The sequence below is a fragment of the Selenomonas sp. AB3002 genome, from assembly GCF_000702545.1.
In the GTDB taxonomy this organism is placed as follows: Bacteria; Bacillota; Negativicutes; order Selenomonadales; family Selenomonadaceae; genus Selenomonas_B; species Selenomonas_B ruminantium_A.
This window is the reverse complement of the sequence record NZ_JNIO01000002.1, coordinates 1-110,598: the sequence shown is the minus strand read 5'-3', so window position 1 is coordinate 110,598 and position 110,598 is coordinate 1. Positions and strand designations below refer to the sequence as shown.

Here is a 110,598-nt window from a genome sequence, read left to right as displayed (position 1 = left end):
TTCGGAAGCTGAGAGCGTTGGTCACCTGACCTGCTATCCCATGAATCTGGGAGGCTCCCTTGACCTGCCCTTTGGCTGTGTGCGCATGACCATGGCTTTGCACAGTGCAGGGGTTCCGGGAGGCACGCCCTGCGGCTTTGTCATAAATATCGGCGGCCTCAACATCTATTATGCCGGAGATACCGCCCTGTTCAGCGATATGCAGTTGATAGGCAAGCGTGACAGGATTGATTATGCAGTGCTGCCCATTGGGGACAACTACACCATGGGCATCGAGGATGCAGTCCAGGCGGTCAAGTTCCTGGGGGCAAGGCATGTCATTCCTGTCCATTACAACACCTGGCCGGTCATCGCCCAGGATGCGCAGGAGTTCAAGGCCCTGGCGGAGAAGGAAACACAGGCCAAAGTCCTGATTGTGGAACCCGGCGGGGAATTGGAATTAGCATAAAGGATAAATGAACATAGATACCAAGGAAAAGAAAGACAGGCTCATAGTCATATTGGGACCTACTGCTGTGGGGAAGACTGCTCTCTCCATTGCCCTGGCCAAAGAACTGGGGACGGAAATCATCTCCGGGGATTCCATGCTGGTGTATAAGGGCTTTGACATCGGCTCTGCCAAGCCCAGCCAGGAGGAGCAGGAGGGGGTGCCCCATCACCTGATAGATATCCGGGAGCCCTGGGAAAACTACGGGGTGACGGATTTCGTCAGCGAGGCTGCCCACTGCATCAGGGAAATAAATGCCAGGGGGAAAATCCCCATCCTGGCAGGCGGCACGGGCCTTTATGTGAAGGCCCTGCTTGAAGGCTATGAGTTCAATGACACCGACGGGCACGAGGATTATCGTGCCTATCTTGAAGACCTGGGACGCAAAAAAGGCAAGGAGTATGTCCACAACCTGCTTTCTGAGGTTGACCCGCAGTCGGCAGAGCGCCTTCATGTCAATGATTTCCGCCGGGTCATCCGCGCCTTGGAGGTGCAGCACTTCGGCGGAGAGCAGATTTCCCAAAGGCGGCAGGCAGGGAACGGCGAGCTAAGCCGTGAGGAACTTTGCTATGAGACAATAGTGATAGGCCTTGAGCGTGACAGGCAGGAGCTTTACGAGCGCATAAACAGGCGCGTGGAGCTGATGTTTGAAGCAGGGCTGGAAGACGAGGTACGGAGGCTGCTGGAGGGCGGCCTTGCCCGTGATACTCAGGCTATGAAGGGCATCGGCTACAAGGAGACTGCCAGCTATCTCTCAGGGGAAATGAGCCGGGAGGATGCCATAGAACTTATCCAGAAATCCACCCGGCACTTTGCCAAGCGGCAGCTCACCTGGTACAGGAAGATGCCCTATATAGAATGGTTGGCAGCAGACCAGCCTGTGGGAGAATTATTGAAGAATTGCCATGAGAAGATGAAGGAAATATGGGAGGGGTAAATATGGTAAAGAAGAACAACACCGATTTGCAGGATACTTTTCTCAACAACGTGCGCAAGAACAATATCCAGGTGACCATCCATCTGGTAAACGGCTTCCAGATCAAGGGCATGGTGAAAGGCTTTGACAACTTCGTCATCATGATGGACGTCATGGGCCGCCAGCAGATGGTCTACAAGCACGCCGTCTCCACCGTCAGCCCGGCCAGGCCGGTGAATACCTTCAGGCCTGAAGAGGATGGTGAAGGAGAAACTGCGAGAGAGGCAGAGTAATAGCATAGATTCAGTTAGCAGCCCGTCTGCGTGGTGGTGTAATACCTGCCATGCAGGCGGGATTGCCTTATGCTTGTGAAGTGGGAAGAGAGGCTGTTTGAAAATGAAATCTAAGAGACTAGGTGCGCTTTTTCTTGCTGCTTGTTTTGCTTGTGCTCCTTTGGCTAGTGCTGAGGTGAAGACCTATGAGGGTACTGGCGAATATGTTATGAGTGACTTTGAGACACCGGATATTGCTAAGCAACGTGCTAAGGCAAGGGCAGAGCAGAGCTGCGTGGAACAGGCTGGGGTGTATGTGAAAAGCTATACACATACAGTTAATTCTGTTGTGGAAAAGGATGAAGTGGAGGCTATTGCTAATACTATCATCAATATAACTGATGTAAAGTATATTGTTACTCCTATTAGTGAAACAGGCGGGAGTTTTCGCATAGTAGCAACTATCAAGGCCACTATAGATAGTGGCAGGATTGATATGTGGGTGGCACGGGATCATGCTAAAAATATAGAACTTGTAGAACAAAATAAGCGTCTCCAGGAAGAAAAGTCAAAGCAGGATTTGGAGATTATCGAACTGAGAAAGAAATTGACTACGGTTAATAATGAACAAGAAAAAAAGCAGCTTGAATTAGGTGTGGTTAATACTGATAGGAAATTTTTGGCTACACAAAAGATTGAAGAAGGGCAACGCTTTATTTATGCGGGCAGATATGTAGATGCATTAGAATCATTTTCACAGGCTATTTCACTAGATGAAATAAATGTTTTAGCTTATAGAAATCGTGCTGATGCATACTATAAGTTAGGCGATTACAAATTAGCACTTGCGGATTATGATAAGGCTATAGCACTTGACCCAAAAGATGCAGGAACATATTGTCTTCGCGGATATTTTTATGGTATGCAAAAAAAGATACATTATGCTATATCGGATTTTGAAAAGTCTATTGAGTTAAATCCTAAATTGGTAATTGCATACTGTGGCCGTGGGATAGCATATGGTGAGAATGGTGATTATGATAAAGCTTTAAGTGATTTTAATAAGGCAATAGAATTGGACGGTACATATGAACTGGCATATAATAATCGTGCCAAAACCTATACTAAGTTGGGTAAATATAAGCAGGCAATAGCTGACTTTACTAAAGCAATAGAACTTAGTCATAAAGAAAATATGATGATATTTTATAGTCGTGGGGATGCTTATTTTAAGCAAGGCGATTATGAAAGAGCTATTGGTGATTTTAATAAAGTGCTTGCAATTAACCCTAAGTATATGAGAGGGTATGCAAGCCGAGGTTATGCACATACATTAAAAGGCAATTACCAGCAAGCTGTAAATGATTTTAGTAAGTATCTTGAGTACAATTCGAGAGATGCAATCATATACAATACACGTGGCTTTTGTTACCAAATGCTAGGTAATATAAAACAAGCTAACAATGATTTTGCAAAAGCAAAGTCGTTGGGGATTAAAGGGTGAATTTAAATTGTCTAATGTTGGCGATATGGGAATAATAGTAAAAGAGATAAAAAAGAAATTTTCGGATAATATTGCAACTTCTATATTAGCATTAATGGGAGTTGCTACTGCACAATCCAAAGTTGGAATATTACTAGCAAAAAGTGCATTGAGTATACCTGATTGGTTATTTTATAACAAGTTGAATCAATTTCTTCAAGGTCTAGAGTTATCAAATGGTGATAGAGCGAAGATGAGAGCTTTTTTAGCTTCTGAAGGATGTGCAACGGATAACTGTATTCACATTATGAATTGTATAAATGCGGCAGAATCGTCAAATAAGATAGAGTTAATGTGCAATGCTATGCGTTGTGCATTGAATGGAGAGATAGATTTACAATTATACTTTCGTGTGGTTCATGCTGTGAACATGTTGATGGAAGATGATATGGAATTTTTAGCAGAACACATATCATTGCTGGATGAGCCCAAAGAAAATCATTTACCATCCAATAATCATACGCAGGCATTATTTACTGTCGGTGCTATGAGTATAATTAATACTGTATGGAACGGTGGTGAGTATGCCTTCACTTCTTTTGGTAAAATTTTAGATGTTAGTGCGGTGAGTTTTGCAGATGTTGCTAAATATCCTAGGAGGAAGGACGTTATAGATTTCTGCCTAAAAGATGGTTAGAAGTGATTGGATTAACCATATAAAGAAGGAGGATAGTTAATGCATCTAAAAAGATTTGAGGTAAGAAATTACAAAAATTTTAAGAATGATTTCACGCTGGATTTTTCAAAAGAAGGTGGGTATGATTTTAATGAAAATTGTATTATTGATGGCCTTATAAAAAATGCTATTATATATGGTAAAAATGGTGTTGGTAAATCGAATTTTGGTCGTGCAATTATGGATATTACTTCACATTTAGTGGATAAATATAAAGATATTAAAGCACAAATGGCCTACTGCAATGCCGATGCTGATGATGAACGGGCATGGTTTCGCTATACATTGGCAGATGATAAAGATGAAATTGTCTATGAGTATGAAAAAGCTTCTCCATTGCAGCTGCTAAGTGAGAAATTTAGTATTAACCAAGAATTGGTTTTTTCATTTGATTACGAAAAACGAATAGATGAGTTCTCAAATTTACCCAAATATGGTTTAGAAACATTGAACTGGCGTTTTATGGACAATGGTGTTTCTATTTTGCGGTATATGGCAAACAATTTGTCATTGGACAAAGATCACCCCATAATGAAACTCATGGCTTTTGTGAGTAATATGCTATGGTTCTGCAGCTATGCTACCCAGAATGAGTATATAGGCTTCAAGGCTATCAGCGAGAGTATGAGTGACTATATCATTCGCAATGGTCATGTTGGTGGCTTTGGGGACTTTTTGAAAAAACATGATGTCAACGAAACGGTGGTAGCTGAAACCAATCTGACGGGGCAGAAAGATTTGTACTTTGTACATAAGAAGAATCTTCTCCCCTTTGGCACAGCAGCTTCTAGTGGCACCAATGCGTTGCTGACTTTTTACTATTGGTATGTCCAAATGAAAAATGCTTCCTTCGTGTATGTGGATGAATTTGATGCCTTTTACCATTTTGAACTGGCGGAAGACATAGTAAATCTCGTCAAGGAAGAACTGGACATGCAGGTTATCTTCACTTCGCATAATACCAATCTCCTGTCCAATCGCCTCTTGCGCCCTGACTGTTGCTTTATTCTCACCAAAGACCGTCTGGCCTCCTTTGCCGAAGCTACGGATCGTGAACTCAAGGAAGGGCATAATCTTGAGAAGCTATACATGAGTGGTGAGTTCGATGGCTAATAAGATTTTGCTTCTGGTTGAGGGCGAGAGAAAAGATGTGGCGCTCATGGAGCGGATGTTTGAGGTCTATTTGCCGGACAAAAAGAAGGAGATAGTCCCCTATAAGACGAATATCTATGAGTTGTATGGGGAACTGACTAGGGAATATGGGTCTGATGGTGAGTTTGCTGACCTGCTGATGGTGCTTCGTGAGAGGGAGAAGGATAAGGCGAAGAAAAAGATATTTGATGAGTATTACAGTGACGTCATACTGGTGTTCGACTTTGACCCTCATGATAGTGGTTACTCTGCCGACAAGCTGCAAAAGATGATAGCCTTCTTCGATAACTCTACCGAGAATGGGCGGCTCTACGTCAACTATCCCATGGTGGAATCATTTTGCCATATAAAGAGTTGGGAGGAAACGCCTGACGAGTATAACCTTCGCCAGACCACGAGAGAGGTGCTGAAGGCAAAGCAGTACAAGACTCTTGTCAATACTGAGAGTTGCTGCACGGATATACGCAAGTATGGGAAGAAGGAATTTGACAGGATTGTCTTGCTGAATCTGGCAAAAGTCTTGTTCCTGCTGGGGAGAGAAGGCGAGGCTTATGATTGTAGTGCGCCTATTTTAGAGGAAGTCCTTCTTCGCGCTTGTCAGCGATGGGAGCAGGAAGGACTGGTGGACGTGTTGAACACCTGTATTCTGTATGTGTATGAGTTTTATCCTAGGAAAGTTGCTGTATAGAGGGAGGCTGAGAGATGACAGGAAGAGGTTTTGAGGTTGTTAGCAGTTATCAGGGGAAGGGGATTGAGCTTCCCTGCCGGGGCACGGCTTCCAGTGCGGGCTATGACCTTTCTGCTGCTGAGAGCACGGTGATTGCTCCCGGTGAGATGGCTATGGTGCCTACGGGGGTCAAGGCTTATATGCAGGCTGACGAGGTGCTGTATATCCATATCCGTTCCAGCCTGGCTGTGAAGCGGCAGCTGGTGCTCATGAACAGCGTGGGGGTTGTGGACGCGGACTACTATAATAATCCCGACAATGAGGGGCACATCTTCATCGCTCTCTGGAACAGGGGCAAGGAGCCTGTGGAGCTGGCTGCCGGGGAGCGGCTGGCTCAGGGGGTGTTCATGAAGTACCTCACAGTTGATGGAGATACCGCGGGAGCAGGGAAAGACAGGCAGGGAGGTTTTGGCTCCACGGGCAAATGATTCTTTTATAGAGTACATTTGTCTCTTATTTTCTTCTTGAAGAATACTTGGTTTACAAAATTATACAAAATACTTGCTATAATCCGGCCTGTGTGTTATCGTAGTATACGATATATGGAGGGATGCTTTGATGATGAACTATCAGAAATACAGCAAGGGTTATTTCATGCCGCCGGAAATAGATTTGGAATGGGCAAAGAAGGACGCGCCGGATCATGCACCTGTTTGGTGCAGCGTGGACCTGCGTGACGGAAATCAGTCCCTGATCATTCCCATGAGCCTGGAGGAGAAGCTGGAATTCTACAAGATGCTCCTCAAGGTGGGCTTCAAGGAAATCGAAATCGGTTTCCCTGCGGCTTCGGAGACGGAGTACGAATTCCTGCGCCGCCTGGTGGAGGAGGACCTGATTCCTGATGACGTGACCATCCAGGTGCTGACCCAGGCCCGTGAGCACATCATCAAGAAGACCTTCGAGGCCTTGAAGGGCGTGAAGAACGCCATTGTCCACGTTTATAACTCCACTTCCGTGGCCCAGCGGGAGCAGGTTTTCAAGATGTCCAAAGAGGAAATAAAGGAAATCGCCGTGGAAGGGGCCAAGCTGCTGAAGCAGCTGACGGAAGAGGCCGGGGCCAATTATCGCTTTGAGTATTCTCCTGAGAGCTTCACCGGCACGGAGCCGGAATATGCTCTGGAGGTCTGCAATGCGGTGCTGGACGTCTGGCAGCCTACTGCTGACCGCAAGGCTATCATCAACCTGCCTGTGACGGTGGAAATGTCCATGCCTCATGTCTATGGCATGCAGGTGGCATACATCAACAAGCACCTCAAGTACCGTGACAATGTGGTGCTGTCCCTGCATCCCCACAATGACCGGGGCTGCGGCGTGGCAGATACGGAAATGGGCCTCTTGGCCGGCGCTGACCGGGTGGAGGGCACTCTCTTCGGCAATGGTGAGCGTACGGGCAATGTGGATATCATCACCGTGGGCATGAATATGTTTGCTCTGGGGATTGACCCGGGACTGGATTTCTCCAATATGCCTGAGCTGGTTGACCTCTATGAGAATGTCACCCGCATGCAGGTCAGCCCCCGCCAGCCCTATGCTGGCAAGCTGGTTTTCGCCGCTTTCTCCGGCTCTCATCAGGATGCCATTGCCAAGGGCATGAAGTGGAAGGAAGAGAAGAACCCGGACAAGTGGACCCTGCCCTACCTCTACATCGACCCCAAGGATGTGGGTCGGGAGTACGATGGGGATGTCATCCGCATCAACAGCCAGTCCGGCAAGGGCGGCGTGGGCTTCATCATGGAGCAGAAGTACGGCATCGATATGCCCAAGAAGATGCGGGAGGACTTTGGCTACTGTGTCAAGAGCGTTTCCGACCACAAGCACAAGGAGCTTATGCCAGAGGAAATCTACAAGATTTTCATGGAGGAATATGTCAATGTCACCAGCCCTTATCAGCTGGTTGACTTCCTGCTGAAAAAGGAACCGGACGGCACCCGCAAGGGCACCGTGGACCTTATCGTAGATGGCCAGCCGGAAACCTTCGTGGCCAAGGGCAATGGCCGTCTGGATGCGGTGTCCAACGCCCTGCAGAAGAACCTGGGCATCAGCTACAAGGACGTGACCTACAGCGAGCACGCCCTGGAACTGGGCCAGAACTCCCGGGCTATGGCCTACATCGGCATAGTCACGGAAGAAGGCCGTACCGTCTGGGGAGCGGGTCTCGACACGGATATCATCACCGCTTCCATCCAGGCCCTCTTCAGCGCCATCAACCGCATGAAGACTGGCAAGTAAATAAAGATAATGAAAAATCTCCTGTCATCTGGCAGGAGATTTTTTAGTGGCATAGAAGCCTATGGGAAAAGCCTGACTGAATTTTGGGGAGGGATGCTCGTGCCCATGTTCAAACGCTCCATGATGATATTGCTGCTGCTGGGGATGATGGCAGCAGGGGGGCTCATGTATGGCTATTCGGAGCAGGACTCTGCGGTGAAGCTTTCTCCGGGTGAGAGCCGGAGCGCGGAAGTGCCTGCTCATGAAATCACCGTCTACGTCACCGGAGCCGTGAACCGCCCCGGGGTGGTGACCCTCAAGGAAGGAGCCCGCATAGGTGACGCGGTGAACAGCTGCGGGGGTGTGCTCCCCACCGGGGATGCAGAGCGCATAAATATGGCGCAGGTCCTGAAGGATGGGCAGAAGGTGCAGGTGCCGGAAAAAGCCCAGGTCACCAGAGCGGCAGGTGCAGACAAATCTAAATCCGCTAATAACGGCAAGTCCGACGCAGGGGAACTTATCAATATCAACACCGCCGATGCCCAGGCCTTGGACAGCCTGCCAGGGGTAGGCCCCTCCACCGCGCAGAAAATCATAGAATACCGTGAGACAGAGGGCGGCTTTCAGGATATCTCAGATCTGAAGAAAATCAAGGGTATAGGGGAGGCAAAGTTCGCCAAGCTCAAGGACAAGATATGTATATAAAAGAAGGTGTCCCGGGGAGGGGGCACCTTCTTTTAGGCAGCGTGTATTAATCAACACGCCCCAAATAGTGCCGTACAAACTGTTCTGCTGTCCTGCCGCTTCTGCCGCTGTGGGCCATTTCCCAGCGGAGGCCCTCGATGCGCAGGTCTTCGCCGGTTAGTTCGATTCCCTGCTTTTTCAGCATATGGGCAATGATAGCCAGGTACTCCTCCTGATTGGGGGCATAGTACTGGATGATAAGGCCGAAGCGGTCGGACAGGGAGATGGTTTCGTTCATGCTGTCGTTCTTGTAGAGCTCGTCCTGTTCGCTCAGGCGGTCGCGCCAGCTTTCCCGGATCAGGTGGCGGCGGTTGGAGGTGGCGTAGATGAGAACATTTTCCGGTCTGGCCTCTACGCCGCCCTCGATGGCGGATTTCAGGGACTTGTATTCGGTGTCTGATTCCTCGAAGGACAGGTCGTCCAGGAAGATGATGAAGCGCTTGCTGGCAAAGCCCCGCAGGGTCTCCATCAGCTCTGGCAGGGAGGGCAGCTGGCTCTTGGTGAGCTGTACTAGCCGCAGGCCCTGGCTGTAGTATTCGTTGGCCAGGGCTTTGACAGCAGAGGATTTGCCTGTGCCCCGGGCCCCCACTAGAAGACAGTTGTTGGCAGGGCGGCCTGCCACGAAGGCTTCCGTGTTGCCGGTGAGCAGTTCTTTCTGGTGGGCGTAGCCAATCAGGTCTGAGAGGCGCTGGGCCTCGAAATGGCGGATGCCGGCCAGCCGGTGCTCCTTTTTGTCCCAGCGGAAGGCCCGGTAGGTGGCAATCTCCCCGTAGCCGTAGCAGCGGTAGTAGGTGAGCAGGGCGATGGCATAGTCCTTGGCCTCGTGGGCGTCCTTGGTCAGTTCCTGCAGGGCGGCAGAGGCTTCGCTGGCCACAGCCCTGGTTGGCGTGTACTCGTCCAGCAGGGGCAGGGCCAGGAAGGTGCTGGCAGGCAGTTCCAGCAGAGGCAGGAGGATCTCCAGGTCATGGATAAAGGCCTTCAGCAGGCTGCCGCCTATCTGTCCTTCCTTGGCGAATTCTTCCACCGCCTGGGCTGCCAGATTCTTCTCATGCACCAGCAGGTAGAGCAGGTAGGTGCGCAGCAGGCTGCCCCCCATCCCCTGTGTTTCTGCCAGCTGGATGAGCCTGGCAGTACAGCTGGCAGCTTCCCGGCGGAATTCCTCCGGGGTGTCGGCAGGCTGGGCTATATGGCTGATCACTTCATCGTTCAGGAGATTGCGGCAGATAATGAGTTCGTTCAGGTCGAGGTCATGTGCATCAAAGGACATGGTAAGTCTCCTTTCAGTTGAGGAAAAGGGGTGAACGATTGAAATCATTCACTTGACGGGGACGGGGCAAGGTCAGTTCCCTGAGCTCCGTGGCCCAGGTGTCGAAGGCCAGCATCTGCTGCAGGGGAGAAAGCTCCTGCAGATTTTTTTTGCGGGTGGCGCTGTTCAGGAATTGGGAGGTCTTGGCAATAAGGGGCAGGGAACTTTGCTGCTTGATCTCTTTCAACAATTCCTTCCCGCGAGGTCCTGCTGCCAACAAGCGGGCGTAAAGGGGGCCTGTTTTATCAAATGCTGCAGCAGTTTCCCTGGCAAGGCTCAGCAGCAGGTGTATTGCCAGCCGTTGCAGCCTGGTGGCGGGATAGCGGCGGCTGACTGCTTTTTTTATGAATTCTTCATAGCAGTGGGCAGTGGCCGCTTCCCGCAGGCGGTTTTCCAGTCCCTCGTCCATGCCGCAGATGTTTTTCAGCTCCCCGTCACTTTGCCGCAAAAGGGCAAGCTGCAGGGCGGGATAGAGCTTTGCCATGTTGGGCAGCTCTTCTTTGACAATTTCCACCAGTTTCTGAGCAGTGGCAGTTGGGGCGGAGGACTCTGCTATGGCTCTCTCCAGCCTCCCTTCGTAAAGAGCTCTGCGCAGGGCGGAGGCGCTGGGCAGGGGGCTTTGCAGATCTTCACTGTGATAAGCTGCTCCCCGACGCTGGATCAGCAGGGGGGAGAGGGTGGGATAGTCCTTCAAGGCCCGCAGGTATTCAAGCGCCAGGATGTTATTGGGCTCCCTGATGAAATCTCCTGTGCCTTCCTGCCCCAGCAAGACTTCCAGCGCAGCTGCGTAGGCCAGTCCTTCTTTGATTTTGGCATGAAGCTGTTGTTGGAAGGAGGGCGTGTCTATGCTCCCGGCGGCTTTCACCAGCAGTTCAAGCCTGCCGGTTTCTGCGCCGAAGGCAAGGGTGTCAACTATGCCCAGCCCTGCCAAAAGCTGCACGCCGCCTCTGGCAAAGTCCTGGGCGCTGCGGCAGGCGAAGGCAAAAGGCAGTTCCAGCACCAGGTCGCAGCCTCCCTTCACTGCCAGCTCTGCCCGCTCCCATTTGTCCAGCAGGGCAGGTTCTCCCCGCTGGGTGAAGCTGCCGCTGATGACGGCGATGATTCCTGCATCGGGGCAGCGCTTTCTTATTTCATTTAATTGATAGGCATGGCCCAGGTGGAAGGGGTTATATTCAGCGATAATGCCCACATTTTGCAAGGAAAAGCCACCTTTCTTGTTTTTCCTTAGTTTAGCAGATAAAACCTTGCTAACACAACCTTGAGATTTATCAGTATTATGCTATACTAGAACATACGTGGACTTATGTTCTCTATTTGGGAGGGATACCGCCGTGGGACGTTCATTGCGGATGAAATTATATTTGCTGCTTGCGGTGCTGGTGCTGCTGGCAATGGGCAGTGGTTATTGGTATTTTCAGGTCTATACCAAGACGCCTGATTATGCTCTGCAGAAGATAGAGCGGGCTTTGGAGGAACATGACCAGAAGACTTTTGAGCGCTATGTGGATATGGATGCTCTGCTGGACAAGTCTTATGATGATCTGATGGAAGGCTTGATGGATGCGGAGCAGCCTTTGTCCACTGAGGCCAAGTTTACCGTGGGCAACTTCACCCAAATGCTCAAGGCTCCTCTTATCACCAGCTTCAAGCAGGCGGTGGAGCAGTATGTGAATACTGGTTCCTGGACCCAGGAGTCCGAGGAAAGCAGCCAGGGCTTTGAGGCGGCTCAGGTACTGGAAAAGTCAGGCATTTGCGAGTCCAGCTTCCGCAAGGTGGACAGCATGGCCAAGGACAAAGAGGCCGGTACTGCCATTGCCAAGGTGCGGATTTTCCAGCAGGAGGCCAATGAGGAATTCGTGCTGGATGTGCAGTTCACTGAACAGCCGGACGGCACCTGGCGGGTAACGGAAATAAACAATTTCCATGAATTCGTGCTGTTCCTTACCAAGGCCCGCCGCGCCCAGCTTATCCAGTATGCGGACACCACGGCAGAGATTATCTCACGCCATGATGCTGCCATGATGCAGGCCCAGGAGCAGTTCAACAATCTGCTCTCCCGCGGTACCTTGGGCAGTGATGAGACCCGCAAGGCCTTGAAGAATTTCATGGAAGGAACTATCAAGGCAGACTGGCAGCAGCGCAAGACCGAGCTGGAAGCCGTGACTGTACCTGCAGCAGCCCAGACTTTGCATCACCTGCGGCTGAGAATCTGCGATCTGCACATTGCCTATGCTGCAGGCTATGCCGCCTGGATGACGGACAAGAAGGCCACTACCATCAGGGAGGCTGACCGCCAGCTGAAGCAGGCCAAGACCCTGGAGCAGGAGGAGAAATTCCTGGCACGCCGGGTAGGTGCTCCTGCAGAAGGGGAATAAGGGAAAATACTTTGGGATAAAGGAATAACGACATGACATTGGAGTCCAGCAACGATACAGTTGCCATATTATATGATATAGAAAATTCACCCTTTGAGATGCTGAATTTCACTCTGGAAAAAGCGGAGCGTTACCAGCCCTGCCGCATCATTGTGGTGTCCGACTGGGATGCCCGCCCGGAGCAGAAGCGCTGGGAGAAGCTGATGCGCCGCCCGGGCTTCACCTTCAGGCAGATCAGCAGGACTTTCTTCGGTAAGAATTCACTGGATTCTGCCCTGCATGATTCTGCCCAGATTCTCTACCGGGAAGGAGTGCGGAAGTTCTTCATCGTCACTACGGACACGGACTTCGTGCACATAGCTGAGGCTTTGAATGCAGATACCCCTTCCTATATCATCGGCGTAGGCACCAAGCAGGCCAGCGAGAGTCTTAGGAGTGCTTACAATGAGTTTTTTGTCTATCCTCCGGAGGAAGATGTGAAGAACAAGAAGAATCAGGGGACAGCAGAGCCTGTCCAGGAAAAGGCCAAGGGCAAGAAAGTACAGGAAAAGCCTGACAAGGGCAAAGCTGCCAAGGAGCAGCCCAAGGCTGCAAAGGAGAAGCCCGGCAAGGAAAAGGCACCGAAGGACAAGAGCGTGAAAGAGAAGGCAGCCAAGGAAAAGACCACCAATGACAAGCCTGCCAAGGAAAAAACTGCCAAGGCAGCAGTGACCAAGACGCAGGAAAGCAAGGCTAAGGCAGACACGGCAGCCAAAACTGCTGGCAAGGCAGAGCCGGGCCAGCCTGCCCTTTCCGTGCGCATTCCCAAGAGCCTCAGAAAGGCCTTGGAGGAGCGCTGCCAGGTGGAGGAAGTTACCCTGGATGAGCTGGTGACTTACCTTATCATGCGTGGTTTGCGTTGAGGTGCCGTCATGACGAACAAGAATGAGCAAGTCTTGCTTTACGGTTTCCTGGATATGGGAAAACTGGAGCAGATACAGAAAATCCTCCACCGCATGAATATCAGGACCAAAGTCCTGCCAGAGGAAGCCTGGCGCGAGAAGGTGGGCTACCTTTTGGGAAACAAGGGATTCAAGGCTGCCGTGGCCAGGGACGATGACGGCTTTGTCTTTCCCCATGAGGTCATGGTCATGCAGAATATCCGCAACAAGCGCCTTGACCAGGTCTTGCTTGCCCTCAAGGAGGGCGGCGTGCCCCCGGTGAAGTTCAAGTCCGTGGTGACACCCTTCAACACCCTCTGGACCCTGCGCCGCCTTTGCGAGACCATGCAGAAGGAGCACGCTGCCATGCTGGAGCAGGAGGAGAAAGAAGCTCAAAAGCAGATAAAGGAATAAGCGTTTATGGTAAGAAGCGATAAGAATGATTTGGACAAGACCCAGTACATGAGCCCCCAGGGGAAAAAGAGCCTGGAAGATACTCAGACTCTGCCACCCATTACCGGGGATACTGAGGAAATACAGCCTCCTTTTCCCAAGTCTGGAAGCCAGCCGGGGGGACGCTATGGAGGAGTGCGGGAGCTTGAGAGCGAGCCGGTCCAGTTTTCGCGCAGGGAAAAACATGAAAAATCGAAGGGCTTCATATCTTCCAGCGGCAAGAAATTCATCCTCCTGTTAGCAGGCTTTCTCGTGGCACTGACCTTGGGCTTTGCCTTGGCGGGCTGGACGCAGGACCGCTCAGCAGAGAAGGAACAGGAACGACAGCAGCAGGAGGCGCAGCTCCTGAGCCGTGAACAGAAACTGCAGGCGCAGGAAGCTGATCTCAAAGAGGAGCGCGAGCGCCTCACCCGCCAGAAGCAGGCCCTGGAAGCACACCGTCAGGAGGTGGCGGAGAAATCCGCTCACCTGCAGGGCCGGAATGACCAGCTGACCGAGGAGGCGCAGAAGCCCGGATTGGGCAGGCTCCTTGACCGCATGACCGGCAAGGAGCAGGAGCGCAAGGCAGCCATGGAGGAGAACAACCGCCAGAGTGCTCAGCTGGATGATGAAGCGGCCGCCGTGAAGCAGTCCATTGCCCAGGCTCAGTCCATGCTGGAGGAGCTGGACCAGAGGATTGACGATGTGCAGGCCATGAAGCGTGAGGCCGAGGGACTGCGCAGCAAGGTGGAAAGCGCCTACGAGGAGAACCGGGGCACCGTTGACCAGGTGATTTATTACGTGCAGCAGGGGGCGGATATGCTTCAGAAGCTGCTCGGTGATAGATAAATAAAAATTTGAAGGTGAAGATGTTGAAGAAAAATTGGTTCAAGTTAGCAGCAATTGTTATGTCTATGGCATTGTTCCTTGCTGGTTGCGGCCAGCAGGGAAGCGAGAAGAAGGAAGCGAAGGAATTGAAGCCGCTGGCTGTCGGCCTGATGCCGGATACGGATTCCCTGCCCTTCATCATTGCCCGTGAGAAAGGCTATTTTGACGAGGAAGGCCTCAAGGTGGATATCCAGCAGTACAAGAGCGCCATGGACCGTGATTCTGCTCTCCAGAGCGGCAACCTGGACGGTGCCGTTTCCGATATGCTGGCGGTGGCCTTTGCCAAGTCTGGCGGCTTTGATGTGAAGGTCACCTCCTTCACCGATGGCAGCTACAAGCTCATTGCAAGCTCCAGCGAGCCTGCCCAGAGCGTGAAGGAACTGGCTGGCAAGGATGTGTCCGTTTCCCGCAATACCATCATCGAATATGTCACTGACCAGATCCTGGCCAAAGAGGGCATGGACGGGGAAAGCATCAACAAGGTCATCATTCCCCAGATTCCCACTCGTCTGGAAATGCTCCAGAACGGCAAGCTCTCTGCAGCTACCCTGCCTGAGCCCATGGCCAGCATTGCCGTGCACAACGGCTGCCGCCTGATCACCGGCTCTGATGATCTGGGCATCAACCCCGGTGTCATCATGTTCACCAGCGAGGCTGTGAAGGACAAGAGCGACGAAATCAAGGCCCTGTATCGCGCCTACAACAAGGCTGTGGCTTATCTCAACAACACTCCCCGCGAGGAGTACATGGACCTGGTGATTGAAAAGGGCGGTTTCCCGCCGGTGGCCAAGGAAGCTCTCAAGCTGCCCAAGTATCACGAAGCATCCCTGCCCAAGGAGAGCGATGTGGTGGATTGCATCAAGTGGCTCAACGCCAAGAATCTGGTGAAGGACACCTACACTTACAGCGATATTGTGGTGGATTTTTTCAAGAACTGATGTGAAATTATGTCAGCTATAAATATTGACCATTTGACAGTCAGATATAAAAAGAATAGGGAGAACCTGCCGGTTCTGTCAGATGTCAGCCTTACCGTCCCAACTGGGACGGTTTGTGCTGTTATAGGGCCCTCCGGCTGCGGCAAGTCCACCTTGCTGAAGGTGGCGGCAGGGCTTATCAAGGATTATGAAGGCCAGGTGACCGTGGGGGGCAGGCCACTGGACACCCGGAAGATGACCATCGGCTTCATGCCCCAGAGCTACGGCCTTCTGCCCTGGCGCACGGTGGCGGAGAATATCCGTCTGGGGCGGAAGGTCAAGGGGCTCTGGCAGCAGGAGGACGAGAAGAAGCTTGAGGAGCTTGCTTCCAGACTGGGACTTTCTGGTTTGCTTGACCGCTATCCCCGGGAGCTTTCCGGGGGACAGCAGCAGAGGGTGAGCCTGGCCCGCGTGTTCCTCCTGCAGCCGGATATCCTGCTGATGGATGAGCCTTTCTCTGCCCTTGATGCCATCACCCGGGAGGAAATGCAGGATGTGTTCCGGGAACTGTGGCAGCAGGAATCCATTACCACCATCCTGGTGACTCACTATGTGGAGGAAGCCCTCTATCTGGGGGGGCAGATTGCAGTCATGGGAGAGGATGGGCAGATTGCCGAGCTTTTGGACAATCCCACCGGGGAGACTCCCCTGCGCCGCAGCGATGAGCGCTTCTTCCAGCTGGGGCGGCAGCTCAGGCAAAAGCTGAAGCCCAAGCTTCCTGGCAGGGGAGGTGAGGGCGCATGAACTTCAGAAGAACCCGAGGAGTGCTGCTGGCCTATTGCCTGGGGGCTGTCTTCCTGATTATCCTCTGGCAGGTGCTTGCCCTGCTCATGCACAAGCCCATTGTGCCCCTGCCGGAAAAGGTCTTTGTGCGGCTAGTAAGTGTTTTCGCCGGAGATATTGCCATCCATGCTCTCTACAGCCTTTGGCGCATTGCAGCAGGGCTTTTCATAGCAGTGCTCATCGGCTATCCCTTGGGCTGCCTCATGGGGTATTTCCACAAGGCGGACAAGTATCTGGCTCCGCTGGTGTACCTAACTTATCCGATTCCCAAGATTGCCCTGCTGCCCATCCTGATGCTGCTGGCAGGAGTGGGGGAGATGTCAAAGATCATCATGATCTTCCTCATCATCGTCTTTCAGGTCATCGTGGCGGTGCGTGATGCCATCAAGGCCATCCCGGAGGAGACTTACTATCCCCTGTACTCCCTGGGAGCCAGGTTCCGGCAGATTCTCAGAGAAGTCATTTTCCCTGCTTCCCTGCCGAAGTTCATCACTGCTGTCCGCGTGGCCATGGCCACCGCCATTTCCGTGCTTTTCTTCACGGAAACCTTCGGCACCCAGTATGGCATGGGCTACTACATCATGGATGCCTGGCTGCGAGTGAATTACCTTGATATGTACGCAGGCATCGTGGTGCTGAGCCTCATAGGGCTGTGCCTGTTCGGCATCATCGACATGGTAGAAGCCAGAGCCTGCAGGTGGCAGAAGTAAGCAGGCTCAATTATTCATCAACAGGAAAATCTCCCTGGACAGGCATGACTGCCTTGCCAGGGAGATTTTTTGACTTATTGACTTTTAGCCGCCATCGTAGTATATTATTATCTGTACGCTGGCACTCATGGTATGAGAGTGCTAACAAACTAGTTAATGATATTCCAAAATAAAGGAAGGTAATTGCAACATGGCTAAAGAAACCCATGAATTCCAAGCGGAAACCAAGAAACTCCTGGATTTGATGATCAACTCCATCTATACCAACCATGAGATTTTCCTGCGGGAGCTGATTTCCAATGCTTCCGATGCCATTGACAAGCTCCATTTCGAGAGCCTCACCAACCGCGACCTGCTGGAAGGGGATGAGGATTACGAGATCTTCCTCATTCCTGATAAAGACAGCCACACCCTGACCATTGCTGACAATGGCCTGGGCATGAACAAGGAAGAGGTCATCACCAATATCGGCACCATTGCCCAGTCCGGCACCAAGGCTTTCCTGGAGCAGATCCAGAAGGCCAAGGAAGCCCAGGGCGAGGGCTCCGAGCTGACCGACAAGGAGCTTATCGGCCAGTTCGGCGTGGGCTTCTACTCTGCTTTCATGGTGGCAGAGAAAGTCACCATCATCACCCGCAAGGCTGGCGAGACTCAGGGCTGGCGTTGGGAGTCCACTGCTGATGGCAATTACACCATCGAGGAGTGCGACAAGGAGAAGCGCGGCACCACCATCACCATCACCTTGAAGAAGGAGTTCTACGGTGATGAGGCTGAGGAGAACTTCACTGAGAACTACAAGCTCCAGAATCTGGTGAAGAAGTATTCCGACTATGTGCGCTACCCCATCAAGATGAGCTTCGAGGTGACTGAGCAGCCCAAGGACGACAAGGGCGAGCCCATCAAGGATGCAGAGCCCATCAAAAAGACGGAAATCCGCACCCTGAACTCCATGAAGCCCCTCTGGACCAAGAGCAAGAGCGAGCTCAAGGACGAGGACTACAACGAGTTCTTCAAGAATCAGTTCCATGAGTGGGAGAACCCCATGGAGGTGTTCCACACCAAGGCTGAGGGTACTGTGGAATACACGGCCCTTCTCTGCATCCCCGCCAAGGCTCCCTTCAACCTCTATCACACGGACTATGAGCCGGGCCTGCAGCTCTACTCCCGCCACGTGTTCATCATGGACAAGTGCAAGGACCTGCTGCCTGACTACCTGCGCTTTATGAAGGGCCTGGTGGATTCCCCCGACCTTTCCCTGAACATCTCCCGCGAGCTCTTGCAGCAGAGCCGTGAGCTCAAGACCATCGGCAAGGCTCTGGAGAAGAATATCCTTAAGTCCCTCAGCAAGAAGCTGGAGAAGCATCGCGAGGACTATGAGAAGTTCTGGAACGAGTACGGCAAGTCCCTGAAGATTGGCGTCTACAACAGCATGTATGGCGGCAGCGACACCATCGACAAGCTGAAGGACCTGCTGCTCTTCATGAGCTCCAAGGAGGGCAAGCTGGTGACTCTCAAGGAGTATGTGGAGCGCATGCCTGAGAGCCAGAAGAAGATTTACTATGCTACTGCCCGCGATAAGGAGACCATCGAGCATCTGCCGCAGATGGAGCTCTTGCGTGACAAGGGCATTGAGGTGCTCTACCTCCTGGACCCCGTGGATGAGTTCGCCATCGAGTCCATCCATCAGTATGACAGCAAGGACTTCCACTCCATCAGCAAGGGTGATCTTGACCTGGATGATGCCGAGTCCCAGGAGGTCAAGAAGGAGACTGAGGAAATCGCCAAGTCCAATGATGACCTGATGAAGGATATCAAGGAGACCCTTGGTGACAAGGTAGCTGATGTGAAGGTTTCCAGCCGCCTGAAGTCCAGCGCCGTGTGCCTGGTGGCAGATGAAGCCGGCCCGTCTCTCTCCATGGAGCAGACCTTTGCGGACATGAACAACCCCATGTTCAAGGCCCGCCGCATCCTGGAGATCAACCCGAAACATGAGCTCTTCACCCGTCTCCAGAGCCTCCATGCTGCAGGCAAGGATACGGAGGACTTCAAGGACTACTGCGACCTGCTCTACACCCAGGCCCTGCTCATCGAGGGCATCCTGCCCGAGAACCCCGTGGAGTTCGCTGGCAAGCTAGCCAAGCTGATGGCTCAGTAAGTATAGAAAAAGTATTATAGCCTTCCCCTCAAAGGGGAAGGCTTTTTTGTGCCAGTCGACAAAACTTGAATAATGACGTTATCAAATGTCATTTGAAAATATTTCAGCCAGGCAGGGAAAGAGGGGGCGGGTAACGAAATGATAACGAGAAGTTTTGGGAAAATGTAAGGGACGATATTCTAAATAGCAACATGCAAACGTTGCCCGGGGGAATTTCGTCCCTCGGGTACGTTTTACTTGTGTTTCACCTGGGTTTTAGGTACAATGGAGGTATGAATTTTCTGTGTGTTGTGAATACGGAGGGAGAGTTATGGCAAGCAGATTTTTCCGTTGCAGCCGTTGCGGCAATCTGGTGGGACTGATCAATGAGGGCAAGGGGACCATGATGTGCTGCGGAGAGGCCATGGCGGAGCTCACCGCCAATACCACCGATGCGGCCCAGGAAAAGCATGTACCGGTGGCTGAATTCGATGCCGGGACAGGGACTCTGAAGGTGGCGGTAGGATCGGTGTCTCATCCCATGACGCCTGAGCACCTGATTGAGTGGATTCATGTGCAGACGGAAAAAGGCGGCCTGATGTGCAAGCTGACGTCTGAGGACAAGCCTGAGGCGGTGTTCAGACTGGCCGAGGGAGACAAGCCTGTGGCGGTGTTTGAATACTGCAACCTGCATGGCTTGTGGAAGGCTGAACTCTGAAAATAGGCAGACGGCATAAATAAAAGCTGTGAAGCGATGGATGCTCAGATCCAATTGCTTCACAGCTTTTTTCTTATGGTCTGTCTTCCTCTGTTGGCTTGGAGAGCCAGCGGGAGGTCTTCATTTTTTCCATGTCCTGCTGCCGGGCCAGGTAGATGTCTGCGATGACCAGCTTGCAGATGACGATGATGGGCACAGCCAGGAACATACCGGCAGCGCCCAGGAGCTCTCCTCCCAGCACTACGCCAAGGATGATGGCGATGGGGTGCAGGTTCAGGGTCTTGCCGATGATATTGGGCATCACCAGATTGTGGTTGACCTGGGTGAGCACCAGATAGAAGCCTGCCGTTTGCAGGGCTGTCAGGGGACTGGTGGTGGCGGTGAGCAGCACGCCGAAGGCGGAGGCCACGGTGGGCCCCAGCACGGGTATGAATTCCGCCACGCCGGAAACTACTGCAAAGACAGAGGCATAGGGCAGGTTCCTGATAGTGAAGTACAAAAACACCACGGTGGCTGTAATGCAGCAGATGGCCATCTGCCCGCAGATGTAGATGCGCAGGGCTCCCAGGATATTGTTGAAGAGCCTCATGACACGCTTGTTGTCCTGATGGGGAAAAAGTCCCGCCAGATAGCTTTTGATCTTTTCCCCGTCCTTCAGCAGGTAGAAGGTCACAAAGAAGATGATGACCATGTCGATGAACTTGCTGAAGGCGGAGAACATCAGGGTCATGGAGCCCTTCAGGGCGTCAAGGCTGGCATCCCGCAGGCTTTCCCAGAGGGTGTCCAGCTCATCCTTTAGGAAGGAAGGGCCGTATACGATCCAGGTATCCTGCAGTTTTGCTGCTATATGGGGAAACTCGCGTATGAAGCGGGTGAAGGTTGGCAGGAAATTGCTGGATACCAGGGTTAGGATTGCTGTCCCCGCCAGCAGGAAGAAGAACATTACCAGTCCTGCCGCCAGCCCCCGGGGGAGTTTCCTGCTTAGCTTGTCCACCAGGGGATTCAGCAGCAGGTTCAGCAGCAGGGAAAGGAAGATGATGAAGGCCAGCTGCTGGGTGTACCAGAAGGCGGAAATCAGCAGAGCAGACACAAATCCCAGGATGATGGAGGTTCGATAGGCGCGGATACGCATGGTAATGCTCCTTAGTTGTTATTTGATGGCATTGAGCCTGTCTGCCAGGGCCTGGGCGCTTTCGTCCCCATTCAGGCACTGCATGATGGGCTGTGCGCCCAGCATGACTACATCGCCGTTTACGGCAGCGGCAGATTTGTTGTGGCCGTTATGGAAGGCGGCAGCGAGGTTGCCTGCTACGAAGTAGGAACGTTCGGCGCCGCTCATGCCGGCACCAGCGGCGGGAACGACAAAGTCCTTGCCGTTGACCTGCACCTTGCCGTCCTGCACGGTGACGTGCTTGTGGCTGTATTCAGTGAGTTTCTTGGCGTAATTGTCCCGGCGGGAGGAATGGGAGGGGTGGTCGGAACCGCCAGCCATGAAGCGGGCGAAGCTTCTGTTCTTGTTGTCGCCTCCCTTGTCGATGACCCGCTGCCAGACGGCGGCGCAGGCACCAGGGTTGTAGGGGGAGTGGGTCATGTACTCAAAGGCCAGGTTGTCTGCTTCCCATTCCATGGGCTTGGTGATGCCCTGGTTGTTCCAGGTGTTGGCCAGGATGTCTCCCAGGATGTTATTGGTAGCGCTGGCCAGGATCTGGGGGAGAATGGAGCGCTTGATGCCTTTGGCGGGATGGTCTTTCTGGCCGTGGCCCATTTCGTGGCCCAGCACCACGGCGATTTCATCGTCATTGGTGATGACGTTGAAGAGGCCGCTGTTGACGCTCATGTTGTGGCCCATGGCACAGAAAGCGTTGAAGCTCTGGTCATTGTTGATGAAGTAATTATAGGGCTTATCGTAAACTGTGGAGTCAACTGAGCCGATGGCTTTGGTGAGGTTGGTCATAATACCTGACAGGCGTTCATTGAGGTAAGAATCGTTGTTCACACCGTACTGCTGCTTCATGCCCTGGAAGTATTCCTGGCGTCCCTGCTCGGTGTTGTTGTAATACTTGATGTAACTGTTGGCCTGGGAAGCAGCTGCTGCTCCTCCGATGACAGCTCCAATGACGGAGCCGGTGGACAAAGCTTCTGCTGAGGCCGGAAGCATAGCTCCCTGGAAGCCTGCGGCGAGGGTGCCTGCCAGGCAGGCTGCTGCGATTTTTGTTTTTAGTGTTTTCTTGTTCAAAGTAAATCCCTCCTTGTCTACCATGATACTCCTTGAAAGGAAAGCTGGCAATAGAAGCTGGATTATAGTACAATGAGAAATAAGAAAAAAACGGCTGGAATAAGTTGAATTGCGACCAAGGAGGCTGGAATATGAAAGAGAAACAGTGGCGCAGCTGCCGCTTCATGATCAACGGCCTGGCTCATAAAGTGCAGTATAATGAGGCTGCCATACAAGAGCTTTTCCTGCCTTTCCTGAGGCAGATGTCGAGAAAACAGAAAGCGGTGGGAAGAAGGCTGATAGTTCTTCTGGCAGCTCCGCCGGGCACAGGAAAGTCCACCCTCTGCCTGCTGTTGGAGAAGCTGTCCCAATCAGTGGAGGGGCTGGTGTCCCTGCAGGCGCTGGGACTGGACGGCTTTCACCACACCGCAGCTTACCTGCGCACCCACAAGACAGAGCGGGAGGGCAGGATGGTACCCATGACCGCCATCAAGGGGGCGCCGGAGACTTTCAATCTGGAGCATCTAAAAGAAAAACTGGCCCAGGTGCGGACGGAAAACATCCGCTGGCCAGTCTACGACCGCAGTATTCACGACGTCATAGAGGATGTCATCACCGTCCGTCAGGACATCGTGCTCCTGGAGGGCAACTGGCTGCTTTTGGGCAACGGCGGCTGGCAGGAGCTGCGTGAATATGCGGATTATACGGTTTTCATTGAGGCCAGGGCCGAGGACCTGAAGGAGCGCCTGGTCAGCCGCAAGGTGCAGGGAGGCAAGTCCCGGCAGGAAGCGGAGAGGTTCTATCAGCAGAGCGACAGGGTGAATGTGGAGCGGGTCCTGAATGACTCCTGGCCTGCCGATGAAACCTGGCAGATGCTGCCTGACGGGGACTACCGCCTGCTGAAGCGCACCCCCAAGGTGAAGATGGTGGACAGGGAAGCCCTCTGGAAGAAGCCCGATGTGACACTGGGAGATTCGCCTCTCCTGAATTCCCTGGCCCGCCGCATGTCCCAGCTTACCCCCCAGGAAAAGGCGGAAGGCAAGGGGGCTTACGAGAAGGGGTTCATAGAAGGCCTTCTCATGGCCCGGGATGACATCATACGCCGTCTTTACAAGGGGGGCATGGGAGAGGCGGAGCTCTGTGCCCGCTTTGACCTTAAGCCCGAAGCGGTGCGCCGGATACTTTCCCTGTGATTATTTTGCCTTGCTGGCGAAAATGTAGACTAAAATGGTAAGGATAATGCCCAGGCCTCCGTACAGGGGGCCTTTTTCCATAAAGGCGTAGATGGTGGCCGCCAGGCAGAAGAGCACTGCAAAGAAGGTCTGCTTGGCGTTTTCCTTGCGGAAGGCAAAGGTCTGGTAGTCAACGCCGGTTGCCTCCTTGAAGCAGTCGTGGCAGATGATGTGCTGGTTGCCCTCGGGGTCCTTGTGCACCAGAGCATCTTTATCCTCTAAGGTTTTGCCGCATTTGCTGCATTTGAGCATATTGTGTTCCTCCAAATTACATAAGTCAACCAAATCCAAACATGTTACATTGTACCGCAAAGCGGGAATTTTTGCCACCCATCAGCGAGCATTAAATGAAATTCACATAGTGTTTTCTAAGACTCGCAGACGGTATGTTTCCTTGACAGAGACAGGGAAAAACATTAGAATATATACGTATGGGTGTGCCATACACACAGATGAAAATTAAAGCATGAAAAAAAAGAAAAGGGGGGTGAGTATTATCGTTACAGTAATATTAGCGGTAATAGTTGCACTAGTTATCGGCGCAGCCGCAGGCTATACGGCTCGCAAACGCACCGCAGAAGCACAGATTGGCTCGGCAGAGACAGAAGCCCAGCGCATAGTGGCAGAAGCCAGGCAGCAGGGAGAGACCAAGAAGAAAGAAGCTTTGCTTGAGGCCAAAGAAGAGATACATCGCCAGCGTCAGGAACTTGACCGTGACACCAAGGAGCGCAGGAGTGAAATCCAGCGCCAGGAGCGGCGGATTGTCCAGAAGGAAGAGAATCTGGACAGGAAGCTGGAGTCCCTGGAGAAGAAGGAAAGCACTCTGTCCCGCAAGGAAGAGCGGCTGGACAAGACCCAGGCGGCGGTTGATGAACTCCATGCCCAGCAGAAAGCGGAGCTTGAGCGTATCTCAAGCCTGACAACTGAGGAAGCCCGCACCATGATCATGGCCGAGACGGAGGAAGAGCTCCAGCACGAGAAGGCCATGAAAATCAAGGAATACGAGCAGCAGACTCGGGATGAAGCAGACAAGAAGGCACGCGAAATCCTTTCCACTGCTATCCAGCGCTGCGCTGCAGACCACGTGGCTGAGACTACTGTTTCGGTAGTGGCTCTGCCTAACGATGAAATGAAAGGCCGCATCATTGGCCGCGAGGGTCGCAATATCCGCACCCTGGAGACCATGACGGGCATTGACCTCATCATTGATGATACGCCCGAGGCTGTGATTCTTTCCGGCTTTGACCCGGTGCGCAGGGAGATTGCACGCATTGCTTTGGAGAAGCTCATCCAGGACGGCCGCATCCACCCTGCCCGCATCGAGGAAATGGTGGAGAAGGCCAAGCGGGAGGTTGACCAGCGCATCAAGGAGGCCGGCGAGCAGGCCACCTTCGATACTGGTGTCCACGGCATCCATCCGGAGCTGGTGAAGCTCCTGGGCCGTCTGCGCTACCGCACCAGCTATGGCCAGAACGTGCTGAATCACTCCATCGAGGTTTCTCATCTGGCTGGTGTCATGGCGGCAGAGCTGGGCTGTGACGTAATGCTGGCCAAGCGGGGAGGTCTCCTCCACGACATCGGCAAGGCCATTGACCACGAGGTGGAGGGTTCCCATACCGCCATCGGTGCAGACCTTGCCCGCAAGTTCCGCGAGTCCAAGGATATCATCAACGCCGTGGCTTCCCATCACGGTGATTGTGAGCCTACCTGCGTGGAATCCGTGCTGGTGGCAGCAGCTGACGCCGTGTCCGCTGCCCGTCCCGGTGCCCGCCGTGAGAGCCTTGAGTCTTACCTTAAGCGCCTCAAGAGCCTGGAGGAAATCGCCGAGTCCTTCGAGGGCGTGGAGCGCTGCTTCGCCATCCAGGCAGGCCGCGAGATCCGCGTCATGGTGAAGCCGGACAAGGTGGATGATGCCGAGGCTGCAGCTCTGGCTCACAATATCGTCAAGCGCATTGAAGATGAGCTTGAGTATCCTGGCCAGATCAAGGCTACGGTCATCCGCGAGACCCGCGTGGTGGATTACGCCAAGTAAGAATTCAGTAAATCATAAAAGGAGGGTGCAAGAGATTTTTCTTCGGCGCCCTCCTTTTGCTTTTGGAGAAGGGAGTGAGGCTCATGTTTGGATTTAAGCAGTTTTTCAAGCAGGAGGACAAGGGCAGGAACCCCCGACAGAACCAGATGCAGATAGGAGTCCAGCTTTTAGGCTCGCTCCTGGTCTGCTATCCCGAGATTGCGGCGGTCACTTATGACCCCGGGAGGGACAGGCTGGAACTCACCTTCATGGTGAAACAGCCCCTTCCTCCGGGCAGGGAAGTGGATAAATTTGCAAGTTTCCTGCAGGAAAGCCTGGATGCCTATCATGATATTGAGGAAGGCGTGTATGTCTGGTCTTCGGTAGAGTCAGAGGAGCAGGGAGACACCCTGCTTATCCATGTGTCCAGGAATCTCATAGACCTGTCCCGGGGAGAACTGGAGGTCATGGCAGAGCTCATGCTGGACAGATTCGGTGAGAGCCTGCTGGTGGACAGCCATACGGAAGCTAATCTGGAGCCGGACTTTGCCGCTATGCACAGCGAGCTTTTGGACCAGCTGCTGGATCAGGCCCCGGATATCATCATCAAGGAGCGCATGGCTGCCGTCCGGGAAAATGACCGGGTGGTGGTGTATAACAGGTAGTTTAAGGAGAAAGAATTTGCGAGTCATGTTAGTGGGGGATGTCATCGGCCGGCCGGGCCGCCGGGCGTTCCGTGAATATGTGCAGAAGCTGCGCAAGGAAAAAAGTGTAGATGTGGTCATTGTAAATGGGGAAAATTCCGCCTCCGGCAAGGGCCTTACCCGCACTTCCCTGGACGAGCTTTACAGTGGCGGGGCGGATATTGTCACCACCGGCAATCATGTCTGGGACAAGAAGGATGTGCTGGAGTTTATCGACAGCGAGCCCTTCCTCATCCGCCCTGCCAACTATCCCGAGGGTGCTCCGGGCAAGGGCTATTGCCTTTACCCCTTCAAGGCCAAGACCATCGGGGTCATGAATCTTTCAGGGCGGTCCTTCATGCCTGCTCTTGACTGCCCTTTCCAGAAAGTGGATGAACTGCTGAAGGAAATGTCAGGCCAGTGCGACATCATCTTCCTGGATTTCCATGCTGAGACTACCTCGGAGAAGATGGCCATGGGCTGGTACCTGGACGGCAAGGTGAACGGAGTGGTGGGCACCCATACCCATATCCAGACCGCCGATGCCAGGATATTGCCCCAGGGCACTGCTTATATCACTGACCTTGGCATGGTTGGTCCCTGGAACTCCGTGCTGGGTGTCAAGACGGACAAGATCATCTACAAGTTCACCACAGGGCTCCCCGTGCGCTTTGAGGTGGAGGACCAGGGGCCCCAGGTTTTTTCTGCAGTGATAGTGGAGATTGACGATAAGACCAACAAGACCATGGGCATAGAGCCTATTCTCATCACGGAATAAATTTATTTTAGAAGGATTTTTTCAAAGCATGACGAATAGTAATGGCAGTAACAAGTGAACCAAGCTAGACAGGTAAACTGTACCAGCAATCGAAGCAGTTGCATTAACCAGAGAGGACGTGCTGAGAACATGGAAATCTTGAAAGTATCTGCTAAATCCAATCCTAATTCCGTGGCAGGAGCCCTGGCAGGTGTCCTGCGGGAGAACGGCAGTGCAGAGATGCAGGCCATCGGGGCAGGTGCCCTCAACCAGGCGGTCAAGGCAGTAGCAATTGCCCGCGGTTTTGTGGCTCCCCATGGGGTGGATCTTATCTGCATACCGGCTTTCACGGACATCAAGATTGAAGGCGAGGAGCGTACAGCCATCAAGTTGATAGTGGAACCCCGCTGAAGGAAACAGGAATAGGAGTTGATAGCAGGATGCCAAGCGATTTGCATGTCCACACGAGTTATTCCGATGGCAAACTGACCCCGGAGGAAGTCGTGGCGGCCGCAAAGGAAGCAGGACTGAATTATTTGGCCATCACCGACCACGATACGGTGGAGGGGGTGGGCCATCTGTATGAAAATGGCTTATTGCCTGTAAAGGGGCTGAAGATTATCCCGGGCATAGAATTCAGCGCCCATCATCCTGTGCATGAAATACATATCCTGGGATATAATGTGGATATCTACTACAGGGATCTCATAGACAAGCTCAACGATGTGACGGAGGCTCGCTGGACGCGGTTCAGCGAGATGGTGGAGAAGCTCTGCAGTCTGGGCTACCAGATCACAGAGACAGAGGTACTGACCATTGCGGGGGACAGCAGGTCCATCAGCCGCTCCCATATAGCCCGCATACTGGTGAAGAAGGGGTACTTCGGTTCCATAAGGGAGGCCTTTGAAGCCCTGCTGCAAAAGGGCATGCCTGCCTATGTGCCACATTATCATCTGGAAACAGAGGAAATCATCGAGCTTATCAAGGCTGCAGGGGGAACTCCTGTGCTGGCTCACCCCAAACTGGTAGGGGATGATGAACTGGTGGAAAAGCTCTGCCAGTCTGGCATTGAGGGGCTGGAGGTCTTCTACCCCCAGCATGAGCCGGAGGATGTGGAGCGTTACAGGCTCATGGCAGAGAAGTACGGCCTGCTTATATCCGGGGGCTCGGACTTCCATGGCTATGCCACCCGCTTCCCCCAGAACCTGGGAATGTTTACCATTGAAGATGTGTGGGCGGAGAAGTTCTACCGTCCTGAAAGCTGACAGGAGAGAGACTTATGGACGTAATCGCCCTGGTGGGCCCCAGCGGCACAGGCAAGAGCCATCGGGCCCTGGTCATCGCCCACAAGCACAAGGCGGATGCCATCATTGATGACGGCATACTCATCAGCGACGGCAAGATCATCGCAGGCCACTCTGCCAAGCAGGAGGTCAGCAAGATCATGGCTGTGCGCAGGGCGATTTTCATCCTGCCGGGCCATGCTGAAGAGGTGCGCAAGGCCATAGGGAAGGTCAATCCTCACCGCATCCTGGTGCTGGGCACCTCAGAAAACATGGTGCACAAGATTGCCCGCGCCCTGAAGCTGCCAGCCATTTCTCAGATCATCAATATCGAGGATATTGCCAGCAAGTCGGATATTGAGAAGGCGCAGTTCTACCGGCTCAAGCAGGGCAAGCATATCATTCCCGTGCCCACCATCGAGCTGAAGCCGCATTTTTCCGGTTTCCTGATCGATCCGGTGCAATCATTTTTCAAGCGTTCTTCCAACAAGCGCAGGCGTCTGGGAGAGAAATCCATCGTGCGGCCTGTGTTCAGCTACTACGGCAAGCTCAGTATCGATGACCATGCCGTGGCGGCTATCGTGCGCAAAGTGGTGCTGGAGGGTGACATCAGTGAAATAGGCCACATCAATGTGAGCCATCTCTACCAGGGGGATGAGGACATGGGGTTGAAGGTGTCCTGCTCTGTGGTGCTTACCTACGGGAACCACATTCCCACGCTGATCACCAAGACTCAGCGGGCAGTGCGGCAGGCAGTGGAGTACATGACTGGCATGATGGTCCACGAGGTGGATATTGTGGTGAAGGCATTGTATGTCCAGGCATGAGGCTTGAGATTGAAATATGAATCCCTGAGGGGCATTTTCTGCTTCTCAGGGATTTTTCGTAGTTATTTTTGGGTACACAAAGGAGTTTGTCATGGGCAGAGAGGGATGCAAGGGGATTTTGGAGCGTTGGCGGCATTTGGGCAAGGGGCGTTTTGTGTTGCTGGCAGCCCTGCTGGCAGCTCTTGCTGTCTACCTGTACGTTCAGCAGGAGGGCGGGGAAAAGCGAGGGGGCAGGGAACATAAGCCGGTGGTGAAGACGGTGGTCTTGCAGCGCTCTGACCTCAGCCGCCATATCCTGCTCTCCGGCCAGACCGTGGCGGAAGCCGATATTGCCCTGGCACCCAAATATACGGGCAGGGTCGCTGAGGTGCTGGTGCAGCTGGGGGACAAGGTGGAGGCGGGACAGGTGCTTCTGGTGCAGGATACCGCTGACCTTGATATCTCCATCCTGCAGCAGTCAGCAGCTGCAGGAGCAGCAGAGGCAGATGCCCGGGAGGCGGCGGCCTCCTACGAAGCCAACTATCTGAAGGCCCGCAATGATTATGAGCTGGAGGAGAGCAGATATGAGAGGAATGTCTATCTCTTCTCCATTGGCGCTATTTCCCAGGACAGGCTGGATGCAGTGAAGCAGGAGTATCTGGCCAGCCGGGCTGCTTTTGAGATTTTGGAAAATCAGGTGGAAGGCGGGGATGCAGCTTCTGTCCAGTCCAAGGCTTTTACGGCAGAAAAGGCCGGACATGGTGCAGAGGCCCTGCGGCAGCAGCGGGAGGATATGGTGCTTCGGGCCCCGCGCGCCGGTGTCATCGGCTACCGCAAGGCGGAGGCAGGGGAGATAATCTCTGCGGGGACCAAGGTCCTTAGCCTGGTGGACAACAGCCGCATGAAGGTGGACTGCACCCTGTCGGAAAATGATGCGGCGGTGCTGACTCCGGGCATGGAAGTTAGTGTTACCGTGGATGCCATGGGCAGGTCTTATCCGGGACGCATTGTCTACGTGAGCCCTGCCATGGACGAAGCGGCCAAGAGCTATCAGGTGCGCATCGAGCTTCTGGGGGAGGAGCTGGACATCAAGGCCGGGCTCTTTGCCCATACTGCCCTTGATGTGCTTCAGCGCAGGGACACCCTTTTCGTGCCCAAGGAGGCGGTGCTTTCCCGCAACGGCAGGCAGCTGGTCTATGTATTGGGGGCAGATGGCAAGGCGGAAACGAGAGAAGTGCGGCTGGGGCTGGAAAACGACCAGGAGGCGGAGATACTGGAGGGCCTTTCAGAAGGGGAGGAAGTCATCATTTCCAATCTTGACAGGCTGCAGCAGGGAACGGCGGTGGAAGTGCTATGAATATCACCCGTTTTTCCATCCAGCGGCCTGTGGGCATTTCCATGATCGTGGCCTTCTTCGTGGTGCTGGGGCTCTACAGCTATTACCGCATTGGGGTGGAGCTCCTGCCGGATATCAACACCCCCTATGTCACTGTGCGGGTGAAGTACCCAGGGGCCAGCGCCGAGTCTGTGGAACAGGAAATAGTGCGACCGGTGGAGGATGCCCTGTCCTCCGTGTCCGGTGTGAAGAAGATAACCTCTACTGCCAGCTACGAGCAGGCCCGCATCGGCCTGGAGCTGGAGTTTGATACAGATGCTGACCTGGCGGCTATCGAGGCCACCAAGAAAGTGGATTCCATCAAGAACAGGCTGCCGGATGAGGCGGATGCTCCCGTGGTCATCAAGCGGGATCTCAATGCCAAGCCCATTGTGGAGCTGGCGGTGCTGTCCCCCTATGGTCTGGCTGATACCTACACCCAGACGGAGAATGTCTTCCAGGAGGTGCTGCAGCAGGCGGGCGGTGTGTCTGAGGTGGAACTCCACGGCGGCCGGGACAGGGAAGTGGCGGTGGAGGTGGACAGGGACAAGATGGCCGTTTACGGCCTGACCCTTGACAAGATTGCCTCAGCCATCAGGAAGGAAAACCAGCTGCTGCCCTCAGGCTCCGTCTATACGGAGGCCACCCAGTCGGATGTGCGGCTCATCGCCCAGTATCGTGATGTGGCAGAAATCCAGCAGGTGCAGGTGGCAAATTTTGCAGGGAGCAAAGTGCCCCTGACTTCCGTGGCCGAGGTCAGGGAGCAGTCTGCCCGTGCTTCCCGCTACGGCAGGCTCAACGGGCAGGATGCCATCAATGTGCTGGTCTATAAGAACAGCGATGCCAATGTGGTAGAGACTGACAAGAATGTCCGGGAAAAACTGGAAAGGCTCAGGCGGGATTATCCGGAGTATGAGTTCGTGCTGGTGTCCAGCGACGCGGACTATGTGGAAACCTCCCTGCACAACACGGTGATGACCCTGGTGGAAGGACTTTGCACCACGGGGCTGGTGCTGTTCTTCTTCCTGAGGGGCTGGCGTTCCACGGCGGCGGTGATGATTGCCATTCCCACCTCCCTTATCGCCACCTTCTTTGTCATGTATGTCTTCGGCTTCACCTTCAACATGATGTCACTCATGGGCATGACCCTCTGCATCGGCATCCTGGTGGATGATGCCATCGTGGTGCTGGAAAACATCATCAGGCATCTGGGCCTGGGGGAGGGGCCGGAGGAGGCGGCGGAAAACGGCCGCATGGAAATCGGCATGGCTGCGGTGGCCATCACTCTCTGCGATGCGGCAGTCTTCATGCCCATTGCCTTTATGGAGGGCATGACCGGGCAGTACTTCCGCCAGTTCGGCCTGACCATCGTCTTTGCAGGGGCGTTCTCCCTCTTTGTGTCCTTCACCCTCACCCCCATGCTGGCTTCCAGATTCTACCGGCTGGGGTACAGGCCTGATGACAAGCCCCTCTGGCGTTTTATGGACAGGCTGGAGGAAAGGGCGCAGGCCCGCTATGAAAAGATGCTGCTATGGAGCCTGGCCAACAGGAAAAAGCTCTTGCTGGGCATACTGGGCATCTTCCTGGGAGTGCTGGCTTTGGTGCCCCTGGGGGCGGTGGGTTCGGAATTCATGCCCCGCACGGATGAATCCGCCTTTGTGGTGAGCATCCAGGCCCCTGTAGGTTCCTCGGCGGAGGAAACGGACAGAGTGGCCCGCAAGCTGGAAGAAAAACTCTCCCAGCTGCCTGAGGTGAAATACTATATGACCCAGGCGGGAGGCTCCACTGCCTATGAAGGCAGGATCAAGGTGCAGCTCTATGACCGGCGGGAGCGCGGCCGCTCTGTCTGGCAGGTGGCAGACGAGATAAGGGCCTTTGCCGCCGGCATCCATGAAGCAGATGTGCGGGTGGCAGAGTCCCAGACCAATGTGGCAGGCGTTTCCGGCAACGGCCCCAGGAACGGGGCAGGAGCCCTGCAGCTGGAGCTCAGGAGCAATCACAGCGATATCCTGGAGGAAGCTACGGAAAAGACCATAGCGATCCTGGAAGGGATTCCGGGGCTGACAGATGTGAACAGCACCTATCAGGAGGGGATGCCCGAGCTGCAGCTGAGAGTGGACAGGGAAAAGCTCAAGACTTACGGCACTTCCCTGGGAGAAGTGGAGACGGCCTTTGCCTCCGCCATTTCAGGCCTTTCCGCCGGTGAGCTGAAGAATGACCGCGCTAACGGCGGCAGGGACACGGATATCAAGGTGCGCTTTTTGGGGGCGGACGGCTACAAGGCTTCGGACGTAGCCCGCATACCCATCATTTCTTCCGGCAGGCTCATTTATCTGGGAGATGTGGCGGAGATAAAGAGCGGCAGGGGCCCCGTCAGCATAAGGCGCATTGACAAGCAGAGGGCATCTGCCATCGGCGCCAATCTCAGCGGCCGGCCCATAGGCGAGGTGACCAAGGATGTGAGGAAAGCTCTGGCCCAGGCAGACCTGGGGGAAGGCGTCACCTATAAGTTCAGGGGGCAGGCTGACAGGATGGACGAGGCCTTTGGCGAGCTGCTGTCGGCACTGTTCCTGGCGCTGGTGCTTATCTATATGCTGCTGGCAGTGCTCTATGAATCTACCATCACGCCTTTCATCAGGATGTTTTCCCTGCCCCTGGGGCTGATTGGATCCATCTTGCTGTTGCTGCTGACCCGCAATACCTTGAACCTCTACTCGCTGATAGGCATTCTGGTGATGGACGGCATTGTGGCCAAGAATGGCACTTTGCTCATAGACTACAGCCTGACCCTGATGGACAGGGGCAGGACTGCCATGGAAGCTATCATGGAAGCCGGCCGGGTGCGCCTGCGCCCCATCATGATGACCACCATCACCATGATGGCGGGCATGCTGCCCACGGCCCTGTCGCTTACGGCGGGCAGCGAGACACGCTCCTCTATGGCCTGGGTCATCATAGGCGGCCTTCTTACATCCACGGTCTTTACTTTGCTGGTGATTCCCATCATCTTTTTGTTTTTCTATGAAAGGAAAGAGGGGCAGAGGGAGACAGGTACTGCTCTTGATAAGAGCCTTTGAAGGAAACGCCTTCCGGTATAAGAATTAGTACCGGGAGGCGTTTTATGAGTTTAATATGGAAAGAAAAAATTTTTCGTGAGAAAATTATCCTGTTTGGGCGTGATTTGCGTGTATACAGTGGACAAAAAGGGGGTTTTTGATGAAACAAGAGAGAGTTTTTGTCCTGTTTTTTCATTATGATACGCTAGGGCACGTGGGCACAAAAAACTTTGTAAATAAAGTGTTGACAAGGATTTTAGGGGGTGCTAATATATAGAAGTGCTCCGGGAGGGGCGCAAGGAAAGTGTACAGGGGAGTGCAAACGATGAATCTGGAAACACTTAAGGATGCCAAGAAGGTGATCGGCCTCAAGCAGGTCACCAAGGCTGTGAAACGCCACAGCGCAGGGCAGGTCCTGCTGGCCGGCGATGCTGATGAACGCATCGCAGAGCCGCTGAAGGAGCTCTGCCGGGCAGAGGGCATAGAGGTTCTGGAAACAGAATCCATGAAGGCCCTGGGCGCGGCCTGCGGCATCGAAGTCGGCGCGGCAGCAATTGCCGTACTCAGGTAAGCTTATTTGTTAATAAGCGGCCTAACCGCTGCTTATAATAAATAATAAATTCTCAATATGAAGGAAGGAGGTGCATGTATGCCAACTATCAACCAGTTAGTTCGTAAGAGCAGAAAGAGCATGCAGGAGAAGTCCAAAGCACCAGCACTGAAGAATTGCCCGCAGAAGCGCGGCGTCTGCACTCGTGTTTATACCAGCACGCCGAAGAAGCCGAACTCTGCACTGCGTAAGGTGGCTCGTGTTCGTCTGACGAACAGCATCGAGGTCACTGCATACATTCCGGGCATTGGTCATAATCTTCAGGAGCACAGCGTTGTTCTGATTCGTGGCGGCCGTGTTAAGGATCTGCCGGGTGTTCGTTACCACATCATTCGTGGTTCCCTCGATACTGCAGGTGTGCAGGATCGTGGTCAGGCCCGCAGCAAGTACGGTGCTAAGAAAGCGAAGAAGAAATAAGCTGACGGCTTAAAAAAGATTATGATAAGGAGGTAAAACAATGCCAAGAAAAGGTTCCGTACCGAAGCGCGATGTACTGCCGGATCCGGTGTACCACAGCAAGACGGTTACGAAATTCATCAACAAGGTAATGCTCTCCGGCAAGAAGAGCGTTGCTGAGCGTGTCGTTTACGATGCATTCGAGACGATCCGTGCCAAGACCGGCAAGGATCCCCTGGAAGTCTTCGAGACTGCCCTGAAGAATGTCATGCCGGTTCTTGAGGTCCGTGCCCGCCGCGTGGGTGGTGCGAACTATCAGGTTCCTGTGGAGGTTCGTCCGGACCGCCGCATGACTCTCGGTATCCGCTGGCTCGTAAACTATGCTCGTCTCCGTGGTGAGAAGACCATGGATGCTCGTCTTTCCGGTGAGCTGATGGATGCGGCCAACAACACGGGCGCAGCGATCAAGAAGAAGGAAGATACGCACAAGATGGCAGAGGCCAACAAGGCGTTCGCACATTATCGCTGGTAATTCCCAGACCGTATCTATATATAAGGAGAGAAATAAAAAGTGGCAAGAGAGTTTTCCCTTGAAAAAACTCGTAATATCGGTATCATGGCTCACATCGACGCCGGTAAGACGACCACCACGGAACGTATCCTCTTCTACACGGGTGTAAACCACAAGATCGGTGAGGTTCATGATGGCGCTGCTACCATGGACTGGATGGTTCAGGAGCAGGAGCGCGGTATCACCATTACTTCCGCAGCTACCACCTGCCACTGGAAGAACCATCGTATCAACATCATTGATACGCCGGGCCACGTGGACTTCACGGTAGAGGTTGAGCGTTCCCTGCGCGTGCTTGACGGCGCTGTGGCAGTCCTGACTGCCCGCGGTGGTGTTGAGCCTCAGACTGAGACCGTTTGGCGCCAGGCTGAGAAATACCAGGTTCCCCGCATGGCTTATGTCAACAAGATGGACATTACCGGTGCGGACTTCTTCAACGTCATCAAGATGATGGAGGAGCGCCTCAATGCCAATGCGGTAGCTATCCAGCTGCCCATCGGCGCAGAGGACAGCTTCCAGGGTATCATCGACCTCGTGAAGATGGAAGCCATCGTTTATGAAGACGATCTTGGCAAAGTCGCGGATGAGGTTGCCATTCCCGATGACATGAAGGATATGGCTGAAGAATATCGCGAGAAGCTGCTCGAGGCTTGCTCCGAGCAGGATGACGAGTTCATGGAGAAGTACCTCGGCGGTGAGGATATCACCGAAGAGGATATCAAGAAGGTTATCCGCAAGGCTACCGTTACCTGCAACATGGTGCCTGTTGTCTGCGGCACTTCTTATCGCAACAAGGGCGTTCAGCCTCTGCTGGATGCTGTGGTTGACTACATGCCCGCTCCGACGGACATTCCTCCCATCAAGGGTGTGAATCCCGACAGCGGCGAGGAAGACCACCGTCCTTCCAGCGATGAGGAGCCCTTCTCCGCTCTGGCATTCAAGATCATGACTGATCCCTATGTCGGTAAGCTGGCATTCTTCCGTGTATACTCCGGTGTGCTTGAGTCTGGTTCTTATGTGTACAACTCCACTAAGGGCAAGAAAGAGCGTATCGGCCGTATCCTCCAGATGCACGCTAACAACCGTAAGGAAATCGACAGGGTTTACAGCGGCGATATTGCAGCAGCTGTTGGCCTGAAGGATACCACCACTGGTGATACCCTTTGCGACGAGGCAAATCAGATCATCCTTGAGTCCATGGTCTTCCCGGATCCGGTTATCTCCGTTGCGGTTGAGCCGGCTACCAAGAACGACCAGGAGAAGATGGGCGTTGCTCTCCAGAAGCTGGCAGAAGAGGATCCGACCTTCCGGGTCCACACCGACCAGGAGACTGGCCAGTGCATCATCTCCGGCATGGGTGAGCTTCACCTGCAGATCATCGTTGACCGTATGCTCCGCGAATTCAAAGTGGACTGCAAGGTCGGCGAGCCCCAGGTTGCTTATCGCGAGACCATCCGCAAGACCGTCGAGGCAGAAGGCAAGTTCGTTCGCCAGTCCGGTGGTCACGGTCAGTATGGTCACTGCTGGCTCAAGTTGGAGCCCCAGGAAGCTGGTGCAGGCTTCAGCTTCGAGAACAAGGTTGTGGGCGGTGCTATTCCCAAGGAATTCATCAAGCCCATCGAGGAAGGCGTCAAGCAGGCTATGGAGTCTGGTGTCGTAGCCGGTTATCCGGTGGTCGACGTGAAGGCTACTGTCTACGATGGTTCTTTCCACGAAGTCGACTCTTCCGAGGCTGCGTTCAAGATTGCCGGTTCCATGGCATTCAAGAACGGTGCCGAGAAGGCCAACCCGGTTCTCCTCGAGCCGTATGTTAAGGTTGAGGTCATCGTTCCTGAGGATTACATGGGCGATGTCATCGGCGACCTTAACTCCCGCCGCGGCCGCATCGACGGCATGGAGCCGCGCAATGGTGCACAGGTCATCAATGCGTTCGTTCCTCTGTCCGAGATGTTCGGTTACTCGACGGATCTGCGTTCCAAGACACAGGGTCGCGGGAACTACTCCATGGAGGTTTCCTACTATGATGAGGTTCCCAAGAATATAGCCGACGCTGTAACTGCCAAGAATAAGGGCGAATAAGGGAGGAAAAAATCAATGGCAAAAGAAAAGTTTGAGAGAACTAAGCCGCATGTCAACATCGGCACCATCGGTCACGTTGACCATGGCAAGACTACTCTGACTGCTGCAATCACGAAGTGCCTGTCCGAGAAGGGCATGGCTAAGTTCGAGGATTACGCTGATATCGATAAGGCTCCTGAGGAGCGCGAGCGCGGTATCACCATCAACACCGCTCACGTTGAGTATGAGACCGAGAAGCGTCACTATGCTCACGTTGACTGCCCGGGCCATGCTGACTATGTCAAGAACATGATCACCGGCGCTGCTCAGATGGACGGTGCAATCCTGGTTGTTTCCGCAGCTGATGGCCCCATGCCTCAGACCCGTGAGCACATCCTGCTCGCTCGTCAGGTGGGCGTGCCCGCTATCGTTGTCTTCCTGAACAAGGTTGACCAGGTTGACGATCCCGAGCTCCTCGAGCTCGTTGAGATGGAAGTTCGCGAGCTGCTCTCCAGCTACGAGTTCCCCGGCGATGACATCCCCGTTGTTTCCGGCTCCGCTCTGAAGGCTCTCGAGGGTGACGATGCCATGAAGGCTAAGATCTACGAGCTCATGGATGCTGTTGACGAGTACATCCCGACTCCGACCCGCGACACCGACAAGCCCTTCCTCATGCCTGTTGAGGACGTGTTCACCATCACCGGCCGCGGCACCGTTGCTACCGGCCGTGTGGAGCGTGGCGAGCTGAAGCTGAACGATACTGTTGAGATCGTCGGCCTGCAGGATGAGCCGAAGTCCACCGTTGTTACCGGCATCGAGATGTTCCGCAAGATGCTCGACAGCGCTGTGGCTGGCGATAACATCGGTGCTCTGCTCCGCGGTGTTGACCGCAAGGAGATCGAGCGCGGCCAGGTTCTGGCTAAGCCCGGCACCATCAACCCCCACACCAAGTTCAAGGCTCAGGTTTACGTCCTGACCAAGGAAGAGGGCGGCCGTCACACTCCGTTCTTCACCAACTACCGTCCTCAGTTCTACTTCCGTACGACTGACGTTACCGGTGTTGTCCGTCTGCCCGAGGGCACTGAGATGGTTATGCCTGGCGATAACGTCGAGATGGACGTTGAGCTCATCACCCCGATCGCTATCGAGAAGGGTCTCCGCTTCGCTATCCGCGAGGGTGGCCACACTGTTGGCGCCGGCCGCGTGACCGAGGTTGAAGCTTAAGTTTTAACGACATTCAAATCCCTTTGTAAGAGCGGCGCTCGCGTCGCTCTTATTTAGAGGGTTGAAACAAACAGGTACACCCCCATGCGATGACGTGGCAGATGGCTTGGCCTGGTTCCAAGGGAACTGCTACGGAGAAATGTTTGGGCCATGGGGATGTCCTGTCCATGCAAGACTGAAAGGCTTTCAGCCCTGCATGGACAGGACATCTTCATTGCAAGAGCCTGGACGATAAGGAGGAAAACACATTGTCTAAGCAACAGAAAATCAGAATCCGTTTGAAGGCTTATGATCATAAAGCCCTCGATCAGAGTGCAGTAAAGATTGTGGATACTGCAAAGAAGACCGGCGCTATGGTGTCCGGCCCGATTCCCCTCCCGACGGAGAAAAACATCTACACGATTCTGCGTTCCCCGCATGTCAACAAGGACTCCCGTGAGCAGTTCGAGATGCGCACCCATAAGCGCCTTATTGACATCCTGCAGCCGACCAACAAGACCGTTGATGCTCTCATGCGTCTCGACCTTCCGGCTGGCGTGGACATTGAAATCAAACTTTAATCCCAGGGGAGGTGGAATGAATGTCTAAAGCAATTTTAGGTAGAAAACTTGGCATGACCCAGATCTTCACGGAAGAAGGCAAGGTCGTTCCCGTAACTGTTGTGGAGGCCGGTGGCAACATCGTCATTCAGAACAAGACTGTTGAGACCGACGGCTACAACGCAGTGCAGCTCGGCTTTGGCGACATCAAGGAGAACAAGGTCAACAAGCCAATGAAAGGCCATTTCGACAAGGCTGGTGTGAAGCCGGTCAAGTTCATTCGCGAGATGCGCCTTCAGGATCCTTCTGAATATAAAGTCGGTGATTCCATCGGCGTTGATATATTCGCTGCAGGTGAGTTAGTTGATGTAACGGGTACCTCCAAGGGCAAGGGCTTTGCCGGCGGTATCAAGCGTCACAACTTCGCACGTGGCCCCATGGGACATGGTTCCAAGTCTCATCGTGAGCCCGGTTCCACTGGTGCTATGATTTCCGGCCCCGGCGGACGCGTGCTGAAGGGCAAGAAGCTCCCTGGCCGTATGGGTGGCGAGCGCGTTACGGTGCAGCGCCTCACGGTTGTCCGTGTGGATACTGACCGCAACCTCATCCTCATCAAGGGTGCTATCCCGGGCCCCAAGAAGAGCTTTGTTGTGATCAAAGACACTGTCAAGCCCGCAAAGCAGGCTAAAAACTAATTGGAAGGAGGATACCCCAAATTATGGCTAACGTAGCAGTTTATGACATCGCTAACAAGCAGGTTGGCGATATCGAGCTCAATGACAACATTTTCGGCGTAGAGATGAACGCAGGTCTTCTCCATCAGGCCGTTATCATGCAGCTTGCCGCTCAGCGCCTCGGCACTCATGCCACCAAGACTCGTGGCTTCGTTCGTGGCGGCGGCCGCAAGCCCTGGAAGCAGAAGGGCACGGGCCGCGCTCGCAGCGGTTCCACCCGCAGCCCCTTGTGGGTTGGCGGCGGCACGGTCTTCGGACCCCATCCCCGCAAGTACGCTTTCACCATGCCTCGCAAGCAGCGCCGTCTGGCACTCAAGTGCGCTCTTTCCGACAAGGTTAAGAGCGGCGACCTCATCGTTCTCGACAAGCTCGCTTTCGATGCTCCCAAGACCAAGCAGATGGTCGAGGTGCTGAAGAGCTTCAGCGTCGAGAAGAAGGCTCTCTTCATCACTGCTGATGAAGCTGAGGCTGTTGAGAAGTCCGCACGCAACATTCCGGGCGTGAAGGCCATCACGGCTCTGGGCCTCAATGTCCATGACATCCTGAACCATGGCAAGCTCTTTGTCACCAAGGATGCCGTCGCCCGTATCGAGGAGGTATTCGCATAATGGAAGCACGTGAAATCCTGATCCGTCCGCTCATCACCGAGCGTACGACCCAGCTGATGGCTGAGGGCAAATACGTCTTCGTTGTGGCGAAGGCCGCCAACAAGATCGAGATTGCCAAGGCTGTGGCCGAGGTATTCAATGTCAAGGTTGAGAAGGTCAACACCGTGAACGTTCTCGGCAAGACCAAGCGCATGGGCCGCACCATCGGCAAGCGCCCTGACTATAAAAAGGCTATTGTTAAGCTCGCTGCTGGCGAAAGCATCGAGTTCTTCCAGGCCTAATCTTAGAAGAAGGAGGTAAATACAAGTGGCAGTAAAATCCTTTAAACCCTATTCTGCAGGCCGTCGTTTCATGACCGTCGCTTCTTTCGACGAGATTACCACCGACAAGCCTGAGAAATCCCTGACTGAGCGCCTGAAGAAGAACGGCGGCCGCAATCAGCAGGGTCGCCTGACCGTTCGCCATCAGGGCGGCGGCCACAAGCGTCTCTATCGTATCATCGACTTCAAGCGCACGAAGGACGGCATCCCCGCTCGCGTGGCTACCATCGAGTACGATCCGAACCGCAGCGCCCGCATCGCTCTCCTCAACTATGTTGACGGCGAGAAGCGCTACATCCTGGCTCCCAATGGCCTCAAGGTAGGCGATATGGTTGAGTCCGGCCCCGAGGCCGACATCAAGGTGGGCAATGCCCTCCCCCTGAAGAACATCCCGGTAGGTACTACCGTTCACGCTGTCGAGCTGAAGATCGGCAAGGGTGCACAGCTCGTTCGTTCCGCTGGCACCAGCGCACAGCTCATGGCAAAAGAGGGCAACTATGCTCTGCTCCGTATGCCGTCTGGCGAGCTCCGCAAGGTTCACATCAACTGCCGTGCTACCATCGGTGAAGTTGGCAACCTGGAGCATGAGAACATCACTCTCGGTAAGGCAGGCCGCAGCCGTTGGCTCGGTATCCGTCCGGAGAACCGCGGCGTTGCCATGAACCCGAATGACCATCCGCACGGCGGTGGTGAGGGCCGTTCCCCTGTTGGCCGCAAGAACCCTGTTACCAAGTGGGGCAAGTGCGCTATGGGTACGAAGACCCGTCGCAAGAACAAGGCTTCCGAAAGCCTCATAGTGAAGCACCGCACGAAGTAAGAGAGGGGGATAAACTTTGTCAAGATCCATTAAGAAGGGCCCTTTCGTTGAAGAAAGCCTCATGAAGAAGATCACGGCTCTCAACGAAGCTAACGATAAAAAGGTTGTCAAGACTTGGTCCAGAAGCTCCACGATTTTCCCGGACTTCGTCGGTCATACCATTGCTGTCCATGATGGACGCAAGCATGTGCCTGTCTATGTCACTGAGGACATGGTCGGCCATAAGCTGGGTGAGTTCGCACCGACGCGCACTTTCAAAGGCCATGCCGGCGAAGAGCGCAAGACCTCACTGAAGTAAGCGAAAGGAGAATCGTTGTGGAATCAAAAGCAGTAGCTAAATACGTTCGCATCGCTCCGCGCAAGGTTCGTGTGGTCATGGATCTCATCCGTGGCAAGAACGTCGCTGAAGCATTTGCGATTTTGAAGTTCACGCCGAAGGTTGGCGCTGAAGTTGTCGAGAAGGTTCTGCGCAGCGCTGTTGCCAACGCTGAGAACAACTTCGACATGGACGTGGACAAGCTCTACGTTTCCTCCGCCTTCGTTGATCAGGGTCCCACCCTCAAGCGCATCCATCCGCGTTCCCGCGGTCAGGCTTTCAAGATCCTGAAGCGCACGAGCCATGTGACCATCGTCGTCAACGAGAAGAACTAAGAAGGAGGGAAACGGATTGGGTCAGAAAGTTAATCCGCATGGTATTCGCCTTGGCATTGTCAAGCAGTGGGATGCCAAGTGGTATGCAGATAAAGATTTTGCAGAGAACCTGCATGAAGATATCAAGATTCGTGATTACCTGAAGAAGAGCCTCCTGGCAGCAGGAATCTCCAGGATTGAGACGGAGCGCACCAAGAACCGCCTCAAGATCACCATCCACACCGCAAAGCCGGGCATGGTTATCGGCCGCGGTGGTTCCGGCATCGAGCAGATCAAGGAAGGCCTCAAGAGCTACACCGAGAAGCGCGTTGACATCAACATCGCTGAGATCAAGCAGCCGGATATGGATGCAACTCTGGTGGCTGAGAACATCGCTTCCCAGCTGGAGCGCCGCATCGCTTTCCGCCGTGCCATGAAGCAGTCCGTGGGCCGCACCATGCGCCTGGGCGCCAAGGGCATCAAGATCACCTGCGCAGGCCGTCTCGGCGGTGCAGAGATCGCTCGCAGCGAAAGCTATCGTGAGGGCAGCATTCCCCTTCACACACTCCGTGCAGACATCGATTACGGCACGGCTGAGGCTCATACCACGTATGGCCGCATCGGTATCAAGGTTTGGATCTTCAAGGGCGAAGTCCTTCCGGAGAGAAAGCAGCGTAAAGTTGCCAGCGAAGGGAGCGAAGCTTAATGTTACTTCCTAAGAGAGTTAAATATCGCAAGCAGTTCCGTGGCCGCATGAAGGGCAAGGCTCATCGCGGCAACACTGTGAGCCATGGTGAGTTCGGTCTGGTGGCTCTTGAGCCCGCCTGGATCACCAACCGTCAGATTGAGGCAGCCCGTATCGCAATGACCCGTTACATCAAGCGTGGCGGCCAGGTCTGGATCAAGATTTTCCCGGATAAGCCCGTAACCGCAAAGCCGGCTGAGACCCGCATGGGTTCCGGTAAGGGCTCCCCCGAGTACTGGGTAGCAGTTGTGAAGCCGGGCCGCGTCCTCTTCGAGATGGACGGCGTGTCCAAGGAAGTTGCCCGTGAGGCAATGCGCCTTGCAGGCCACAAGCTGCCCATCAAGACCAAGTTCGTGACTAAGGAAGACACTGTTGCAGAGGGTGGTGAAGCATAATGAAGGTTAATGAGATTCGCGAGATGAACGCAGACGAACTGAACCAGAAGCTTGCTTCGCTCAAAGAGGAGCTCTTCAACCTCCGTTTCCAGCTCGCCACCGGCCAGCTTGACAACCCGATGCGTATCAAAGATGTGAAGAAGACGATCGCCCGCATCAAGACGATCCAGCGCGAGCAGGCTGCCAAGGCCTAAGGCGCAAAACAAGTGATATGCAGAAGGAAGGAGGCTCCCTAATGAGCGAGAGAAACGTACGTAAGACTAAGGTCGGCAAGGTTATTTCCGACAAGATGGACAAGACCGTTGTGGTTGCTATCGAGGAGATCGAGCAGCACAAGCTTTACAAGAAGCCGGTCAAGAGGACTGTGAAATTCCATGCGCATGACGAGAAGAACGATGCGCATGTTGGCGATAAGGTGTCCCTGATGGAGACCCGTCCCCTTTCCAAGACCAAGCGTTGGAGAGTGGTCGAGGTTATCGAGCGCGCTAAGTAAGCCAAATACACGAAGAAGGAGGTTACATAATGATTCAGCAGCAAACTATCCTGAATGTTGGCGACAACACGGGCGCGAAAGAAATCATGTGCATCCGCGTGCTTGGCGGCTCTTACCGCAAGTACGCTAACATCGGCGACATCATCGTCGCAGCCGTGAAATCCGCAGCTCCTGGCGGTCAGGTGAAGAAGGGCGACGTGGTCAAGGCTGTGGTTGTCCGCAGCGTGAAGGGCCTGCGCCGTGCTGACGGTTCCTACATCCGTTTCGACGAGAATGCAGCCGTCATCATCAAGGAAGACAAGACTCCGAAGGGCACTCGTATTTTCGGACCGGTAGCTAGAGAGCTTCGCGACAAAGACTTCATGAAGATCGTCTCCCTGGCTCCTGAAGTACTTTAATTCGTGAGGAGGTGCTATTTTGTCACTCGTTAAACTGAACGTGAAGAAGGGCGACACGGTTGTCGTGCTGTCCGGCAAAGATAAGGGCAAGCAGGGCAAGGTTGTGGCTGCTATGCCGAAGAAGGGCAAGGTTGTCGTTGAGGGCGTGAACAAGGTTAAGCGTCACACGAAGCCGAACGTGAAGGCTCCTCAGGGCGGTATCCTGGTGAAGGAAGCTCCCATGCATGCCTGCAAGGTCATGCTGGTCTGCCCCGCCTGCTCCAAGGCTACCCGCGTAGCTCACAAGGAAGTCAATGGCAAGAACGTCCGCGTCTGCAAGAAGTGCGGCGAAGTCATCGACCAGACCAAATAATTGAAGGAAGGAGGAAATACATTGGATAGATTACAGGAAAAGTACCAGAAGGAAGTTGTGCCGGCACTCACTGAGAAGTTCGGCTACAAGAACGTGATGCAGCTTCCCAAGGTTGAGAAGGTCATCATCAACATGGGCGTTGGCGAGGCTGTGGGCAACCCCAAGGCTCTCGACTCCGCTGTGAGCGACCTCACCATCATCGCCGGCCAGAAGCCGCTCCTCACCCGCGCCAAGAAGTCCCTGGCTGCCTGGAAGCTCCGTGAGGGCATGCCCATCGGCTGCAAGGTGACCCTGCGCGGCGAGCGCATGTACCAGTTCCTCGACAAGTTCATGAACGTGGCTCTGCCCCGCGTCCGTGACTTCCGTGGTGTGTCCGGCACTGCCTTCGACGGCCGTGGCAACTACGCTGTCGGTCTCAAAGAACAGCTCATTTTCCCGGAAATCGAGTACGATAAGATCGACAAGATCCGTGGCATGAACATTGTTATCGTTACGACGGCACAGACGGATGAGGAAGCCAGAGAGCTCCTGAAACTCATGGGTATGCCGTTCAAAGCATAAGAGGAGGAAAGAAGCTCATGGCAAAGAAGTCTATGGTAGAGAAGTGGAGCAAAGAGCCCAAGTTCTCTACTCGTCAGTACAACCGTTGCAAGATCTGCGGCCGTCCCCATGGCTACATGCGCAAGTTTGACATGTGCCGCATCTGCTTCCGCGAGCAGAGCTACGCGGGTGCTATTCCTGGCGTGACCAAGGCTAGCTGGTAATTCTTATTATTTGAAAGGAGGATATCGATTCATGGTAATGACTGATCCTATTGCAGATATGCTGACCCGTTTGCGCAATGCAAACTCTGTATTCCACGAGACGGTGGATGTCCCCGGTTCCAAGATCAAGACCGCTATCGCAGAGGTCCTGAAGGAAGAGGGCTTCATCAAGGACTATTCTTTCAACGAGGACAACAAGCAGGGTGTCATCACGATTTCCCTGAAGTATGGCCCGAACCGCGAGAAGGTTATCTCCGGTATCAAGCGTATTTCCAAGCCTGGTCTTCGCCAGTATGCAAAGCACGATGAGCTGCCCCGCGTGCTGGGCGGCCTCGGCATCGCCATCATCTCCACTTCCAAGGGGATCATGAGCGACAAGCAGGCTCGCAAGGCCGGTCTCGGCGGCGAAGTCATCGCATACGTTTGGTAATTGAAAAATAGTCAGGAGGTGTACAGATGTCAAGAATTGGTAGAGCACCGATTGAGATCCCCGCAGGCGTAACCGTTACGGTCGGCGAGGACAATCTGGTGAAAGTCAAAGGCCCGAAAGGTGAACTTTCCCGCCAGATCAGCCCGGAAATGAAAGTAACCATCGACAATGGCGTTCTCACTGTGGAGCGTCCGTCTGATGATAAAATGCACAGGTCTCTCCATGGCCTCTCCCGTACCCTCATCAACAACATGGTTGTTGGTGTGACGGAAGGCTATCAGAAGAACCTCGAGATCGCAGGTGTTGGTTATCGTGCCCAGAAGCAGGGCAAGAACCTGAACCTGTCCCTTGGTTTCTCCCACCCGGTTGTGGTTGAGCCCCCCGAAGGCATCACCTTCGATGTGCCCACCGCTACCTCCATCACGGTTTCCGGCATCGACAAGGAAGTTGTCGGCCAGATCGCTGCAGAGATCCGCAGCTTCCGTGAGCCTGAGCCTTACAAGGGCAAGGGTATCAAGTACGCTGGCGAGCATATCCGTCGCAAAGAGGGTAAAGCCGGCGCTAAGGGCAAGAAATAAGGAACTGACTCGAGAAAGGAGTGAATCTCTGTGCTTATTAAGGCAGATAAGAACAAGGCACGTCAGAAGCGTCACCTGCGTGTCCGCAACCATATCGCTGGCACTGCGGCTCGTCCGCGCCTCAATGTTTACAGGAGCCTTGCCAACATCTATGCTCAGATCATCGATGATGAGAAGGGCATGACCCTGGTTTCCGCCAGCACTCAGGACAAGGGCTTCGAGAATTACGGCGGCAACATCGAGGCCGCTAAGGCTATCGGTGCCGAGATTGCCAAGCGTGCTCTGGAGAAGGGCATCAGCGAGGTAGTCTTCGACCGTGGCGGCTATGTGTACCACGGCCGCGTGGCAGCACTGGCTGAGGCCGCTCGTGAAGCTGGCCTGAAATTCTAAAAAACAAAGGAGGTAAATGAATGGCTAGAAATATGGACAACGAAACTCCGGAGTTCGAGGAGAAAGTTGTATACATTAACCGAGTTGCGAAAGTCGTCAAGGGCGGCCGCCGCTTCTCCTTCAGCGCCCTGGTTGTGGTCGGCAACAAGAAGGGCAAGGTCGGTGTAGGTCTCGGCAAGGCTGCTGAGGTTCCCGAGGCTATCCGCAAGGGTGTCGAGGATGCAAAGAAGAACCTCATCACTGTTGCTCTGAAGGACAACCGTACCATTCCCCACGAGATGCTGGGCATCTTCGGTGCAGGCCAGGTTATGATGAAGCCGGCTGCCAAAGGTACCGGTGTCATCGCCGGCGGCCCCGTGCGTGCCGTACTGGAGCTGGCAGGCGTTCATGACATCCTGACCAAGTCCCTGGGTTCTTCCAACCCGAACAACATGGTGCGTGCAGCCATGGAGGGCCTCAAGGCTCTCAAGCAGCCCGAGATTGTGGCTGAACTCCGTGGCAAGACTGTCGCTGAGATTTTAGGTTAAGGAGGCTCTTACGCAATGGCAAAAGTGAAAGTTACGCTCAAGAGGAGCCTCATTGGCCGTCCTGAGACCCAGCGCCGCACTGTCCGCGCTCTCGGCCTGCGCAAGGTGAACTCTGTTTCCATCCTGCCGGACAATCCGGCTGTGCGTGGCCAGCTCCACAAGGTTGAGCATTTGATCTCTGTGGAAGAGATTGCAGAATAATTCTAGAGGACAGGAGGTGCAAGCATGAAGTTACATGAATTACAGCCCGCAGAAGGCTCCCGCAAGGAGCGCAATCGCGTTGGCCGTGGCCTCGGCTCCGGCAACGGCAAGACTTCCGGCCGCGGCATGAAGGGCCAGAACTCCCGTAGCGGCGGCGGTGTCCGCACCGGCTTCGAGGGTGGCCAGATGCCCATCTATCGTCGTCTGCCGAAGCGCGGCTTCAAGAATATCTGGGCCAAGACCTTTGCAGAGGTCAACGTTGAGAGCCTGAACCGTTTTGAGGATGGCGCAGTAGTTGATCCCGTGGCTCTGGTTGAGAGCGGCATCCTGAAGAATGTCCGTGACGGCATCCGCATCCTTGGCAAGGGCGAGCTCACCAAGAAGCTCACCGTCCGTGCCAACGGTTTCACCAAGTCCGCAGAGGAGAAGATCACCGCTGCTGGCGGTCAGATCGAAAAAATTGAGGTGAAGTAAGGTGCTCGCAGCCCTCGGCAACATCTTCAAGATTCCCGAACTGCGAGATAAGATTATCTTCACTCTCATCATGTTCGCGATCTTCCGGATGGGGACTCACATCCCCGTCCCCGGGGTTGACCCAGCGGCGATCGAGCAACTTTTTGCCAATGGCAGCCTCTTCGGTCTCCTTGACCTCTTCTCTGGTGGTGCTTTCAGCAAGTTCTCCATCTTTGCCATGAGCATCACCCCCTACATCAACGCGGCCATCATCATCCAGCTGCTGAATGTCGTCATTCCCACGCTGGAACAGTGGTCGAAGGAAGGGGCAGAGGGGCACAAGAAGACTACGAAAGTCACCCGCTACCTGACGGTAGTGCTGGCTTTCCTCCAGGCTATCGGCATGTCCATCGGACTCAAAGCCGCTATCCTGAATCCCAGCCCGGTGAACATCCTGATCATTGCGATTACACTTACGGCTGGTACGGTATTCCTGATGTGGCTGGGCGAGCAGATCACAGCCCAGGGAGTTGGTAACGGCATATCCCTTATCATCTTCGCCGGCATCGTGGCGGCGCTCCCCAAGAACATCGGAACCATTTACCATTACGTCCAGGCAGGCACCATCAGTTACTTCAGTGTGTTTATGTTCATGGTCATCGCAATAGCGATGATCGTGTTCGTAATCCACGTGGAGACCGGCTTCCGCCATATACCCATTTCCTATGCGAAAAGGGTGGGGAGCCAGCGGGCCTATGGCGGCCATTCCAGCCATATCCCCCTGAAGGTGAACCAGGCAGGCGTGATACCCATCATCTTTGCGTCATCCGTGCTGATGTTTCCAGTGACCATTGCCCAGTTCATTGAAGTGCCCTGGGTAAAGACCGTTGCCAGTTATTTGCAGTGGGGAACACCATTGCAGACGGCACTATACGTCCTGCTCATCGTGTTCTTTACTTACTTCTATACTGCGGTTACTGTAAAGATATCGGATATGGCAGAGAACCTCAAGAAATACGGCGGCTTCATCCCTGGCATCCGCCCGGGCCAGCCGACGGCAGACTATCTTGACCATGTCATGACCCGCATCACTCTGGCCGGCTCCATTTTCCTGGCTTTCATTGCAGTACTGCCCAATATGATTGCGGCAGCCACTCACATTGAAGGCGTGTACTTTGGCGGTACGGCACTGCTGATTGTGGTGGGCGTTGCCCTCCAGACCATGAAGCAGATTGAGTCTATGGTGGTTATGCGCCACTATGAAGGGTTCATGAAGTAAGGGGTCATAAAATAAGGAGGCATAAACATGCATATCTTGTTAATGGGCCCCCCGGGTGCTGGCAAGGGCACGCAGGCGGCTGCACTGGTAAAGGAACTGGGTGTTCCTCATATCTCCACCGGGGATATGTTCCGGGCCGCCATCAAGGAAGGTACAGAGATGGGCAAGCAGGCGAAAGCCTTCATTGATGCCGGAAATCTCGTGCCTGATGAAGTCACCATCGGCATTGTCCGCGACAGGCTTGCCAAGGACGATTGCAAGAAGGGCTTCATCCTGGATGGGTTCCCCCGCACGGTGGGACAGGCCGATGCACTGAAGGGCATCCTTCAGGACCTGGGCCTGGCGCTTGACAAGGTGCTGAACATCAGCGTTCCGTCAAGCGAGCTCATCGAGCGTGCTGTAGGCCGCCGCATCTGCAAAGCTTGCGGTGCAACCTACCACCTGAAATTCAACCCGACTAAGGCTGAGGGCAAGTGCGATGAATGCGGCGGCGAGCTTTATCAGCGCGCCGATGATACCGCCGAGACCATGGGCAATCGTCTGAAGAAGTACGAAGAGTCCACGAAGCCTCTCATCGATTACTACACAGCAGCAGGCATCTATGCCGAAGTTGATGGCCGTCAGGAAATCAGCAAGGTGACAGAAAGCCTGGTTGCAGTCCTCAAGGGCTGAAGGGAAGCTTAAAAACTTCCATGTATTGTTGCGAGGGCGGCCTATATGGCCGCCCCCTTGCAATGATACGAATGATATAATTATGAATTTAATAATGTTCTGTTGTTGGGCATGGCATTAGAAATGAAAAAGCTCCTTTGGAATGACTTTGGCCCAACCAAGTTAAGGTAAAGGGGAAGAACATGTCAAAACAAGATGTTATTGAAGTAGAAGGCAAAGTCCTGGAAGCACTGCCCAACGCAATGTTTCAGGTCGAGCTTGAAAATGGTCATGTTGTACTGGCTCATGTATCCGGCAAGATTCGCATGAACTTCATCCGTATCCTGCCAGGGGACAAAGTCACCATTGAGCTCACGCCCTATGACTTGACCCGTGGCCGTATAACCTACCGATTCAAATAAGGTCAGCTGCCCTCGAAATTTTTTTTGCATTTCCTGCAAAAAATGCTTTGCAGAGGGGCAAAAAGATGATATACTCGAGAAATGACAGACTGACAATAAGGAAAAGGAGGCATACTTTAATGAAGGTTAAGCCGTCAGTGAAGCGTATCTGTGAAAAATGCAAAGTCATCAAGCGCAAGGGCCGTGTCATGGTCATCTGCGAGAATCCTAAGCATAAACAGAGACAAGGTTGATTATTTGATTTATAAGGAGGTGCTTTATTAATGGCACGTATTGCCGGTGTAGATTTGCCCCGTGACAAGAGAATTGAAATTGCTTTGACTTACATCTATGGTATTGGTCTTACGACTTCCAAGAAGTTGCTCGCCATGACTGGCGTTAATGCTGATACCCGTACTCGTGACCTCACGGAGGACGAAGTGGTTAAGCTTCGTGATGCTATCGATAAGAACGTGGTGGTTGAAGGTGACCTTCGCCGCGAGCGTCAGATGGACATCAAGAGACTCGTTGATATCGGCTGCTACCGTGGCCGCCGCCACCGTCTCGGCCTTCCTGTCCGTGGACAGAACACCAAAAACAATGCCCGCACTCGTAAAGGCCCGAAAAAGGCCGTTGCAGGCAAGAAGAAAGACTAATGAAGGAGGGTTAACTGGTGGCAGTTAAGAAAGCAGTCCGCACGAAGAAAAAAGTTCGCAAGAACGTCGAATATGGCGTAGCGCACATCAGCTCTACGTTCAACAACACCATTGTCACGCTCACTGACAGGAGCGGCAATGCACTTTCCTGGGCAAGCGCTGGCGGCCTCGGTTTCCGTGGTTCCCGCAAGAGCACTCCGTTTGCTGCTCAGATGGCAGCCGAGACGGCAGCCAAGGCAGCTATGGAGCACGGTCTGAAGCAGGTCGAGGTCTATGTAAAGGGCCCCGGTGCCGGCCGTGAGGCAGCAATCCGTTCCCTGCAGGCTACGGGCCTTGAGGTCAGCATGATCAAGGACGTTACCCCGATCCCGCACAACGGCTGCCGTCCGCCGAAGCGTAGAAGAGTTTAATAGGAGGTGCATTTTTCTAATGGCAATTGATAGAGTTCCCGCCATTAAGCGTTGCCGTGCCCTCGGCCTCGAGCCCGCGGTAATCGGCCGTTCCAAGGAATCCAAGCGTCAGCCGCGCCGTACCAACCGCAAGGTGTCCGAGTATGGCCTCCAGCTGAAAGAGAAGCAGAAGGCAAAGTTCATCTACGGTGTGCTGGAGAAGCAGTTCCGTGGATATTATGATAAGGCAAAGAAGATGCAGGGCGTTACCGGTGAGAACCTCCTCGGTCTCCTGGAGCGTCGCCTTGACAACGTGGTTTTCCGTCTTGGCCTCGCCAACACCCGTCGTCAGGCTCGTCAGCTGGTGAACCACGGTCACTTCACTGTGAACGGCAAGCGCGTGGATATCCCCTCCGCTCTGGTTTCCGTTGGCGACGTCATCGCTGTGTCTGAGAAGAGCCAGCAGGGCGCCTTCTTCAAGGAGCTCAAGGAGAGCAGCAACCATCTGTCTGCTCCCGCATGGCTCGAGGCTGATCAGGCTGGTCTCACCGGCAAGGTCACCCGTTTCCCGAACCGTGACGAGATTGATGTTCCTGTCAATGAGCAGGCTATCGTCGAGTTGTACTCCAAATAATGATCTTTTGTGCCTTTGCGCATAGCGTTATTGTTATTTGAGGAGGTTACTTCAAGATGATTGACATCGAGAAACCGAAAATTGAAATTGCGGAGATCAGTGAGGATAACCGCTACGGCAAGTTCATCTGTGAGCCTTTGGAGCGTGGCTACGGCACCACCTTTGGCAACAGCTTGCGCCGTATGCTCCTGTCCTCCCTGGAAGGTGCTGCAATTACCTCCATCAGAATCGATGGTGTGCTCCATGAGTTCTCCACCATCCCCGGAGTACGCGACGATGTGACCAACATCGTGCTTAACCTGAAGCAGCTCTGCCTTAAGATGCAGGGTAGCGAGCCTCGTACCATCCGCATCGATGTGGAAGGTGAGAAAGAGGTCACTGGTGCTGACGTCATCTGTGACGAAGACATCGAAGTCCTCAATCCTGACCTGCACATTGCTACGGTGAACGAGTCCGGCAAGCTCAAGATTGAAATGATTGTTGAGCGTGGCCGTGGATATGCTCCGGCTGACAAGAACAAGAAGCCGGATGACGTCATCGGCGTCATTCCCATCGATTCCATTTTCTCCCCGGTGCAGCGCGTGAACTACACGGTGCAGGACACCCGCGTGGGCAATGTCACGGACTATGACAAGCTCATCCTGGAAGTCTGGACCGACGGTTCCCTGCGTCCAGAGGAAGCTGTCAGCAAGGCTGCCGGCATCCTCGTCATGCACCTGAAGCTGTTCCAGAATATGGACGGCCTCACGGAGGAGGAGATCGAGGAGGAGGCAACCTTCCCGGAGGAGGAAGTGGATACTTCCTCCAAGGTCCTGGAAATGACCATCGAGGATCTGGACCTCTCCGTGCGTTCCTTCAACTGCCTCAAGCGTGCTGATATCAACACCGTGGCAGATCTGGCCGAGAAATCGGAAGATGACATGATGAAGGTCCGCAATCTGGGACGCAAGTCCCTGGAGGAAGTCAAGAAGAAGCTCGAGGAGCTGGGACTTTCGCTCAAGCAGAACAACGATTGATAGGAAAGAGGGAAATAAATGAGACACAGTAAACTTAGCCGTAACGGTGCTGCTCGTAAGGCACTGCTGCGCAGCATTCTCACTTCCTTCTTCAGATATGGCCGCATCGAGACGACCCAGGCAAAGGCTCGCGAACTCAAGAGCCTGGCTGAGAAGCTCATCACCCTCGCTAAGCGCGGTGACCTCAGCGCCCGTCGTCAGGCTATTGCCAGCCTTTCTGATGAAGATGTTGTGAGGAAGCTTTTCGATGAGATCGCAGGCAAGTACGCAGACCGCCAGGGCGGCTACACCCGCATCCTGAAGCTCGGCGTGCGCCGCGGCGACGCTGCACCCATGTGCATCATCGAGCTGGTGTAATTCCGACATAAAGAAAAGTCCGCTATCCGTAAGGGATGGCGGGCTTTTTTGATGTGTGAAACGTAATAAAAACGTAATATTTTTCAAGGGCGGGCAATGGAACCGCCCTCTTTTTGTGTGCCCAATTCCTCAAGGCGGGAGGCTATTTCTTCCTGTTTGTTGGGGTACAGGTGGCCGTATGTGTTGAGTGTGGTTTGTATATCCTCATGGCCTAGCCTGTCCCTGATGGCAATAGGGGAGAAACCCTGCTCAATGAGTAGGGAGGCATGGCTGTGCCGGAGGTCATGGACACGGATTAGGGGGAGGCCTGCTGCTGCTGTGTACCTCCTGAGATTGTTCCCTATGGCAGAAGTCCCAACAGCTTCAAATATGCGCTGATTGTCCTTTATGCCGTAGAGTGTGGATATATACTGCTGCAAGGTGTCCACAAGGAAGGGGGGCAGGACGATAACACGGCGGCTTTTCTCTGTCTTTGGTGGCTGTATGACGTCCGCCCCGTTCAGCTTCTTGTATGTCTTTGTGACTGCCAACGTGCCTGCCTGGGTGTCAATGTCCCCTGGTGTGAGGGCCAGAAGCTCACCTATGCGAAGGCCTGTATAAAAGAGCGTAGTGAATATAGTGTGATAGGGCTCCGCCCCCTCTATGGCTTCCTGGAAGGCCCTGAACTGCTCCAATGTCCAGAAACTCACCTCATGAGGCTTGTCTTTTCCCATGGATCCAGCAAGGCGGGCAGGATTTGAAGGGAGATTGTAATACCTCACGGCGAAATTCAGCAGTGAGGAGAGGGAGACATGGACACGCTTCAAGTATGCCTCTGAGTATTCCCCGGATGATAGCAGGGAGTTTTGCCAGCTCCTGACCGTGGCGGGGGTAATTTCATTTATGGGCAAGTCCTTGAAGGCGGGTAGGATGTGGGTATTTATTATATTTTCCGTGACATTGCAGGTGGTGGCCCTGTTCCTGTGGCGGTAATCCTCCAGGTAAATGTCCACCAGGGTGGCAAAGGTCATGGAAGGGGTGGCGGCCCGCCGTTCGAGGAAGTCCCGTTCATAGGCCTTGGCCTCACGCTGGGTGGAAAAGCCCTCTCGCTTCTTCTGCCGGCGCTGACCGTTCCAGTCCCGGTAATAGAAGATGGCATACCAGGACACTTTTCCTGCCTTTGTAGTTTTCTTGTAGACTGGCATTGCTTGCCCCTCCTGTGGGCAAATTGTGATTACTTATCTTTTGGACCAATCATAGGTTGTCCTGTGAATGGATTCTTTACAATTATAGGGTTAATGCTTGATAGATAATCATAGCACATAGCTTTCTCTTGGTTGCTTGCAGATGAGAATTTATCTATAAGCCCTAATAGGACAAAAGCAAATTTCTCTTTTATGTAAAATGCTTTGGCTAAATATAAATTTGAATCAGCCAGTGATGATATTATATCCATCTGCAATAAAAAGGCTTCCTTGGGGATGGTAATACTATGAGCTTCTATATTTGTTGGGGCTGTTTGTATTCGTATGGAATCATGTTGAATTTCTATGTTGAATCCTATTTTTTGCAAATATTCTGCCCAATATTCGCATTTGTCAATTTTATAGCCTAATAAATCATCTGTAGACACATGGAGGGCGGTAGCTATCTTGATGAGTGTGTCGAAATTTGGCTCAACGTTCTTATTTTCATATCCCATATAAGTCTGATAAGGAATATCAATCAACTCTGCGAATGCTTTTCCAGTATATTGGCTATCTGTCCTATACTGTTTCAATCTTTCACCAAAACTTTTTGAGTTCATGTATGTGACCTCCCTTTAATAAATATCATTATATGATATTTTGCGTTAAAAAGCTATATATTGTTGACATTTAGGTGATAGTGATATAAACTATAATAAAATATCAAAAACTCATAAGGAGGTAAGTAAAAATGGAAATTGACGGCAAGGCACTACGCCGGGAAATGGCGGGCAAAAATTTTACTGTTGTAGGCTTGGCGCGGACGGCAGGGATTACTGCTGCAACACTCAACAAGATCTTGAATCACAGTAATAAGGCTCGTATTGACACATTGGGGAAACTGGCAAAGGCATTAGGTGTAGATATTTACGACATTGCACGGGAGGCATGAAGCGTTGAAGATTGGCATTGAACTGGTACGAATGATAGCACAAGAGCAGGACAAAGGCGGTGTGTTCCTCCATGCGAAGGACGGCATTGCTTTTGTGGCCTACCTTGGGACTACGAACGTTGCCATTTGCGCCGGAGCGAACAGCATTGTTACCACATGGGACGAATTTGCAAAAGCAAGGGCCGAGTGGATTAGGCAGGAGGCGAAGTAATGGAATACCCAAAGTTGATGACACGTTTCATTGCTGACAACGAACATAGGGGAGGGAGGCTCCTTCATGTGGATAGGTGGAAAGGTACGAACTGTATCAAGCATACGGCAGTGATAGATAAGGCAATGGCTTTAAGAGATGGAGGAGAGAATGCATGATGGCAACACAAAAGCCCCCAGCAGGGGGCGGGGAATCGCTATTCATCAAAATACCTGAGATGATGGAGCTGATGGACTGCAGCCGGAGCACGGCGCAAAGGTGCGCTGCTTCTATTAATGCCAGGCTGAAAGCAGAAGGTAAATTCACCATTGCGGGGAGGTGCAACCGCCAGGCGTTCTATGAGGCTGTAGGCTACGAGGTGGGCAGAGAATGAGCGGACACGAAAAAGCCCCGGCTGGTGTGGGGACACCTTCCGAGGCGGCGAACACAAAACCAGGTCAGGTTAAGGGTTCTACCTTTATTTTAGCAATTGAAGGCAGGACATACAAGGCAGAGAGAATATTTTCCAGCAAAAGGCGGGGATGTAATGCAGATACCAGAAGAACTAAAGAAGTTAAAGAACTTTGTGGTATGGCGGTATGAGGAACGGAACGGCAAGCGGACTAAGGTTCCATATAACGCCGTCACCAAGGGGCGGGCAAAGTCGAATGTCCCTGCAACATGGAATACTTGGCAGGAGGTGGAGAACTGTCCACAGGGGTATGATGGCATTGGCTTCATGTTCGGCCATTCTCCATATGTGGGGGTAGATATTGACCATTGCCTTGATGGGGGGCAGAAAGAAGAAACCGCCCTTGCTATAGCAAAGGAAATGGGGACTTACTGTGAAGTCTCTCCTAGTGGGGAAGGACTGCACATGATAGGTGGCCTTCCCCCATGCGCTTAGACACCTAAAATGAAAGATTCCTAACGCATCCTCAAAATTGCTTTATTTTCCGCAGTTTTGGCCATCTTCACCAATTTAGGCAGCAATTTTTTCAACGGGCATTCGCTCCATGTAGTATTCTTCCGGAGTCTGGTAATCGTTGCTGGAATGTATTCGCTGGCGGTTGTAGAAAATCCAAATATACTCAAATACAGCCGCCTTAGCTTCAGCGCGAGTGCGGAAATGCTTCTCGTTCAGCCATTCCTGTTTTAATGTACCCCAGAAGCTTTCCATGGGAGCGTTATCCCAACAGTTGCCTTTCCGGCTCATGCTCATCGTAAAACCATTCTGCTTTGCCATTTGGCAGTAGTCTTTGGAACAATACTGGCTTCCACGGTCAGAATGGAGGATGCAGCCGTTTACATCGCTGGTATGATTTATGGCATCCTGTAAAGCTGACATAACTAGCTGTTTGGTCATACGGCTGTCCATGGCCACTCCTACCATTTTACGGCCGCATAAATCCATCACCCCAGCTAGATAAAGCCAGCCTTCGTCTGTAGGGATATAGGTTATATCACTGACCATCTTTTCCCCAGGATGTTCCGCAGAAAAATTGCGGTTGAGAACATTTTCGGCAACAGGCATATCATGGTCTGAATATGTTGTAGCCTTATATTTACGACGTGCCTTGCCATGTATGCCGTTTGCCTTCATGATACGTTCTACACGCTTGTGGTTGACCTTAATCCCCTTTTTACGTAGCTTTCTGAAAATGCGCACGGAACCATAGGTCTTATTGGATTTTTCGTGAATTTGCTTAATGATACGTAAAAGCTCATCATTGCTTTTGTCACGTGGGCTTGGCTTGCGGGAAAGCCAAGCGTAAAAACCGCTTCTGGATACATTAGCCCATCGCACCATCTTTGCAATCGGATATTTGCCGCGGTTAGCTTCGATGTAGTAATATCGGATCACTTCAGGTTCTTGGCAAAGAAGGCGCTCGCTTTTTTTAGGAATTCATTCTCCTGTTCAAGGTCTTTAATACGCCGCTGTAGCCTTCTTAGCTCGGCATCCTCATCACGGAGCTTGCCACTGCCGACAAAGGGCTGCTCCGGATGTTTTATGTATCTTGCCTTCCAAGTGTATAGGGAACTTACGTTGACTCCTATCTCTCGGGCTACCTGGCTGACCGGAACACCGCTCAAGACTCTTTTTACGGCTTCTTCCTTAAATTCATTACTGTATCTGTTCAATCGTATCACCTCATGAATGTATTGTACCATTCATTTCGGGTGTCCAGCAAAGCGGGTATGGGGCAAGGTAGGGGAGAGCTTGCCAATGGCTTTAGGAATGGGCAATTAGAGGTATACCCACACGGTAGATATTTCACGCTCACAGGCAACGTGTGGCATGACCTTTCAGAAATTGTGGATATTCAAGCGGTGCTTGATGAACTGGTGAAGATGGCAAAGAAACCTGCTGCACCAGTTAAGCAGAGAATGGTTAATCCGTCCCCTGATGGCGTGCAAGAGATTCTGGCAAGGATTCGGCGGTCAGCTCAAGCGGGGAAGTTCTTTGACCTGTATGACAGGGGCGAAATTTCTGCCTATGGTGGAGATGATTCTGCTGCGGACATGGCTCTTATGGATATGCTGCCCTTTTGGACTGGCGGGGATACGGGCTTGATGCTTGAAATCTTCAACGGTTCCAAGTTGGCGCAGAGAGAGAAGTGGCAGAGGCGGACAGATTATCGTAAGTGGACAATTGAAAAAGCCCTGCAAGGCTGGAATGGGGAAGTTTATTCACCGGAGAAAAAGCGTGTTGCTGATAAACCGCCCTCCTTGTTGGACTTCAAGCTGACTGATGCGGGCAATGCGGAAAGGCTCAAGTTCATGTATACTGATCGGCTCCTTTATGTGCCAGCTAGCAGGAAGTGGCTCCAATGGAACGGCAAGCAATGGAAAGAGGATGAAGATACAGAGGGCTTGCAGGTATATGATAAGGCCGTAGCCATGCTGCGTAGGGCGTTCAAGGAAGCAGGGGCGGCATTTTCTGCGGCTGTAAGTGACGAGGACAGGAAAGCCAAGGAAGCTGCCATAAAATTTTTCCTAAAGTCTGAGAACACAGTAAATCTTAGAAACTGTATAACTCAGGCAAAAGGCTTGTTCTCTATAGAGAAGGGCGATTTAGACAAGAATCCCTATATCCTTAATTGCGGGAATGGAACGCTTGACCTTCGGACAGGTGAACTCAAGCCTCATGATAGGAAGGACTATATAACCAAGATTTGCAGAGCGGATTATATGCCAGGGGCAAAGTCACCTTTGTGGGAAGATGTCCTGCAAACCATTCTGCCAGATGAAGAAGTAAGGGCGTGGCTCAAGAGGTTTATAGGTTACAGTCTCTTTGGGCTTACTTCAGAAGAAAAATTCCTGTTTCTCTATGGTCCAGGCGGGGGCGGCAAGGGAACTTTCATTGAGTCCATTGCTTATGTGCTGGGAGCCTACGCCGGGACGATGGACATTGATGTGTTGCTGGCTTCCCGTAACGATGCGGGGAATGGAGGGCAACCCACACCACAGATAGCAGAACTGGCAGGAAAGCGGCTTATAATCACCAGCGAAAGCGGGATAGGGCGGAAGTTCAACGATGCCAGGATAAAGCTCTTGACGGGAAGTGATAGGCTTGTGGGCCGTCACCTGTACGCAAATCCTTTTTCCTTTGTTCCAAAGTTTTCTCTTGTGATGTCCAGCAACTACAAGCCAACAGTTACGGATAGCACAGACGAAGGTATGAGGCGGCGCATGGTTATTATCCCCTTCATGGAGCACATAGCCAAGAAGGATATTATGCTAAAGGAAAAGCTGAAAGGGGAGACCAAAGAAGCTATACTGGCTTGGTGTGTAGAAGGTGCACTTGAATGGTGGGAACGTGGTGAAGTTGGCGAACTGCCTGCCCCCATAAAGAAGATGATGGACATATATTTCCAAGATAACGACCTCATAGGGCAATTCATTAATGAATGCTGCGAGACTGGTGAAGGGCTGAAGGCCCCCGTGAGAGATACACACAGGGCATTTACTGCGTGGCTCGATGATGGACATTATATGTCCTCGCGTACTTTTTCGGAGCAGATGGAGAATCGTGGCTTTGTAAAAGTTAGAGGAGGCAGAGGAGTTTATTTCAAAGGTTTATCTGTGATAGAAATCCCTGTCTGAAATATTGATTTTATCAACTATGTGTGTAGTTTTGTAGTTTTGCAGGAATTTCCTATAAAGTCCATAGGGAAGTGGTTTTCTATAGGGTTTTATAGAGTTTTTCCTGCAAATGTTCATTTCTACACTTTTACATGACATTGGCAACTAAATAGTAGGCCACTGCTGTGGTAACGGGAGGAGGATTGAGAACGTGACAATTAAGGGTAAGGAATATCCTGATTATGATACATACCTGCATTCGCCAGAGTGGCAACAACTGAGACAGGAGAGAATGGAAACAGACCATCATAGGTGTGTGTGTTGCGGGGCTAAGGATAATTTGCAAGTTCACCACTTGAACTACAAGTTCATGGATGATATTTCCTACCTTGTGACACTATGCAGGGATTGCCACAGTCGACTGCATAAGGAGATATTGCCGGGGCTGGCTGATGATATTGCCAAGCTGGGCAAGAAGTTCACGCCAGGATTGGTGGAATTTAGGCGGAACTATGAGCGGGAGCGAAATGCTATATATCTGTCGTGGTTCCAGAAGTTGGCGGTCAATGGCAAATGGGCTGATAAGGGGAGGGCGGTTAGAACCCTCACTAAAGCAGACATCAAGGGATCAGATGAGGTTACTGTGATGTTTGAGTGTCTGACCAATAGATTGTTGAGCAATACTGGTAGCGGAACAATAGCAGATGATACGGCGTTGCGGGTATCGTGGAGGTGATAGCATGAAACTCATTCACGGAACCAAGGAGCAGGCCGATAAGAAAAAGAGTGACCGACTGGCGGTGAAAAAGAATAGGCTGCGGGCCGTCATGCTGGAGAGTACGGACCCGCAAAAGGTGTTTCATGCTGCGGTGCGCTGGTATTCCATGCGGGAGAAATGGGAGACTGAAAGCGAAGCAGAGTTTTGCCTGTATAAATCCATGCTGCACCTGGTAGCGGAAGAATTCTCTCCCGAGTGGCTGGCGGTGGAATTCCCTGCGGAGAAGGACTACAAGGGGCATACCTACGGAGCCAAGGACTGGTATTCCAGTATGGAGGCATTGAAAAAGGCATTGGCAGGAACGTGGACACCAGAGGACGTGCAGAAGTTCCTATGGGAATGGGATAATCACGCTCTCATGGGATTCACGGTAGGTGGCATATACTTGGTGGACGAATTGCGGGCCATGCAGGGGGAGCCATCACTCATGGAATCCTTTGCACATGACATGGGAATCAAGGTTTACCATTCCACAAAGCTGGAGAACGGAAAAGAAGTCATGATTGACGAGGATGGGCGGCCCCTGGGCGTGGTAAGGAAGCCGCATAAGCATCTTCGGGCCGTGAGGTGATAGTATGGGTATGAGCCAGAAGGCAAAAGGAGCCAGGGGAGAACGCTTGTGGGCGGCAGAGTGCCAAAAGGCGGGGTTCGCTGGCGTTCATCGTGTGGGCCAGCAGCAGTATCAGACAGGGGCAGAAGTTGCTGACGTTGAGGGGCTGCCTGGGCTGCATCAAGAAGTGAAATTCGTTGAACGGCTGAACGTCCGGGCCGCAATGGAGCAGAGTGAACGAGATGCCACCCCCGGGGAGCTACCAATACTGGCACACAAAACGAGCAGGAAAGAGTGGCTTGTTATGTAATTTAGAAAACACGGCAATCTAAATGAGAATGGACGGCTGTTAGTATTGAGGTGATGGGAAATGTTTTTACACGAAGCTGAAATACCTTAGCTTGAAAGTGTATGAGAAAATTGGCGCAGAAAAACCAGCCTCTGAAAAATATAGTTTTTCAGGGTTCACGCATGCTTACGCCAGGCCTTTACGTGTATGACGGATATTATTGCGAATAACCTAATATACCACATCATGGAAGAGTGATGGCGTCCTTCTTCCAGTAGCCCGTCAATCTTTATGCGTTTGTTGGCCCGTTCAGCAGATGTGCGCTTGTTGTAGATTTGCTTCCATTGAGGTGAACCGCGTGGAGGATCGCAGAACAGCCGTGGATTATCCTTAAGGCTTATATGCACAACACGACCATAAGTGGATTTGGTACAGCGCTTGTCGCACAAGCATAGCCTTTCTGCGTATTTTGTCTTCGGACAAATATATTTGGCTCTGTGCCGTTTCTTATCAGTGCCATCAGGTTTCAGGGGAAGTCCAAGAGGACAGATTGGCACACCGTCATCACTTATTGTATATCCCTTCTCCTCAGCTGATTTGGTACCACGAGGATTCAAGTCTATGAAGGGGGTTATGCTGCTTTTGCTGCACATTTCGTACACAGCAGTTGCATCGTGTGCGGAATCAAGGATCAAAGCGGAAATATTCCAGTCCGCAAAGAACGCCTTGATGCAGGCAAGTCCGTGTAGCATGGCAGGAAGGTCGTGGCGGGATGCACGCTCCAGGATAGGGAAGACAGGCAATCCGGAGTTAGCATCCGTGAAGAGATAGAGGTTATAGCCAAAGTAAAAGAAATTTCTGGACGAATCCCAGCCCCAATTGGCATCGGGCTGGGAGAACCAGCGCTTGTGGTGGCAACTGTCGATGCCCTTTTTATAGCAATCGCACATCGAGTGGCTTCGCTCACGGTTAGAAACCTGCACTGGAGTGCCGTCACCGGCCAGAACCAGTTTCCTGACATCCAGAAGATCTTTGTGAATCGAACCGGCCAGGAATACCCTGTTGTAGATTTCACCGATGATGTGCAGCTTGGTCATGAGGATACCTCCGGCACTGTGTCCATCAAAAAACTTGATGACGGTGGCAGCATGATCTTTGTCGAAGGACGGAGACTTTTCGCCATTGCTCTTTCCTTTAGGCGGTTTCTTCCTGCGGTAGCGCAGGTGAGGCAAGAAATTGTTGCCTCCTGGCCATAGGCGATGGAAGAAGTCATAAAAAGCGCCGAAGGATGGGGTATGGTCGGGTGAAAAGCCTGATAGTATGGCCAGAGACTCATCAGAGCGCAGACGTTCAGCCCAGCCAACAAGAGAGTTAGACTTAAGCCAGACGGAAAGCAAGTAGGAACGCAGCATAGAGGAAGGTAGCCATGCAGGACGACCTTCCGCTGAGTAAAAAGGGACGCATAATCTCGTCAACCGGTGAAAGGTCAATAGCCAGGAGGTTGACTGCCAGCTTGTGCTTCTTCTTGTCGAAGCGTTTGAGGCGACTGTTGTGAATGCGTTGGGAGAGGAGCTGCCTATAGGCAGCGTGGGAGCCGATTTCAGGCAATCTCAGCATGATGTTCACCTTCTTTCAAGTACTATTGTACATGTGAAACATCAAACTGAGATGGGTGATACTCATTCGCAACAGCATTTTTTCCATAAATTGTGGGGGCACATTGAATAATGTGCCATGGCTCAAGGCAGACAAATAGAGGGCTTTGAGTTTTCTAATTTACATTTGTTACCATGAGGGGGCGGGACTTCTTGAAATTGTATAGAGCATGGAAAGACCATGCTTGATGAATAGGGCGTTGGTGAGAGTATGAAGTTATGGGAACTATTCTTCCCAATTGTGGTATGCCAGTACATCAATGGGGACATGATAGCTATACGCTGAGAGGGCAATGGACAATGAGCAGAGAAAGACAGGTGCTTGAGAATAATCTGAGGCTGGCAAGGAGGAACATCACGGATATGCTTTGTAGGATTGAGGATATGGGGGAGAAGGAGCTTCTCGATACCATGAGAACCTACCAGATAATCAATTCTGTTCTTACGTTGCACAGCCTTGCAGAGTGTACGGATGGAGAGCCGGAGGTAAGGCGGGATGCTGCGAAAATTGTGCTGGGCATATACAACGAGGAGACAAACAAGATGGTCAAACGCTATGTAGAGGAGTTTGATTTGGGTGTGTCCTTGAATATCCCTGCCAGTTTTATGTTTGGAATTGGCACGATGTAACAGGGATGTGGTTAAGGAGTTGATTCTATGACTAGAGAAGAACAGGAAACTATTATCAGATTTGACAGGGCAGAGGATGAAGCTACCATTTATACGGCAGACCCGTCAATCATGCGGAGGCTGAAGGGGCTTTCTTCCTACAAACTGGAGCGGGAGGATAGGCAAGCTGGTAAGGTGGTTGCGATGACATTCAGGGCAGGAAAGGAATTGATCCTGCTGCGGAGCAAGCCGCTTAGAATAAAACTGACAGATGAGGAAAGAGCAAGGCGGGCTGAACGAATTAGACAGAACGCCAATTCTGAGCAGAGTTTGCCGTAAGCGGCACGTAGTTTGAACATCTAATAGGGGGCAAGGGTAGTCTTACCTATACCCGCCCCAAAAAAGGAGGTGAAATAGTGGCAATATCTGTGGTAATACTATCCAGCGAGAAGGGCAGGAATACTTGCACGTTCATAGCATCCAGCCAGGAGGAAGCAGATGAGGCTGCCAATGTTATTGATGGAGAGCCTAAGAAAAAGTTCCTCGGTGTGGATACGTCGGAAGCTGCCGAATATTTGGGCCGAGCATGGCAGGTTATGGATGAAAAATGGGAATCAGGAAAGAGGTAATGTAAAATGGCAAGAGACTACAAAAAAGAGTATCGTGAATATCAGGGGACGCCGGAGCAGATTCATAATAGGTCGTTGCGTAACCAAGCAAGGCGGGAAATGGGGCTTAAAAAAGGAGACCCTAGGGAGGTAGATCATGTGAGGCCACTTTCCAGGGGAGGCAGTAATTCACGCTCCAATCTTCAGGTCACCAGCAGGACAGCAAACAGGAGGAAGGGCAATAAGTGATAGCGCGAATTATTGATTAGCATTTTAGGCATAAGAAAAAGCCCTGCAAGAGTTATGTGTAGAATTCTTGCAGGGTGGCTTTTGAAACTAATGGTCTAATACCATGATAGCATAGACCGTTGCCATTAGGAAAGGGGAAAACATCATGGAGAAGAAAGCATCACTCAGGGTTTGCATGGACGATTGGCACAGAGCCATAGGCGAACAGGATGAACTTGCAGAGGCCATCTTGAAACTGATTGGCGGAGGCAATACAGTAGCCATAGAAACACTTCTGGGGGCATACGGCAAGGCGTGGGAACGTGCTACACTTGCGATGACAGCAGCAGGTTATAGAGACTATGAGGATATGTTGGTAGCTTGGATGAGCGAACACAAGCAGGAATTTAAATAATCTTTTGGGGGCTTCTCTATGATAGGGAGGCCCTTGTTAAATTCCTTTATAACGTTAATCAAGAGAGGGGGGGAGCTATGGAGTGGCCTTCCCCCATGCGCTTAGACACCTAAAATGAAAGATTCCTAACGCATCCTCAAAATTGCTTTATTTTCCGCAGTTTTGGCCATCTTCACCAATTTAGGCAGCAATTTTTTCAACGGGCATTCGCTCCATGTAGTATTCTTCCGGAGTCTGGTAATCGTTGCTGGAATGTATTCGCTGGCGGTTGTAGAAAATCCAAATATACTCAAATACAGCCGCCTTAGCTTCAGCGCGAGTGCGGAAATGCTTCTCGTTCAGCCATTCCTGTTTTAATGTACCCCAGAAGCTTTCCATGGGAGCGTTATCCCAACAGTTGCCTTTCCGGCTCATGCTCATCGTAAAACCATTCTGCTTTGCCATTTGGCAGTAGTCTTTGGAACAATACTGGCTTCCACGGTCAGAATGGAGGATGCAGCCGTTTACATCGCTGGTATGATTTATGGCATCCTGTAAAGCTGACATAACTAGCTGTTTGGTCATACGGCTGTCCATGGCCACTCCTACCATTTTACGGCCGCATAAATCCATCACCCCAGCTAGATAAAGCCAGCCTTCGTCTGTAGGGATATAGGTTATATCACTGACCATCTTTTCCCCAGGATGTTCCGCAGAAAAATTGCGGTTGAGAACATTTTCGGCAACAGGCATATCATGGTCTGAATATGTTGTAGCCTTATATTTACGACGTGCCTTGCCATGTATGCCGTTTGCCTTCATGATACGTTCTACACGCTTGTGGTTGACCTTAATCCCCTTTTTACGTAGCTTTCTGAAAATGCGCACGGAACCATAGGTCTTATTGGATTTTTCGTGAATTTGCTTAATGATACGTAAAAGCTCATCATTGCTTTTGTCACGTGGGCTTGGCTTGCGGGAAAGCCAAGCGTAAAAACCGCTTCTGGATACATTAGCCCATCGCACCATCTTTTCAATCGGATATTTGCCGCGGTTAGCTTCGATGTAGTAATATCGGATCACTTCAGGTTCTTGGCAAAGAAGGCGCTCGCTTTTTTTAGGAATTCATTCTCCTGTTCAAGGTCTTTAATACGCCGCTGTAGCCTTCTTAGCTCGGCATCCTCATCACGGAGCTTGCCACTGCCGACAAAGGGCTGCTCCGGATGTTTTATGTATCTTGCCTTCCAAGTGTATAGGGAACTTACGTTGACTCCTATCTCTCGGGCTACCTGGCTGGCCGGAACACCGCTCAAGACTCTTTTTACGGCTTCTTCCTTAAATTCATTACTGTATCTGTTCAATCGTATCACCTCATGAATGTATTGTACCATTCATTTCGGGTGTCCAGCAAAGCGGGTATGGGGCAGAGACCTGGGAAAGGCAGCCGGAGGAAAGCACACAAGCCTATGAAGCCTTTGTTGTCTATCTTGAGTTGCGAAGTTGTGCCAAAGTGGGGCAGCAGTTGGGCAAAAGCCTGACACTTATGCAAAGGTGGTCGAGTGAATGGCAATGGGTGGCAAGGTGCAGGGACTATGACAACTCATTGCAGAGCGTGGACTTTGAGGAAAAGCGGGCTGCCATTAGGGATATGCACCAGCGACATTTGAAGCTGGCTGACGTTCTCCAAGACAAGGCTATGAAAGCATTAGAGCAGCTGGACATGGCTGATTGTTCGCCAAGGATAGTGCTTGAAGCATTGAAGCTGTCAATGGAGATTGAGCGCCGTTCCATCTATGAGGAAATGGCGGACTGTGAGATAAGGGGCGCGTTTGACACCAACGGCGGATTCAACCCGGCAATAGCTGCACCAATGCTGCGCATGCTGACGGATGAGCGCAGGCAGGAAAAGGCCAAAGGGCTGGAAGGTGGCGAAACCGTTATTCATGTTAGTGTGGTTGATGAGGATTTAGACAGGCTTACAGATAGTGAACGCATAGAATATGAAAGGCTAAAGAACAAAGTAGAGGTTGAAAAAGGCTTGTGATAGTAGTGAAATAATTGTCTGGTGGCGGTGAAATGCCACCCTATATGATGCTTGCTGTTAGTGTCTGAAAGTTGTCTGATTTTTAACTGTGCTGTACTCCACAACAACACAGTAGGATACGAAACAATAGACCATATTATTATTGTATACGATTGTTTACGATATAAAGCTATTGCTTTTGGGGGGCGGCAGGTGGTATAATTTAGGCACAGAAATCAGTTAGACTTGTTATTTCACAACACAAAAAGCCCCCCGAAGAGTTGCAGCTCTTCATAGCAGGGGGCTTTTTGTGCTTCCAGAGGCTAGGGTGCCGCTATCCTAACCATTTGCGCACCAGCTCAACGATTGCAGCCGCGAGCAGGCTTGCCAAAACCGATAACAAGAAATCAGAAAGACCCATTATCTCACCTCCTTCCTTTAACTTCCATCCATGGCAGAAGGGGCGGCCCATACATTATAGCATAATAACGTGTTGTTGTGTTTGTTATAGTTTGATAAGGTGGAGGAGAGGCTGCCAGCGTAATCAAAACGTAATAAAAAAATCCGTAGCCACAGAAAAGGGCGGTTTTTCTGACTTGTGAGGGCTGGCAAAGCCTTATAAATCAAGGGGGAACCGCCTGGAATACCTGCCAGTTATTGAGCTGGTGTAATTCCGACATAAAGAAAAGTCCGCTATCCGTAAGGGATGGCGGGCTTTTTTGATGCCTGGAATGCAATGTGAAGCAGGGATTAGGGGGGCGTATGGAGAAATATCCATCAGTTGGTTTTGTATAAGGGAGGCGTTTCTCATGAAAAAAAATTTTTTCCAACTGATTTTATTCATGCTGGTCTTAACGATGGCAAGCACTGTATTTGCCGCTAAGGCTACCCCTGACCAGCAGCGTGCCGAACTTAATGAGATGAGCGGGAAGGTCCTGGAGCGCATGTATCAGAAGTATCCGTCAGCACAGGAGGCGGTGCAGGATGCCTACGCTTACTGTACCATCAGCGCCGCCAGTGTCAAATGGGGCTTTTGGGGCGATGATCACGGGCGCGGGGTGGCCGTAAACAACCATACCGGCGAAAGAATCTATGTTAAGATGAAGGAAGTGAGCCTGGGCATAAATTTTGGCGCTAAGGAATACGACTTGCTTTTCATCATTGCGAATAAAACAGCTTGGGATAAATTAGTTTCTGGCAAGATCAACTTTGGCTCTGAAACTTCAGCTGATGCTACTGACGGCGTCAACGGTGTGACCTATGCAGGTGCAACAATCACCGCTGAGGGCGTGCAGGTCTATCAGCTTGACAAAAAAGGCCTGGCTGTGGAAGCTACTTTCAAAGGGGGAAGGATTTCTCCTTACAGGACGCTTAATTGAGGAAACGTTGTATGATGCAAGTGGCGGATCAACAGTGATTGTTTAGGGAGGAAGAACTAATGAAAAAATGTATTGCGTTCCTATTAAGCCTGATGATTATGGCGTTTGCTACGGTGTGTCTTGCCGCTGAGTCTTACCAAATGACTTATGAGGCAAAAAATTTTACTGAAGGATTGAAAAATGACCAGGCGTTGACGGAAACCTTCACTACTCCTTACGGGCCTCTCAAGTTCCAGATGCGGAAACTTTGGCAGGCCAGCAGCGACAACAGGCTGCATCTGAAGGTATGGCTGAATGACAAGAAAATTGCCGATGAGCACTTTCCAAAAGTGGAATACGGTTATACCTTCCGCGTGCTGAAAAACACCAGCAACAGCGAGCAGTTTTATGTTTTGCAGTCCATTGAACGCGCCTGCCTTTTCGGATACTCGCCCAATGCTCAGAAGCTGGAGGTCTACATTGACAGCCAGAATTATGCTCACGAAGCTGGGGCATATCCTTATATTGTGGCACTGAAAAACGGGAATCTGGTGTTGGCTTTCGAGAAGGGCAATAATCGGAAACGTTATCAGTTTAACTGGGATGCCAATGCGAATTGGTTCGGTTATTCCGACATTGGTGCAGGCTGGGGTTCTGTAAGTTCAGATAAGCAATAACGAAACACGCTGCTTTGCATTTAAACATTGACAGTAATAGTCCTGTTTTAACAAGGGGCCAGTCACAAATCGGTTATTTCTGGTTTGTGACTAGCCTCTTTTTGGGTGGCATGGGGTGGCGTGACATTCTGAAACCACCGCTTTTCTTCGAAATTGCTTGTTATATTTATAAGAAAAAAGCAGGAAATCAGAAGATTGCATAGAATTGTTCAAAAGTCGAGGGGTGTTAGGACCCTCAGTGAGAGGAAAAGGGTGGACTTGCCTGTTTAATAGGAGGAATTTTCTATGACAAGAGCCGCACTTAGGGGAATTCTAATTATGGTCCTGCTGACAGCATTTGCTTTCCTTAGCGGATGCTCAGAGGACAAGCCATCGGGCAAGGCCACGGTGGCAGAGTTCAAGGATACTTACGGCAAGGACGATACCTGGGTTATCCACTGGTATCTCTGCGGTACGGACCTTGAGTCCAGGTTCGGGGCAGCCTCTGCAGATTTGGCAGAGCTGGAGAAGGTGAAGCTGCCGTCCAATGTGAAGGTGCTCATTGAGGCCGGCGGTGCCAAGAAATGGCATAGCGATATCGGCGCCAAGGGCAAGACAGCGGTACGGCTGCTCTACGACAGCGAAGGCTTCCATGAACTGGGGAAAGTGAAGGGAGCCGATATGGGAGATCCTGCCACGCTGGCGGATTTTCTGAAGTTTGGCAAGGAAAACTACACAGCTGACCATCATATCTTCGTCTTTTGGGATCATGGCGGCGGCAGCATGAGCGGGGTCTGCTATGACGAATTTTCAGAGCGCCCCCTGAGCCTCAACGATATCCGCCAGGCCTTTGATGCAGTGTATGAGTCTTCCAAGGACAAGCCTCCTTTCGAGCTGATTGGCTTTGATGCCTGCCTCATGGCTACATATGAGACAGCTCATATGCTGGAGGGCCTGACCAGGTATATGGTAGGCTCCGAGGAAGTGGAGCCAGGCTGTGGCTGGTACTACACCGGCTGGGTAGGGGCACTGGCCAAGAATCCCGCCCTGGGAGGCAACGGCATTGGCAAGGCCATCTGCGACAGCTATGTGAAGGGCTGCGAGAAGGAAGATGTGGATGATTCCATCACTCTCTCCGTCATCGACATGAGCAAGATGCCTGCCTTGAAGGTGGCCTATGATGCCTTCGGCATCGAGGCGCTGGAGGCAGCGAAGAAGAACCCCAAGAAGTTCTTCTCCGCCTATGCCCGCAAGGCCAAGACCGCCGAGAATTATGGCGGCAATACCCGCAAGCAGGGCTTCACCAACATGGTGGACCTGGCAGACCTGGCCAAAGAATCCAAGAAGCAGCTGCCCAATTCCTACAAGCAGCTGGTGAAGGCCGTGGATGATGCGGTCATCTACAAGGTGACCAGCTTCTATCGTGACCAGGGCAGCGGCATTTCCGGTTTCCATTCCTATGATGGCGACAGGGACCATTTCGCCATGTACGCCAATCAGATCTCTGCGTCCCTGCCTCACAAGTATCTTTACCAGTACCTCCTTTACGGCAAGCTGCCCGAGGGCACTATCGACAACCTCAAGAAGCAGCTGGCAGACGACAAGAAGGAACTGGAGGCCCAGAAGCAGGTTGCCCAGCAGGCAACTCAGGCCAAGAGTGCACCAGCCAAGGGCGTATTTGATATCAAGGCCCTGGAGGACACCCCTGTAGGCGTTGACAAAGAGGGCAATGCCGAGGTGAAGCTGGCGGAGGACAAGCTGGATCTGGTCTCTGCCATCCATTGCAATCTGGTCAGCGTGGACGTGAAAAAAGACCTGATTCTCTATCTGGGCAGCGATGGCGACATCAAGGCTGACTGGGACAAGGGTATCTTCAAGGACAACTTCCAGGGCACCTGGCCCATGCTGGACGGCCATCCTGTCTATGTGGAAATCACTGCCATGGAGGACGACTATAACCTCTACTCTATTCCCATCAAGCTGAATGGGGAGGAGTGCAATCTGCAGGTGACCTACAGCTTCAAAGACAAGAGCTACAAGATTCTGGGTGCGCGCCAGGGGCTGGACAGCCATGGCATGGCTGACAGAGAACTGAAGAAGCTCAAGCAGGGCGATAAGATCACTACCATTCATTACGCCATGAGCATCAGTGGCAATGACGATAATTTCAAGCCCGTGGAAGTGGAGACCTTCACCATAGGGGACAAGCCCCAGGTGAAGGATGAGAAACTGGTGGACGGCAGCTACGGCTACCTCTTCGAGTTCCTCTCGCCCAATGGTGACAGCGCTCTGTCCCAGATGGTGGAATTTGTCCTGAACAAGGGCGAGATCACCACCAATGTGCAGTAAAATTGCTGTTGTTGCCAGCTTTTTATGGCAATCAGATAAATGCTAAAGGATAAGTTGAAGGGAGTAATCTAATATGGCATCTATGAAAGACGTGGCTCAGAAGGCAAAGGAATTCGCTCAGAAGAAAGCGGCAAAACTCTCCGAGTATGTGGCACCAAACGGCAAATACTATGAACAGAATGATATTGATTACCTGATGAATAATGGCTATAGCCTGCAGGACGCGTTGGATGCCTTGGCCCAGAGTGAGAAATACGCCAAGAAGGCTTCGGGTCATAAGCCTTCCGGACATTCCGGCAAGAAGGAATCCAGCCATGGTGGCGGCAAAGGTTCTGGCAAGGGCTCTGGCAAGGGTTCGGGCGGCGGCAAGGGCGGCAGCCGCATGGGACGCGGTGCCAAACTGGCAGCCCTCACCGCTGCAGGTGGAGCTTCAGCGGCAGCAGCCAGGGACGCCTATGCGAAGTATCAGGAAACCGGCGATGTAACGTACATTGATGAAATCATCGAAGAGTATGAAGAGATAATCGAGTACGAGGAATACGAGTACGAAGATTATGAGGACGAATTCGAGCTCGATGATGATGACGAGTACGACGATGACGACGACGACGATGACGACGACGACGATGACGACGACGACGATGACGACGACGACGATGATGACGACGACGACGATGATGACGATGACGACGATGATGACGATGACGACGACGACGACGATGATGACGATGATGACGACGACGACGATGATGACGACGATGACGACGATGATGACGACGATGATGACGACGATGACGATGATGATGACGACGATGATGACGATGACGACGATGATGATGATGACGATGACGACGATGATGATGATGACGATGACGACGATGATGATGATGATGACGAGGAAGATGACGACGAGGAAGATGATGAAGATGACGATGAGGAAGATGTAGACGACGAAGAAGACGAAGAAGAGGAAGAAGAGGAAGAGGACGACGGCGACTACGATGAAGATGACGGCGATTATGATGACGACGATGGCGGCTATGATGATGACGATGAGTAATTGTGATTGACAGATAACCCCTGATTTGCTAGACTTTAGGAAGCGATGAAAAAGAAGAGTAGCACTGGTTCCAGCGAGCGGTGAGGGTGTGAGACCGCAAGAGTGCGAAGGGCGCTTTGGAGCTGCACAAAACTATAGCTTGAGGTGGGTGCACGAAGTGCGCCAATCAGGGTGGAACCGCGGGATTTTAGTCTCGTCCCTGTAACATACAGTTGCAGGGGCGGGGCTTTTTTGCGTCCCTGCAGACAGAAGGAGTTGTAGATATGAAATTTCAGGAAATCATCCTGGCCCTGCAGAAGTTCTGGTCGGAGCAGGGCTGCATCCTGGCCGAGCCCTATGATGTGGAAAAGGGCGCCGGCACCATGAATCCCTCCACTTTCCTGCGTGTCCTGGGCCCTGAGCCTTGGAATGTGGCCTATGTGGAGCCTTCCCGTCGCCCGGCTGACGGCCGCTATGGCGACAACCCGAACCGCCTTTACCAGCATCATCAGTTCCAGGTCATCATGAAGCCCTCCCCGGACAATATCCAGGAGCTTTATCTGGAGAGCTTGGAGCGCCTGGGCATCAATCCTGCCGAGCACGATATCCGCTTCGTAGAGGATAACTGGGAATCCCCCACCCTGGGGGCCTGGGGCCTGGGCTGGGAGGTCTGGCTGGATGGCATGGAGATTACCCAGTTCACCTATTTCCAGCAGGTAGGCAGCCAGGATGTGAAGCCCGTGGCTTCCGAGATCACCTACGGATTGGAGCGCCTGGCCATGTACATTCAGGGGGTGGACAATGTCTACGATGTGCAGTGGACTGACGACTACACCTACGGCGATGTGTTCCATCAGAACGAGTATGAGCAGTCTGCTTATGCCTTTGACCTTTCCGATGAGGATCTGCTCTTTGAACTCTTTGACAAGTACGAGGCTGAGGCTGTGCGTGTCATCGAGAAGGGCTATGTGCATCCGGCCTATGATTATGTACTGAAGTGCTCCCATACCTTCAACCTGCTGGATGCCCGGGGGGCCATCTCCGTGTCCCAGCGCACGGCCTTCATCGGCCGCGTCCGCAAGCTGGCCCGCATGTGCGCAGAGTGTTACCTGAAGCAGCGTGAGGAGCTTGGCTATCCCATGCTGAACAGAGGAGGGAAAAAGGCATGAGCAAGAACTTACTTTTGGAAATCGGTACTGAGGAAGTCCCGGCTCATGTGATGCCGGGCATCCTGAAGGAACTGAAGGAAAAGGCAGAAAAGGCCCTGCAGGAAAATCGCGTGGCCTTTGAGAGTGTCCGCACCATCGGCACGCCCCGCCGCACGGCTCTCCTGGTAACGGGCCTTGCTGAGAGCCAGGAGGACGTGGAAAGCGAGAACCGCGGTCCTTCCGTGCAGATTGCCTTCGATGCTGACGGCAATCCCACCAAGGCTGCCCAGGGCTTTGCCCGGGGCCAGAAGGTGGACCCCAAGGATCTGGTAGTGAAGGATGGCTATGTGTACGCCATGGTACATGAGAAGGGCCAGGCTACGGCAGAGCTCCTGAAATCCATCCTGCCTGAGCTCATTTCCTCCCTGTCCTTCCCCAACAATATGCGCTGGCGTGACCTTGACTTCAAGTTTATCCGTCCTCTCAGATGGATTGTAGCCCTCCTTGGCTCTGAGGTCATTCCCTTCGAGGTGGCTGAGGTGCAGTCCGGCCGCGTGAGCCGCGGCCATCGCTTCCTTTCTCCCACCAAGGACAAGAACGGCGAGTTCGAGATTGCTGATGCTGAAAGCTATGAGCAGGCCTGCGAGGCACAGTTCATCATCGTGGACCAGGAGCGCCGCAAGGCCATGATCCGCGAGCAGATTGTGGAAACAGCCAAGGCCAACGGTGGTCAGGCAGAGATTTCCGAAGACCTGCTGGAAGAAGTGCTGTACCTGGTGGAGTATCCCACGGCCCTCTGCGGCAAGTTCGACGACAAGTATCTGGCTCTGCCTCCCGAGACGGTCATCACTCCCATGCGTGACCATCAGCGCTACTTCCCGGTGAAGAGCGCTGAGGGCAAGCTCCTGCCCCTCTTCATCACTGTCCGCAACGGCGGCAAGGAGCATCTGGAGACTGTCCAGCACGGCAACGAGCGCGTGCTCCGCGCCCGTCTGGAGGATGCCCAGTTCTTCTTCGATGAGGACCGCAAGAAGAGCCTGGAGGAGCATCGGGAGAAGCTCAAGACCGTTGTGTTCCAGCAGGGGCTGGGCAATATGTATGAGAAGTCAGAGCGTCTGGCTGAGCTCTCTGACTTCATCGCTGCTGAGCTCAAGGCTGACGAAAAGGTCACAAAGCATGCCCACCGCGCTGCCATCCTCTGCAAGGCTGACCTGGTCACCGGCATGGTGACGGAGTTCACCGAGCTGCAGGGCATTATGGGCCGTGAATATGCCAAGCTGGACGGGGAGTGCGAGAAGGTGGCTGTCGCCATTGACGAGCATTATATGCCTCGCTTCGCAGGTGACAGCCAGCCCCAGTCCGAGGCAGGCCGCATTGTCAGCACTGCCGACAAGATTGACACCATCGTGGGCACCTTCTCTCGTGGCAAGATTCCCACGGGCTCCCAGGATCCCTTTGCCCTGCGCCGTCAGGCTCTGGGCCTGGTGAACATGATGATCGAGGCCAAATGGCAGCTGAGCCTTTCCAAAGTGGTGGCCAAGTCCATGGACCTTTACGGCATCACCGACGAGGCTGCCCGCCAGAAGATGCAGCAGGATGTGGCTGACTTCATGCGCCTGCGCTTGAAGAACGTGCTGGAAGAAGTGCGCTACGATGTGGTGGATGCAGTGCTGGCCGATGTGGATGACCTCTACGCCGTGAGCCTCCGCGCCCAGGCTGTGCAGAAGTTCGTCTCCGGCGACGCTGTGGCTCATATCCAGGCTCTGGTCCGCGCTTCCAACCTGGCTGCCAAGGCTGAGAAAGAAGGCTTTGAAGAAAGCCTCTTCCAGGTGGAGGCAGAGAAGACACTGGGCCAGGTTTGCAAGGCTACGGCCTCCTCTGTGGAGAGCCTCATTGCCGGCCAGGACTACGTGGGTGCCATCGATGCCCTCACGGAGCTCACCCAGCCCATCGACAAGTTCTTCGAGGACGTCATGGTCATGGACAAGGACGAGGCCATCAGGAACAACCGCCTGGGCCTGCTGAAGTCCATTGATATGCTGGCAGGCAGGGTGGCTGATTTCAGCAAGATTGTGCTGGCGTAAAATCTCATAGATATACACACAAGACACCCCCCGGAAATTTCCGGGGGGTGTCTTGCGATGTGTGCAGCTTTGGAGGGTAAGAAATTACTTCTGCTCGCCTTTCTTGGCCCATTCAGGAGGCAGGTTCTGCAGGAATTCGAAATTGTGGCATTCCATGCATTTAGCCTTGGATTTCTCATGGCTGTAGTGGCAGTCAGAGCAGACCAGGTCGCCCAGGTGTGAATCATGGGGATTCTTGCCATCGTAGTTGGTCTTGGCGACGATGTCCTCAACCTTGTGGCACTTGGTGCACATTTCATTGTCAAAGGCACGCTGCTGAGGGGGATTGTCGAAATCATCTGTGACGTACCAGTAGGTTTCGTTCAGCTTGTCAATCATGCCGTTGTCGTGGCAGTCGATGCAGGCCACTCCTGCTTCCATGTGGGAGTGGGACATGAGGTCATCATGATAATAGCCATCAACATAAGTCTCCATGCCATGGCAGGGTGAGCAGGACATTTCCGGGAAATGGGCCTCCACCACGTGCATGGCAGCCATGCTGATGCAGCCCATGAGGAAAATTCCCACCAGACAGGCCAGAGGACGCTGTTTGGCAAAGCCCAGGACCTTCAGGATAAGATCTTTCATAAGGCAGTTCCTCCTTTCTTAGGAAGTTGAGGGCAAATATACTTTGCTTGCTTTCCATTATATAGGCCAGAGGACAAAACAGCCTTAAGGGAATAGATGAAAATAAGGAACTTTCTTTTGTGCATTCCTACAAAGGCAAATACTCACCCCTAATTTATAATAAACAAAGATATTATTTTCAGTTCATATAGCACATTGATTAATCAGGGGGAGAGAAATATGGAGCAGAAACAGGGAATGACGCGAAGGAACTTCCTGAAGGTCGGTGCTCTGGCTGCGGTGGGCACCATGGCCTCCGGGCTCTTGGCTGGCTGTGGCAATGGCCGCACCGACCATGTGAGGAAGGACAAGAGCGGTGCAGGCGTCGGCGCAGAGCCGGAATTCATGAAGGCGCCGGCTCCCATTGCGGACAGCAGCATCAAGGAAACAAAGGAAGCTGATGTCATCGTGGTGGGGGCGGGCATGAGCGGCCTTTGCGCTGCCGCTTCCGCTGCTGAGTCAGGTGCCAAGGTTATCGTCATCGAGAAAGGGCCTACCATCAACTTCCGCAGCTTCGACTACGGCGCCGTCAACTCTAAGGTGCAGCTTTCTGTGGGGAACCAGCTGAATCCCTTGGATGTGACCCGGGAAATCATGCGCTGGGGCGGCTACAAGGCTGATCAGCGGGTGGTGAAGCTTTTCTCCGAGAAGAGCGGCATGGTGAATGACTGGATTGTGGACAAGGCTCAGGGCCTGGGGTGTAAGGTGAAGTCTGTCTGGACGAAGGAAGACCAGATGTCTCCCAATGCCACCATTCCCAATATCCCCACCCTGTCCTTCGTGCTGGAGCCCCCTGAAGGGGCAGCCGAGTCTACGCCGAAAGGCATGATCGGCGGCAATGCGGTCATCGCCATGGCCTACACTCTGAAGACCACTGCCGAGAAGCTGGGAGCGGAAATCATCTATGAGACTCCCGGCGTACAGCTGGTGCGTCCCAACAACGAGGGCCGGGTTACCGGCGTCATCGCCAAGAACGCTGCCGGGGAATACATCAAGTTCAATGCCAGGAAGGGGGTTATCCTCTGCTCCGGTGACTACGGCCATGACGAGGAAATGCTGAACTACTATATTCCCTGCGCCAAGAAGGTGCAGAAAATCCTCTATCCCAACAGCTTCAACACCGGCGACGGCCAGAAGATGGGGCTCTGGGTGGGAGCGGGCATTGACGAGGGTCCCCATGCCCCCATGCTCTTTGACAATGCCCTGCTGGACCCTGACGGGAACCCCGGAGGCCGCATGGATGCCATTCCCCGCCAGCCCTGGCTGGCAGTAAATAAGAATGGCGAGCGCTATGCTAACGAGGATCTGCCCTTTGCCTACATTTCCAACGCCGTGCGCCAGCAGGTGGGACTTACCCGCTGGACCATCTGGGATTCCAAGTGGCCTGAGGAGGCGCCTCGCTTCCGTCAGAGTGCCTGCAAGAAACTGCAGTTCCACCATCGCCTCAATGAGTTCAACGATTTGGTGGAAAAGGGCGTCATCGTCAAGGCCGATACCCTTGAGGAACTGGCCCAGAAGGCCCACCTGCCCCTGGAGAACCTCAAGGCCAGCGTGGAGCGCTACAACGAGCTGGCCAGGAAGGGCGTGGATGAGGATTTCGGCAAGGATGCAGTCTATCTCACCACGGTGGAGAAGGCTCCCTTCTACGCTGGACACATCGGCACTTCCCTGCTGGTGACCCTGGGAGGCCTCACCATCAATGACAAGCTCCAGGTATTGGACAAGGAGCGCAAGGTCATTCCGGGTCTTTACGCCGCAGGCAATGCCTCCGGCAGCTTCTTTGCCACGGACTATCCCATCGTTGTCACCGGGTGCAGCCATGGCCGCGCCTATACTTTCGGCTATTTGGCAGGCAAGAGTGTGGTGGAGGAGAAAGCGTGATTATGTTATTCGCTCTCTGAAGCAGGCAATGACTCTCCCCGGCAGCTTCGCTGCCACCCCCCTCTATGAGGGGGCTTTTTTGTTCACAAAAAGTTCATAAATTGTTTCCTTTCTCTTTCTTGAGCTGTTCCCTGGATAATCTTAAAATATGAAGCAGGAAAATATGGAACGATAATTGAAATTAATGACTGGGAGGAAGTAAATATGTGCAGGGAAGAGGCTGGGGATAAGTTCGTGTGGGACCTGGTCTGTCAAGGCAGGAAAGCCGAGCAGGAGGGGATGCCCTCGGCGGGATGTTATGCCGTGGCAATTTTTCAGTTGCGCAGTGGAGATAAAGAGGGGCTGGGAGCATTGGAAAAGCGCCTTGGCTATGGCAGCCGTGCGCAGGGCAGCTTTTGCAGCCGTCCCGTGCCTTGGAAGAAGGGTTTTTTGCTGGTATTGGCAGGCACTGCTGCCCAGCAGGAGAACTTCTGGCAGAAGTGGAGCCTTTGCCCCGAAAGCGAAAAGGCAGGGGTGGGCGTGGGCACCAGCTGCCGCCTGAGCCATCTTTGGCAGAGCTTCGAGGAGGCCCGCATTGCCGGTTCCTTCCAGGAGACCAATGGCAGGGAGGGCTTTGTGCAGAAGTTTTCCGGGCTGGGGGTGTTCCTGAGCCTTTTCCGCCAGAGCTGGGAGGAAGCCCAGGCCTTTGCAGATGAGCAGCTGGCCTCCCTGCGGGCCCATGACAAGGCTTACCGCACCAATCTCCTGCCTACCCTGAAGGTGCTTTTCCGTCGGGATTTCAACTGGAAGGAATCAGCTGAGGAACTCTTCGTCCATGTGAACACCCTGCGGTACAGATATGAGAAAATCAAGGAAATCCTGAAATGTGAGCAGGGCTCCATGGATATGCGGGCCACCCTCTATGCGGCTGTCCGGGTGTCGGAAACCTTGGACGCCCTAGAGGCTCCGGTCTTTTCACAGCCTTGTGGACGGGAAGGGGCTGAGACTCTCTATGCAGATCCGGCAGAAGCTTATGATATCCAACTTCATGATGTTCGTGCTGCCCTTGGGCATTATCCTGCTGGCCGGGGGAATGTTGTACCTTTTGTACCAAGACGAGTATCTGGATCGTATGGGCAACAGGGAATCAGATAAGCTGGCAGCCCATCGGGTGGAGAGGCAGTTCAGGGAAATGGTGTCGGAACTGCCGGCGGAAGGTTCCAGACAGGAACTGCGGGAAGGCATCATAGCCATTGCTCCCCAGGTGGAGGAGGAAGGCTACCACCTGATGGTGCTGGACAGGCAGAGGGTGCCTGTCTTTTCCAACTGTACGGAACTGGATGAGCATCTGCTGGGGGAGGAGACCACTCCGGCTCTCTTTGTGGGGGAGTCCAGTGTCTACATTTTCCGTTCCAGCAATATCGTGAAATATATGTTTACCTATTCAGGCGATGACTACCATGCCATCGCCATTTTGTCGCGGGATTTAGGCGGCATCGAGGAGGATCTTAACAACATCACCTATATCTACCGCATACGGCTGATCCTGGCGGGAGTGCTGGTGTTCCTGCTGGCGGATTTCCTGCTGGCTTACCAGCTGTCCAGGAAACTGCAGAATCATCTGCTGGCCCTGCAGGAGGCGGCCAAAGAGGTGAAGAAGGGCAATCTGGACATTTCCCTGCCCCGCCACAAGGAATTGGAGGAGGAAGTGGCCCAGGTCTACGAGGCCTTTGAGGAAATGTGCGGCAGGCTGGCCCGTTCCCGGGCGGAGCGGTTGCAGTATGAGGAAAGCCGGCGCAATATGCTGGCGGGGATTTCCCATGACCTGCGGACACCCCTGACGGTGATCAGCGGCTATGTCCAGGCCCTGCTGGACGGCGTAGCAACAACTAAGGAGCAGGAGCGGCGTTATCTGGAAAAGATCCATCACCGCACGGATTCCATGGTACAATTGGTGGAAAGGCTGTTCCTTTGCAGCCGCCTGGAAATGGGGGAGTATCCCTTTAATTTCGTGCAGACGGATTTTGCTCACTGGCTGGCAAGAGCGGCGGAGAAATTGCAGAAGGAATTGGGAGAAGAGGGGGAAGTAAGGCTGTCCCTGCCGGAGGGGGAGTGCCCTCTTCTGATGGATGGCACGGAGCTTTACCGGGTGCTGCAGAATCTTATGGGCAACGCCAGAAAATACGGCGGCAGGCCGCTGGTGTTCTCATTGGCCCTTGAGAGGCAGGGGGATAAGCTGCGCCTTACTGCCCGGGATAATGGCAAGGGTGTGGCGGAGGAAAACCTGGAGCGTATCTTCAAGGTGCTTTTCCGTGAGGAAGAGGCCCGCACCGACAGCGCCGTGAAGGGCAGCGGCCTGGGCCTCTCCATAGTCCGCTGGATAGTGGAAGCCCACGGCGGCAAGGCCTGGGCAGAGAATCGGGGAGGGCTGGCTATCGTGATGGATTTCCCTGTGAAAACGCGCAAGGAGAGTGAAAAAATTGGCTGAGAAGAAACGTGCGCTGATTGCCGAAGATGATGAGGACATAGCAGAACTGGAGGCCAGTTATCTCTTGCTGGGGGGCATAGAGGCAGATATAGAGGGTCATGGCACGAAAGCCTTGGCAAGGGCGCTGGAGGGCGGCTACGACATTCTGATTTTGGATGTGATGCTGCCGGGTACTACTGGCATGGAAATCTGCAGGCAGGTCAGGGAGAAGCAGGAAATCCCCATTCTGATGGTAACTGCCTGCAAGGAGGATGTGGACAAGATTCGCGGCCTGGGCATGGGGGCGGATGACTACATCGTGAAACCTTTCAGCCCCAATGAATTATTGGCACGTGTGAAAGCTCATCTGGCACGTTATGAAAGATTGAAGGGGTTCAGCAAGAGAGAAGCAGAGGTGCAGCAGGAACTGGCCCATGGCAATTTGAGGTTATTGCCCAAGGAAATGAGGGCCTTCCTGGATGGCAGGGAAATATCCCTGCCACCCCGGGAATTCCAGCTGCTGGAGTATTTCCTGGAACACCCCCATCAGGTTTTTTCCCGGGAGGAACTCTTTGAGGCCGTCTGGGGCCAGTCTGCCCAAGGGGACATTGCCACGGTGACGGTACATATCAAGCGCCTGCGGGAGAAGATAGAGGAAAATGTGCAGGAACCCCGGCACATAGAGACAGTATGGGGTAAAGGTTATAGACTGCGTTCGTTATCTGCGTTATAATATAGGCACCGTACATTTGTTTTAACAAAAAGGAGGAGCAGCCCTATGGCTATGGTGCCGAAACTTAATACCATGCAGTTTGCGGAAGAGAAGCCCTTCAAGGTAGTGGCCCCTTTCGAGCCCATGGGTGACCAGCCCCAGGCCATTGCGGATCTGGCTGCCGGCATCGAGAACGGCCAGGAGGCCCAGGTGCTTTTGGGGGCCACGGGCACGGGCAAGACTTACACCATCGCCAAGGTCATAGAGAAGGTGCAGAAGCCCACTCTGGTCATCGCTCACAACAAGACGCTGGCAGCCCAGCTGGCCAGCGAATTCAAGAGCTTTTTTCCGGAGAACTATGTGGGTTATTTCGTCAGCTACTATGATTACTATCAGCCGGAAGCCTATATCGCTTCGACTGATACATATATCGAGAAAGATTCATCTATCAACGACGAGATAGATGAACTGCGCCACTCTGCCACCTGCTCCCTGTTCGAGCGACGGGATGTGATCATCGTGGCCTCCGTGTCCTGCATCTATGGCCTGGGTTCCCCAGAAAGCTACCATGAGATGGTGCTGTCCCTGCACAAAGGGCAGGAAGTGGACAGGGACGATATACTTAGGAAACTGGTGAATATCCGTTACGAACGCAATGATATAGCTTTTGAACGTGGGCAATTCCGAGTTCGCGGAGATGTCATTGAGGTTTTTCCCGCAGGCTACAACAATCGGGCTGTGCGCATCGAGATGTTCGGGGATGAAGTGGACAGAATGGTGGAGTTCGATGTGGTGACGGGAGAGGTCTATGGCGAACGCACCCATTCCATGATTTTCCCCGCTTCCCACTATGTCACTGAAGACGAAGAACTGAAGCGGGCTATGGCGGATATCCGGGCAGAGTTGGACGAGCAGCTGACAGAAATGCGGGAGCAGGGTAAACTCCTGGAGGCCCAACGGTTGGAGCAGCGCACCAATTACGACCTGGAAATGATGCAGGAAATGGGCTATTGCTCAGGTATCGAGAACTACTCCCGCCATCTGACAGGCCGCAAGGCGGGGGATGCTCCCTATACCTTGCTGGACTACTTCCCGGAGGATTTCCTCATTGTCATAGATGAGTCCCATGTGACCCTGCCCCAGGTACACGCCATGTATGCCGGGGACAGGAGCCGCAAGGTGTCGCTGGTGGAAAACGGCTTCCGCCTGCCTTCGGCCTTTGACAACCGGCCCCTGACCTTCGAGGAATTCTCTGCCCGCATCAACCAGATTATCTATGTTTCCGCTACTCCGGGCAAGTATGAGCAGGAGCAGGCCCAGCAGACGGCCCAGCAGATTATCCGCCCCACGGGGCTATTGGACCCGGAAATCGAAGTGCGGCCTCTGGAAGGGCAGATTGATGATCTGCTGGCAGAAATCAAATTGCGCATAGAACGGGATGAGAGGGTGCTGGTCACTACTCTTACCAAGAAGATGGCGGAGAATCTCACGGATTATTTCAAGGAAATCGGCATCAAGGTTCGTTACCTGCATTCGGACATTGCCACTATTGAGAGGGCGGAGATTATACATGACCTGCGGGCCGGGGAGTTTGATGTGCTGGTGGGCATCAACCTGCTGCGTGAGGGCCTGGATATGCCGGAGGTGTCCCTGATAGCCATTCTGGACGCAGACAAAGAAGGCTTTCTGCGCTCTGATACCTCACTGATCCAGATTATCGGCCGTGCGGCGAGAAATGCCAACGGACGGGTCATCATGTACGCTGACAGGATCACGGACTCCATGCAGCGGGCCATAGAGGAGACAGAGCGCCGCCGGGAAATACAGCAGGCCTATAACAAGGAGCACGGCATCGTGCCCAAGACCATCAAGAAACCCATCAAGCCCCTGATAGAAACCACCCTGGTGGCAGAAACTATGGCTTCCTATACCACAAATGGCGACAAGAAGCCCAAGAAGAAGCTCACCAAGAAGGACAAGGAAAATCTGGTGAAGACCCTGCTGAAGGAAATGCAGCAGGCTTCCCGGGCCATGGAATTCGAACGGGCCGCAGAGCTGCGGGATATGATACTGGAACTGGACGGCACTTTGCCCAAAGCAAGATGACAGAGGTAGCACTATGGAAGAATTTATCAAAATCAAGGGCGCCCGCGCCCATAACCTTAAGAACATCAATGTGGATATCCCCCGGGACAAGCTGGTGGTGGTGACGGGGCTGTCGGGGTCTGGCAAGTCCTCTCTGGCTTTTGACACGGTATATGCCGAGGGGCAGCGCCGGTATGTGGAGTCCCTGTCCTCGTATGCCCGGCAGTTTTTAGGGCAGATGGACAAGCCGGACGTGGATCAGATAGATGGGCTTTCCCCAGCTATCTCCATCGACCAGAAAACTACCAGCCACAATCCCCGCTCCACTGTGGGTACGGTGACGGAGATTTACGACTACCTGCGCCTGCTTTACGCCAGGGCTGGGCGGCCCCATTGTCCCAAGTGCGGCAAGCCCATCACCCAGCAGTCCATTGACCAGATGCTGGACCAGCTCAAAGAGCTGCCAGAACGTACGAAGCTCCTGGTCATGGCCCAGGTGGTGCGGGGCAAGAAGGGGGAGCACAAGAAGATCCTCGACCACATCCGCCATGAAGGTTATGTGCGGGTGCGCATTGATGGGGAAATCTTTGATGTCAATGAAGATATCCAGCTGGAGAAGACAAAGAAACACACTATTGAGGTGGTCATTGACCGCCTGGTGGTGCGGGAAGGCATGGAAATGCGTCTGGCAGATTCCCTGGAAACAGCACTGAAGCTGGGGGAGGGGGTGGCCTATGTGCAGGTGGTGGACGGAGACCTCCTGATGTTCAGCGAGAATTTCGCCTGCGTGGACTGCGGCATCAGCCTGCCGGAAATTGCTCCCCGCATGTTTTCTTTCAACAGCCCTTATGGAGCCTGCCCTGTCTGTACTGGTCTGGGCAGTCACATGGAGTTTGACGAGGAGCTGGTGATACCTGACCCGAGTCTCTCCGTAGCTGGTGGGGTCTTTGCCCCTTTGTCCAAGAACAGCCAGTCCTACTCCATGTGTGTGATGAAAGCCATTCTGGAGGAGCGGGGAGACAGTATGGACACCCCTTGGCGGCAGCTGGATGACAATACCAAAGACATTCTTCTGCACGGCTCTGGGAATGAGCGGTTCCGCTTCCACTACACCAATATGTTTGGGGAGTACAAGGAATACAATGTGCCCTTTGAAGGGGTCATGCCTTTGCTGGAGCGCCGCTACCATGAGACGGATTCGGAGGAGATGCGGGAGTCCTATGAGAATTACATGACGGAGATTCCCTGCCAGACCTGCCACGGGGCCAGGCTGAAGCCTGAGGTGCTAGCCATCACCATTGGGGAGAAGAATATCGCCCAGTATACTGACCTGACTATCCGTGAGGCAGACGAATTCCTGACGGAGGCAGAGAAGGACTTCACACCAAGGGAGCAGAAGATTGCCCGGCAGATCCTGAAGGAAATCCATGCCCGGTTGAGGTTTTTGCTGGATGTGGGTCTTGATTACCTGACCCTTTCCCGGGCGGCAGGCACGCTCTCCGGCGGAGAGGCTCAGCGCATACGCTTGGCCACCCAGATAGGTTCCGGTCTTACCGGCGTGCTCTATGTGCTGGACGAGCCCAGCATCGGTCTGCATCAGCGGGACAACAACCGGCTGCTCATGACCCTCAAGCATTTGCGTGATCTGGGCAACACCCTGCTGGTGGTGGAGCATGACGAAGACACCATGAGAGCGGCAGACCAGATCATCGATATCGGCCCGGGGGCAGGCGAGCACGGCGGCAGCATCGTGGCCCAGGGCACGGCAGAAGAAGTGGAAAAGGTCAAAGAATCCATCACGGGGGCATACCTTTCCCGCCGCAAGTTCATTCCCGTGCCCGCCAAGAGGCGTCCCGGTACGGGCAAGTTCCTGGAAGTGGTGGGGGCACAGGAAAACAACCTCAAGAATATTTCCGTGAAATTCCCTCTGGGGACCCTGACTCTGGTGACGGGAGTCTCAGGCTCCGGCAAGTCAACTTTGGTGAACGAAATCCTCTACAAAGGGATTGCTTCCCGCCTTTACCATGCCAAAGGCAAGCCCGGCAGGCACAAGCGCATCAAGGGGCTGGAGAATATCGACAAGATCATAGATATCGATCAGCAGCCCATTGGCCGCACTCCACGCTCCAACCCTGCCACCTATACAGGTGTTTTTGACAGCATCCGCCAGCTTTACAGCCAGACGGCAGAGGCCAAGATGAGGGGGTACAAGGCGGGGCGTTTCAGCTTCAATGTGAAGGGGGGGCGCTGCGAGGCCTGCCGGGGGGACGGCATACTGAAAATCGAGATGCACTTCCTGCCGGATGTTTATGTGCCTTGCGAGATCTGCCATGGTGCCCGCTACAACCGGGAGACTCTGGAAGTGCGCTACAAAGGCAAGACCATTGCCGATGTGCTGGACATGACCATAGATGAAGCGGTGGAGTTCTTCCAGAATGTGCCCAAGATAGCCCGCAAGCTCCAGGTCATCAAGGATGTGGGGCTGGGCTACATCAAGCTGGGCCAGAGCGCCACCACCCTCTCCGGCGGCGAGGCTCAGCGGGTGAAGCTGGCCACGGAGCTTTCCCGCCGCAGCACGGGCCGTACTCTCTATATCCTGGACGAGCCCACCACAGGCCTTCATACGGCAGACATCGACAAGCTACTCCTCATCCTGCACCGTCTGGTGGAGGGAGGCGATACGGTGGTGGTTATCGAGCATAACCTGGATGTCATCAAGACCGCCGACCACATCATCGACCTGGGCCCCGAAGGGGGCAGCGGGGGCGGCACCATCGTGGCAGAGGGTCGCCCGGAGGAAATCGTGAAGGTGCCGGAGTCCTATACAGGCAAATTCCTGAAGCCCTTGTTGGAAGAAAAGCTGTAAAATAGGTATACCTCACACTCTTATGTGATGTGTGGCAGTACGGCATTGCTTTCTGCGGGAAGAAGTGTCATATCGAGAGGAAATGAATTCGCATATCCCCATGTGCTGATGAAGCCATGGGGAGATTTTCTATCTAAGTTTCTGGGCTGGAAAGAATAAGGGTTAAAAAAATGGACTGTGCAAATGCACAGTCCATTTTCGATTGCAGTGGAACGAGGAAGCTTATTTGTTGATAAGCTCCAGGATCTCCTTAGCGCGGCCTTCGGAACCGAGAACGTCCTTGATCTTGTGCTCGACGAGCTCCTTGATGTAGGAACGGCCGTCAGCAACATACTGACGCGGATCGAAGTGCTCCGGATGAGCCATGAAGTGCTCACGGATACCAGCGGTGAGAGCCAGACGCAGGTCGGAGTCGATGTTGATCTTGCAGACTGCGGACTTAGCTGCCTTGCGGAGCTGATCCTCAGGAATGCCGATAGCATCGTCCAGCTTGCCGCCGTTAGCGTTGATGATCTGAACATACTTCGGAATAACGGAAGAAGCACCGTGGAGAACGATCGGGAACTCAGGAATCTTCTTCTCGATTTCAGCCAGGATGTCGAAACGCAGCTCAGGCGGTACGAGAACGCCTTCTGCGTTGCGGGTGCACTGCTCAGGCTTGAACTTGAAAGCACCATGGGAAGTGCCGATAGCGATAGCCAGGGAGTCTACGCCAGTCTCTTTAACGAACTCCTCAACCTCTTCCGGCTGAGTGTAAGCTGCGTCGTGAGCGGCAACCTTGACATCATCTTCGATGCCGGCCAGCTTGCCGAGCTCAGCTTCAACGCAAACACCATGCTCATGTGCGTAAGCAACAACTTCCTGAGTGCGCTTGATGTTCTCTTTGAAATCATAGTGAGAACCATCGAACATTACGGACGTAAAGCCATCATCGATGCAGGCTTTGCAGGTCTCGAAATCAGCGCCATGGTCGAGGTGCAGAGCGATAGGAATATCGTTGACTTCCAAAGCAGCCTCAACAAGGTGACGGAGATACGGGCCTTTTGCATACTTGCGTGCACCAGCGGATGCCTGCAGGATAACAGGAGAGTTCAGCTCAGCAGCTGCCTCGGTGATGCCCTGCACGATTTCCATGTTGTTCACGTTGAAAGCGCCGATAGCGTAGCCGCCCTCGTAAGCCTTCTTGAACATTTCTTTAGTTCCAACTAATGGCATTTTTCATTACCCCCTAATCTTTATGGTCGAATTAACCTTGTCTATTATACCATATAAAAATCATTTACGGTAGAGTTGAAAGATAATTTTTACAAAGTTGCGCCGTTTGTACTGCCTATAGTAGAATAGGTATGAAATAATTCATAGAACGGAAGTGTGAGAATATGGAAGAAAAAGAAAGAGAAGGCCTGCCGAACCTGCAGTGGTTCCCGGGGCACATGAAGAAAGCCCACCCGACTTTGCCACGAAATTTAAAATCAGACACCTAAAAAAGTAAGGAATTTCAAAGGTTTTCCTTGCTTTTTTATTGCTTTTATGTTATAATTATTTAGTAGGTATATATTTACATAAGGAGAGGACTATGTTTGTCGAGCTGTGCAAGAACAATGGCATCCCTTACCTCCGTCTGATGCAAAGCTGCCGGGTTGAAGACAGCCAGGGGCGCAAGGTCTCCCGCAAGAAGACCGTCATGAACATTGGCCCCTTGTCCCGCTTCGATGACGGCAAGCCGGATTTCGTGCAGCGTCTGAAGGATTCATACAAGAACGGAATCCCCATCATTGATTCTCTGCTTCCTTATGTCGATTCCCCACTGCCGCAAAAGCATGTCGTAACTTACGTCGAAGGAGAGGCTGCCTGTATAGGCGCGCCAAAACTCGTTGCCCAGTTTCTGCTTGACCGACTGTTTGGGCAGCTGGGGCTGGACAAGCTTTGTGCAACTTTGAAGCACTCATTGGGACTTACATATGACCTGGCCGGATTCATACGCCTGCTCATTTTCGGGCGCATACTGCAGCCTGCTTCCAAGTGGGAAACCGCACAGCAGAACGAGCAGTATTTTGCCCCGTTGGCAGATGTTTCCTATCCCTACCATATCTACGATGCACTGGATGTGCTGGCGGAGCACAAGGAACAGTTCATCCGCCGGATGCATTCTTCCATCTGCAAATCCGTAGGACGTTCCACGGCGCATATTTACTATGATGTCACGAACTTCTTCTTTGAGATAGAAGATCCAGATCCTGATGAGCGCGTAAACGGTGATACGCAAAAAGGCCTGCGGCAGAAAGGCGTTTCCAAGGAGAATCGCAGAGAGCCAATCGTGCAGATGGGGCTTTTCCTTGATGACAACGGCATCCCCATAACCATTGAGTCATTCCCCGGCAATACCCTTGACCAGGCTACGCTGCGTCCTGCCCTGAAGAAAAGCATGGGGAGACTTGAGACGGAACGTTTTGTTCTGGTGGCTGACCGAGGCATGCATTCTTTCTACAACCTCTGTCATCTTGTCAGGGATGGACAGGGCTACATAGTAAGCAAGAGCATACGCAAGACCCCGAAGGCTGAGAGACATTGGATTCTGGAGCAGGAAGGCTATACATCCAAGGGCAGTTCCTTCCGTCTGAAATCACGTATTCTGACCCGCAGGGTAAAGGATGAGGACGGCAATACCGTGGAACTCAAAGAGAAAGTTGTTGTCTACTGGAGCGAACGCTTCTACAAGCGCGAGTACCACGAGCATAAGAGATTCCTGGATTTTCTGGAGAAACTGCGCAATAACCCGTCAACATTCCGCGTGACGGCAACACAGTCCCGCCAGCTCAAGAAATATTTCAAGAAAGAGTTTGTCCACAAGGAAACCGGGGAGATGATCGAGTCCGGCAAACTGCTGGGCATGCTGGATGAAGAAAAGCTTGAGGAACTAACGGCATACATGGGTTATTACCAGATTGTGACTTCGGAAACAGACATGGCCGATGAAGATGTTGTGGAGGCTTACCACGGGCTGACGCAGATCGAAGACCAGTTCAGGGAAATGAAAGGAACGCTGGCCACACGCCCAATATATGTCTCAACCAGGGAGCATATACAGGCGCATCTCCTGGTATGCATGATGGCATTGACAATGCTCCGCCTGATTCAGAAAAAAGTTTTATCTGCTACCCCTGGCGGAAATGCTGACAGCCTGTGGAGTTACGGCCTTTCTGGCAGACGTGTCCAGTCAGCCCTGCAAAAGTGGCAAATTGACAAACTGCCCGGAGACCTTTACCGATTCAATAACACAATGGATGATGACCTAAAGAAGATACTGTCTGCGTTCTCACTGGATATTGTCCCGAAGCTTTACACAAGAGGTGATTTACGAAAGATGAAGGCTGATATGGACCTTTGAAGTGTAGGTGTATATTATTTTCGAAAAAATAAGCACGAAGCCATATGTACTGTGGCTTCGTGCATTTTTTACGTGGCAAAGTCGGGTTATACCATATAAAAATCATTTACGGTAGAGTTGAAAGATAATTTTTACAAAGTTGCGCCGTTTGTACTGCCTATAGTAGAATAGGTATGAAATAATTCATAGAACGGAAGTGTGAGAATATGGAAGAAAAAGAAAGAGAAGGCCTGCCGAACCTGCAGTGGTTCCCGGGGCACATGAAGAAAGCCCAGCGGCTCATTGAAGAAAATCTCAAGCTGGTGGATGTGGCCATCGAGCTGCTTGATGCCCGCATTCCCTACAGCAGCGCTAATCCCATGCTGGCAGAGATCATCAAGGACAAGCCAAGGCTGGTGGCGCTGAACAAGTCAGATCTGGCTGACCCGGAGCAGACCCGCGCCTGGGTGGCTTATTTCAAGAGCCAGGGCATAGCGGCTGTTTCCATCGATTCCCTGAACGGCAAGGGCATGAAGCAGCTGGTGAAACTGGCAGAGGATCTGGCTCGTCCCAAGACTGAGAAACTGGTGAGCAAGGGGGGCAAGGCCAGGGCTGCCCGCTGTATGATCCTGGGCATTCCCAACGTGGGCAAGTCTTCCCTCATCAATCGGCTGGCAGGCTCCGCCAAGGCCAAGGCTGCCGACAAGCCAGGTGTCACCCGGGCCAAGCAGTGGATCAAGCTGGGCAGCAATCTGGATCTTTTGGATATGCCTGGCATTCTCTGGCCCAAGTTCGAGGATATGACCGTAGGGCTGAAGCTGGCCTTCACGGGAGCCATCAACGACGATATTTACGACAGGGAAAAGGTCACGGCCCTGCTTCTGGAGACCCTGCGTCGTGACCACCCTGAGAGGCTGACAGAGCGCTTCAAGTTCAAGGGTGAGCTGCCGGCAACGGGGCTGGAGCTTTTGGAAGCTGTTGGCAGGAAGCGCGGCTGCCTGGTCAAGGGCGGTGTGGTGGATCTGGAAAAGGCTGTCAATATCGTGCTGACGGAGTTCCGCTCCGGCAAGCTGGGGGCTGTGACCCTGGACGAAGTTCCCGCGGAAGAAAAAGCAGAGGCAGCTGAGGGGAGCGAAAAAAAACTTGATTGATTTATCGAAAATGACGATAAAAGATATTGAGAGGCTTTTTGCGGAAGGTCCTGTGACGGAGGAATTGCTGGAAGCCTGCCGCCAGGACAGCCGCAAGGCAGCAGGCACCATCCTGCGCCGCTATGAAAGAGCACAGAAGGAAAAGGAAAGGCTCCTTTCCCTCTATGATTTCGAGCGCCAGGCCTGGGCAGAAGGCATGGAGATAGTGGCGGGCGTGGATGAGGCAGGCCGTGGCCCCCTGGCAGGGCCTGTGTCTGTGGCGGCAGTGATCCTGCCCCATGAACTGGAGCTGCCCCATCTCAATGATTCCAAGAAGCTCTCCCCTGAGCGGAGGGAGGAACTTTTCGCAGAGATTCAGGAAAAGGCTATAGCCGTGAGCAGCGTGCTGGTGGATGCCAGGACCATCGACAGGGTGAATATCTATCAGGCCACCCTCAACGGCATGTATGAGGCTATCTTCGGCCTCAGCCCGGAGCCCCAGCAGGTGCTGGTGGATGCGGTGCCCCTGGCGGCCCTGCCCATGCCCTCCCGCTCCATCATCAAGGGTGATGCCAAGTCCGCCTCCATTGCGGCGGCTTCTATCATCGCTAAGGTCACCCGTGACCGGCTGATGGACGAATACGACAAGCAGTATCCGGAGTACGGCTTTGTAAGCCACAAGGGCTATGGCACAGCCCAGCATATAGAGGCTCTGAGGAAATACGGCCCCTGTCCCATACACAGAATGTCTTTTGAACCTATAAAATCCATGTTTGAACAGAATCAGCCTTTGTGATTATTATCCTGGAAGGGTGACGAGATATGCCTTTGGAAGCGGGAACACAGGTAAATGTGGGGATTCGCCCGATAGAAAGACCTCAATCTTCAGGCGGTCCTGACCGGGTTGGCCAGCGCACAGGCGGCAGTTCGGCGGAGGCCTTTGCGCCGCGTACCAATGTGGCTTTGCAGGCGGCTGTAGATGATATGGCAAGCATACTGGCAAAAGTAGCCAGCGCTCATACTGAAGCTATGGAAAAAATGCCCAGGAACTGCAGGAAGTCATCAAGAATGTGCTGAAGCAGGCCTTTTCTTTTGAGGAAACCCTGGGGCAGGGGCTGGGCAGTACCGTGGAAAGCCAGCGCTTCACGCAGGAACAGCTGGGAAGTATGGCTAGGATGCTCAGCCAGATGGGGGCAATGGCAGAAAAGGGGGAGGCTCCCGCTGTCAGTGATACTATGCAGGTGCTTCTGACCAATCTCAAGGCCATGGTGAGCAGCGGCAGTGCTGAGGGCAAGATACTGGAGCCGGTGCTGCTGCTGAAGGCTTCCTTTGAGATGCTTTTGGATAAGAATTTTGACGAGCTGCCCCAGGAAATGCAGCAGCTGCTCTTGTCATTGCAGCCCAAAGGCCAGCCTTCCATTATGCCCTTCGAAGAAGGAAGCACTCTGGGATTTCTGAAGCAGCTGGTGCAGTTCTTCATGCCCAGACCAGCCACTACGGAGGGCGGACAGCCGCCTCAGCAGAAACAAGCTCAACAGGGCCAGCGGGGACAGCAGACCCAGCAGGGCCAGGCTGCGCAGCAGGGACAGCAGGGGCAGGCTGCGCAACAGGGGCAACAGATGCAGCAAACGCCCCAGGGGCAGCAGTCTATGCCCCAGCAGGGCCAGCAGATGCAGCAGACACCCCAAGGGCAGCAGCCTATGCCGCAACAGGGCCAGCAGATGCCCCAGGGGCAGCAGGGTCAGCAGATGCAGCAGTCGCCTCAGGGCCAGCAGCCCATGCCGCAACAGGGTCAGCAGATGCAGCAGACTCCCCAGGGCCAGCAGCCCATGATGCAGCAAGGCCAACAGATGCAGCAGATGCCCCAAGGGCAGCAGCCCATGCCCCAGCAGGGCCAGCAGATGCAGCAGACACCCCAGGGGCAGCAGCCTATGCCTCAGCAGGGCCAGCAGATGCAGCAGACACCCCAGGGGCAGCAACCTATGCCTCAGCAGGGCCAGCAGATGCAGCAGACACCCCAGGGGCAGCAGCCTATGCCTCAGCAGGGCCAGCAGATGCAGCAGACGTCCCAGGGGCAGCAGGCAATGCCCCAGCAAGGCCAGCAGATGCAGCATACGCCCCAGGGCCAGCAGCCCATGATGCAGCAGGGCCAGCAGATGCAGCAGACACCCCAGGGGCAGCAGCCTATGCCTCAGCAGGGCCAGCAGATGCAGCATACGCCCCAGGGTCAGCAGCCTATGCCGCAACAGGGCCAGCAGATGCAGCAGACCCCCCAGGGTCAGCAGCCCATGATGCAGCAGGGCCAGCAGATGCAGCAGACGCCCCAGGGACAGCAGCCCATGATGCAGCAGGGCCAGCAGATGCAGCAGATGCCCCAGGGACAGCAGCCCATGCCGCAGCAGGGCCAGCAGATGCAGCAGACGCCCCAGGGCCAGCAGCCCATGATGCAGCAGGGCCAGCAGATGCAGCAGACGCCCCAGGGACAGCAGCCCATGATGCAGCAGGGCCAGCAGATGCAGCAGATGCCCCAGGGACAGCAGCCCATGCCGCAGCAGGGCCAGCAGATGCAGCAGACGCCCCAGGGCCAGCAGCCCATGATGCAGCAGGGCCAGCAGATGCAGCAGATGCCCCAGGGACAGCAGCCCATGCCGCAGCATGGTCAGCAGATGCAGCAGATGCCCCAGGGCCAGCAGCCCATGCCGCAGCAGGGGCAACAGATGCAGCAGATGCCCCAAGGGCAGCAGGCTATGCCACAGCAAGGCCAGCAGATGCAGCAGGCACCCCACCAGGGCCAGCAGCCCATGCCGCAGCAGGGGCAACAGATGCAGCAGGGGCAGCAGATGCAACAGATGCAGCAGGGGCAGCAGATGCAACAGACGCCCCAGGGGCAGCAGCCCATGCCGCAGCATGGTCAGCAGATGCAGCAGATGCCCCAGGGCCAGCAGCCCATGCCGCAGCAGGGGCAACAGATGCAGCAGATGCCCCAAGGGCAGCAGGCTATGCCACAGCAAGGCCAGCAGATGCCCCAGGGCCAGCAGCCCATGCCGCAGCAGGGGCAGCAGATGCAACAGACGCCCCAGGGGCAGCAATCAATGTCACAACAAAATCAGACTCTTCAGCAGGAACCGTTCTTTATGCAACAGCTGCGGATGCAGCATCAGCAGGGGCAGCTCACCCAGCCAAATTCTCCTCAGCAGGAGGCCATGCAGCAGGCCAAGGCACAGCTTATGAGCCAGACTATGGAGAACACTCCTCAGACCATGGAAACCATGAAGGATCTGGCTCAGCTGCTCTTGAAGAACGCCCAGCTTACCCAGCGGGATGCCCAGCTTCTGCAGAATTTTGTCAATGGCCGTCAGAGCACCATGGGGGAGCAGGAGGCCAGACAGCTGCAGCAGCTTATCCGCCTTTGCCAGCAGAACGTGCCCGTCACTGTCCAGCAGGCGGCTTTGCAGCAGAATATACCCGACCTTCCCAGGCTCTATGCCTTTATGCAGCTTTGCGATATGGCTAATACCCGCCAGATGAATGGCAAGCAGCTGAAAAATGCAAGCCGTGACGTAGCGGCTTTCGTGCTGGCCATGCGGGGTTCCATGTCAGGGGATAATTCCGTGGTGCAGGGGCAGCGGGCCCTGAGTTTTATGATGCCCATGTATTTAGGAGAAAATGAGCAGAGCTATCCTTCCTATATTCATGTTTACGACGAGGCCAGGCAGGATCCGGAAACTGGTTATCTGAAAAAGGAAACCTGGCTTAGGCTTTGCGTGCTGACGGAAAATATCGGGGCAGTGGAGCTTACCTGCCGGGTCTTTGACGAAAACCAGCTGGATATGAGGCTTTTCTTCTCGGATTCTGAGATTGCTGATGAATTCCGGGCCAGCATGCAGGATATAAGGCGGGCCCTTAGAGGCTCAGATAATCTGAAACTCAATGAGCTGAAGGTAGGGGCTGTGGGAGAGCGGCGTTTTATCTGAGAAAAGTCTGTCAGCAGGCAGGAATAGCGGGCTGGGAAGCGAATAAGAGCAGAGAGGAAATGGGATAACGAGGCAGGTGAGAGATATGCCCAGGAGGGGGAGCCGTCCCATAGAGGAGCCGGAAACCGATCCTAATGCAGAAGCCAAAGCGGTGGCTCTGCGCTACGATATGGAAAGGGACAGGGCCCCCAAGGTGGTGGCCAAGGGCAGGGGCTATGTGGCGGAAAATATCATGGCGGCGGCTCAAAGGGCTGCTGTGCCGGTATATCAGAACAAGACCCTGGTGAATATGCTGATGGCGCTGGATATAGACAGGGAGATACCCCCGGAGCTCTATCGGGCCATTGCAGAGGTCATGGCTTATGTCTACCGCATAGACAAGCACGCCGGGGAGCGTCGCAAGAAAAACAACCAGAGGTAGAAAAAGAAGGTCCTGCGGATGGATAACAAGAGCCTGGGGAGCCGCGGCGAGGAAGCTGCGGCTCTCTATCTGAAGCGTCACGGCTATGAGATACTTGAGCGGAATTTCAGAGTGCCCGCAGGGGAGATTGACATTGTGGCGGGCATAGGGGATATCCTTGTCTTTGCAGAGGTGAAGACCCGCCGCTCAGGGAAATGCGGCCAGCCTGCCCAGGCTGTGGGCTATCGCAAGCAGCAGAAGATCATCATGACAGCAAAATGGTATTTGAGGCAGAGGCATCTGGAAGAGTGCCCCTGCCGTTTTGACGTGCTGGAAGTCTATGCTCATGGCGAGACCTGCCATATCAGGCATTTGACGGGAGCCTTTGAAGCGTAGAGGAAAGGGGGAGTAGGGATTGTTTGCCAGAACATTCGGAGCGGCTACCCTGGGGGTGGATGGGGTGATCATCACCACGGAGGTTGATGCAAGCTCCGGCCTGCCGGGCATGGATATAGTGGGCTTGCCGGATGCAGCGGTGAAGGAATCAAAGGAACGTGTGCGCACCGCTATCCGCAATACGGGCATCAAGCTGCGGCAGGAGCGGGTCACCATCAACCTTGCCCCGGCAGATCTGAAGAAGGATAGCTCAGGTCTTGATCTGCCCATCGCTGTGGGACTTTTGACGGCCTATGGGACTGTCACCCAGGAAAGTGTGGAGAAGAGCCTTTTTACAGCGGAACTTTCTTTGGAAGGGAAGTGCCGTGGAGTAAAGGGTGTCCTGCCTATGGCGGTGAAAGCCAGGGAGGCGGGCTTTGAAAATATCTTTGTGGCAGAAGAAAATGCAGAAGAAGCTTTGCTGGTAGATGGACTGACGGTGTATGCCCTGAGTGATTTGGGCCAGCTGGTGCGCTACCTGAATGGCCAGGAGGCGCTGGAGCCGGCCAGGCCTCAGCCAGAGGAAAGGGCAGACCGGGATTTTGCGGATGATTTCGCCGATGTGCAGGGGCAGTATCAGGCCAAGCGGGCACTGGAAATCGCTGCTGCAGGAGGCCACAATGTGCTCATGGTGGGGGTGCCGGGTGCAGGCAAGACTATGCTGGCACGGCGTATGAGTTCTATCCTGCCGGAGATGACCAGGGAAGAAGCGTTGGAAGTGACGAAAATCTACAGCATAGCCGGGCTGCTCTCGGGCAAGGGTCTGGTGAAGGAGAGGCCTTTCCGCAGTCCTCATCATACCAGTTCCATGACGGCCCTGATTGGCGGCGGCAGCGTGCCGAAGCCAGGAGAGGTGACGCTGGCTCATCATGGCGTGCTCTTCCTGGATGAGCTGCCAGAGTTCAGCAAGAAGACTCTTGAAGTGCTGCGCGAGCCCATAGAAGACAGGCAGATCACCATTTCCAGGGTTCATGCCTCCCTGACCTTTCCCTCTAGTTTCATCCTGATCGCAGCTGCGAATCCCTGCCCTTGTGGCTGGGCTGGGGACAAAGAAAAGGACTGCAGGTGCACGCCTGCGGAAATCAAGCGTTACAATCAAAAGATTTCAGGCCCGCTGCTTGACCGCATAGATATCCATATCAGGGTGCCCAGGGTGAAGTATGAGGAGCTTTCTTCCAGGAAGCGGGCGGAATCTTCCAGCCAGATACGCAAGAGGGTCTTGGCGGCCAGAGAGGTACAGCTGAAGCGTTTGGGAGCGTACCATCTGTTCTGCAACGCCCAGATGAATCATGCTCTTTTGCAAAAGCTTTGCAACCTGGAACCTCAGGCGCAGAAGCTTCTTGAGCAGGCTTTCAAAAGCCTGAACCTGTCTGCCAGGTCATATGACCGCATTGTGAAGGTGGCCAGGACGATAGCTGATCTGTCCGGGGCGGAAAATATAGAGGCCGGTCATATAGCCGAAGCCATACAGCTCAGGAATGACAGCGACAGTGAGTTTTAAGTGCATTTGCCTATGGAAAAATCTGAAAAATTATGTTATGCTATTAGCTGATGAGACATCGCTCTTTGAGGCGGGGAGAATTTCCCCACCGGCGGTACAGCCCGCAAGCTCCTGATGGTTGGAGCACGACACGGCGAGATTCCGTGGCCGACAGTGAAGCTTTGCTTCTCCGTAGCAGCTGTTGCGGAATAGTCTGGATGAGAAAAGGCATGTTAGGCTTTATTTTGCATGCAAAGACCTCGCAGAAGAGTTTTCTCCTGCGGGGCTTTTTGGTTTGAAGAACTTTGCCTCATTAAATGATTTATAGCGAGGTGAGTTTGGTGACGGATGAAGATTATATGCGGGAGGCTCTGCGGGCGGCGGAAAACGCCCGGGGACGCACTTCGCCCAATCCCCTGGTGGGGGCGGTGATAGTCCGGGAGGGGCGCATCATTGCCACGGGCTGGCACCGTGAGGCAGGGACGCCTCATGCGGAAATCCATGCCCTGCGCATGGCTGGGGAACTGGCCAAGGGGGCAACGCTCTATGTGACCTTGGAACCATGTGCCCACTATGGCCGCACGGGGCCCTGTGCCAAGGCGGTGGCTGAGGCGGGCATCGCCCGGGTGGTGATAGCCCTGCAGGACCCCAATCCCAAGGTGGCAGGCAAGGGCATTGCCATTCTGGAGGAAGCGGGCGTTGAAGTCAAGTGCGGCGTGCTGGCCAGAGAGGCAGCACGGCTCAATGAAGCTTTCCTGAAATGGATTCAGACGGGGCTGCCGCTGGTGGCCATGAAGACTGCCATGAGCCTGGACGGCAAGATTGCCACCTTTACGGGGGCTTCCCAGTGGATTACCGGAGAGGCGGCGCGCCGCAGGGTGCACGAGTACCGGGATGTATATGACGGCATCCTGGCAGGCATTGGTACGGTGCTGGCTGATGACCCCAGCCTCACCACACGGCTGGAAGGCGGCCTGGGAAAAAATCCCGTGCGGATTATCGCAGACAGCATGGCCCGTACGCCGCTTGATTCCAAGCTTTTGACAGATGGTGCGGCACCTGTCCTTATTGCGGTGACGGAAGCTGCCCCTAAAGAAAGAGTGGAAGCTTTGAAGTCGGCTGGCGCTGAGATAATAGTGGCCGGCCCCGGTCCCCAAGTGGATATGGCTTTGCTCATGAGGGCACTGGGGGAGAGGGACATCACCTCTGTTTTTGTGGAAGGCGGTGGCACAGTAAATTTCTCCCTGCTGAAAGCCGGACTGGTGGACAAGGTTTACGCCTTTGTGGCTCCAAAGATCATTGGGGGCAGGGAGGCCAAGACACCTGTAGAAGGGGAGGGCTTTGCAGAGCTTTCGGAAGCTGCAGAGCTTACCCGCCTGGAGGCCGAGACGGTGGGCATAGATGTGCTGCTCACCGGCTATGTGCAGAAGGAAGATATGCCCCTGTGGCTGCAGATGGACGTGGAAGAAAGCTGAGGTGGGAAGGTTGTTTACTGGCATTATCGAAGAATTGGGCAGGGTAGACAGCATCGGCTCGGGCCGCCTTTCCATTTTTGCTGACAAGGTGCTGGAGGATGTGCAGTTGGGGGACAGCATTGCCGTCAATGGCATCTGCCTGACGGTCACCAGCTTTGACAAGCGGCACTTCACTGCCGATGTAATGCCTGAGACCATCAGGCGCACGGCCCTGCGGGAGCTGAAGAAGGGCAGTCCAGTGAATCTGGAACGGGCCCTGACTCTTTCCAGCCGCCTGGGAGGCCATATCGTCAGCGGCCATATTGACGGCACCGGGGAAGTGGAGTCCTTTGTCAGTGAGGGCAATGCGGTCCTGCTGAAGGTGCAGGCGGCGCCGGAAATCCTCCATTATATTGTGGAGAAGGGTTCTGTGGCCCTGGATGGCATCAGCCTGACGGTGGCGGCGGTGACGGAGACGGATTTCACCGTGAGCCTTATCCCCCATACCCGTGAGGTGACCAACCTGCACGCCAAGCAGAAGGGCAGCCCCATCAACATCGAGACGGATGTGCTGGGCAAGTATGTGGAAAAACTCCTGCGGGGGAGCGAGGCTAAGGAAAAGCAAAGCGGCCTTACCCGGGAGTTTTTATTGCAGAATGGATTTTGAGATAGGAAAGGAGCCTAAAAACATGTCTGAACAGGCTGCTGATTACAAGGATAAATTTGCCACGGTGGAACAGGCCATCGAGGACATCAAGCATGGCAAGATGGTAGTGGTAGTGGATGATGAGGACAGGGAGAATGAGGGGGACCTCATAGTGTCCGCCGCTACTGTGACTCCCGAGGATATCAACTTCATGGCGAAATTCGCCAAGGGCCTAATATGCACTCCTATTGACGGCCAGCGCCTGGACGAGCTGAACATCGGCCAGATGGTGGTGAACAATACGGACAATCACGAGACGGCTTTCACCGTGTCCATTGATGCCTTTGATACGGATACGGGCATTTCCGCCTTTGAACGCTGCCAGACCATCAAGAAGCTTCTGGACCCCACCGCCAAGGCCTCCAGCTTCCGCCGTCCCGGCCATGTGTTCCCCCTGCGGGCTGTGGAGGGCGGCGTGCTGCGCCGGGCAGGCCACACGGAGGCTACGGTGGACCTGGCAAGGCTGGCAGGCTTCTATCCTGCAGGCCTCTGCGTTGAGATTATGGACGATGACGGCCACATGATGCGCACCCCGCGCCTCATTGAGTTTGCGGCAGAGCACGGGCTGAACATCATCACCGTCAAGGCCCTCATTGAATACCGCAAGCGCACGGAAACCTTTATCCAGCGGGTGGCAGATGTGGATTTCCCCAGCAAGTTCGGCCATTTCCGCATCAAGTCCTACGAAAGCAAGCTGGACGGCAAGTGCCATCTGGCCATCGTCAAGGGAGATGTGGCTGGCAAGAAGGATGTGCTGGTGCGCGTACATTCCGAGTGCCTTACGGGAGATGCCCTGGGCTCCCTGCGCTGCGACTGCGGCGACCAGCTGGCCCTGGCCCTGAAGAAAATCGAGGCTGAGGGCGAGGGCGTTGTGCTCTACATGCGCCAGGAGGGCCGCGGCATCGGCCTGGCCAACAAGATGCGCGCCTATGCCCTGCAGGACAAGGGGGCAGATACGGTGGAGGCCAATGTGGAACTGGGCTTTGCCCCGGATCTCCGGGATTACGGCATCGGTGCCCAGATTCTTTCCGACCTGGGCCTCACCAGCATCCGCCTTATGACTAATAACCCGGCGAAAAGGGCAGGCCTTGAGGGCTACGGTCTGGAAATCGTGGAGCGGGTGCCCCTGCAGGTCAAGGCCAACAAGTTCGACAAGCGCTACCTCAGGGTTAAGAAGGCCAAGATGGGCCACAAGCTTTCGGAAGAGACTTTGGAAGGCAAATAAATTCTTATTTCATATACTTAGGAGGAAAAGAAAATGGCAAATGTACTGGAAGGCTATATAACTGGCAAAGGCCTGAAATTCGGCATCGTAGTAGCCCGTTTCAACGAGTTCATCACTTCCAAGCTGCTGGGAGGCGCGCTGGACACCCTGCATCGCCATGAGACGGCTGATGAGGATGTGGACGTGGCCTGGGTGCCGGGAGCATTCGAGATTCCCGTAGTGGCCAAGAAGATGGCTGAGAGCGGCAAGTATGACGCTGTCATCTGCCTGGGTGCGGTTATCCGCGGTTCCACGACTCACTATGATTATGTGTGCAACGAGGTTTCCAAGGGCGTGGCTCAGGTGGGCATGAACAGCGGCATTCCCACCATCTTCGGTGTGGTCACTACCGAGAATATCGAGCAGGCCATCGAGCGTGCCGGCACCAAGGCTGGCAACAAGGGCTCCGACAGCGCCATGGCTGCCATGGAGATGGCCAACCTCTTGAAGAAGATTGGCTAAGGTTTTCTCTGCTGGTGTTTAGGAGGCAATTCCATGAAAATAGGCATTATTAGCGATACCCACGGCCATGAAGGGGCCTGGGCCAAGGCTTTTGACAAGCATTTCCATGATGCGGATATGATTCTCCATGCCGGGGATGTGCTCTATCATGGCCCCCGCAATCCCATGAAGGAGGATTACAATCCCGCAGGCCTGGTGCAGCGTATCAATGAGTGCCCTGTGCCGGTGATCATCGCCAAGGGCAACTGCGATTCCTCTGTGGATGCCAGCTGCCTGGAGCTGCCGGTGCAGGCTCCCTACGCCTATGTGGTGCAGGAGGGACGCCGCATCATCGTCACCCATGGGGACAGCGTCATGTCCAATGAGGAAAAGGACAAGATGGCATCTCACCTGAAGGCCGATGTCTTCATCAGCGGTCATGTGCATATTACGGTGCTGGAGAAGCGCGGCAATACCATTTTCCTCAACCCCGGTTCTGCGGCCCTCTCCAAGCGGGAGGACGGACGCCAGACGGCAGCGGTGATGGACGATGAGGGCATCCGCATCTATGATCTGGATACGGACGAAGTTTTGCAGGAGTTGAAGTTTTAGTATAATGAAAGACCATTTAGTAAAAGCTACCGCCGAGGGCGTACGCATCTATGCGGCGGTGACCACGAAGCTCGTGAATGAGGCCATTTCCCGCCATGACTGCTATCCCGTGGCAGCAGCGGCGCTGGGGCGCACCATGACCGGGGCGCTGCTCATGGCGGCCAATCTCAAGAATGAGGAAGCCATTACTATCAAGTTCAACGGCGGCGGTCCTCTGGGCACTGTGACCGCCGATGCTACCCCTGAGGGCTATGTGCGCGGCTGCGTGGGGGAGCCCCATGTGAACCTTCCTTTGAACAGCCTGGGCAAGATTGATGTGGGGGGCGGTGTAGGCACAAACGGCCTCGTAACCGTCACCCGTTTCACGGGTCTCAAGGAGCCTGTCTCCGGCAGCTGCGAGCTGACGGACGGGGAGATAGCCGATGACCTTATGAATTACCTCTATGTGTCTGAGCAGACTCCTTCCTCCGTGGGATTGGGAGTGCTGGTGGACAAGGAATTCAAGTGCATCGGTGCCGGCGGCTTCATCATCCAGCCCCTGCCCGGGGCCTCTGATGAGGTTATTGATAAGCTGGAATCGAATCTCAGGAAAGTCAACTCCGTTTCCAGGATGGTGGAGCGGGGACTTGATGCCAAGGGCATCATTGAGGAACTGCTGGAAGGCTTTGAGGTGAGCTGCCTGTCCACCACGGACCTGGCCTTCCGCTGCCACTGCTCCAAGGAGCGCATCGGCGGCGTGCTGGCCAGCCTTGACAAGAAGGATATTGACAGCCTTATCCAGGATGGCCAGGCAGAGGTTGTCTGTCATTTCTGCGGTGAGAAATATCAGTTCGATAGAGAAGAGCTGCAGGCTATAAAAAACTTTTCAGGAAAACAAAAAAACTCTTGACGAGCAAATGCTTTTTCTATAGAATAGTTCTATGTGATGTCAAGGCAAAGGCGTCCATTAGCCCCGGAAGCCGGTGCTCAGGCAGCGCAATCGAAATGATATTTGAAAACCAATAGGGGGGAAATCGCATGAAGACAACGTTTATGGCAAACGCATCCAATATCGAGCGTAAATGGTATGTTGTAGACGCTGAAGGCCAGACTGTCGGCCGCCTCGCAGCCGAAGTCGCAAAAGTTCTTCGCGGTAAAAATAAACCGACTTTTACTCCGCATGTTGATACGGGTGATTATGTCATCGTCATCAATGCAGAGAAAGTTAAGTTCACTGGAAAGAAGCTCATCAACAAGACTTATTTCCGTCATTCCGGCTACCAGGGCGGCACTACCTTCACCCAGGCAGGCCACATGCTGGAGCGTTTCCCGGAGCGCGTTCTGGAGCACGCCATCAAGGGCATGCTGCCGCACAACCGCCTCGGCGCTCAGATGTACCGCAAGCTCAGCGTTTACGCTGGCAGCGAGCATCCGCATGCAGCTCAGAAGCCCGAGAAGCTCGAGCTTAACATTCGCTAATCTGGATAGGGAGGAACATATTACATGGCACAAGTAAGCTACTACGGCACCGGCCGCAGGAAATCCTCTGTTGCCCGTGTTCGTCTGGTTCCAGGCGAGGGCAAGGTTACGATCAACGGTCGTACCATGGAAGAGTATTTCGGTCTCAAGACTCTCGAACTCATCGTTCGTCAGCCTCTGAACCTCACTGAGACTGTTGACAAGTATGACGTCATCGCCAACGTTGCTGGCGGCGGCGTGTCCGGCCAGGCAGGCGCCATCCGCCACGGTATCACCCGTGCGCTCATGGAGATGGATGCTGAGCTCCGTCCGGCTCTGAAGAAGGCTGGCTTCGTCACTCGCGATCCCCGCGAGAAGGAGCGTCGCAAGTACGGCCTCAAGAAAGCCCGCAAGGCTTCCCAGTTCTCCAAGCGCTGATTTATACAGCACGAAGGGAAAGTTACAAAAGCCCGTCACCTCAATGGTGGCGGGCTTTTTCAATTCTCTGTAAAGAAATAGTGTATCAATACAGAGGGGTATTTTTTACTCTAAAAGTTACACACAAGTTACGTACAAGTTACAAATCAGATTAGGTTTATAGCTTCAACCAGCTGCTGGATTGTCTTATGGGTATAGACACGATGGGTAATATTGGCGGAGCGGTGGCCGAGAATTAACTGCATGGTTTTCAAGTCAACCTTTGCGTTATCCAGCAGGGAAGCGCAAGTGTGACGGCCATCACCAGGCAAGTGTTCAGTGGGCAGGCCCATTATGATGGGAGACCTCTCCCAGATATGGTCACGGAGCCTGTCATAGGTTTTCATTGGCTTTCCGTCACGGCTATCAATGACCAGGTATTCGTTATCAGGACTATACATTTCGGCAATGAAGGGGAATATCTTCTCTGCTATGGGAATGGCCCGGTTTTTGCCGGCGGGGGTTTTCAGGCCACCCATCATATACCTTTCGTCCAGGTGTACGTCTGCTACCTTGATTTTCAATAGCTCAGTGGGGCGCAGGCCGGTATAGGACAGGATGAGCGCGAACCTGGCACCTTCATCATCAGTGTGCTGCCAGAGTAGGGCCAGTTCTGCATCAGTGAAAGGATTGTGCATGTCGCTATCCTCAGAGGGCGGCAGCTCCACGGTGGTGGCCACATTGGCTGTCACCAGCTCCAAATCAATGGCGAAGTTGCAGAGTTTGTTGCATAACGTCTTGATATTCTTCTTTGTGGAATACCCCAACTCACACGCATCCACCTCTCCCTGAATGTGGCGCTTGCGGATATCCACAAAGGCCATTTTATGAAGATGGGGGACACGCTTATAGGCGGCCTTGTAGCAGTTTGGAATATCCCCGGAATACTTATTCTCTCCCCAGCGCTCATATAGTTCGGCAAAAGTGACCTTGTGGCTGTCCAGATCATAAGGATTTTCGTTGTACGCCATAAGGGCCGCAATGGCCTCAGTACGTTTGGCGTAATATCCCAGGTACTTTTGTATCTGCCTGCCATCATCTGTCCAGCCGGCTGTGACCCGGACAGCGTAAGGCTTGCGCCTTTTGCCGGGCAATTTGGTGACGCTCCCGGAAGAATTTGGCAATCTCATAAAATCACCGTCCCTTTTTTGTTTGATAGTGGGACAGGCTGCAGAGAGTGGGCTATAATATCCTTAGGTTGTTTCTCTGCGAGCCTATCGGTCATGAGGTTCGTACAAAGCCCCAGCAAATCTCCACTGCTGGGGCTTTTTGCTTAGATGGATGGAGGGTATTGGCATAACTTCCTTTCTTAAAAGAGCCGCCTATGGCTGTGGGCGGCTCTTTTCTTTTGGGAATTGGAAAATAATGGCGGGGTCGTCTGTTTTGGCAGGCGGCTCTTTTGTTATGCCCTTTTGGGCGCGGTATCTTCTGAGGGGGGCTGCTTGCCTTGAGCGCCAGCGGCGTGGATATCCTGCAGCTCCTTGCGGTAGGCCTCCACCTCTGCTTCAATGTCGCTGCCTGGGGGCGGGGCTTCCTTCCCCTGGATGGCATCGGCCAGCATGGTGACATATTTGAGCATCTGCCGCCGTTCCTCTGCTGGCAGGGTGAGGAAGAAGCGGGCAAGGTTTTGCTCTGCCTGATTCAGATTGAACTCTTTGGCGAAGTTGGCGAACAGGGAGTTTTCCGGGGAATCGTACATATCCCCCTCACCGTCCACCAGCCATGCGCGGCGCACGTTGAACTTTTCGCAGATCAGCTTGATGTTTTGGTCGGTGACGGTGCCCCCGCGCTCCATCTTGCCTATGGCACCGCCACCAAGGCCGATTTTTTCGCCAAAAGTTGCCTGGTTATACCTTAGTGACTTGCGTAAAACCTCTATACGAGTGTTGATATTTGACGTTTCCATAAATATTTTTCACCTCCTTTGAAAAATATTTTATATTACTGAGTGACATAAATCAAGATAAATATCTTGACATAAGTAACTGAGTGATTTAATATAGCTGTATAAAGATTACTGAGTTACAAAAACTGTAACTGAGTTTGCGAACTGGCCCTAAAGGGCCAGTATAGCACTATTCTTAGAATAGTGGCGCTGACGGAAAGGAGGGGGCGGATGGTATTTGAGGGGATACCGAACTATTACCATGAGGATAAAGTCACCCGCATAGTAGGGGATGGAATCCTGCAGGAGTGGTATGGAACCATCAAGACAGAAGAAGGGGGCCTTGCGTGCTCCAAATGTCATGAAGCATACAAGGCCAAAACGGTTTTTGCTATTCATGGAGAAGAAAGACAGACACTTGTCTACCGTTGCGAGTGTGGCAATTACCGTATTTCCATCACTCACAAGCCGGATACTGACCCCTTACGTTGAATCCCATTCATCTATTCCTGTAGGGGTATCAATGGGGAGTGGGATATTATCCCAGGTGCTTTCACCCGTATGTTGCGTGTAGACATCATCTGCCGCCGCATGGGGGGCATGGTAACGGCCTAAAATTTCGCCATTCAGTCGCAAGGTGTAGCGACCATCTTCCAGCTGAATAGTGAAAAGGCCGGCAGGACTATCATAGAAGAACATTTCAATCACCTCCTTTTTATGGGGGAGGTATTCGACAGGGGGCGGGGCGTTCCTGCCATGGAAGGGAGGATGCCTATGGGCAAAAGAGCATTAGGTGTGTCGATACGTGAGAAAGCAGACGGCACGAAAGTTTACATAGTCAGATGGGAAGAATATGGCGGTGAAGAGAGACAATGCAAGAGCAGGGAATTCCCCCGCCCGGAGCTGGAGGGCACACTGGAAGCATTTGGACAGTTTATCCCCTACCTGTGCCTTATCCCCGCAAGCAGAATCAACTATACCACCATAGCCGGTGCCAGCATCAAATATCCTAAGGCTGGCAACCCCACTCTGACCCTGGGCGTGAGCCTGGGACTGGAGAACGGCCTGGACTTCGACTTTGAATCCCCGGCGGTGCCTCTCCACATGGAGAAATACACGCTGGAGAACGCCCAGACCTGGGCAGAGAAATGCAGCGCCGTGGCAAAGCTCCTCTGTGATGAAATCATACTCTACGCAGAGGGCAAGCGTGCCCAGCAACAATTGGAATTTGAACAGAAAGAAGAATCTGAAAAGGAAGAGGGAGGCGATAACTGATGTATGTGTCCACAGAAGATGCCCTGCGTGAAGCATTGAAGAACGAACAGGCCCGCCGGGAAACCATGGAAGTCATCGAGGCTATTCGCAAAATGGGCGGGGAGGCTACCATTCTGAGGCTGGCAGGTGCCATACTCACCGCCACGCCCCTGAACTTCAAGAGCGCCACGGCCTAAGGGAGGGAGCGCTATGATCAGAAAAATCATGCCGGAGCTGGCAGCCTCCATGATGGGCAAGGGGCCGCAATTTATCCGCATCGGCTTGCAGAGAAACCTCCTGCCCTTCGGCCAGGCGGTGCCCACTGGCACCACCGGCAGGAAACCGAAATTCTCTTACTACATCAGCCCCAAATTATTTATGGAGTACACAGGATTCACTGAAGCACAAATCAGGGAAGCAGCAGCCAAGGGAGGCTATTCCCTCTGACCGGCAGGCAAATCGGAGGGCGGTGTTTTGCACCGCTTTCCGGGCTTGTTTAAGGAATTAGTATTACGACAAATATCCTGTATAACCATGCAGAAATCAAGGAATCTCACAGCCAAAAACAGATGGAGAAACAGCCATGGCCTACATGAAGAAAAGGTGGGTATCCCACGATAAAAGTATTTTCATAGAGGACAAGTACCACTCCCTCCGGGCTATGCCAAAGAATCCTCTGGTGAGAGAGAGGAGGAGGCCCAGGGCAGGAGGCAGCACAACCGAAACCCAGGAGAAGATAAACCTCAGACACAGGACGGAGAAACTGACCCGCCTAATAATGGACAATTTCAAGCCCGGGGATTGGTGGGCCTCCTTTACTCTGTCTGAAAAAGTCCCTGTGGAGAGATTCAAGGCAGAGTACGCGAAGATGATCAGAAATCTGCGCACCTTCTATAAGAAGCACGGGCAGGATTTGAAATACATAGCCGTACACGAAAACATCACAGGCAAGGGCAGGCTCCATGGCCATATCATTCTCCCTTTCCTGCCGGGGGTGCCCTTCCCCCAGATGAAGGCCGAAATGGAAAAGGCATGGGGGCTGGGAGATTGTCACTTCAAGCCCTATGAGGCCCGGGCCATGGACGCGGCAAGATTGGCGGCCTACATGACAAAAGAAGACGTGCTGACCACCAAACTGAATGCGAAAGCCCAGGCGGTGAAGGCGGGGCTGGATGTGAAGAAGCTGGATGCAGAGATAAAAGAAATCAAGTCAAAGCGTTCCCGCATCTGCCCCAGCAAGAACCTTATCCGCACCAGGGCTGTCACCCAGCAGATAACCCGCCATGATACCTACAGCGACAAAATCAAAGCCCCAAAAGGCTACCATGTCGTAAAGGAATTGAGTTACAACGGCTATACAATAGACGGCTACCCCTACCAGCACGCTGTCTATGAGCGTGACGGGTAGACAATATAAAGTTATTCACAGGATAAAGGCTTATTCACAGTTTTATCCACAGAATAAACAGAGTTATTCACATACTTATCCACAAAGGAGGCAAAGCCGTGACCCGTTACTACTGCAAGGATGAAAAATGCAAGCTATCCCACAAAAAGCGGCCTATCTGTTGCTGGTATTGCCCTAATTTCGCCTGGTGCAAGGACACGGGCGTGATAGGAGACTGCCATTACCAGACCTGTGGCAAATGTGAGCGGGTATCAGACCACCATTGGCGCTATTTCAGGTACATTCAAGAAATATCTCTGACATGGCTGGTGGGATTGAGTACGAAACTTTATCCCGTGCGCAAATGCCTGAAAAAGAAAATCCTGAGGGGGAAGAAATATGAGGCTAAGAGGAATCGGCGGAATAGAGTCGCCACACACCACACGCCGCTGGCATGAGCCAAAGACCTACTGGAATCCAAAGAAGGACTTTCACATCATGACCAAGGAGGAGTTTTGCCGGAAACTGAGGGAGGATTTAGATGCCAGACGCAGGGCGTAGCTACATCAGCAGAGTGAACAACAGCCAGGGCCGAATTATGGAAGACATGATAATGGGGGCGGCAAGGAAGTATGAACAGGAGGGCCGTCTGGTGCTGCACAAGGAAAGCGAACCTTTCCGCGTGGTGAAGAATCTTGACCGTGCCCGGGGCGGGCAGAGGTGCAATTCGTCGCTAGGGCGCACCCCGATTTCATTGGCTGCCTCAGGGGAGGCCGTCTTATCGCCATAGAAGCCAAGTATACCCAGACAGACCGCATAAAGTACAGCGCCGTCACCGAAACACAGGCGGAAATCCTCACCAAATACTATAAGGCGGGGGCGGGTGCTTTTATCTGCTGTGGCATAGGCAAGGGATACGAACTAAAGTATTTTATGGTGCCCTGGGCAACATGGATCTACATGAAGGAAATCTATGGCCATAAGTACGCCACGGCTGAGGATTTGAACCCCTATGAGGTGAAGGCCGATATGGTGATTCATTTCCTCGACTACATAGGCCCCAGCGGTGCAAGGCTGGAAGACCTGATGGCATAGCCACGCCTGCCGGAAACAATCACATGACCAAAAGGAGAAACAACCATGAACAACTACCTTTCAAAGCCGGAAAAAGTCAGCATGACGCGGATTATGCTGCTGGTGGACTTGCTCGACCAGGTAATAGCAGACTACCAGAAGGCCAAGGGTGTGGATGCGGAATTTATGAAAGACCTTCGCACCTGTCGCACCTGGGGCAAGAAAGCCATCAAACGGCGCTATGATTTCCTCGACCTCGACGCAGCCAAGGACTTCACCCGGCACATTCACCACATGGACATCATCTTTGTGCCAAACGACAAGGCCCAGCACTACTACAAGATAGTGCAGGACATGGCGGGGGCTATCTGCATGAACGCTGATGACTTCGCCAAGCTCTATTCCGGCTTTATCCCCAAGACCTGTGGCAAATGCCATAAGAAAGCCTGGAAGAAATGCCTGATCCGCGAGATTTCCGAAAGTACGCGTGGAGACAGTCAACAACAATGCCAAGAACTGCCCCTATAGCTACCTTGAAGCGGGCATAGATTTGGAAGAGTGGGCCAAGGAATGGGCCAAGGCCAACGGCATGAAGTATGATTCAGAAAATATGTGGGAATCAGACGGAGAAGTTCATGAGACCCCGGAGGAAGCTGCTGTCTGAGGGAGGGCGCACATGGAAAGGATAATGACCTGCCAGCTATGCGGTGCCACCTTCACAGTCACCAGCAAAAAAAGCAACGCCAAGTATTGCCCTGAATGCAGGATGGCTATCCATCACAGCAACGCATACAGAGAAATGGTGTACGGCCGCAGGGACAGGAAAAGAAAGGCAAGCATGGCAAGGCTCGACCAGCTGGCAAGAGAAGCCAGAGCGCACGGCCTCAGCTACGGCTATTATGTGGCCCTGCTCAAAGGCTATCCGATAAGATGGGAGGCAATGAATGTATGATGCAGTAGTGGCGATACTGGCAGGGGTGCTGGTGTCACTCGCAGGATTTGCAGCAGTAATGGGAATAGGTGAATTACTCAGGAGGAAAAGCAGGAATGAATTTAGTGATACTCAAGGGAAGACTTACGAAAGACCCGGAAATAAGGTACACCCAAAGCGGTAAAGCCCGTGGCCACCTTCGGACTGGCCACCGATAAGCCCTACCGGCAGGAAAACCAGAACGGCCCCACGCAGACTTTCACAATTGCGTAGCCTGGGACAAACTGGCTGAGACAATCGGCAACAATCTGGTGAAGGGCAGGGAAATCCTCCTGAGGGGGCGCTTGCAAACCCGCCAATATGAAGACCGGGACGGAATCAAGCGCTATACCACAGAAGTGGTGCTGGAAAGAATGGAATTCTGTGGCAGCAAGCCCCAGGGCCAGAACCCCGGCGCGCACCCACCTGCCGGGGAAGGATTTGGCGGGGATATTTTCAGATGAAGAGATACCATTCTAAGCCTATTCGCAGAAGGAGACAGAGCAATGAGAGGGATTTGTGAGCCGATATGTGACGGCGTTTCCATAATGGGGGACATGGGCGGGATAGCAATTCACTTCAACCCCGGGAAGAATGGCATTTCCACCAGGATAGGAAACATGAAGACCGCCTGCTGGTGGACAGGGGGCAGGACGTTGCTATCAGCATGACCGTGCATCAGTTTTATGAGACCTTCAAAGTAAAGGAGCGTGAAGACGGTGCTTGAGTTTAATATGAATTCGATTATCTGGTTTTTTGCGGGGGCGTTCTCCACATTGGCTGTGTTCATCATTATGGGCCTGTGCATAGTATCAGGCCACCACTCCCGCGTGGAAGAGAAAATCAAGAATCAGAACATGAGGATTGAGAACTGGAAGGCCACGCCGGACAGGCTGGCAATGACCAAAAGGGGGAAATAGCCATGACCTACAGGGGAAAGAAGATCCTCCGGCTCATGGGCTGGATGAAGGGTAACACCGCCGTAACGAAAATCCAGTATGAGGATAAAACCACAGAATTCATCATCAGCG

At 53.3% G+C, this 110,598-nt stretch carries 136 protein-coding genes and 1 pseudogene (1 of these 137 only partly in view); 120 read left to right on the top strand and 17 right to left on the bottom strand.

Annotation, left to right across the window (positions count from 1 at the left end):
• The 10 genes from P159_RS0100765 to P159_RS0100720 all read left to right on the top strand — a co-directional run.
• A protein-coding gene (locus P159_RS0100765) for a metal-dependent hydrolase (RefSeq protein WP_029540541.1) crosses the window boundary here: on the top strand, positions 1-448 show its 3' portion. Its footprint begins 227 nt before the window's first position; the window shows 448 of its 675 coding nt (coding positions 228-675); the start codon falls outside the window, past its left edge; it ends in the stop codon at positions 446-448.
• A gap of 7 nt (positions 449-455) precedes the next feature.
• On the top strand, positions 456-1,424 hold the full coding sequence (gene miaA, locus P159_RS0100760; RefSeq protein WP_029540539.1) for a tRNA (adenosine(37)-N6)-dimethylallyltransferase MiaA: 969 nt from the start codon (positions 456-458) through the stop codon (positions 1,422-1,424).
• Between the two features lie 2 nt (positions 1,425-1,426).
• The gene (gene hfq, locus P159_RS0100755; protein WP_029540538.1) at positions 1,427-1,696 is read left to right on the top strand and encodes an RNA chaperone Hfq; all 270 of its coding nucleotides are present in this window, start codon (positions 1,427-1,429) and stop codon (positions 1,694-1,696) included.
• A 103-nt stretch (positions 1,697-1,799) separates the two neighbouring features.
• Entirely contained in the window at positions 1,800-3,179 is a 1,380-nt protein-coding gene (locus tag P159_RS18970; protein WP_029540537.1) for a tetratricopeptide repeat protein, read from the top strand.
• A gap of 7 nt (positions 3,180-3,186) precedes the next feature.
• Positions 3,187-3,855, top strand: a complete 669-nt coding sequence (locus P159_RS0100745) for a hypothetical protein (protein WP_029540536.1) — start codon at positions 3,187-3,189, stop codon at positions 3,853-3,855.
• A 39-nt stretch (positions 3,856-3,894) separates the two neighbouring features.
• Positions 3,895-5,007 (top strand): AAA family ATPase, encoded by a 1,113-nt coding sequence (locus P159_RS0100740; protein ID WP_029540535.1) that lies wholly within the window; start codon positions 3,895-3,897, stop codon positions 5,005-5,007.
• Complete coding sequence (locus P159_RS0100735) at positions 5,000-5,734, top strand: hypothetical protein (RefSeq protein WP_029540534.1); 735 nt, start codon at positions 5,000-5,002, stop codon at positions 5,732-5,734. Before P159_RS0100740 ends, P159_RS0100735 begins: the two co-directional genes overlap by 8 nt.
• A gap of 14 nt (positions 5,735-5,748) precedes the next feature.
• On the top strand, positions 5,749-6,201 hold the full coding sequence (gene dut / locus P159_RS0100730) for a dUTP diphosphatase (protein ID WP_029540533.1): 453 nt from the start codon (positions 5,749-5,751) through the stop codon (positions 6,199-6,201).
• A gap of 133 nt (positions 6,202-6,334) precedes the next feature.
• On the top strand, positions 6,335-8,002 hold the full coding sequence (locus P159_RS0100725) for a 2-isopropylmalate synthase (RefSeq protein ID WP_037376887.1): 1,668 nt from the start codon (positions 6,335-6,337) through the stop codon (positions 8,000-8,002).
• Positions 8,003-8,095: 93 nt separating this feature from the next.
• Positions 8,096-8,686: a ComEA family DNA-binding protein gene (locus P159_RS0100720; RefSeq protein WP_318253471.1), complete on the top strand. Its 591-nt coding sequence runs from the start codon at positions 8,096-8,098 to the stop codon at positions 8,684-8,686.
• Positions 8,687-8,732: 46 nt separating this feature from the next.
• Here the strand turns inward: P159_RS0100720 and P159_RS0100715 are convergent, their stop codons facing one another.
• Positions 8,733-9,992: an ATP-binding protein gene (locus P159_RS0100715; RefSeq protein ID WP_029540528.1), complete on the bottom strand. Its 1,260-nt coding sequence runs from the start codon at positions 9,990-9,992 to the stop codon at positions 8,733-8,735.
• Positions 9,993-10,005: 13 nt separating this feature from the next.
• Positions 10,006-11,220: a nucleotidyltransferase family protein gene (locus P159_RS0100710; protein ID WP_318253499.1), complete on the bottom strand. Its 1,215-nt coding sequence runs from the start codon at positions 11,218-11,220 to the stop codon at positions 10,006-10,008.
• Positions 11,221-11,380: 160 nt separating this feature from the next.
• Between P159_RS0100710 and P159_RS0100705 the strand changes: the two genes are divergently transcribed.
• The 9 genes from P159_RS0100705 to P159_RS0100665 all read left to right on the top strand — a co-directional run bounded on the left by P159_RS0100705 (position 11,381) and on the right by P159_RS0100665 (position 19,968).
• Positions 11,381-12,406 (top strand): DUF2939 domain-containing protein, encoded by a 1,026-nt coding sequence (locus P159_RS0100705; protein ID WP_029540525.1) that lies wholly within the window; start codon positions 11,381-11,383, stop codon positions 12,404-12,406.
• A 32-nt stretch (positions 12,407-12,438) separates the two neighbouring features.
• Positions 12,439-13,308, top strand: a complete 870-nt coding sequence (locus P159_RS0100700; RefSeq protein ID WP_029540523.1) for an NYN domain-containing protein — start codon at positions 12,439-12,441, stop codon at positions 13,306-13,308.
• Positions 13,309-13,317: 9 nt separating this feature from the next.
• Positions 13,318-13,740: a DUF3783 domain-containing protein gene (locus tag P159_RS0100695; protein WP_029540521.1), complete on the top strand. Its 423-nt coding sequence runs from the start codon at positions 13,318-13,320 to the stop codon at positions 13,738-13,740.
• A 6-nt stretch (positions 13,741-13,746) separates the two neighbouring features.
• The gene (locus P159_RS0100690; protein ID WP_029540520.1) at positions 13,747-14,607 is read left to right on the top strand and encodes a hypothetical protein; all 861 of its coding nucleotides are present in this window, start codon (positions 13,747-13,749) and stop codon (positions 14,605-14,607) included.
• Positions 14,608-14,672: 65 nt separating this feature from the next.
• Positions 14,673-15,584, top strand: coding sequence for a MetQ/NlpA family ABC transporter substrate-binding protein (locus tag P159_RS0100685; RefSeq protein WP_318253498.1), 912 nt, complete (start codon positions 14,673-14,675; stop codon positions 15,582-15,584).
• Positions 15,585-15,593: 9 nt separating this feature from the next.
• A complete protein-coding gene (locus tag P159_RS0100680) occupies positions 15,594-16,367 on the top strand; it encodes an ABC transporter ATP-binding protein (protein ID WP_029540517.1) in 774 nt (257 codons plus the stop codon).
• Positions 16,364-17,116: an ABC transporter permease gene (locus tag P159_RS0100675; RefSeq protein WP_080705858.1), complete on the top strand. Its 753-nt coding sequence runs from the start codon at positions 16,364-16,366 to the stop codon at positions 17,114-17,116. The genes P159_RS0100680 and P159_RS0100675 overlap by 4 nt, the downstream gene beginning before the upstream one ends.
• A 190-nt stretch (positions 17,117-17,306) precedes the next feature.
• On the top strand, positions 17,307-19,271 hold the full coding sequence (htpG, locus tag P159_RS0100670) for a molecular chaperone HtpG (protein ID WP_029540515.1): 1,965 nt from the start codon (positions 17,307-17,309) through the stop codon (positions 19,269-19,271).
• A 310-nt stretch (positions 19,272-19,581) separates the two neighbouring features.
• Positions 19,582-19,968 (top strand): desulfoferrodoxin family protein, encoded by a 387-nt coding sequence (locus P159_RS0100665; RefSeq protein WP_029540514.1) that lies wholly within the window; start codon positions 19,582-19,584, stop codon positions 19,966-19,968.
• Positions 19,969-20,041: 73 nt separating this feature from the next.
• On the opposite strand, the gene P159_RS0100660 is transcribed toward P159_RS0100665, so the two are convergent.
• Complete coding sequence (locus P159_RS0100660) at positions 20,042-21,100, bottom strand: AI-2E family transporter (RefSeq protein ID WP_029540513.1); 1,059 nt, start codon at positions 21,098-21,100, stop codon at positions 20,042-20,044.
• An 18-nt stretch (positions 21,101-21,118) separates the two neighbouring features.
• A complete protein-coding gene (locus tag P159_RS0100655; RefSeq protein WP_318253497.1) occupies positions 21,119-22,177 on the bottom strand; it encodes a M48 family metallopeptidase in 1,059 nt (352 codons plus the stop codon).
• Between the two features lie 158 nt (positions 22,178-22,335).
• Between P159_RS0100655 and P159_RS0100650 the strand changes: the two genes are divergently transcribed.
• A complete protein-coding gene (locus tag P159_RS0100650) occupies positions 22,336-23,376 on the top strand; it encodes a nucleoside/nucleotide kinase family protein (protein ID WP_072004087.1) in 1,041 nt (346 codons plus the stop codon).
• Here the strand turns inward: P159_RS0100650 and P159_RS0100645 are convergent, their stop codons facing one another.
• Complete coding sequence (locus tag P159_RS0100645) at positions 23,377-23,667, bottom strand: hypothetical protein (protein WP_029540509.1); 291 nt, start codon at positions 23,665-23,667, stop codon at positions 23,377-23,379.
• Positions 23,668-23,881: 214 nt separating this feature from the next.
• On the opposite strand from P159_RS0100645, the gene rny reads away from it, so the two are divergent.
• From rny to rplQ, 43 genes are all read left to right on the top strand, one after another.
• Positions 23,882-25,447: a ribonuclease Y gene (gene rny, locus P159_RS0100640; protein WP_029540507.1), complete on the top strand. Its 1,566-nt coding sequence runs from the start codon at positions 23,882-23,884 to the stop codon at positions 25,445-25,447.
• An 83-nt stretch (positions 25,448-25,530) separates the two neighbouring features.
• Complete coding sequence (locus P159_RS0100635; RefSeq protein WP_139283671.1) at positions 25,531-26,091, top strand: hypothetical protein; 561 nt, start codon at positions 25,531-25,533, stop codon at positions 26,089-26,091.
• 16 nt (positions 26,092-26,107) lie between these two features.
• Positions 26,108-26,887 carry a TIGR00282 family metallophosphoesterase gene (locus P159_RS0100630; RefSeq protein ID WP_185753562.1) on the top strand — a complete coding sequence of 260 codons (780 nt, stop codon included), beginning with the start codon at positions 26,108-26,110 and terminating at the stop codon, positions 26,885-26,887.
• Positions 26,888-27,016: 129 nt separating this feature from the next.
• Positions 27,017-27,277 (top strand): stage V sporulation protein S, encoded by a 261-nt coding sequence (locus tag P159_RS0100625; protein ID WP_029540503.1) that lies wholly within the window; start codon positions 27,017-27,019, stop codon positions 27,275-27,277.
• Positions 27,278-27,306: 29 nt separating this feature from the next.
• Positions 27,307-28,131, top strand: coding sequence for a PHP domain-containing protein (locus tag P159_RS0100620; RefSeq protein WP_029540502.1), 825 nt, complete (start codon positions 27,307-27,309; stop codon positions 28,129-28,131).
• Between the two features lie 14 nt (positions 28,132-28,145).
• Positions 28,146-28,976 carry an Asp23/Gls24 family envelope stress response protein gene (locus P159_RS0100615; RefSeq protein WP_029540501.1) on the top strand — a complete coding sequence of 277 codons (831 nt, stop codon included), beginning with the start codon at positions 28,146-28,148 and terminating at the stop codon, positions 28,974-28,976.
• Between the two features lie 91 nt (positions 28,977-29,067).
• A complete protein-coding gene (locus tag P159_RS0100610) occupies positions 29,068-30,312 on the top strand; it encodes an efflux RND transporter periplasmic adaptor subunit (protein WP_051650021.1) in 1,245 nt (414 codons plus the stop codon).
• A complete protein-coding gene (locus tag P159_RS0100605; RefSeq protein WP_029540497.1) occupies positions 30,309-33,407 on the top strand; it encodes an efflux RND transporter permease subunit in 3,099 nt (1,032 codons plus the stop codon). Before P159_RS0100610 ends, P159_RS0100605 begins: the two co-directional genes overlap by 4 nt.
• Before the next feature lie 304 nt (positions 33,408-33,711).
• Positions 33,712-33,957: a ribosomal L7Ae/L30e/S12e/Gadd45 family protein gene (locus P159_RS0100590; RefSeq protein ID WP_029540496.1), complete on the top strand. Its 246-nt coding sequence runs from the start codon at positions 33,712-33,714 to the stop codon at positions 33,955-33,957.
• A 78-nt stretch (positions 33,958-34,035) separates the two neighbouring features.
• Positions 34,036-34,413, top strand: coding sequence for a 30S ribosomal protein S12 (gene rpsL, locus P159_RS0100585; RefSeq protein ID WP_029540495.1), 378 nt, complete (start codon positions 34,036-34,038; stop codon positions 34,411-34,413).
• Positions 34,414-34,453: 40 nt separating this feature from the next.
• Positions 34,454-34,924, top strand: coding sequence for a 30S ribosomal protein S7 (gene rpsG, locus P159_RS0100580; RefSeq protein WP_029540493.1), 471 nt, complete (start codon positions 34,454-34,456; stop codon positions 34,922-34,924).
• A 39-nt stretch (positions 34,925-34,963) separates the two neighbouring features.
• Positions 34,964-37,042: an elongation factor G gene (gene fusA / locus P159_RS0100575; protein ID WP_029540491.1), complete on the top strand. Its 2,079-nt coding sequence runs from the start codon at positions 34,964-34,966 to the stop codon at positions 37,040-37,042.
• Between the two features lie 15 nt (positions 37,043-37,057).
• On the top strand, positions 37,058-38,245 hold the full coding sequence (gene tuf, locus P159_RS0100570; protein ID WP_029540489.1) for an elongation factor Tu: 1,188 nt from the start codon (positions 37,058-37,060) through the stop codon (positions 38,243-38,245).
• A gap of 248 nt (positions 38,246-38,493) precedes the next feature.
• Positions 38,494-38,805, top strand: a complete 312-nt coding sequence (rpsJ, locus tag P159_RS0100565) for a 30S ribosomal protein S10 (RefSeq protein WP_029540488.1) — start codon at positions 38,494-38,496, stop codon at positions 38,803-38,805.
• A 20-nt stretch (positions 38,806-38,825) separates the two neighbouring features.
• Positions 38,826-39,479 (top strand): 50S ribosomal protein L3, encoded by a 654-nt coding sequence (gene rplC / locus P159_RS0100560; RefSeq protein ID WP_029540487.1) that lies wholly within the window; start codon positions 38,826-38,828, stop codon positions 39,477-39,479.
• Positions 39,480-39,502: 23 nt separating this feature from the next.
• Positions 39,503-40,126 carry a 50S ribosomal protein L4 gene (gene rplD / locus P159_RS0100555; RefSeq protein ID WP_029540486.1) on the top strand — a complete coding sequence of 208 codons (624 nt, stop codon included), beginning with the start codon at positions 39,503-39,505 and terminating at the stop codon, positions 40,124-40,126.
• Positions 40,126-40,407 (top strand): 50S ribosomal protein L23, encoded by a 282-nt coding sequence (gene rplW, locus P159_RS0100550; RefSeq protein WP_029540483.1) that lies wholly within the window; start codon positions 40,126-40,128, stop codon positions 40,405-40,407. The genes rplD and rplW overlap by 1 nt, the downstream gene beginning before the upstream one ends.
• Positions 40,408-40,432: 25 nt before the next feature.
• Positions 40,433-41,263 carry a 50S ribosomal protein L2 gene (gene rplB / locus P159_RS0100545; protein WP_029540482.1) on the top strand — a complete coding sequence of 277 codons (831 nt, stop codon included), beginning with the start codon at positions 40,433-40,435 and terminating at the stop codon, positions 41,261-41,263.
• A 16-nt stretch (positions 41,264-41,279) separates the two neighbouring features.
• Positions 41,280-41,561: a 30S ribosomal protein S19 gene (gene rpsS, locus P159_RS0100540; RefSeq protein WP_029540481.1), complete on the top strand. Its 282-nt coding sequence runs from the start codon at positions 41,280-41,282 to the stop codon at positions 41,559-41,561.
• Between the two features lie 17 nt (positions 41,562-41,578).
• Complete coding sequence (rplV, locus tag P159_RS0100535) at positions 41,579-41,914, top strand: 50S ribosomal protein L22 (RefSeq protein ID WP_029540479.1); 336 nt, start codon at positions 41,579-41,581, stop codon at positions 41,912-41,914.
• 16 nt (positions 41,915-41,930) lie between these two features.
• A complete protein-coding gene (rpsC, locus tag P159_RS0100530; protein WP_029540477.1) occupies positions 41,931-42,599 on the top strand; it encodes a 30S ribosomal protein S3 in 669 nt (222 codons plus the stop codon).
• Complete coding sequence (gene rplP / locus P159_RS0100525; protein ID WP_029540476.1) at positions 42,599-43,033, top strand: 50S ribosomal protein L16; 435 nt, start codon at positions 42,599-42,601, stop codon at positions 43,031-43,033. Before rpsC ends, rplP begins: the two co-directional genes overlap by 1 nt.
• Positions 43,033-43,227 carry a 50S ribosomal protein L29 gene (rpmC, locus tag P159_RS0100520; protein WP_029540475.1) on the top strand — a complete coding sequence of 65 codons (195 nt, stop codon included), beginning with the start codon at positions 43,033-43,035 and terminating at the stop codon, positions 43,225-43,227. Before rplP ends, rpmC begins: the two co-directional genes overlap by 1 nt.
• A gap of 41 nt (positions 43,228-43,268) precedes the next feature.
• Positions 43,269-43,526: a 30S ribosomal protein S17 gene (rpsQ, locus tag P159_RS0100515; protein WP_029540474.1), complete on the top strand. Its 258-nt coding sequence runs from the start codon at positions 43,269-43,271 to the stop codon at positions 43,524-43,526.
• Positions 43,527-43,555: 29 nt separating this feature from the next.
• Positions 43,556-43,924 carry a 50S ribosomal protein L14 gene (gene rplN, locus P159_RS0100510; protein WP_029540473.1) on the top strand — a complete coding sequence of 123 codons (369 nt, stop codon included), beginning with the start codon at positions 43,556-43,558 and terminating at the stop codon, positions 43,922-43,924.
• Positions 43,925-43,943: 19 nt separating this feature from the next.
• Positions 43,944-44,276, top strand: coding sequence for a 50S ribosomal protein L24 (gene rplX, locus P159_RS0100505; RefSeq protein ID WP_029540472.1), 333 nt, complete (start codon positions 43,944-43,946; stop codon positions 44,274-44,276).
• Positions 44,277-44,297: 21 nt separating this feature from the next.
• Positions 44,298-44,837: a 50S ribosomal protein L5 gene (gene rplE, locus P159_RS0100500; protein WP_029540471.1), complete on the top strand. Its 540-nt coding sequence runs from the start codon at positions 44,298-44,300 to the stop codon at positions 44,835-44,837.
• 17 nt (positions 44,838-44,854) lie between these two features.
• Complete coding sequence (locus P159_RS0100495; RefSeq protein ID WP_029540469.1) at positions 44,855-45,040, top strand: type Z 30S ribosomal protein S14; 186 nt, start codon at positions 44,855-44,857, stop codon at positions 45,038-45,040.
• Between the two features lie 31 nt (positions 45,041-45,071).
• Entirely contained in the window at positions 45,072-45,470 is a 399-nt protein-coding gene (gene rpsH / locus P159_RS0100490) for a 30S ribosomal protein S8 (protein ID WP_029540468.1), read from the top strand.
• A 26-nt stretch (positions 45,471-45,496) separates the two neighbouring features.
• Positions 45,497-46,048, top strand: coding sequence for a 50S ribosomal protein L6 (rplF, locus tag P159_RS20145; protein ID WP_029540466.1), 552 nt, complete (start codon positions 45,497-45,499; stop codon positions 46,046-46,048).
• A gap of 30 nt (positions 46,049-46,078) precedes the next feature.
• Positions 46,079-46,438: a 50S ribosomal protein L18 gene (rplR, locus tag P159_RS20140; protein WP_029540464.1), complete on the top strand. Its 360-nt coding sequence runs from the start codon at positions 46,079-46,081 to the stop codon at positions 46,436-46,438.
• A 20-nt stretch (positions 46,439-46,458) separates the two neighbouring features.
• Complete coding sequence (gene rpsE / locus P159_RS0100475) at positions 46,459-46,965, top strand: 30S ribosomal protein S5 (RefSeq protein ID WP_029540463.1); 507 nt, start codon at positions 46,459-46,461, stop codon at positions 46,963-46,965.
• 15 nt (positions 46,966-46,980) lie between these two features.
• The gene (rpmD, locus tag P159_RS20135; RefSeq protein WP_029540462.1) at positions 46,981-47,166 is read left to right on the top strand and encodes a 50S ribosomal protein L30; all 186 of its coding nucleotides are present in this window, start codon (positions 46,981-46,983) and stop codon (positions 47,164-47,166) included.
• A gap of 24 nt (positions 47,167-47,190) precedes the next feature.
• A complete protein-coding gene (gene rplO, locus P159_RS0100465; RefSeq protein ID WP_029540460.1) occupies positions 47,191-47,640 on the top strand; it encodes a 50S ribosomal protein L15 in 450 nt (149 codons plus the stop codon).
• 1 nt (position 47,641) lies between these two features.
• The gene (gene secY / locus P159_RS0100460; RefSeq protein WP_029540459.1) at positions 47,642-48,898 is read left to right on the top strand and encodes a preprotein translocase subunit SecY; all 1,257 of its coding nucleotides are present in this window, start codon (positions 47,642-47,644) and stop codon (positions 48,896-48,898) included.
• Between the two features lie 27 nt (positions 48,899-48,925).
• Positions 48,926-49,570, top strand: coding sequence for an adenylate kinase (locus P159_RS0100455; protein ID WP_029540458.1), 645 nt, complete (start codon positions 48,926-48,928; stop codon positions 49,568-49,570).
• 182 nt (positions 49,571-49,752) lie between these two features.
• Positions 49,753-49,971 (top strand): translation initiation factor IF-1, encoded by a 219-nt coding sequence (infA, locus tag P159_RS19740; RefSeq protein ID WP_009645081.1) that lies wholly within the window; start codon positions 49,753-49,755, stop codon positions 49,969-49,971.
• 119 nt (positions 49,972-50,090) lie between these two features.
• Positions 50,091-50,204: a 50S ribosomal protein L36 gene (rpmJ, locus tag P159_RS0100445; protein ID WP_014423857.1), complete on the top strand. Its 114-nt coding sequence runs from the start codon at positions 50,091-50,093 to the stop codon at positions 50,202-50,204.
• A 30-nt stretch (positions 50,205-50,234) separates the two neighbouring features.
• Entirely contained in the window at positions 50,235-50,606 is a 372-nt protein-coding gene (gene rpsM, locus P159_RS0100440) for a 30S ribosomal protein S13 (protein ID WP_029540456.1), read from the top strand.
• A gap of 17 nt (positions 50,607-50,623) precedes the next feature.
• Positions 50,624-51,016: a 30S ribosomal protein S11 gene (gene rpsK / locus P159_RS0100435; RefSeq protein WP_029540455.1), complete on the top strand. Its 393-nt coding sequence runs from the start codon at positions 50,624-50,626 to the stop codon at positions 51,014-51,016.
• A gap of 19 nt (positions 51,017-51,035) precedes the next feature.
• Positions 51,036-51,629 (top strand): 30S ribosomal protein S4, encoded by a 594-nt coding sequence (gene rpsD / locus P159_RS0100430; RefSeq protein ID WP_029540454.1) that lies wholly within the window; start codon positions 51,036-51,038, stop codon positions 51,627-51,629.
• A gap of 56 nt (positions 51,630-51,685) precedes the next feature.
• Positions 51,686-52,645, top strand: a complete 960-nt coding sequence (locus P159_RS0100425; protein WP_029540452.1) for a DNA-directed RNA polymerase subunit alpha — start codon at positions 51,686-51,688, stop codon at positions 52,643-52,645.
• A gap of 18 nt (positions 52,646-52,663) precedes the next feature.
• Positions 52,664-53,002, top strand: a complete 339-nt coding sequence (gene rplQ, locus P159_RS0100420; RefSeq protein WP_029540451.1) for a 50S ribosomal protein L17 — start codon at positions 52,664-52,666, stop codon at positions 53,000-53,002.
• Between the two features lie 83 nt (positions 53,003-53,085).
• Here rplQ and P159_RS0100415 read toward each other — a convergent pair whose 3' ends face one another.
• The gene (locus P159_RS0100415) at positions 53,086-54,186 is read right to left on the bottom strand and encodes a site-specific integrase (RefSeq protein WP_029540449.1); all 1,101 of its coding nucleotides are present in this window, start codon (positions 54,184-54,186) and stop codon (positions 53,086-53,088) included.
• 29 nt (positions 54,187-54,215) lie between these two features.
• Entirely contained in the window at positions 54,216-54,788 is a 573-nt protein-coding gene (locus P159_RS18965) for a helix-turn-helix transcriptional regulator (RefSeq protein ID WP_051650019.1), read from the bottom strand.
• 131 nt (positions 54,789-54,919) lie between these two features.
• On the opposite strand from P159_RS18965, the gene P159_RS0100405 reads away from it, so the two are divergent.
• From P159_RS0100405 to P159_RS0100385, 5 genes are all read left to right on the top strand, one after another.
• Positions 54,920-55,120: a helix-turn-helix transcriptional regulator gene (locus P159_RS0100405; RefSeq protein WP_029540446.1), complete on the top strand. Its 201-nt coding sequence runs from the start codon at positions 54,920-54,922 to the stop codon at positions 55,118-55,120.
• A 4-nt stretch (positions 55,121-55,124) separates the two neighbouring features.
• Entirely contained in the window at positions 55,125-55,331 is a 207-nt protein-coding gene (locus P159_RS0100400; RefSeq protein ID WP_029540444.1) for a hypothetical protein, read from the top strand.
• Complete coding sequence (locus P159_RS20415) at positions 55,331-55,489, top strand: hypothetical protein (RefSeq protein ID WP_185753561.1); 159 nt, start codon at positions 55,331-55,333, stop codon at positions 55,487-55,489. Before P159_RS0100400 ends, P159_RS20415 begins: the two co-directional genes overlap by 1 nt.
• Entirely contained in the window at positions 55,486-55,704 is a 219-nt protein-coding gene (locus P159_RS0100390; RefSeq protein WP_029540442.1) for a hypothetical protein, read from the top strand. The genes P159_RS20415 and P159_RS0100390 overlap by 4 nt, the downstream gene beginning before the upstream one ends.
• A gap of 153 nt (positions 55,705-55,857) precedes the next feature.
• Positions 55,858-56,217: a hypothetical protein gene (locus P159_RS0100385; protein WP_029540440.1), complete on the top strand. Its 360-nt coding sequence runs from the start codon at positions 55,858-55,860 to the stop codon at positions 56,215-56,217.
• Between the two features lie 75 nt (positions 56,218-56,292).
• Here the strand turns inward: P159_RS0100385 and P159_RS0100380 are convergent.
• A protein-coding gene (locus P159_RS0100380) for an IS3 family transposase (RefSeq protein WP_318253470.1) occupies positions 56,293-57,452 on the bottom strand; the annotation gives its coding sequence in 2 pieces (ribosomal slippage) (positions 56,293-57,197 and positions 57,197-57,452; 1,161 coding nt in all).
• Between the two features lie 57 nt (positions 57,453-57,509).
• On the opposite strand from P159_RS0100380, the gene P159_RS0100370 reads away from it, so the two are divergent.
• The 4 genes from P159_RS0100370 (at position 57,510) to P159_RS0100355 (ending at position 61,034) form a co-directional block, all read left to right on the top strand.
• A complete protein-coding gene (locus P159_RS0100370) occupies positions 57,510-59,417 on the top strand; it encodes a phage/plasmid primase, P4 family (RefSeq protein WP_029540436.1) in 1,908 nt (635 codons plus the stop codon).
• 190 nt (positions 59,418-59,607) lie between these two features.
• The gene (locus tag P159_RS0100365) at positions 59,608-60,132 is read left to right on the top strand and encodes an HNH endonuclease (protein WP_029540435.1); all 525 of its coding nucleotides are present in this window, start codon (positions 59,608-59,610) and stop codon (positions 60,130-60,132) included.
• Positions 60,133-60,136: 4 nt separating this feature from the next.
• Entirely contained in the window at positions 60,137-60,745 is a 609-nt protein-coding gene (locus P159_RS0100360) for a hypothetical protein (RefSeq protein WP_029540434.1), read from the top strand.
• A 10-nt stretch (positions 60,746-60,755) separates the two neighbouring features.
• A complete protein-coding gene (locus tag P159_RS0100355) occupies positions 60,756-61,034 on the top strand; it encodes a hypothetical protein (protein WP_185753559.1) in 279 nt (92 codons plus the stop codon).
• Positions 61,035-61,189: 155 nt separating this feature from the next.
• On the opposite strand, the gene P159_RS18165 is transcribed toward P159_RS0100355, so the two are convergent.
• Both P159_RS18165 and P159_RS18960 read right to left on the bottom strand, forming a co-directional pair.
• Positions 61,190-62,425 carry a transposase gene (locus P159_RS18165; RefSeq protein ID WP_072004085.1) on the bottom strand — a complete coding sequence of 412 codons (1,236 nt, stop codon included), beginning with the start codon at positions 62,423-62,425 and terminating at the stop codon, positions 61,190-61,192.
• Positions 62,391-62,630: a hypothetical protein gene (locus tag P159_RS18960; protein ID WP_051650017.1), complete on the bottom strand. Its 240-nt coding sequence runs from the start codon at positions 62,628-62,630 to the stop codon at positions 62,391-62,393. Before P159_RS18960 ends, P159_RS18165 begins: the two co-directional genes overlap by 35 nt.
• A 338-nt stretch (positions 62,631-62,968) precedes the next feature.
• Between P159_RS18960 and P159_RS0100345 the strand changes: the two genes are divergently transcribed.
• The 5 genes from P159_RS0100345 (at position 62,969) to P159_RS0100325 (ending at position 64,528) form a co-directional block, all read left to right on the top strand.
• The gene (locus tag P159_RS0100345; protein ID WP_029540431.1) at positions 62,969-63,298 is read left to right on the top strand and encodes a hypothetical protein; all 330 of its coding nucleotides are present in this window, start codon (positions 62,969-62,971) and stop codon (positions 63,296-63,298) included.
• Between the two features lie 27 nt (positions 63,299-63,325).
• On the top strand, positions 63,326-63,616 hold the full coding sequence (locus P159_RS0100340; protein ID WP_029540429.1) for a hypothetical protein: 291 nt from the start codon (positions 63,326-63,328) through the stop codon (positions 63,614-63,616).
• Positions 63,617-63,693: 77 nt separating this feature from the next.
• Positions 63,694-63,906 carry a hypothetical protein gene (locus P159_RS0100335; RefSeq protein WP_029540427.1) on the top strand — a complete coding sequence of 71 codons (213 nt, stop codon included), beginning with the start codon at positions 63,694-63,696 and terminating at the stop codon, positions 63,904-63,906.
• A gap of 6 nt (positions 63,907-63,912) precedes the next feature.
• Positions 63,913-64,134 (top strand): HNH endonuclease domain-containing protein, encoded by a 222-nt coding sequence (locus P159_RS0100330; protein ID WP_029540425.1) that lies wholly within the window; start codon positions 63,913-63,915, stop codon positions 64,132-64,134.
• 145 nt (positions 64,135-64,279) lie between these two features.
• On the top strand, positions 64,280-64,528 hold the full coding sequence (locus P159_RS0100325) for a hypothetical protein (protein WP_029540424.1): 249 nt from the start codon (positions 64,280-64,282) through the stop codon (positions 64,526-64,528).
• A 180-nt stretch (positions 64,529-64,708) separates the two neighbouring features.
• Here the strand turns inward: P159_RS0100325 and P159_RS0100320 are convergent.
• Positions 64,709-65,868 (bottom strand): IS3 family transposase gene (locus P159_RS0100320; protein ID WP_318253469.1). Its coding sequence is split into 2 segments (ribosomal slippage): positions 64,709-65,613 and positions 65,613-65,868, totalling 1,161 coding nucleotides; the frame shifts between segments, so codons are not numbered across the junction.
• Positions 65,869-66,080: 212 nt separating this feature from the next.
• Between P159_RS0100320 and P159_RS0100310 the strand changes: the two genes are divergently transcribed.
• The 7 genes from P159_RS0100310 (at position 66,081) to glyS (ending at position 75,164) form a co-directional block, all read left to right on the top strand.
• A complete protein-coding gene (locus P159_RS0100310; protein WP_185753557.1) occupies positions 66,081-66,551 on the top strand; it encodes a hypothetical protein in 471 nt (156 codons plus the stop codon).
• A gap of 788 nt (positions 66,552-67,339) precedes the next feature.
• Positions 67,340-67,909, top strand: a complete 570-nt coding sequence (locus P159_RS0100300) for a YSC84-related protein (protein WP_029540416.1) — start codon at positions 67,340-67,342, stop codon at positions 67,907-67,909.
• 59 nt (positions 67,910-67,968) lie between these two features.
• Positions 67,969-68,565: a hypothetical protein gene (locus P159_RS0100295; protein ID WP_029540415.1), complete on the top strand. Its 597-nt coding sequence runs from the start codon at positions 67,969-67,971 to the stop codon at positions 68,563-68,565.
• Positions 68,566-68,850: 285 nt separating this feature from the next.
• On the top strand, positions 68,851-70,893 hold the full coding sequence (locus tag P159_RS0100290) for a clostripain-related cysteine peptidase (protein ID WP_029540414.1): 2,043 nt from the start codon (positions 68,851-68,853) through the stop codon (positions 70,891-70,893).
• Between the two features lie 73 nt (positions 70,894-70,966).
• Positions 70,967-71,953, top strand: coding sequence for a hypothetical protein (locus P159_RS20410; protein ID WP_185753556.1), 987 nt, complete (start codon positions 70,967-70,969; stop codon positions 71,951-71,953).
• Between the two features lie 263 nt (positions 71,954-72,216).
• Positions 72,217-73,101: a glycine--tRNA ligase subunit alpha gene (gene glyQ / locus P159_RS0100280; RefSeq protein WP_029540411.1), complete on the top strand. Its 885-nt coding sequence runs from the start codon at positions 72,217-72,219 to the stop codon at positions 73,099-73,101.
• On the top strand, positions 73,098-75,164 hold the full coding sequence (gene glyS, locus P159_RS0100275) for a glycine--tRNA ligase subunit beta (RefSeq protein WP_029540409.1): 2,067 nt from the start codon (positions 73,098-73,100) through the stop codon (positions 75,162-75,164). Before glyQ ends, glyS begins: the two co-directional genes overlap by 4 nt.
• An 84-nt stretch (positions 75,165-75,248) precedes the next feature.
• Here the strand turns inward: glyS and P159_RS0100270 are convergent, their stop codons facing one another.
• Positions 75,249-75,791 (bottom strand): cytochrome c3 family protein, encoded by a 543-nt coding sequence (locus tag P159_RS0100270; protein WP_029540408.1) that lies wholly within the window; start codon positions 75,789-75,791, stop codon positions 75,249-75,251.
• 219 nt (positions 75,792-76,010) lie between these two features.
• Between P159_RS0100270 and P159_RS0100265 the strand changes: the two genes are divergently transcribed.
• From P159_RS0100265 to uvrA, 6 genes are all read left to right on the top strand, one after another.
• Positions 76,011-77,711: an FAD-dependent oxidoreductase gene (locus P159_RS0100265; protein ID WP_029540407.1), complete on the top strand. Its 1,701-nt coding sequence runs from the start codon at positions 76,011-76,013 to the stop codon at positions 77,709-77,711.
• Positions 77,712-77,915: 204 nt separating this feature from the next.
• Positions 77,916-78,845, top strand: a complete 930-nt coding sequence (locus P159_RS21085) for a helix-turn-helix domain-containing protein (RefSeq protein WP_029540406.1) — start codon at positions 77,916-77,918, stop codon at positions 78,843-78,845.
• Entirely contained in the window at positions 78,739-80,178 is a 1,440-nt protein-coding gene (locus tag P159_RS0100255) for a HAMP domain-containing sensor histidine kinase (RefSeq protein ID WP_318253496.1), read from the top strand. Before P159_RS21085 ends, P159_RS0100255 begins: the two co-directional genes overlap by 107 nt.
• Positions 80,171-80,890, top strand: a complete 720-nt coding sequence (locus P159_RS0100250; RefSeq protein ID WP_029540403.1) for a response regulator transcription factor — start codon at positions 80,171-80,173, stop codon at positions 80,888-80,890. Before P159_RS0100255 ends, P159_RS0100250 begins: the two co-directional genes overlap by 8 nt.
• A gap of 45 nt (positions 80,891-80,935) precedes the next feature.
• Positions 80,936-82,975, top strand: a complete 2,040-nt coding sequence (uvrB, locus tag P159_RS0100245; RefSeq protein WP_029540400.1) for an excinuclease ABC subunit UvrB — start codon at positions 80,936-80,938, stop codon at positions 82,973-82,975.
• 13 nt (positions 82,976-82,988) lie between these two features.
• On the top strand, positions 82,989-85,820 hold the full coding sequence (uvrA, locus tag P159_RS0100240) for an excinuclease ABC subunit UvrA (RefSeq protein WP_029540399.1): 2,832 nt from the start codon (positions 82,989-82,991) through the stop codon (positions 85,818-85,820).
• Between the two features lie 222 nt (positions 85,821-86,042).
• Here the strand turns inward: uvrA and fba are convergent, their stop codons facing one another.
• Positions 86,043-87,035 (bottom strand): class II fructose-1,6-bisphosphate aldolase, encoded by a 993-nt coding sequence (fba, locus tag P159_RS0100235; RefSeq protein ID WP_029540398.1) that lies wholly within the window; start codon positions 87,033-87,035, stop codon positions 86,043-86,045.
• Positions 87,036-87,396: 361 nt separating this feature from the next.
• Between fba and P159_RS0100230 the strand changes: the two genes are divergently transcribed.
• The 4 genes from P159_RS0100230 (at position 87,397) to P159_RS20405 (ending at position 91,394) form a co-directional block, all read left to right on the top strand.
• The gene (locus tag P159_RS0100230) at positions 87,397-89,208 is read left to right on the top strand and encodes an IS1634 family transposase (protein ID WP_029540396.1); all 1,812 of its coding nucleotides are present in this window, start codon (positions 87,397-87,399) and stop codon (positions 89,206-89,208) included.
• 206 nt (positions 89,209-89,414) lie between these two features.
• Positions 89,415-90,338 (top strand): ribosome biogenesis GTPase YlqF, encoded by a 924-nt coding sequence (ylqF, locus tag P159_RS0100225; RefSeq protein ID WP_029540394.1) that lies wholly within the window; start codon positions 89,415-89,417, stop codon positions 90,336-90,338.
• A gap of 10 nt (positions 90,339-90,348) precedes the next feature.
• Complete coding sequence (locus P159_RS0100220; RefSeq protein WP_029540392.1) at positions 90,349-91,113, top strand: ribonuclease HII; 765 nt, start codon at positions 90,349-90,351, stop codon at positions 91,111-91,113.
• A 26-nt stretch (positions 91,114-91,139) separates the two neighbouring features.
• On the top strand, positions 91,140-91,394 hold the full coding sequence (locus tag P159_RS20405; protein WP_037376808.1) for a hypothetical protein: 255 nt from the start codon (positions 91,140-91,142) through the stop codon (positions 91,392-91,394).
• Between the two features lie 314 nt (positions 91,395-91,708).
• Here P159_RS20405 and P159_RS18950 read toward each other — a convergent pair whose 3' ends face one another.
• Positions 91,709-93,385, bottom strand: coding sequence for a hypothetical protein (locus P159_RS18950; RefSeq protein WP_185753555.1), 1,677 nt, complete (start codon positions 93,383-93,385; stop codon positions 91,709-91,711).
• A 66-nt stretch (positions 93,386-93,451) separates the two neighbouring features.
• On the opposite strand from P159_RS18950, the gene P159_RS18145 reads away from it, so the two are divergent.
• The 12 genes from P159_RS18145 to rpsI all read left to right on the top strand — a co-directional run bounded on the left by P159_RS18145 (position 93,452) and on the right by rpsI (position 102,958).
• A complete protein-coding gene (locus tag P159_RS18145; protein WP_051650015.1) occupies positions 93,452-94,291 on the top strand; it encodes a hypothetical protein in 840 nt (279 codons plus the stop codon).
• A gap of 85 nt (positions 94,292-94,376) precedes the next feature.
• Positions 94,377-94,712, top strand: a complete 336-nt coding sequence (locus tag P159_RS0100190) for an EscU/YscU/HrcU family type III secretion system export apparatus switch protein (protein WP_029540387.1) — start codon at positions 94,377-94,379, stop codon at positions 94,710-94,712.
• 18 nt (positions 94,713-94,730) lie between these two features.
• On the top strand, positions 94,731-95,087 hold the full coding sequence (locus tag P159_RS0100185) for a YraN family protein (protein ID WP_029540385.1): 357 nt from the start codon (positions 94,731-94,733) through the stop codon (positions 95,085-95,087).
• A gap of 19 nt (positions 95,088-95,106) precedes the next feature.
• Entirely contained in the window at positions 95,107-96,627 is a 1,521-nt protein-coding gene (locus tag P159_RS0100180; RefSeq protein WP_029540383.1) for a YifB family Mg chelatase-like AAA ATPase, read from the top strand.
• A 296-nt stretch (positions 96,628-96,923) separates the two neighbouring features.
• A complete protein-coding gene (gene ribD / locus P159_RS0100175) occupies positions 96,924-98,081 on the top strand; it encodes a bifunctional diaminohydroxyphosphoribosylaminopyrimidine deaminase/5-amino-6-(5-phosphoribosylamino)uracil reductase RibD (RefSeq protein WP_051650014.1) in 1,158 nt (385 codons plus the stop codon).
• Between the two features lie 10 nt (positions 98,082-98,091).
• Positions 98,092-98,727, top strand: coding sequence for a riboflavin synthase (locus P159_RS0100170; protein WP_029540378.1), 636 nt, complete (start codon positions 98,092-98,094; stop codon positions 98,725-98,727).
• Between the two features lie 22 nt (positions 98,728-98,749).
• Positions 98,750-99,991: a bifunctional 3,4-dihydroxy-2-butanone-4-phosphate synthase/GTP cyclohydrolase II gene (locus P159_RS0100165; RefSeq protein ID WP_029540376.1), complete on the top strand. Its 1,242-nt coding sequence runs from the start codon at positions 98,750-98,752 to the stop codon at positions 99,989-99,991.
• 33 nt (positions 99,992-100,024) lie between these two features.
• On the top strand, positions 100,025-100,492 hold the full coding sequence (gene ribE / locus P159_RS0100160) for a 6,7-dimethyl-8-ribityllumazine synthase (protein WP_029540374.1): 468 nt from the start codon (positions 100,025-100,027) through the stop codon (positions 100,490-100,492).
• A 33-nt stretch (positions 100,493-100,525) separates the two neighbouring features.
• On the top strand, positions 100,526-101,083 hold the full coding sequence (yfcE, locus tag P159_RS0100155) for a phosphodiesterase (RefSeq protein WP_029540373.1): 558 nt from the start codon (positions 100,526-100,528) through the stop codon (positions 101,081-101,083).
• Between the two features lie 4 nt (positions 101,084-101,087).
• Entirely contained in the window at positions 101,088-101,972 is an 885-nt protein-coding gene (gene hslO, locus P159_RS0100150) for an Hsp33 family molecular chaperone HslO (protein WP_029540371.1), read from the top strand.
• Positions 101,973-102,100: 128 nt separating this feature from the next.
• Positions 102,101-102,541: a 50S ribosomal protein L13 gene (gene rplM / locus P159_RS20125; RefSeq protein ID WP_029540369.1), complete on the top strand. Its 441-nt coding sequence runs from the start codon at positions 102,101-102,103 to the stop codon at positions 102,539-102,541.
• A 24-nt stretch (positions 102,542-102,565) separates the two neighbouring features.
• Positions 102,566-102,958, top strand: a complete 393-nt coding sequence (rpsI, locus tag P159_RS20120) for a 30S ribosomal protein S9 (protein WP_026760347.1) — start codon at positions 102,566-102,568, stop codon at positions 102,956-102,958.
• Positions 102,959-103,104: 146 nt separating this feature from the next.
• On the opposite strand, the gene P159_RS0100135 is transcribed toward rpsI, so the two are convergent.
• Together P159_RS0100135 and P159_RS0100130 are read right to left on the bottom strand one after the other, a co-directional pair.
• Complete coding sequence (locus tag P159_RS0100135) at positions 103,105-104,127, bottom strand: tyrosine-type recombinase/integrase (RefSeq protein ID WP_029540367.1); 1,023 nt, start codon at positions 104,125-104,127, stop codon at positions 103,105-103,107.
• A 272-nt stretch (positions 104,128-104,399) separates the two neighbouring features.
• Positions 104,400-104,903, bottom strand: a complete 504-nt coding sequence (locus P159_RS0100130) for a helix-turn-helix domain-containing protein (protein WP_029540365.1) — start codon at positions 104,901-104,903, stop codon at positions 104,400-104,402.
• A gap of 210 nt (positions 104,904-105,113) precedes the next feature.
• Here P159_RS0100130 and P159_RS0100125 point away from each other — a divergent pair, with 210 nt between their 5' ends.
• Positions 105,114-105,374 carry a hypothetical protein gene (locus P159_RS0100125; protein WP_029540364.1) on the top strand — a complete coding sequence of 87 codons (261 nt, stop codon included), beginning with the start codon at positions 105,114-105,116 and terminating at the stop codon, positions 105,372-105,374.
• On the opposite strand, the gene P159_RS0100120 is transcribed toward P159_RS0100125, so the two are convergent.
• The gene (locus P159_RS0100120; protein WP_051650012.1) at positions 105,366-105,581 is read right to left on the bottom strand and encodes a hypothetical protein; all 216 of its coding nucleotides are present in this window, start codon (positions 105,579-105,581) and stop codon (positions 105,366-105,368) included. The two genes, P159_RS0100125 and P159_RS0100120, sit on opposite strands and share 9 nt — an antisense overlap.
• Positions 105,582-105,656: 75 nt before the next feature.
• Here P159_RS0100120 and P159_RS0100115 point away from each other — a divergent pair, with 75 nt between their 5' ends.
• From P159_RS0100115 to P159_RS20375, 13 genes and pseudogenes are all read left to right on the top strand, one after another.
• On the top strand, positions 105,657-106,157 hold the full coding sequence (locus P159_RS0100115) for a hypothetical protein (protein ID WP_029540362.1): 501 nt from the start codon (positions 105,657-105,659) through the stop codon (positions 106,155-106,157).
• Positions 106,157-106,333: a hypothetical protein gene (locus P159_RS20400; RefSeq protein WP_185753554.1), complete on the top strand. Its 177-nt coding sequence runs from the start codon at positions 106,157-106,159 to the stop codon at positions 106,331-106,333. Before P159_RS0100115 ends, P159_RS20400 begins: the two co-directional genes overlap by 1 nt.
• Positions 106,334-106,346: 13 nt before the next feature.
• Positions 106,347-106,583: a hypothetical protein gene (locus P159_RS0100105; protein ID WP_051650011.1), complete on the top strand. Its 237-nt coding sequence runs from the start codon at positions 106,347-106,349 to the stop codon at positions 106,581-106,583.
• Positions 106,584-106,719: 136 nt separating this feature from the next.
• Positions 106,720-107,544, top strand: coding sequence for a hypothetical protein (locus P159_RS0100100; protein WP_029540359.1), 825 nt, complete (start codon positions 106,720-106,722; stop codon positions 107,542-107,544).
• A gap of 378 nt (positions 107,545-107,922) precedes the next feature.
• Positions 107,923-108,084: a hypothetical protein gene (locus P159_RS20395; protein ID WP_185753553.1), complete on the top strand. Its 162-nt coding sequence runs from the start codon at positions 107,923-107,925 to the stop codon at positions 108,082-108,084.
• Entirely contained in the window at positions 108,065-108,313 is a 249-nt protein-coding gene (locus P159_RS20390) for a hypothetical protein (protein WP_185753552.1), read from the top strand. The genes P159_RS20395 and P159_RS20390 overlap by 20 nt, the downstream gene beginning before the upstream one ends.
• Complete coding sequence (locus tag P159_RS18140) at positions 108,244-108,618, top strand: Holliday junction resolvase RecU (protein WP_051650010.1); 375 nt, start codon at positions 108,244-108,246, stop codon at positions 108,616-108,618. Before P159_RS20390 ends, P159_RS18140 begins: the two co-directional genes overlap by 70 nt.
• Positions 108,619-108,663: 45 nt before the next feature.
• The gene (locus P159_RS0100085; RefSeq protein WP_029540358.1) at positions 108,664-109,125 is read left to right on the top strand and encodes a hypothetical protein; all 462 of its coding nucleotides are present in this window, start codon (positions 108,664-108,666) and stop codon (positions 109,123-109,125) included.
• Positions 109,085-109,261 carry a hypothetical protein gene (locus P159_RS20385; protein WP_185753551.1) on the top strand — a complete coding sequence of 59 codons (177 nt, stop codon included), beginning with the start codon at positions 109,085-109,087 and terminating at the stop codon, positions 109,259-109,261. Before P159_RS0100085 ends, P159_RS20385 begins: the two co-directional genes overlap by 41 nt.
• Before the next feature lie 12 nt (positions 109,262-109,273).
• Positions 109,274-109,549 (top strand): hypothetical protein, encoded by a 276-nt coding sequence (locus tag P159_RS0100075; protein WP_029540357.1) that lies wholly within the window; start codon positions 109,274-109,276, stop codon positions 109,547-109,549.
• Positions 109,542-109,712, top strand: coding sequence for a hypothetical protein (locus P159_RS20380; RefSeq protein WP_185753607.1), 171 nt, complete (start codon positions 109,542-109,544; stop codon positions 109,710-109,712). The genes P159_RS0100075 and P159_RS20380 overlap by 8 nt, the downstream gene beginning before the upstream one ends.
• Positions 109,645-110,031: pseudogene (locus tag P159_RS21335) on the top strand (single-stranded DNA-binding protein). The gene P159_RS20380 and the pseudogene P159_RS21335 overlap by 68 nt, the downstream one beginning before the upstream one ends.
• 255 nt (positions 110,032-110,286) lie before the next feature.
• Entirely contained in the window at positions 110,287-110,487 is a 201-nt protein-coding gene (locus P159_RS20375; RefSeq protein WP_029542890.1) for a hypothetical protein, read from the top strand.
• Positions 110,488-110,598 lie beyond the last annotated feature (111 nt).

Bases quoted from the DNA above. Each gene is read 5' to 3' on its own strand.
- P159_RS0100295 (WP_029540415.1), top strand. From the start codon at position 67,969: ATGAAAAAATGTATTGCGTTCCTATTAAGCCTGATGATTATGGCGTTT.
- P159_RS0100690 (WP_029540520.1), top strand. From the start codon at position 13,747: ATGGTAAGAAGCGATAAGAATGATTTGGACAAGACCCAGTACATGAGC.
- P159_RS0100645 (WP_029540509.1), bottom strand. From the start codon at position 23,667: ATGCTCAAATGCAGCAAATGCGGCAAAACCTTAGAGGATAAAGATGCT.
- P159_RS0100700 (WP_029540523.1), top strand. From the start codon at position 12,439: ATGACATTGGAGTCCAGCAACGATACAGTTGCCATATTATATGATATA.
- rpsL (WP_029540495.1), top strand. From the start codon at position 34,036: ATGCCAACTATCAACCAGTTAGTTCGTAAGAGCAGAAAGAGCATGCAG.
- rpsD (WP_029540454.1), top strand. From the start codon at position 51,036: ATGGCAATTGATAGAGTTCCCGCCATTAAGCGTTGCCGTGCCCTCGGC.
- rplC (WP_029540487.1), top strand. From the start codon at position 38,826: ATGTCTAAAGCAATTTTAGGTAGAAAACTTGGCATGACCCAGATCTTC.
- P159_RS18960 (WP_051650017.1), bottom strand. From the start codon at position 62,630: ATGCTGAGATTGCCTGAAATCGGCTCCCACGCTGCCTATAGGCAGCTC.
- P159_RS0100075 (WP_029540357.1), top strand. From the start codon at position 109,274: ATGGAAAGGATAATGACCTGCCAGCTATGCGGTGCCACCTTCACAGTC.
- P159_RS20410 (WP_185753556.1), top strand. From the start codon at position 70,967: ATGGCATCTATGAAAGACGTGGCTCAGAAGGCAAAGGAATTCGCTCAG.
- P159_RS0100415 (WP_029540449.1), bottom strand. From the start codon at position 54,186: ATGCCAGTCTACAAGAAAACTACAAAGGCAGGAAAAGTGTCCTGGTAT.
- P159_RS0100695 (WP_029540521.1), top strand. From the start codon at position 13,318: ATGACGAACAAGAATGAGCAAGTCTTGCTTTACGGTTTCCTGGATATG.
- P159_RS0100230 (WP_029540396.1), top strand. From the start codon at position 87,397: ATGTTTGTCGAGCTGTGCAAGAACAATGGCATCCCTTACCTCCGTCTG.
- P159_RS20400 (WP_185753554.1), top strand. From the start codon at position 106,157: ATGTATGTGTCCACAGAAGATGCCCTGCGTGAAGCATTGAAGAACGAA.
- P159_RS0100340 (WP_029540429.1), top strand. From the start codon at position 63,326: ATGACTAGAGAAGAACAGGAAACTATTATCAGATTTGACAGGGCAGAG.
- rpsI (WP_026760347.1), top strand. From the start codon at position 102,566: ATGGCACAAGTAAGCTACTACGGCACCGGCCGCAGGAAATCCTCTGTT.
- P159_RS20395 (WP_185753553.1), top strand. From the start codon at position 107,923: ATGAGGCTAAGAGGAATCGGCGGAATAGAGTCGCCACACACCACACGC.
- rpmD (WP_029540462.1), top strand. From the start codon at position 46,981: ATGGCAAAAGTGAAAGTTACGCTCAAGAGGAGCCTCATTGGCCGTCCT.
- P159_RS0100290 (WP_029540414.1), top strand. From the start codon at position 68,851: ATGACAAGAGCCGCACTTAGGGGAATTCTAATTATGGTCCTGCTGACA.
- P159_RS0100725 (WP_037376887.1), top strand. From the start codon at position 6,335: ATGAACTATCAGAAATACAGCAAGGGTTATTTCATGCCGCCGGAAATA.
- P159_RS0100300 (WP_029540416.1), top strand. From the start codon at position 67,340: ATGAAAAAAAATTTTTTCCAACTGATTTTATTCATGCTGGTCTTAACG.
- rplO (WP_029540460.1), top strand. From the start codon at position 47,191: ATGAAGTTACATGAATTACAGCCCGCAGAAGGCTCCCGCAAGGAGCGC.
- yfcE (WP_029540373.1), top strand. From the start codon at position 100,526: ATGAAAATAGGCATTATTAGCGATACCCACGGCCATGAAGGGGCCTGG.
- rplW (WP_029540483.1), top strand. From the start codon at position 40,126: ATGGAAGCACGTGAAATCCTGATCCGTCCGCTCATCACCGAGCGTACG.
- P159_RS0100125 (WP_029540364.1), top strand. From the start codon at position 105,114: ATGGTATTTGAGGGGATACCGAACTATTACCATGAGGATAAAGTCACC.
- rplM (WP_029540369.1), top strand. From the start codon at position 102,101: ATGAAGACAACGTTTATGGCAAACGCATCCAATATCGAGCGTAAATGG.
- P159_RS18970 (WP_029540537.1), top strand. From the start codon at position 1,800: ATGAAATCTAAGAGACTAGGTGCGCTTTTTCTTGCTGCTTGTTTTGCT.
- P159_RS0100120 (WP_051650012.1), bottom strand. From the start codon at position 105,581: ATGTTCTTCTATGATAGTCCTGCCGGCCTTTTCACTATTCAGCTGGAA.
- fba (WP_029540398.1), bottom strand. From the start codon at position 87,035: ATGCCATTAGTTGGAACTAAAGAAATGTTCAAGAAGGCTTACGAGGGC.
- P159_RS0100735 (WP_029540534.1), top strand. From the start codon at position 5,000: ATGGCTAATAAGATTTTGCTTCTGGTTGAGGGCGAGAGAAAAGATGTG.
- P159_RS18165 (WP_072004085.1), bottom strand. From the start codon at position 62,425: ATGCTGCGTTCCTACTTGCTTTCCGTCTGGCTTAAGTCTAACTCTCTT.
- P159_RS0100625 (WP_029540503.1), top strand. From the start codon at position 27,017: ATGGAAATCTTGAAAGTATCTGCTAAATCCAATCCTAATTCCGTGGCA.
- P159_RS0100085 (WP_029540358.1), top strand. From the start codon at position 108,664: ATGAACAACTACCTTTCAAAGCCGGAAAAAGTCAGCATGACGCGGATT.
- P159_RS0100270 (WP_029540408.1), bottom strand. From the start codon at position 75,791: ATGAAAGATCTTATCCTGAAGGTCCTGGGCTTTGCCAAACAGCGTCCT.
- P159_RS0100705 (WP_029540525.1), top strand. From the start codon at position 11,381: ATGAAATTATATTTGCTGCTTGCGGTGCTGGTGCTGCTGGCAATGGGC.
- P159_RS0100385 (WP_029540440.1), top strand. From the start codon at position 55,858: ATGCAGATACCAGAAGAACTAAAGAAGTTAAAGAACTTTGTGGTATGG.
- P159_RS0100390 (WP_029540442.1), top strand. From the start codon at position 55,486: ATGATGGCAACACAAAAGCCCCCAGCAGGGGGCGGGGAATCGCTATTC.
- P159_RS18965 (WP_051650019.1), bottom strand. From the start codon at position 54,788: ATGAACTCAAAAAGTTTTGGTGAAAGATTGAAACAGTATAGGACAGAT.
- P159_RS0100675 (WP_080705858.1), top strand. From the start codon at position 16,364: ATGAACTTCAGAAGAACCCGAGGAGTGCTGCTGGCCTATTGCCTGGGG.
- P159_RS0100610 (WP_051650021.1), top strand. From the start codon at position 29,068: ATGGGCAGAGAGGGATGCAAGGGGATTTTGGAGCGTTGGCGGCATTTG.
- rpsM (WP_029540456.1), top strand. From the start codon at position 50,235: ATGGCACGTATTGCCGGTGTAGATTTGCCCCGTGACAAGAGAATTGAA.
- P159_RS0100405 (WP_029540446.1), top strand. From the start codon at position 54,920: ATGGAAATTGACGGCAAGGCACTACGCCGGGAAATGGCGGGCAAAAAT.
- P159_RS0100650 (WP_072004087.1), top strand. From the start codon at position 22,336: ATGAAAGAGAAACAGTGGCGCAGCTGCCGCTTCATGATCAACGGCCTG.
- P159_RS0100665 (WP_029540514.1), top strand. From the start codon at position 19,582: ATGGCAAGCAGATTTTTCCGTTGCAGCCGTTGCGGCAATCTGGTGGGA.
- P159_RS0100620 (WP_029540502.1), top strand. From the start codon at position 27,307: ATGCCAAGCGATTTGCATGTCCACACGAGTTATTCCGATGGCAAACTG.
- P159_RS0100190 (WP_029540387.1), top strand. From the start codon at position 94,377: ATGCCCAGGAGGGGGAGCCGTCCCATAGAGGAGCCGGAAACCGATCCT.
- P159_RS0100495 (WP_029540469.1), top strand. From the start codon at position 44,855: ATGGCAAAGAAGTCTATGGTAGAGAAGTGGAGCAAAGAGCCCAAGTTC.
- rpsG (WP_029540493.1), top strand. From the start codon at position 34,454: ATGCCAAGAAAAGGTTCCGTACCGAAGCGCGATGTACTGCCGGATCCG.
- rpmC (WP_029540475.1), top strand. From the start codon at position 43,033: ATGAAGGTTAATGAGATTCGCGAGATGAACGCAGACGAACTGAACCAG.
- P159_RS0100185 (WP_029540385.1), top strand. From the start codon at position 94,731: ATGGATAACAAGAGCCTGGGGAGCCGCGGCGAGGAAGCTGCGGCTCTC.
- P159_RS0100360 (WP_029540434.1), top strand. From the start codon at position 60,137: ATGAAACTCATTCACGGAACCAAGGAGCAGGCCGATAAGAAAAAGAGT.
- P159_RS0100105 (WP_051650011.1), top strand. From the start codon at position 106,347: ATGATCAGAAAAATCATGCCGGAGCTGGCAGCCTCCATGATGGGCAAG.
- ylqF (WP_029540394.1), top strand. From the start codon at position 89,415: ATGGAAGAAAAAGAAAGAGAAGGCCTGCCGAACCTGCAGTGGTTCCCG.
- P159_RS0100370 (WP_029540436.1), top strand. From the start codon at position 57,510: ATGGGGCAAGGTAGGGGAGAGCTTGCCAATGGCTTTAGGAATGGGCAA.
- ribD (WP_051650014.1), top strand. From the start codon at position 96,924: ATGATTTATAGCGAGGTGAGTTTGGTGACGGATGAAGATTATATGCGG.
- P159_RS0100680 (WP_029540517.1), top strand. From the start codon at position 15,594: ATGTCAGCTATAAATATTGACCATTTGACAGTCAGATATAAAAAGAAT.
- htpG (WP_029540515.1), top strand. From the start codon at position 17,307: ATGGCTAAAGAAACCCATGAATTCCAAGCGGAAACCAAGAAACTCCTG.
- rpmJ (WP_014423857.1), top strand. From the start codon at position 50,091: ATGAAGGTTAAGCCGTCAGTGAAGCGTATCTGTGAAAAATGCAAAGTC.
- ribE (WP_029540374.1), top strand. From the start codon at position 100,025: ATGGCAAATGTACTGGAAGGCTATATAACTGGCAAAGGCCTGAAATTC.
- rny (WP_029540507.1), top strand. From the start codon at position 23,882: ATGAAAAAAAAGAAAAGGGGGGTGAGTATTATCGTTACAGTAATATTA.
- P159_RS0100715 (WP_029540528.1), bottom strand. From the start codon at position 9,992: ATGTCCTTTGATGCACATGACCTCGACCTGAACGAACTCATTATCTGC.
- P159_RS0100615 (WP_029540501.1), top strand. From the start codon at position 28,146: ATGGACGTAATCGCCCTGGTGGGCCCCAGCGGCACAGGCAAGAGCCAT.
- P159_RS0100255 (WP_318253496.1), top strand. From the start codon at position 78,739: ATGATGTTCGTGCTGCCCTTGGGCATTATCCTGCTGGCCGGGGGAATG.
- P159_RS0100330 (WP_029540425.1), top strand. From the start codon at position 63,913: ATGGCAAGAGACTACAAAAAAGAGTATCGTGAATATCAGGGGACGCCG.
- rplD (WP_029540486.1), top strand. From the start codon at position 39,503: ATGGCTAACGTAGCAGTTTATGACATCGCTAACAAGCAGGTTGGCGAT.
- P159_RS18145 (WP_051650015.1), top strand. From the start codon at position 93,452: ATGCAACAGCTGCGGATGCAGCATCAGCAGGGGCAGCTCACCCAGCCA.
- glyQ (WP_029540411.1), top strand. From the start codon at position 72,217: ATGAAATTTCAGGAAATCATCCTGGCCCTGCAGAAGTTCTGGTCGGAG.
- P159_RS0100265 (WP_029540407.1), top strand. From the start codon at position 76,011: ATGGAGCAGAAACAGGGAATGACGCGAAGGAACTTCCTGAAGGTCGGT.
- rpsQ (WP_029540474.1), top strand. From the start codon at position 43,269: ATGAGCGAGAGAAACGTACGTAAGACTAAGGTCGGCAAGGTTATTTCC.
- P159_RS0100165 (WP_029540376.1), top strand. From the start codon at position 98,750: ATGTCTGAACAGGCTGCTGATTACAAGGATAAATTTGCCACGGTGGAA.
- P159_RS0100740 (WP_029540535.1), top strand. From the start codon at position 3,895: ATGCATCTAAAAAGATTTGAGGTAAGAAATTACAAAAATTTTAAGAAT.
- P159_RS0100355 (WP_185753559.1), top strand. From the start codon at position 60,756: ATGAGCCAGAAGGCAAAAGGAGCCAGGGGAGAACGCTTGTGGGCGGCA.
- hfq (WP_029540538.1), top strand. From the start codon at position 1,427: ATGGTAAAGAAGAACAACACCGATTTGCAGGATACTTTTCTCAACAAC.
- P159_RS0100685 (WP_318253498.1), top strand. From the start codon at position 14,673: ATGGCATTGTTCCTTGCTGGTTGCGGCCAGCAGGGAAGCGAGAAGAAG.
- rpsE (WP_029540463.1), top strand. From the start codon at position 46,459: ATGGCTAGAAATATGGACAACGAAACTCCGGAGTTCGAGGAGAAAGTT.
- hslO (WP_029540371.1), top strand. From the start codon at position 101,088: ATGAAAGACCATTTAGTAAAAGCTACCGCCGAGGGCGTACGCATCTAT.
- dut (WP_029540533.1), top strand. From the start codon at position 5,749: ATGACAGGAAGAGGTTTTGAGGTTGTTAGCAGTTATCAGGGGAAGGGG.
- P159_RS21085 (WP_029540406.1), top strand. From the start codon at position 77,916: ATGTGCAGGGAAGAGGCTGGGGATAAGTTCGTGTGGGACCTGGTCTGT.
- P159_RS0100605 (WP_029540497.1), top strand. From the start codon at position 30,309: ATGAATATCACCCGTTTTTCCATCCAGCGGCCTGTGGGCATTTCCATG.
- P159_RS0100115 (WP_029540362.1), top strand. From the start codon at position 105,657: ATGGGCAAAAGAGCATTAGGTGTGTCGATACGTGAGAAAGCAGACGGC.
- P159_RS20380 (WP_185753607.1), top strand. From the start codon at position 109,542: ATGTATGATGCAGTAGTGGCGATACTGGCAGGGGTGCTGGTGTCACTC.
- P159_RS0100135 (WP_029540367.1), bottom strand. From the start codon at position 104,127: ATGAGATTGCCAAATTCTTCCGGGAGCGTCACCAAATTGCCCGGCAAA.
- rplF (WP_029540466.1), top strand. From the start codon at position 45,497: ATGTCAAGAATTGGTAGAGCACCGATTGAGATCCCCGCAGGCGTAACC.
- uvrB (WP_029540400.1), top strand. From the start codon at position 80,936: ATGGCTATGGTGCCGAAACTTAATACCATGCAGTTTGCGGAAGAGAAG.
- rplN (WP_029540473.1), top strand. From the start codon at position 43,556: ATGATTCAGCAGCAAACTATCCTGAATGTTGGCGACAACACGGGCGCG.
- P159_RS0100590 (WP_029540496.1), top strand. From the start codon at position 33,712: ATGAATCTGGAAACACTTAAGGATGCCAAGAAGGTGATCGGCCTCAAG.
- P159_RS0100345 (WP_029540431.1), top strand. From the start codon at position 62,969: ATGAGCAGAGAAAGACAGGTGCTTGAGAATAATCTGAGGCTGGCAAGG.
- P159_RS20405 (WP_037376808.1), top strand. From the start codon at position 91,140: ATGCCTTTGGAAGCGGGAACACAGGTAAATGTGGGGATTCGCCCGATA.
- P159_RS0100220 (WP_029540392.1), top strand. From the start codon at position 90,349: ATGACGATAAAAGATATTGAGAGGCTTTTTGCGGAAGGTCCTGTGACG.
- rplQ (WP_029540451.1), top strand. From the start codon at position 52,664: ATGAGACACAGTAAACTTAGCCGTAACGGTGCTGCTCGTAAGGCACTG.
- P159_RS20415 (WP_185753561.1), top strand. From the start codon at position 55,331: ATGGAATACCCAAAGTTGATGACACGTTTCATTGCTGACAACGAACAT.
- tuf (WP_029540489.1), top strand. From the start codon at position 37,058: ATGGCAAAAGAAAAGTTTGAGAGAACTAAGCCGCATGTCAACATCGGC.
- P159_RS20390 (WP_185753552.1), top strand. From the start codon at position 108,065: ATGCCAGACGCAGGGCGTAGCTACATCAGCAGAGTGAACAACAGCCAG.
- rplP (WP_029540476.1), top strand. From the start codon at position 42,599: ATGTTACTTCCTAAGAGAGTTAAATATCGCAAGCAGTTCCGTGGCCGC.
- P159_RS0100720 (WP_318253471.1), top strand. From the start codon at position 8,096: ATGCTCGTGCCCATGTTCAAACGCTCCATGATGATATTGCTGCTGCTG.
- P159_RS0100660 (WP_029540513.1), bottom strand. From the start codon at position 21,100: ATGCGTATCCGCGCCTATCGAACCTCCATCATCCTGGGATTTGTGTCT.
- rpsH (WP_029540468.1), top strand. From the start codon at position 45,072: ATGGTAATGACTGATCCTATTGCAGATATGCTGACCCGTTTGCGCAAT.
- uvrA (WP_029540399.1), top strand. From the start codon at position 82,989: ATGGAAGAATTTATCAAAATCAAGGGCGCCCGCGCCCATAACCTTAAG.
- miaA (WP_029540539.1), top strand. From the start codon at position 456: ATGAACATAGATACCAAGGAAAAGAAAGACAGGCTCATAGTCATATTG.
- P159_RS0100325 (WP_029540424.1), top strand. From the start codon at position 64,280: ATGGAGAAGAAAGCATCACTCAGGGTTTGCATGGACGATTGGCACAGA.
- infA (WP_009645081.1), top strand. From the start codon at position 49,753: ATGTCAAAACAAGATGTTATTGAAGTAGAAGGCAAAGTCCTGGAAGCA.
- P159_RS0100455 (WP_029540458.1), top strand. From the start codon at position 48,926: ATGCATATCTTGTTAATGGGCCCCCCGGGTGCTGGCAAGGGCACGCAG.
- P159_RS0100100 (WP_029540359.1), top strand. From the start codon at position 106,720: ATGGCCTACATGAAGAAAAGGTGGGTATCCCACGATAAAAGTATTTTC.
- P159_RS0100425 (WP_029540452.1), top strand. From the start codon at position 51,686: ATGATTGACATCGAGAAACCGAAAATTGAAATTGCGGAGATCAGTGAG.
- P159_RS0100130 (WP_029540365.1), bottom strand. From the start codon at position 104,903: ATGGAAACGTCAAATATCAACACTCGTATAGAGGTTTTACGCAAGTCA.
- glyS (WP_029540409.1), top strand. From the start codon at position 73,098: ATGAGCAAGAACTTACTTTTGGAAATCGGTACTGAGGAAGTCCCGGCT.
- P159_RS0100635 (WP_139283671.1), top strand. From the start codon at position 25,531: ATGTTTGGATTTAAGCAGTTTTTCAAGCAGGAGGACAAGGGCAGGAAC.